Source organism: Mesorhizobium sp. ESP6-5 (assembly GCF_020164695.1).
Taxonomy (GTDB): domain Bacteria; phylum Pseudomonadota; class Alphaproteobacteria; order Rhizobiales; family Rhizobiaceae; genus Mesorhizobium; species Mesorhizobium australicum.
The window spans coordinates 54,872-168,841 of record NZ_JAIUGR010000001.1 but is presented as its reverse complement, the minus strand read 5'-3'; the positions used below and the strand labels follow the sequence as shown (position 1 = coordinate 168,841).

General features: G+C 63.0%; 103 protein-coding genes and 2 tRNA genes (1 of these 105 running past the window's edge). 52 read left to right on the top strand and 53 right to left on the bottom strand.

Annotation, left to right across the window (positions count from 1 at the left end; translation table 11 throughout):
• Positions 1-602, bottom strand: partial view of an MFS transporter gene (locus LB524_RS00800; RefSeq protein ID WP_224523174.1) — the 5' end (the start) only. 841 nt of this gene lie to the left of the window's left edge; 602 of the gene's 1,443 nt are visible here — the first part of the coding sequence; its start codon is at positions 600-602; its stop codon lies off the left edge, out of view.
• A gap of 281 nt (positions 603-883) precedes the next feature.
• Here LB524_RS00800 and LB524_RS00795 point away from each other — a divergent pair, with 281 nt between their 5' ends.
• Positions 884-2,500, top strand: coding sequence for an HNH endonuclease signature motif containing protein (locus LB524_RS00795; RefSeq protein WP_224523172.1), 1,617 nt, complete (start codon positions 884-886; stop codon positions 2,498-2,500).
• A gap of 204 nt (positions 2,501-2,704) precedes the next feature.
• On the opposite strand, the gene soxG is transcribed toward LB524_RS00795, so the two are convergent.
• From soxG to LB524_RS00775, 4 genes are read right to left on the bottom strand one after another with little or no spacing between them, the layout of a single operon-like run.
• Positions 2,705-3,292, bottom strand: a complete 588-nt coding sequence (gene soxG, locus LB524_RS00790; protein ID WP_224523170.1) for a sarcosine oxidase subunit gamma family protein — start codon at positions 3,290-3,292, stop codon at positions 2,705-2,707.
• Positions 3,285-6,278, bottom strand: a complete 2,994-nt coding sequence (locus LB524_RS00785) for a sarcosine oxidase subunit alpha (RefSeq protein ID WP_224523169.1) — start codon at positions 6,276-6,278, stop codon at positions 3,285-3,287. The genes soxG and LB524_RS00785 overlap by 8 nt, the downstream gene beginning before the upstream one ends.
• Positions 6,275-6,571, bottom strand: a complete 297-nt coding sequence (locus LB524_RS00780; protein ID WP_015317398.1) for a sarcosine oxidase subunit delta — start codon at positions 6,569-6,571, stop codon at positions 6,275-6,277. The genes LB524_RS00785 and LB524_RS00780 overlap by 4 nt, the downstream gene beginning before the upstream one ends.
• Before the next feature lie 24 nt (positions 6,572-6,595).
• The gene (locus tag LB524_RS00775) at positions 6,596-7,855 is read right to left on the bottom strand and encodes a sarcosine oxidase subunit beta (protein ID WP_140793634.1); all 1,260 of its coding nucleotides are present in this window, start codon (positions 7,853-7,855) and stop codon (positions 6,596-6,598) included.
• A 198-nt stretch (positions 7,856-8,053) separates the two neighbouring features.
• Between LB524_RS00775 and LB524_RS00770 the strand changes: the two genes are divergently transcribed.
• The 14 genes from LB524_RS00770 to LB524_RS00705 all read left to right on the top strand — a co-directional run bounded on the left by LB524_RS00770 (position 8,054) and on the right by LB524_RS00705 (position 25,424).
• The gene (locus tag LB524_RS00770) at positions 8,054-10,543 is read left to right on the top strand and encodes a mechanosensitive ion channel family protein (RefSeq protein ID WP_224523167.1); all 2,490 of its coding nucleotides are present in this window, start codon (positions 8,054-8,056) and stop codon (positions 10,541-10,543) included.
• 146 nt (positions 10,544-10,689) lie between these two features.
• Positions 10,690-10,953, top strand: coding sequence for a hypothetical protein (locus LB524_RS00765; protein WP_027145877.1), 264 nt, complete (start codon positions 10,690-10,692; stop codon positions 10,951-10,953).
• Between the two features lie 222 nt (positions 10,954-11,175).
• Positions 11,176-12,609, top strand: coding sequence for a UbiA family prenyltransferase (locus tag LB524_RS00760; protein WP_140873511.1), 1,434 nt, complete (start codon positions 11,176-11,178; stop codon positions 12,607-12,609).
• Positions 12,610-12,611: 2 nt separating this feature from the next.
• A complete protein-coding gene (locus LB524_RS00755; protein ID WP_140873513.1) occupies positions 12,612-13,961 on the top strand; it encodes an FAD-dependent oxidoreductase in 1,350 nt (449 codons plus the stop codon).
• Positions 13,962-14,083: 122 nt separating this feature from the next.
• Entirely contained in the window at positions 14,084-14,518 is a 435-nt protein-coding gene (locus LB524_RS00750; protein WP_015317404.1) for an EamA family transporter, read from the top strand.
• Positions 14,515-15,522, top strand: coding sequence for an NAD-dependent epimerase/dehydratase family protein (locus LB524_RS00745; protein ID WP_224523164.1), 1,008 nt, complete (start codon positions 14,515-14,517; stop codon positions 15,520-15,522). The genes LB524_RS00750 and LB524_RS00745 overlap by 4 nt, the downstream gene beginning before the upstream one ends.
• Positions 15,523-15,582: 60 nt before the next feature.
• Complete coding sequence (locus LB524_RS00740; protein ID WP_224523163.1) at positions 15,583-17,055, top strand: aspartate aminotransferase family protein; 1,473 nt, start codon at positions 15,583-15,585, stop codon at positions 17,053-17,055.
• Between the two features lie 22 nt (positions 17,056-17,077).
• Complete coding sequence (locus LB524_RS00735) at positions 17,078-18,310, top strand: hypothetical protein (RefSeq protein WP_224523161.1); 1,233 nt, start codon at positions 17,078-17,080, stop codon at positions 18,308-18,310.
• Entirely contained in the window at positions 18,307-19,065 is a 759-nt protein-coding gene (locus LB524_RS00730; protein WP_015317408.1) for an FkbM family methyltransferase, read from the top strand. The genes LB524_RS00735 and LB524_RS00730 overlap by 4 nt, the downstream gene beginning before the upstream one ends.
• Before the next feature lie 151 nt (positions 19,066-19,216).
• Positions 19,217-21,778 carry an FAD-dependent oxidoreductase gene (locus LB524_RS00725; RefSeq protein ID WP_224523160.1) on the top strand — a complete coding sequence of 854 codons (2,562 nt, stop codon included), beginning with the start codon at positions 19,217-19,219 and terminating at the stop codon, positions 21,776-21,778.
• 96 nt (positions 21,779-21,874) lie between these two features.
• Positions 21,875-22,723: a DUF1194 domain-containing protein gene (locus LB524_RS00720; RefSeq protein WP_224523159.1), complete on the top strand. Its 849-nt coding sequence runs from the start codon at positions 21,875-21,877 to the stop codon at positions 22,721-22,723.
• Positions 22,724-22,837: 114 nt separating this feature from the next.
• Positions 22,838-23,788 (top strand): ABC transporter substrate-binding protein, encoded by a 951-nt coding sequence (locus LB524_RS00715; protein ID WP_224523158.1) that lies wholly within the window; start codon positions 22,838-22,840, stop codon positions 23,786-23,788.
• Positions 23,789-23,856: 68 nt separating this feature from the next.
• A complete protein-coding gene (locus tag LB524_RS00710; RefSeq protein ID WP_015317412.1) occupies positions 23,857-24,630 on the top strand; it encodes an ABC transporter permease in 774 nt (257 codons plus the stop codon).
• Complete coding sequence (locus tag LB524_RS00705; protein ID WP_140714835.1) at positions 24,627-25,424, top strand: ABC transporter ATP-binding protein; 798 nt, start codon at positions 24,627-24,629, stop codon at positions 25,422-25,424. The genes LB524_RS00710 and LB524_RS00705 overlap by 4 nt, the downstream gene beginning before the upstream one ends.
• A 6-nt stretch (positions 25,425-25,430) precedes the next feature.
• Here LB524_RS00705 and LB524_RS00700 read toward each other — a convergent pair whose 3' ends face one another.
• The 3 genes from LB524_RS00700 to LB524_RS00695 all read right to left on the bottom strand — a co-directional run bounded on the left by LB524_RS00700 (position 25,431) and on the right by LB524_RS00695 (position 27,544).
• The gene (locus LB524_RS00700) at positions 25,431-26,444 is read right to left on the bottom strand and encodes a GlxA family transcriptional regulator (protein ID WP_263484891.1); all 1,014 of its coding nucleotides are present in this window, start codon (positions 26,442-26,444) and stop codon (positions 25,431-25,433) included.
• Positions 26,445-26,772: 328 nt separating this feature from the next.
• Entirely contained in the window at positions 26,773-26,907 is a 135-nt protein-coding gene (locus tag LB524_RS28755; RefSeq protein ID WP_013894968.1) for a hypothetical protein, read from the bottom strand.
• A 451-nt stretch (positions 26,908-27,358) separates the two neighbouring features.
• A complete protein-coding gene (locus LB524_RS00695) occupies positions 27,359-27,544 on the bottom strand; it encodes a hypothetical protein (RefSeq protein ID WP_140615918.1) in 186 nt (61 codons plus the stop codon).
• Between the two features lie 218 nt (positions 27,545-27,762).
• On the opposite strand from LB524_RS00695, the gene LB524_RS00690 reads away from it, so the two are divergent.
• Positions 27,763-28,662 (top strand): LysR substrate-binding domain-containing protein, encoded by a 900-nt coding sequence (locus LB524_RS00690; RefSeq protein WP_015317416.1) that lies wholly within the window; start codon positions 27,763-27,765, stop codon positions 28,660-28,662.
• A gap of 21 nt (positions 28,663-28,683) precedes the next feature.
• Here the strand turns inward: LB524_RS00690 and LB524_RS00685 are convergent, their stop codons facing one another.
• From LB524_RS00685 to LB524_RS00645, 9 genes are all read right to left on the bottom strand, one after another.
• The gene (locus LB524_RS00685; protein ID WP_224523466.1) at positions 28,684-29,694 is read right to left on the bottom strand and encodes an alpha/beta hydrolase; all 1,011 of its coding nucleotides are present in this window, start codon (positions 29,692-29,694) and stop codon (positions 28,684-28,686) included.
• 229 nt (positions 29,695-29,923) lie between these two features.
• The gene (locus LB524_RS00680) at positions 29,924-30,109 is read right to left on the bottom strand and encodes a hypothetical protein (RefSeq protein WP_224523157.1); all 186 of its coding nucleotides are present in this window, start codon (positions 30,107-30,109) and stop codon (positions 29,924-29,926) included.
• Positions 30,110-30,286: 177 nt separating this feature from the next.
• Positions 30,287-32,416 (bottom strand): ASKHA domain-containing protein, encoded by a 2,130-nt coding sequence (locus LB524_RS00675; RefSeq protein ID WP_224523156.1) that lies wholly within the window; start codon positions 32,414-32,416, stop codon positions 30,287-30,289.
• Positions 32,367-33,341, bottom strand: a complete 975-nt coding sequence (locus tag LB524_RS00670; RefSeq protein ID WP_140723911.1) for a methyltetrahydrofolate cobalamin methyltransferase — start codon at positions 33,339-33,341, stop codon at positions 32,367-32,369. Before LB524_RS00670 ends, LB524_RS00675 begins: the two co-directional genes overlap by 50 nt.
• A gap of 81 nt (positions 33,342-33,422) precedes the next feature.
• A complete protein-coding gene (locus LB524_RS00665; RefSeq protein WP_015317421.1) occupies positions 33,423-34,514 on the bottom strand; it encodes a methylenetetrahydrofolate reductase in 1,092 nt (363 codons plus the stop codon).
• Positions 34,511-35,125, bottom strand: a complete 615-nt coding sequence (locus LB524_RS00660) for a methylenetetrahydrofolate reductase C-terminal domain-containing protein (RefSeq protein ID WP_224523155.1) — start codon at positions 35,123-35,125, stop codon at positions 34,511-34,513. The genes LB524_RS00665 and LB524_RS00660 overlap by 4 nt, the downstream gene beginning before the upstream one ends.
• On the bottom strand, positions 35,118-35,420 hold the full coding sequence (locus LB524_RS00655) for a virulence factor (RefSeq protein WP_015317423.1): 303 nt from the start codon (positions 35,418-35,420) through the stop codon (positions 35,118-35,120). Before LB524_RS00655 ends, LB524_RS00660 begins: the two co-directional genes overlap by 8 nt.
• A 202-nt stretch (positions 35,421-35,622) precedes the next feature.
• A complete protein-coding gene (locus LB524_RS00650; RefSeq protein ID WP_224523154.1) occupies positions 35,623-36,405 on the bottom strand; it encodes a formyl transferase in 783 nt (260 codons plus the stop codon).
• Positions 36,406-36,527: 122 nt separating this feature from the next.
• On the bottom strand, positions 36,528-37,103 hold the full coding sequence (locus LB524_RS00645; protein WP_015317425.1) for a DUF4893 domain-containing protein: 576 nt from the start codon (positions 37,101-37,103) through the stop codon (positions 36,528-36,530).
• A 120-nt stretch (positions 37,104-37,223) separates the two neighbouring features.
• On the opposite strand from LB524_RS00645, the gene LB524_RS00640 reads away from it, so the two are divergent.
• Positions 37,224-38,144, top strand: coding sequence for an NAD-dependent epimerase/dehydratase family protein (locus tag LB524_RS00640; RefSeq protein ID WP_224523152.1), 921 nt, complete (start codon positions 37,224-37,226; stop codon positions 38,142-38,144).
• A 5-nt stretch (positions 38,145-38,149) separates the two neighbouring features.
• Here the strand turns inward: LB524_RS00640 and LB524_RS00635 are convergent, their stop codons facing one another.
• Positions 38,150-38,779, bottom strand: a complete 630-nt coding sequence (locus tag LB524_RS00635) for a DUF1638 domain-containing protein (protein WP_224523149.1) — start codon at positions 38,777-38,779, stop codon at positions 38,150-38,152.
• A gap of 55 nt (positions 38,780-38,834) precedes the next feature.
• Here LB524_RS00635 and LB524_RS00630 point away from each other — a divergent pair, with 55 nt between their 5' ends.
• Positions 38,835-38,972, top strand: a complete 138-nt coding sequence (locus LB524_RS00630) for an entericidin A/B family lipoprotein (protein ID WP_015317428.1) — start codon at positions 38,835-38,837, stop codon at positions 38,970-38,972.
• 80 nt (positions 38,973-39,052) lie between these two features.
• On the opposite strand, the gene LB524_RS00625 is transcribed toward LB524_RS00630, so the two are convergent.
• Positions 39,053-39,751: a corrinoid protein gene (locus LB524_RS00625; protein WP_015317429.1), complete on the bottom strand. Its 699-nt coding sequence runs from the start codon at positions 39,749-39,751 to the stop codon at positions 39,053-39,055.
• A 288-nt stretch (positions 39,752-40,039) separates the two neighbouring features.
• Here LB524_RS00625 and LB524_RS00620 point away from each other — a divergent pair, with 288 nt between their 5' ends.
• From LB524_RS00620 to LB524_RS00590, 7 genes are all read left to right on the top strand, one after another.
• Entirely contained in the window at positions 40,040-41,614 is a 1,575-nt protein-coding gene (locus LB524_RS00620; protein ID WP_140615930.1) for a trimethylamine methyltransferase family protein, read from the top strand.
• Positions 41,615-41,711: 97 nt separating this feature from the next.
• Positions 41,712-42,392, top strand: a complete 681-nt coding sequence (locus LB524_RS00615) for a 4Fe-4S dicluster domain-containing protein (protein WP_224523147.1) — start codon at positions 41,712-41,714, stop codon at positions 42,390-42,392.
• A gap of 106 nt (positions 42,393-42,498) precedes the next feature.
• A complete protein-coding gene (locus LB524_RS00610) occupies positions 42,499-43,236 on the top strand; it encodes a dienelactone hydrolase family protein (protein ID WP_224523145.1) in 738 nt (245 codons plus the stop codon).
• A gap of 100 nt (positions 43,237-43,336) precedes the next feature.
• A complete protein-coding gene (locus tag LB524_RS00605) occupies positions 43,337-44,515 on the top strand; it encodes an NAD(P)/FAD-dependent oxidoreductase (protein ID WP_224523464.1) in 1,179 nt (392 codons plus the stop codon).
• Positions 44,516-44,635: 120 nt separating this feature from the next.
• The gene (locus LB524_RS00600) at positions 44,636-45,196 is read left to right on the top strand and encodes an RNA polymerase sigma factor (RefSeq protein WP_140873543.1); all 561 of its coding nucleotides are present in this window, start codon (positions 44,636-44,638) and stop codon (positions 45,194-45,196) included.
• 2 nt (positions 45,197-45,198) lie between these two features.
• Entirely contained in the window at positions 45,199-47,385 is a 2,187-nt protein-coding gene (locus LB524_RS00595; protein WP_224523143.1) for a VWA domain-containing protein, read from the top strand.
• Between the two features lie 351 nt (positions 47,386-47,736).
• Positions 47,737-48,006 (top strand): hypothetical protein, encoded by a 270-nt coding sequence (locus LB524_RS00590; RefSeq protein ID WP_224523140.1) that lies wholly within the window; start codon positions 47,737-47,739, stop codon positions 48,004-48,006.
• A gap of 18 nt (positions 48,007-48,024) precedes the next feature.
• Here LB524_RS00590 and bmt read toward each other — a convergent pair whose 3' ends face one another.
• Together bmt and LB524_RS00580 are read right to left on the bottom strand one after the other, a co-directional pair.
• Complete coding sequence (gene bmt / locus LB524_RS00585) at positions 48,025-49,047, bottom strand: betaine--homocysteine S-methyltransferase (protein ID WP_015317437.1); 1,023 nt, start codon at positions 49,045-49,047, stop codon at positions 48,025-48,027.
• A 139-nt stretch (positions 49,048-49,186) separates the two neighbouring features.
• The gene (locus LB524_RS00580; protein WP_140661059.1) at positions 49,187-50,044 is read right to left on the bottom strand and encodes a helix-turn-helix domain-containing protein; all 858 of its coding nucleotides are present in this window, start codon (positions 50,042-50,044) and stop codon (positions 49,187-49,189) included.
• Positions 50,045-50,272: 228 nt separating this feature from the next.
• Between LB524_RS00580 and LB524_RS00575 the strand changes: the two genes are divergently transcribed.
• Both LB524_RS00575 and LB524_RS00570 read left to right on the top strand, forming a co-directional pair.
• On the top strand, positions 50,273-51,283 hold the full coding sequence (locus LB524_RS00575) for a fatty acid desaturase (protein ID WP_181166283.1): 1,011 nt from the start codon (positions 50,273-50,275) through the stop codon (positions 51,281-51,283).
• A 94-nt stretch (positions 51,284-51,377) separates the two neighbouring features.
• Entirely contained in the window at positions 51,378-52,205 is an 828-nt protein-coding gene (locus LB524_RS00570; protein ID WP_224523137.1) for a phosphate/phosphite/phosphonate ABC transporter substrate-binding protein, read from the top strand.
• On the opposite strand, the gene LB524_RS00565 is transcribed toward LB524_RS00570, so the two are convergent.
• From LB524_RS00565 to LB524_RS00550, 4 genes are all read right to left on the bottom strand, one after another.
• A complete protein-coding gene (locus LB524_RS00565) occupies positions 52,170-53,525 on the bottom strand; it encodes a M24 family metallopeptidase (protein WP_224523135.1) in 1,356 nt (451 codons plus the stop codon). The genes LB524_RS00570 and LB524_RS00565 overlap by 36 nt on opposite strands.
• A 7-nt stretch (positions 53,526-53,532) precedes the next feature.
• Positions 53,533-56,103, bottom strand: a complete 2,571-nt coding sequence (locus tag LB524_RS00560) for an FAD-dependent oxidoreductase (protein WP_224523133.1) — start codon at positions 56,101-56,103, stop codon at positions 53,533-53,535.
• Positions 56,100-56,585 carry an endonuclease domain-containing protein gene (locus LB524_RS00555; protein WP_140723883.1) on the bottom strand — a complete coding sequence of 162 codons (486 nt, stop codon included), beginning with the start codon at positions 56,583-56,585 and terminating at the stop codon, positions 56,100-56,102. Before LB524_RS00555 ends, LB524_RS00560 begins: the two co-directional genes overlap by 4 nt.
• A 167-nt stretch (positions 56,586-56,752) precedes the next feature.
• The gene (locus LB524_RS00550; protein WP_224523122.1) at positions 56,753-58,330 is read right to left on the bottom strand and encodes a trimethylamine methyltransferase family protein; all 1,578 of its coding nucleotides are present in this window, start codon (positions 58,328-58,330) and stop codon (positions 56,753-56,755) included.
• Between the two features lie 260 nt (positions 58,331-58,590).
• Here LB524_RS00550 and LB524_RS00545 point away from each other — a divergent pair, with 260 nt between their 5' ends.
• The 7 genes from LB524_RS00545 to LB524_RS00515 all read left to right on the top strand — a co-directional run bounded on the left by LB524_RS00545 (position 58,591) and on the right by LB524_RS00515 (position 68,116).
• Positions 58,591-60,498 (top strand): phospholipase D-like domain-containing protein, encoded by a 1,908-nt coding sequence (locus LB524_RS00545; protein ID WP_224523121.1) that lies wholly within the window; start codon positions 58,591-58,593, stop codon positions 60,496-60,498.
• Between the two features lie 167 nt (positions 60,499-60,665).
• A complete protein-coding gene (locus tag LB524_RS00540) occupies positions 60,666-61,841 on the top strand; it encodes an MFS transporter (protein ID WP_224523462.1) in 1,176 nt (391 codons plus the stop codon).
• A gap of 96 nt (positions 61,842-61,937) precedes the next feature.
• A complete protein-coding gene (locus tag LB524_RS00535) occupies positions 61,938-63,098 on the top strand; it encodes an MFS transporter (RefSeq protein ID WP_224523120.1) in 1,161 nt (386 codons plus the stop codon).
• Between the two features lie 98 nt (positions 63,099-63,196).
• Positions 63,197-65,266, top strand: a complete 2,070-nt coding sequence (locus LB524_RS00530; protein WP_224523119.1) for a prolyl oligopeptidase family serine peptidase — start codon at positions 63,197-63,199, stop codon at positions 65,264-65,266.
• A gap of 244 nt (positions 65,267-65,510) precedes the next feature.
• Entirely contained in the window at positions 65,511-66,890 is a 1,380-nt protein-coding gene (locus LB524_RS00525) for an aspartate aminotransferase family protein (RefSeq protein WP_224523118.1), read from the top strand.
• 134 nt (positions 66,891-67,024) lie between these two features.
• A complete protein-coding gene (locus tag LB524_RS00520) occupies positions 67,025-67,390 on the top strand; it encodes a hypothetical protein (protein WP_224523117.1) in 366 nt (121 codons plus the stop codon).
• An 81-nt stretch (positions 67,391-67,471) separates the two neighbouring features.
• The gene (locus tag LB524_RS00515) at positions 67,472-68,116 is read left to right on the top strand and encodes a cytochrome c oxidase assembly factor Coa1 family protein (RefSeq protein WP_224523116.1); all 645 of its coding nucleotides are present in this window, start codon (positions 67,472-67,474) and stop codon (positions 68,114-68,116) included.
• 280 nt (positions 68,117-68,396) lie between these two features.
• Here LB524_RS00515 and mmsB read toward each other — a convergent pair whose 3' ends face one another.
• From mmsB to LB524_RS00500, 3 genes are all read right to left on the bottom strand, one after another.
• Positions 68,397-69,281 (bottom strand): 3-hydroxyisobutyrate dehydrogenase, encoded by an 885-nt coding sequence (gene mmsB, locus LB524_RS00510; protein ID WP_140615966.1) that lies wholly within the window; start codon positions 69,279-69,281, stop codon positions 68,397-68,399.
• A gap of 102 nt (positions 69,282-69,383) precedes the next feature.
• Positions 69,384-69,572, bottom strand: coding sequence for a four helix bundle protein (locus LB524_RS00505; RefSeq protein WP_224523115.1), 189 nt, complete (start codon positions 69,570-69,572; stop codon positions 69,384-69,386).
• 27 nt (positions 69,573-69,599) lie between these two features.
• Positions 69,600-70,766 (bottom strand): isobutyryl-CoA dehydrogenase, encoded by a 1,167-nt coding sequence (locus LB524_RS00500; protein ID WP_140791780.1) that lies wholly within the window; start codon positions 70,764-70,766, stop codon positions 69,600-69,602.
• Positions 70,767-70,910: 144 nt separating this feature from the next.
• Between LB524_RS00500 and LB524_RS00495 the strand changes: the two genes are divergently transcribed.
• Together LB524_RS00495 and LB524_RS00490 are read left to right on the top strand one after the other, a co-directional pair.
• Positions 70,911-71,525, top strand: coding sequence for a dimethylsulfonioproprionate lyase family protein (locus tag LB524_RS00495; protein WP_224523114.1), 615 nt, complete (start codon positions 70,911-70,913; stop codon positions 71,523-71,525).
• Complete coding sequence (locus LB524_RS00490; protein ID WP_224523112.1) at positions 71,525-73,000, top strand: cobyric acid synthase; 1,476 nt, start codon at positions 71,525-71,527, stop codon at positions 72,998-73,000. Before LB524_RS00495 ends, LB524_RS00490 begins: the two co-directional genes overlap by 1 nt.
• 167 nt (positions 73,001-73,167) lie before the next feature.
• On the opposite strand, the gene LB524_RS00485 is transcribed toward LB524_RS00490, so the two are convergent.
• Both LB524_RS00485 and LB524_RS00480 read right to left on the bottom strand, forming a co-directional pair.
• The gene (locus tag LB524_RS00485; protein ID WP_023769888.1) at positions 73,168-73,338 is read right to left on the bottom strand and encodes a hypothetical protein; all 171 of its coding nucleotides are present in this window, start codon (positions 73,336-73,338) and stop codon (positions 73,168-73,170) included.
• 51 nt (positions 73,339-73,389) lie between these two features.
• A complete protein-coding gene (locus tag LB524_RS00480) occupies positions 73,390-74,175 on the bottom strand; it encodes a TSUP family transporter (RefSeq protein ID WP_140724190.1) in 786 nt (261 codons plus the stop codon).
• A 114-nt stretch (positions 74,176-74,289) separates the two neighbouring features.
• Between LB524_RS00480 and LB524_RS00475 the strand changes: the two genes are divergently transcribed.
• Complete coding sequence (locus tag LB524_RS00475; protein WP_015317458.1) at positions 74,290-74,721, top strand: TerB family tellurite resistance protein; 432 nt, start codon at positions 74,290-74,292, stop codon at positions 74,719-74,721.
• 16 nt (positions 74,722-74,737) lie between these two features.
• On the opposite strand, the gene LB524_RS00470 is transcribed toward LB524_RS00475, so the two are convergent.
• The 5 genes from LB524_RS00470 to LB524_RS00450 all read right to left on the bottom strand — a co-directional run bounded on the left by LB524_RS00470 (position 74,738) and on the right by LB524_RS00450 (position 81,125).
• The gene (locus LB524_RS00470; RefSeq protein ID WP_224523110.1) at positions 74,738-76,360 is read right to left on the bottom strand and encodes an ABC transporter ATP-binding protein; all 1,623 of its coding nucleotides are present in this window, start codon (positions 76,358-76,360) and stop codon (positions 74,738-74,740) included.
• Positions 76,357-77,226 carry an ABC transporter permease gene (locus LB524_RS00465; RefSeq protein ID WP_140615978.1) on the bottom strand — a complete coding sequence of 290 codons (870 nt, stop codon included), beginning with the start codon at positions 77,224-77,226 and terminating at the stop codon, positions 76,357-76,359. Before LB524_RS00465 ends, LB524_RS00470 begins: the two co-directional genes overlap by 4 nt.
• Positions 77,223-78,170 carry an ABC transporter permease gene (locus LB524_RS00460; protein ID WP_224523108.1) on the bottom strand — a complete coding sequence of 316 codons (948 nt, stop codon included), beginning with the start codon at positions 78,168-78,170 and terminating at the stop codon, positions 77,223-77,225. The genes LB524_RS00465 and LB524_RS00460 overlap by 4 nt, the downstream gene beginning before the upstream one ends.
• A gap of 34 nt (positions 78,171-78,204) precedes the next feature.
• Positions 78,205-79,683 (bottom strand): ABC transporter substrate-binding protein, encoded by a 1,479-nt coding sequence (locus LB524_RS00455; RefSeq protein ID WP_224523106.1) that lies wholly within the window; start codon positions 79,681-79,683, stop codon positions 78,205-78,207.
• A gap of 161 nt (positions 79,684-79,844) precedes the next feature.
• Positions 79,845-81,125, bottom strand: coding sequence for an acetylornithine deacetylase/succinyl-diaminopimelate desuccinylase family protein (locus LB524_RS00450; protein WP_224523104.1), 1,281 nt, complete (start codon positions 81,123-81,125; stop codon positions 79,845-79,847).
• A 215-nt stretch (positions 81,126-81,340) separates the two neighbouring features.
• Between LB524_RS00450 and LB524_RS00445 the strand changes: the two genes are divergently transcribed.
• Complete coding sequence (locus LB524_RS00445; protein WP_140714882.1) at positions 81,341-81,769, top strand: L,D-transpeptidase; 429 nt, start codon at positions 81,341-81,343, stop codon at positions 81,767-81,769.
• Positions 81,770-81,839: 70 nt separating this feature from the next.
• Here the strand turns inward: LB524_RS00445 and LB524_RS00440 are convergent, their stop codons facing one another.
• The 10 genes from LB524_RS00440 to LB524_RS00395 all read right to left on the bottom strand — a co-directional run bounded on the left by LB524_RS00440 (position 81,840) and on the right by LB524_RS00395 (position 89,788).
• Positions 81,840-82,823, bottom strand: coding sequence for a lipid A biosynthesis lauroyl acyltransferase (locus tag LB524_RS00440; protein WP_181171093.1), 984 nt, complete (start codon positions 82,821-82,823; stop codon positions 81,840-81,842).
• 126 nt (positions 82,824-82,949) lie between these two features.
• On the bottom strand, positions 82,950-83,978 hold the full coding sequence (locus tag LB524_RS00435) for a zinc-binding dehydrogenase (RefSeq protein WP_224523101.1): 1,029 nt from the start codon (positions 83,976-83,978) through the stop codon (positions 82,950-82,952).
• 36 nt (positions 83,979-84,014) lie between these two features.
• Positions 84,015-85,286 (bottom strand): beta-ketoacyl-ACP synthase, encoded by a 1,272-nt coding sequence (locus LB524_RS00430; RefSeq protein WP_224523100.1) that lies wholly within the window; start codon positions 85,284-85,286, stop codon positions 84,015-84,017.
• Between the two features lie 44 nt (positions 85,287-85,330).
• Positions 85,331-86,521 carry a beta-ketoacyl-ACP synthase gene (locus LB524_RS00425; protein WP_224523098.1) on the bottom strand — a complete coding sequence of 397 codons (1,191 nt, stop codon included), beginning with the start codon at positions 86,519-86,521 and terminating at the stop codon, positions 85,331-85,333.
• Between the two features lie 55 nt (positions 86,522-86,576).
• Positions 86,577-86,858 (bottom strand): acyl carrier protein, encoded by a 282-nt coding sequence (locus tag LB524_RS00420; protein ID WP_224523096.1) that lies wholly within the window; start codon positions 86,856-86,858, stop codon positions 86,577-86,579.
• Positions 86,859-87,033: 175 nt separating this feature from the next.
• Positions 87,034-88,176 (bottom strand): slipin family protein, encoded by a 1,143-nt coding sequence (locus LB524_RS00415; protein ID WP_224523094.1) that lies wholly within the window; start codon positions 88,174-88,176, stop codon positions 87,034-87,036.
• Between the two features lie 357 nt (positions 88,177-88,533).
• Positions 88,534-88,598 (bottom strand) — tRNA-Met (locus LB524_RS00410).
• 1 nt (position 88,599) lies between these two features.
• A tRNA-Tyr gene (locus LB524_RS00405) sits at positions 88,600-88,673 on the bottom strand.
• A 229-nt stretch (positions 88,674-88,902) separates the two neighbouring features.
• Positions 88,903-89,451, bottom strand: a complete 549-nt coding sequence (locus LB524_RS00400; protein ID WP_015317470.1) for a histidine phosphatase family protein — start codon at positions 89,449-89,451, stop codon at positions 88,903-88,905.
• A 94-nt stretch (positions 89,452-89,545) separates the two neighbouring features.
• Positions 89,546-89,788 (bottom strand): hypothetical protein, encoded by a 243-nt coding sequence (locus LB524_RS00395; RefSeq protein ID WP_224523092.1) that lies wholly within the window; start codon positions 89,786-89,788, stop codon positions 89,546-89,548.
• A 57-nt stretch (positions 89,789-89,845) separates the two neighbouring features.
• Here LB524_RS00395 and LB524_RS00390 point away from each other — a divergent pair, with 57 nt between their 5' ends.
• From LB524_RS00390 to LB524_RS00380, 3 genes are all read left to right on the top strand, one after another.
• Complete coding sequence (locus LB524_RS00390; RefSeq protein WP_140822004.1) at positions 89,846-90,796, top strand: AEC family transporter; 951 nt, start codon at positions 89,846-89,848, stop codon at positions 90,794-90,796.
• A gap of 183 nt (positions 90,797-90,979) precedes the next feature.
• On the top strand, positions 90,980-92,437 hold the full coding sequence (locus LB524_RS00385; protein ID WP_140661079.1) for an NAD-dependent succinate-semialdehyde dehydrogenase: 1,458 nt from the start codon (positions 90,980-90,982) through the stop codon (positions 92,435-92,437).
• Positions 92,438-92,523: 86 nt separating this feature from the next.
• Positions 92,524-93,546, top strand: coding sequence for an aldose epimerase family protein (locus LB524_RS00380; RefSeq protein WP_140616499.1), 1,023 nt, complete (start codon positions 92,524-92,526; stop codon positions 93,544-93,546).
• Positions 93,547-93,551: 5 nt separating this feature from the next.
• Here the strand turns inward: LB524_RS00380 and LB524_RS00375 are convergent, their stop codons facing one another.
• The gene (locus LB524_RS00375; protein WP_015317474.1) at positions 93,552-94,475 is read right to left on the bottom strand and encodes a sugar kinase; all 924 of its coding nucleotides are present in this window, start codon (positions 94,473-94,475) and stop codon (positions 93,552-93,554) included.
• A gap of 150 nt (positions 94,476-94,625) precedes the next feature.
• Between LB524_RS00375 and LB524_RS00370 the strand changes: the two genes are divergently transcribed.
• The gene (locus LB524_RS00370) at positions 94,626-95,075 is read left to right on the top strand and encodes a FixH family protein (RefSeq protein ID WP_224523090.1); all 450 of its coding nucleotides are present in this window, start codon (positions 94,626-94,628) and stop codon (positions 95,073-95,075) included.
• Positions 95,076-95,082: 7 nt separating this feature from the next.
• Positions 95,083-96,282 carry a cytochrome-c peroxidase gene (locus tag LB524_RS00365; protein ID WP_224523089.1) on the top strand — a complete coding sequence of 400 codons (1,200 nt, stop codon included), beginning with the start codon at positions 95,083-95,085 and terminating at the stop codon, positions 96,280-96,282.
• A gap of 1 nt (position 96,283) precedes the next feature.
• On the opposite strand, the gene LB524_RS00360 is transcribed toward LB524_RS00365, so the two are convergent.
• Positions 96,284-96,736 carry an Lrp/AsnC family transcriptional regulator gene (locus LB524_RS00360; protein ID WP_015317477.1) on the bottom strand — a complete coding sequence of 151 codons (453 nt, stop codon included), beginning with the start codon at positions 96,734-96,736 and terminating at the stop codon, positions 96,284-96,286.
• Positions 96,737-96,899: 163 nt separating this feature from the next.
• On the opposite strand from LB524_RS00360, the gene putA reads away from it, so the two are divergent.
• Positions 96,900-100,508: a bifunctional proline dehydrogenase/L-glutamate gamma-semialdehyde dehydrogenase PutA gene (gene putA / locus LB524_RS00355; protein WP_224523087.1), complete on the top strand. Its 3,609-nt coding sequence runs from the start codon at positions 96,900-96,902 to the stop codon at positions 100,506-100,508.
• Positions 100,509-100,516: 8 nt separating this feature from the next.
• Here putA and LB524_RS00350 read toward each other — a convergent pair whose 3' ends face one another.
• The 4 genes from LB524_RS00350 to LB524_RS00335 are packed head-to-tail and all read right to left on the bottom strand — an operon-like array spanning position 100,517 to position 104,652.
• Positions 100,517-100,831, bottom strand: coding sequence for an antibiotic biosynthesis monooxygenase family protein (locus tag LB524_RS00350; RefSeq protein WP_224523086.1), 315 nt, complete (start codon positions 100,829-100,831; stop codon positions 100,517-100,519).
• A 57-nt stretch (positions 100,832-100,888) separates the two neighbouring features.
• Positions 100,889-101,998, bottom strand: coding sequence for a TonB family protein (locus LB524_RS00345; RefSeq protein WP_318012208.1), 1,110 nt, complete (start codon positions 101,996-101,998; stop codon positions 100,889-100,891).
• Positions 101,999-102,022: 24 nt separating this feature from the next.
• Positions 102,023-102,460 (bottom strand): hypothetical protein, encoded by a 438-nt coding sequence (locus LB524_RS00340; protein ID WP_015317481.1) that lies wholly within the window; start codon positions 102,458-102,460, stop codon positions 102,023-102,025.
• A 2-nt stretch (positions 102,461-102,462) separates the two neighbouring features.
• Positions 102,463-104,652 carry a TonB-dependent hemoglobin/transferrin/lactoferrin family receptor gene (locus tag LB524_RS00335; protein ID WP_224523085.1) on the bottom strand — a complete coding sequence of 730 codons (2,190 nt, stop codon included), beginning with the start codon at positions 104,650-104,652 and terminating at the stop codon, positions 102,463-102,465.
• Between the two features lie 197 nt (positions 104,653-104,849).
• On the opposite strand from LB524_RS00335, the gene hemP reads away from it, so the two are divergent.
• From hemP to LB524_RS00310, 5 genes are read left to right on the top strand one after another with little or no spacing between them, the layout of a single operon-like run.
• The gene (hemP, locus tag LB524_RS00330) at positions 104,850-105,056 is read left to right on the top strand and encodes a hemin uptake protein HemP (protein ID WP_015317483.1); all 207 of its coding nucleotides are present in this window, start codon (positions 104,850-104,852) and stop codon (positions 105,054-105,056) included.
• 23 nt (positions 105,057-105,079) lie between these two features.
• A complete protein-coding gene (locus LB524_RS00325) occupies positions 105,080-106,141 on the top strand; it encodes a hemin-degrading factor (protein ID WP_224523084.1) in 1,062 nt (353 codons plus the stop codon).
• A 10-nt stretch (positions 106,142-106,151) separates the two neighbouring features.
• Positions 106,152-107,060, top strand: a complete 909-nt coding sequence (locus tag LB524_RS00320) for a hemin ABC transporter substrate-binding protein (protein WP_224523083.1) — start codon at positions 106,152-106,154, stop codon at positions 107,058-107,060.
• Positions 107,061-107,068: 8 nt separating this feature from the next.
• Positions 107,069-108,169 carry a FecCD family ABC transporter permease gene (locus LB524_RS00315; protein ID WP_224523082.1) on the top strand — a complete coding sequence of 367 codons (1,101 nt, stop codon included), beginning with the start codon at positions 107,069-107,071 and terminating at the stop codon, positions 108,167-108,169.
• Between the two features lie 7 nt (positions 108,170-108,176).
• A complete protein-coding gene (locus tag LB524_RS00310) occupies positions 108,177-108,968 on the top strand; it encodes a heme ABC transporter ATP-binding protein (protein ID WP_224523081.1) in 792 nt (263 codons plus the stop codon).
• A gap of 32 nt (positions 108,969-109,000) precedes the next feature.
• On the opposite strand, the gene rirA is transcribed toward LB524_RS00310, so the two are convergent.
• The gene (rirA, locus tag LB524_RS00305) at positions 109,001-109,465 is read right to left on the bottom strand and encodes an iron-responsive transcriptional regulator RirA (protein WP_224523080.1); all 465 of its coding nucleotides are present in this window, start codon (positions 109,463-109,465) and stop codon (positions 109,001-109,003) included.
• A 270-nt stretch (positions 109,466-109,735) separates the two neighbouring features.
• On the opposite strand from rirA, the gene LB524_RS00300 reads away from it, so the two are divergent.
• From LB524_RS00300 to LB524_RS00290, 3 genes are all read left to right on the top strand, one after another.
• On the top strand, positions 109,736-111,031 hold the full coding sequence (locus LB524_RS00300) for a DUF445 domain-containing protein (protein ID WP_224523077.1): 1,296 nt from the start codon (positions 109,736-109,738) through the stop codon (positions 111,029-111,031).
• A 106-nt stretch (positions 111,032-111,137) separates the two neighbouring features.
• Positions 111,138-111,566 carry a phasin family protein gene (locus LB524_RS00295; RefSeq protein WP_140616026.1) on the top strand — a complete coding sequence of 143 codons (429 nt, stop codon included), beginning with the start codon at positions 111,138-111,140 and terminating at the stop codon, positions 111,564-111,566.
• Between the two features lie 259 nt (positions 111,567-111,825).
• Positions 111,826-112,323 carry a MaoC family dehydratase gene (locus LB524_RS00290; RefSeq protein ID WP_140792287.1) on the top strand — a complete coding sequence of 166 codons (498 nt, stop codon included), beginning with the start codon at positions 111,826-111,828 and terminating at the stop codon, positions 112,321-112,323.
• A gap of 235 nt (positions 112,324-112,558) precedes the next feature.
• Here the strand turns inward: LB524_RS00290 and LB524_RS00285 are convergent, their stop codons facing one another.
• The gene (locus LB524_RS00285) at positions 112,559-113,959 is read right to left on the bottom strand and encodes a PLP-dependent aminotransferase family protein (protein ID WP_140873591.1); all 1,401 of its coding nucleotides are present in this window, start codon (positions 113,957-113,959) and stop codon (positions 112,559-112,561) included.
• Positions 113,960-113,970 lie beyond the last annotated feature (11 nt).

Below are 113,970 nucleotides of genomic sequence, written 5' to 3'. Positions count from 1 at the left end.
GTCATTGTCGGGAACAGAGAGGCGGCAAGGATTGCGGCCGCGAGCGCGAACGGCACGTTGATGAAGAAGATCCAGCGCCAGGAGATGTAGGTGGTCAGCGCGCCGCCGACGAGTGGACCGACCAGCGGTCCGGACTGGCCGGCCAGCGAGATGTACATGTTGATCTTCAAGGTCCGGCTGCGCGGGAAGGTCGACAGGATGACGACCTGGCCGAGCGTTCCCATCAGCGCGCCGCCGAAGCCCTGCAGCGCGCGGGCGCTAACCAGCATCCAGAGGTCGTTCGAGAGCCCACACATGGCCGAAGAAGCGGCAAACACCAGCAAGGCAAAGCAATAGACGTTGCGCAGGCCGAAACGGTCGGCCGCCCAGCCGCCGAGCGGCATCGAGATGATCAGGCTGGCGACGTAGACTGTGATCAGCAGGCCGAGCTGGCTTGGCGGACGGGCAAGGCTTTCGCTGATGCCCGGCAGCGCCGTCACCACGACATTCTGGTCGAGGCTGGTCATGAACACGCCGCAGGCGACTGTCAGCGGCAGCAGGAGCAAGGCTCTGGCCGGCACATCGGCGCGATCGGTAGCGCCGGTGGATAGTTCAGCGGTCATGGGGATGTTCGAACCAAACGGATGCGCCGAGACTTGACGAGGGGTTATTACCCTTGACCGGCTGAGCGGCCATCATGCCACTATGATGGCCGCCGACGGATTTCTATAGCATCAGAGCCGGCAGGCCTTGATGCCACAGCGCATTTCGCGTCGCTCAAATAATGGGCTATCTCTTCTAAATAGAGTTTGCCCAGAACATTGTGCTTTGCGTATCTACTTTGCCGATGCCGTGAGGTGAGATATGACTGACCAGGCGCAAATAGGATGGGGGAATCAACGATATGGCAGCTAATGGGGTGAACCTGGATGCGTTGATACCGCGGGCTGACCTGTCGGTCGGGGAAGGTATGGTCGCTGGTGAAACGGGCGCTACACAACTTACCTACACGCATTTCATGGAGAACGATTTTTTCGTCAAATTCTTGCGTAAGCCGGAATTTCAGCGGGAGACAGTTCATTGGTCGCCTAAAAAGATCTTCGATTTGGTGGCCGATTTCTTAGATAGGCGGCTAGTTCCGGCTGTCATCCTCTGGCGTGCGGGGCAATTCAACTTCGTGGTTGATGGCGCTCATCGTATTTCAGCCCTCATGGCTTGGATGTATGACGACTACGGAGATGGCGATCGCTCAAAGGCACTTTTCGGGTCTCGCCTGCCGCCAGAGCAAGAGGCACTCGCTCGAAGGACGCGAAAGCTAATCGATACAGGCATCGGTAAATTCAAATTGTACCAAGCTGGATTGACGCATCCAAGCGTGGTTACCGATTCTCAGACGGCACGGATGAGCAATCTAACTATCACGTTTTTCGTCGCTCAATGGGTTCCTGCAACCAGCGCAAAGGCGGCTGAAGATTCATTCTTTACAATCAACGACGCGGCGACTCCGTTGGACAAGACGGAAAAACGGATCATTCGTTCGCGAGAATCAGCGGCTGCTATCGCATCTCGTGCCATTGCACATGGCGGCAGCGGATACGCCTACTGGGCGAAATTCCCCGACGGTGTACAAAAGACAATTGTCGATACGTCAAAGGAGGTTTACACCGCTCTCTACAGGCCGCCCATGCCCGAAGGTCAGATTGATACTTTGGATGTTCCCGTCGCGGGTCGAGGCTATAGCGTTCTCCCCTTCGTCTTTGACCTAGTAAATCAAGCAAATTCGACAAAGGTTGCCGACTCCACTGGGACGAAGGTAAAAGACCATCTATTGCCCGATGCCGACGGTGGTGATACGGCACAATATCTCAAGCGTGTTTGGAAGACGGTTTCTCGTTTGACGAGCAAAGAGCCAACGTCTTTGGGTCTCCATCCTGTCGTCTACTATTACACCCGCGGCGGAGCATTCTCTCCTTGGGCTTTCCTTGCATGGGCACAGATAGTTGATCGGATTTTTGCTGAAGGAAAAGCGAACCTGTTTTGCGACGTCCGTAGCGAGATGGAACGGTTTCTTCTCGACCACAAGTGGGTAATGACTGAAATCATACATAAGAACGGAAGTGGGGACCGGAGCACCCCGTGGCTTGATCGTTATTGGTCTCTCGCATTGAAGTTGTTAATGGAGGGAAAATCGTTTTCCGATGTGGTCCAAACGATGAATGACCACAAAGACTTTGGTATTCTTCGGTTTAAGGATCCAATGCTCCGCATGCCAGCGGCGGACAAGACGTCAGGCACCGGCAAGTTTGCGCCCAAGACTAGAACTGCAGCAATATGGGATGCTGCCTTACCGGGGGCACCAAAATGCCCTTATTGCGGCGGGCTTTGGCATCGGAATTCATTCCATAGTGATCACATAAATCCCAAAAGGGATGGAGGTGATAATCGTCAAGCTAATGCGGCGATTGCGCATCCTTATTGCGATGCAACCTATAAAGACTACAAAGCAGCTAAGGCAGCTTAGGACAATCCCTGCGATAAATGCCGGACCATGGCAGCCGCCCAGCCGCACAAGGATCTGAACTATGCCGCCCCGATACAATCTTTCAATCCCTATTGGGACAGATAGGGCGTCACCTTCGAGGATTGCGACGGCTACCGGGTGGTCCTGCAGGATGCCGACTGGCACGCCATTGTGCAGCACCCGTAGCGGCATGGAGTGAGCCGCCTACTGCACCTCGTAACCGACTTCCTCGCTGGCGTGGCAGAGCGCCTTCCAGAACGAGCGCGCGAAGGAGCGAAAGACATAGATGTCGAACTGGTCGGTGCCGGTGCGCTGGATCTGGGCGAAGACATCGTGATGCGTTGTCGAGCGGCCGGCGCCGACCGGAAAGGCAAGCAGGGCGAAGTCGATGGCGAAGAATTTCGAGAGCACCCATTCGGCTTTCGGCCCGGCAATGCGGATCGCGGTGCGGCCATGCGACAGGTCCGTCACCGTGCCGATGGCCGGCGTCACCGCCTTGGTCAATGCCAGGGCCAGTCCTTCGGCTTCATCGGTCACCGTGAATTTTCCCGGCGCGAAGCCGAATACCGCTTTCACGCCGTCCCTCGAGCCGCCGCCTGCGCCATCGGGCAGAGCAAGCCCGGTGACGGTGCGGATGGCCTCCATCAGTTTCTTCTCCTCGCCTGGCCATGCCGCGAGTTGCACGATCGAGCCCGGCCTGGTTTCGGTGAGCAGGATCTCGACGCCATGTTCGAAATTGCCGTGCGAGCCGACATGGAACTCCGGCTCGAGGGGCGATTGACGCTCAGCCATGCATGCGGGTCCCTTCCGGATCGTAGAAGTGGTTGGAGACGATCTCCACGGGCCCGAAGCGGTTGCGCAAGGGATCGGAGACATGCGCACGCGTGCCGTGCCTGGCCTTGCCGCCCTTGACCAGCGCCAGCGCGATATGCTTGCCGAGCGCCGGCGAATAGCAGCAGGCGGTGATGTGCCCGATCGAGCCGTGCGGATTGGCTTCGTCGACGTCCTCGACAATGTGCGCGCCGCCATTGAGCGGCCGGTTGTCGAGCGCGATCAGGCCGACCAGTTCCAGCCGCTCGGAAGCGACGAGACCTTCCCGATCCATCATCGCGGAGCCGATGAACGGCTTCTTCTTCGACAGCATCCAGTCGAGATGCAGGTCGCGCGCCGTGGTGCGGCCATCAATCTCGGCGCCGGTGACGTGGCCTTTTTCGATGCGCATCGTGCCCAGCGCCTCGAGGCCGTAGGTGACCAGCCCGAACGGCTTGCCGGCCTCGACCAGCGCTTCCCAGACATGGGTGCCATGGCCGGCGCCGGAATAGACCTCGAAGGCCATTTCGCCGGAGAAGGAAAGCCGGCAAATCATAACCGGAACGCCTGCGATCTCGCCGTGCACGATGCCCATGAAGGGCAAGGTGGCGTTGTCCACGGCAGTGCCGGTGACGCAGGCTGCCAAAATCTGCCGCGCTTTCGGGCCGCCGATGGCGGCTCCCGCCCATTCGTCGGTCACCGAGGTGACGTGGACCTTGAGTTCCGGCCAGATCACGTCGAGGAAATATTCCAGATGCTGCATCACCTTGCCGGCATTGGCCGTGGTGGTGGTCATCAGGAAATCCTGTTCGCCCAGCCGCCAGGTGGTGCCGTCGTCGAAGGCAAAACCGTCCTCGCGCAGCATCAGCCCGTAGCGTGCCTTGCCGACGGCGAGCGTCGAAAACATGTTGGTGTAGACACGGTCGAGGAACGCCGCGGCGTCGGGACCCTGCACGGCGATCTTGCCCAGCGTCGAGACATCGACGATTCCCGCGCTTTCGCGCGTCGCCTTGGCTTCGCGCACATAGGCCTGTTCGACGGTTTCGCCCGAAAGCCCGTAGATCATCGGCCGGTACCAGAGGCCGGCGGAGTACATGGTCGCGCCATTGTCGACATGCCAGTCATGCATCGGGGTCAGCCGCTCGGGCTTGAGATCGCCGAAGCGCTCCGCTGCCAGCGAGCCGATCGACACCGGCGCGAAAGGTGGCCGGAAACGGGTGGTGCCGACTTCCGGGATCGGTTTGCCCAGCGCTTCCGCCATGATGGCGAGGCCGGGGACGTTGGAGCTCTTGCCCTGGTCGGTGGCCATGCCGAGTGTGGTGTAGCGCTTCAGGTGCTCGACAGAGACGAAGCCTTCGCGATGCGCCAGGCGGACATCCTCCGCCGTGACGTCGTGCTGGAAGTCGACGAAGCTCTTGCCGCTGCCCTTGACTTCGAACACAGGCGCGGGATCTGGATCTCCGGGAGCTGCCTCGACAGTGGGCAGTGCCGTCGGCGTGGCGGTGCCGCCACTCGCGGCAAGGCCTGCGGCGCGCCCTTCGGCGATTGCCTCTCCCGTCGAAAAGCTGCCGGTGAACGCGCCGGCGCCGATCCAGCTTTGCGTCGGCTTGGGCGGCAGGAAGGCCTGCCGGGCCGCGTTCCATTCAGCCTTGGCGCCGGCCTGGCTGGCCAGATGGATGGTCGGCGACCAGCCGCCGGACATCAACAGGCAATCGGCATGGATGCTGCGCGCGTCGCCGCTCAGCGCGCCCGCGACCATGTCGAAGCGCTGAACCTTGAGGCCGGACAAGGCTTTGCCGCCTTCCGTGGCGACCACCGCATGGCCGGAAAGCAGTTCCGCCTCGGCTTCGCCGGCCAGGGCGCCCATCTCGGCGGATGGCTGCGGGCGCACGTCGACGATGGCAACGACCGCCGCACCGGCCTGCTTCAGCGCCAGCGCCGAGCGGTAGGCGCTGTCATTGTTGGTGAACAGCACGATCCGCTGCCCCGGCAGCACGCCGAATTCGTTGGCGTAGCGCTCCGCCGCATGCGCCAGCATCACGCCGGGCCGGTCATTGCCGGGAAACACCAGCGGCCTTTCGAAGGCGCCGGTGGCCAGCACGACGGATCCGGCGCGGATCGCCCAGTAGCGATGGCGCGGCTCCCCCTTGGCGGGCTGCGCCTTGTGGTCGCTGACCCGCTCGAGCGCGGCAAGCGTATTGTTGTCGTAGTAGCCCCAGACGGTGGTGCGCGGCAGAAGCCGGACATTGTCTCGCGCCTCAAGCTGGGCCACGGTGCGTCGCACCCAATCAGCGGCGGGCGCGCCATCGATGGTTTCGCCGGACCAGTTGGCCGAACCGCCGAAGCGCGGCTCGAGATCGGCCAGGATGACGCGGGCGCCCTGATCGGCGGCTGCCTTGGCGGCCATCAGGCCGGCCGGTCCGGAGCCGACCACAAGCACGTCGCAAAAAGCGTTCATGCGCTCGTAGCGGGCCGGGTCCTTTGCCGATCCGGCGCTGCCGAGGCCGGCGGCGCGGCGGATGAAATGCTCGCAGAACATCCAGAAGCGCGTGCCTTTCAGCGGGCCGACAACCGGTCCCATGAAGGTCTTGTAGTAAAACCCGGCCGACAGCAGTTTTCCGCCGAACTGGTTGACGGCATGGATGTCGAAGGCAAGCGAGGGGAAACGGTTCTGGCTGACGGCGACCAGCCCGTCATGGATCTCGACCATGGTCGCCGGGATGTTGGGTTCGCGCACCTCGCCCTTCAGCACCGTGACCAGCGCGTTGGGCTCCTCGACGCCGGCGCTCAGCAGGCCGCGCGGCCGATGGTATTTGAAAGAACGCCCGAACAGGGTGACGCCATTGGCCAGCAGCGCGGACGCCAGCGTGTCGCCGCCATGCCCGGCATAGGCAACGCCGTCGAAGGTGAAGCGGATCGTCTTCAGCCGGTCTATGCGGCCGCCGGTGTCGGTGCGGCGCGGGCTCATGGCTTGTCCTCCGCCTTGCGGCGCGCGGCCGAGCTGTGATCGCCGCGCGCGAAGGCGACACTGGAAATCTCATGCGTCAGCGTGTTGCGCACCACCCTCAGGTGAGCCCGGCAGCCGCCGGAATGCTGCCAGATCTCGTTGTGGTCGCCGGCCGGGTTCAGCCGGTCGTAGACATAGGCATTCCAGGCCTCGAAATTCTGCGAGGCGGGGTCGGGACGTTCGCGGTTGCCGTCACCCTGATAGGTGAACTCGATGACATCGCGCGGGCCGCAATAGGGGCAAGTGATCAGCACGGAATGTTCCTAATGAAGCCTTGTCTAGTGGAGCCTCGGGTTTGCACCCTGGCCCTTGTCGTCGATCACCAGCCCGCGATGAAAGCGGTCCAGCGTGAAGGGGGCGTTGAAATCGTGAGGCTGATCCTTGGCGATGGTCCAGGCAAAGCACCAGCCGGAAGCGGGCGTCGCCTTGAAGCCGCCATAGCACCAGCCGCAATTGAGATACATGCCGGGCAGGGGGCCCATGGTGATGATCGGCGAGCCGTCCATCGACATGTCGCAGACGCCGCCCCAGGAGCGCAGCATGCGCACACGCGCAAGGCCCGGGAAAAGGGCCAGCATCTCGCTCATCACCTCGTCGACGATGGGCAGATTTCCGCGCTGGGCGTAGCTGTTGTAACCGTCGATGTCGCCGCCATAGACAAGGCCGCCCTTGTCGGACTGCGACATGTAGAAATGGCCCATGCCGAAGGTCACGACCGTGTCGATGAAGGGTTTCAGCGATTCGGTGACGAAGGCCTGCAGCACATGGCTTTCGATCGGCATCGTCTCGACGCCGGCCAGTTGCATGACCCGTCCGGTGCTGCCAGCCACCGCGACCGCGATCTTCTTGGCCCTAATATCGCCGCGCGAGGTGGCAACGCCGGTAACCCGGTCGCCCTCGCGCAGGAAGCCGGTGACCTCGCAATTCTCGATGATGTCGACGCCGCGCCGGTCGGCGCCGCGGGCATAGCCCCACGCGACGGCGTCGTGCCGGGCGGTGCCGGCCCGCCGCTGCATCAGGCCGCCGACCACGGGAAAGCGTGCACCGTCGGAGATGTCGAGCGCCGGGATCAGGCGCTTGATCTCGGCTGGTGTCATCAATTCCGCATCGACGCCGAGATGGCGCATCGCGTTGCCGCGTCTTGCGTAGTCGTCGAACTGAGCCGGCGTGTGCGCCAGGTTGAGGCAGCCGCGCTGCGAGAACATGACGTTGTAATTGAGCTCGTGCGACAGGTTTTCCCACAGCTTCATCGAATGTTCGTAGAAGCGGGTGTTGGCGGGCAGCAGATAATTCGAACGAACGGCCGTTGTGTTGCGGCCGACATTGCCGGAGCCCAGCCAGCCTTTCTCCAGCACCGCGACATTGGTGATGCCGTGTTCCTTGGCTAGATAGTATGCGGTCGCCAGTCCATGCCCGCCGCCGCCGATGATGATGACGTCGTAGGATGCCTTCGGATCCGGCTTGCGCCAGGCCGGCTTCCAGTCCTTGTTTCCCTTGAGCGCGTTCGCGAGCAGCGAAAGGGCCGAGTACTCTGCCATGTGTATGATGTCCGTTGCGGGCGATGGGGCAGACTATAGAGCAGGGGGCTGATACAAAGCCAATATTGCGCCATCGCCTTTCGACTGGCCGACGCTCGATGAGCGCGATCGTCGCGGTGACTTGCCCCATGATATGGCCGTCTTTATCAAGGACAGGCTTTTTGAATGCCTTTGCCGTCCGCGAGTCGCCAATCCATCATGTTTTTTCGATTGCTTCGCCTCATCCTGGTCCTGGCGCTTGTCGTTTCGGCGCCGCTGTCGTTCGAGGCGGCGGCGCAAGGCGTTGGCCAGGCGCCCGCCGGACTGGTCGCCGATCAGCAAAAGATCATTCAAGGCCTGACGACCAAGACCGACAATTTCGAGAAGCAGATACAGCAGGATGGCGAGGACGACAGCAACCTTGTCGACATCCGCCTGCAACTCGAGGAATTGTCACGGCAATCGCTGACCAGCGCGCTGGCGTTCCGCACACGCCTGGGCGAAATCAACAGCAGGCTCGAACAGCTCGGGCCGCCACCCGCCGCCGGCCAACCGGCTGAGCCCGACATCGTCAGCGCCGAACGCGAGGGGCTGACGTCCGAAAAGGCCGAGATCAACGCGGTCATTGCGCAAGCTCAATCCTTGTCGATCCGCATCAGCGGGCTGATCGACAAGATCGGCAACATGCGCAGCGCGCTGTTCCGCAATCTTTTGACCAAGCGCTACGTGCTCTCGGACGCGCTGAGCCCGCAGGTGTTTTCCGACGCGCGCGACGAGTTCGGCAATTTCTACAAGGCGGTGTCGTCCTGGCTGAGCTTCGCCATCAAGTTCAAGTTTCAGGCTATCCTGGCCGCCACCTTCGTGGCGCTCGGCCTGGCGCTGGTGCTGCTGGTCGGCGGGAGGCGCCTGTTCGGGCGGGTGTTCGAGGCCGATCCGGCCAATGAGGACCCATCCTATCTCAGCCGACTGTCCGTGGCCTTCTGGTCGACCTTGCTGCCGACGCTGGCTGTCGCCGCCTTTCTCGGCTCGACGATCTTCTTTTTCAATTATTACAACGTGCTGCGCGGCGATATTGGCCTCTTCCTCAATGCGTTGGCCACGGTCATCGGCGTGGTGTTCTGTGTCAATCGGCTGACCAACGCTGCACTCGAGCCGCGTTTGCCCAACTGGCGGCTCATCCCCGTCGAAACCGGGCCGGCGCGCTGGCTGGTCCGGCTGACCACCGCCATGGCCGTGGTCATCAGCTTCAACACCTTCCTGTCGGTCGTGAACGACAAGATGGGGTCGCCGCTGTCGCTGACCATCGCGCGCAGTTTCGTGGCCACCATCATCGTCGGCGTCATCCTGATCCTGATGGCGATGCTGAGGCCGTTCAGGGCGCGTGACGGAAGCTGGCGCCCGTGGCCGGCGTGGCTGCGCTACACCTCGCTCGGGCTGGGGCTTTTCACCATCATCGCGGCGCTGCTCGGGTATATCGGCCTTGCCCTGTTCGTCTCGCTGCAAGTCGTGGTCACCGGCACCGCGCTGATAACGGCCTATATCGGCTTCCTGTCGGCGCAGGCGATCGGCGAGGAGGGCGCTTTCGCCAACACCTCGGTCGGGCGTTGGCTGTCGGCCAATTCCAGCTATGAAGATACCGCACTCGACCAGCTCGGTCTTGTCGTCAGCATCGCCATCAACGTGATGATCGTGCTGGTGTTTTTGCCGTTGATCCTTTTGATGTGGGGCTTCCAGCTCGGCGATATCGAGGCCTGGGCGTACAAGCTCGCAACCGGAATCAATATCGGTTCGGTGACCATTTCGGTCACTGGCATCCTGTCGGGCATCGTCGTCTTCGTCATCGGCTATTTCCTGACGCGCTGGTTCCAGGGCTGGCTAGACGGCTCGGTCATGGCGCGCGGCAAGGTCGACACCGGTGTGCGCAACTCGATCCGGCTGGCGGTCGGCTATGCCGGCGTTGCGCTCGCCGCGCTGGTCGGCATCTCGGCGGCCGGCATCGACCTCTCCAGCCTGGCACTGGTCGCGGGTGCGCTTTCCCTCGGTATCGGCTTTGGCCTGCAGAATGTGGTGTCGAATTTCGTCTCCGGCCTGATCCTTCTGGCCGAGCGGCCGTTCAAGGTCGGCGACTGGATCGTGGCCGGCGACGTCAGCGGCACGGTCAAGAAGATCAGCGTGCGTGCCACGGAGATCGAGACTTTTCAGCGGCAGTCGGTGATCCTGCCCAATTCGAACCTGATCAACAACGCCGTCGGCAACTGGACGCACCGCAACAAGCTCGGCCGCATCGACATCAAGGTGGGCGTCGCCTATGGCAGCGACGTCAAGCAGGTCCACGCGGTGCTGCTGGATATCGCGCGCAGCCATCCGCTGGTGCTGAAGAACCCCGAGCCTTTCGTCTTGTTTTCCAATTTTGGACCCGCCGCGCTCGAATTCGAGATCCGCGTGTTCCTGGCCGATGTGATGAACGGCAACATCGTGCAGAACGACGTCCGCTTCACCGTGCTGGAAAGATTCGACGACCAGCACATTGAAATCCCGTCCACGCCGCGCGCGGTCGTCGAGGCCAAGAAGCACGTGGCATGGCCGACCGACGACGACAAGATCGAGGCCGATTTCGCCGAACGGGAAGAGGCCAAGGCGCAAGCCGAGGCGGACGCAAAGCGTCAGGCCAAATCAAGCCGCAAGACACGCAAGCCAGATCCGGATTAGATTGGAGATTGCATGTCGGCATGCCAATTGCGGCATGAATGCGGCATTCAGTTGCGGTTCAGCTTCCATCTCATATAAGCTCCAATGCAAAGGCGAGAATGCCTTGTGGAAATGCAACAGAGGCGGTGGGAACACCGATATTGCAAATGTGGAAGTCTCTCGTCGCTGCCGTGGCCTTGCTCGCCGTGAGCGGCTCGGCCCATGCCGCTAGCGCGGTCAACAAGGACGCCGAGACGCGCACGCTGGTCGTGACCGAGGGCGGCAGCAAGACCGAGCTTGCGCTGGCTGGCGGTGAAACCGTCGAGTTCTGCCAGAATGGCTGTTTTGTCACCTTGCCCAATGGCGACCTTGAAGCCCTGACCGGTTCGGAAACCGTCGAGATTTCAGGCGGCGTCGCCCGCATCAAGTAATCTCGGTGTGATGATTGGAAAGGCCGGGCGTTTGCTCGGCCTTTTATTGTTCCCGGTAGCTGTTGTTTAACAATGACGATGGAAATACCGCGGCGGCAGCCCTTTGCAACCGTACGTTTTAATGTTCGCTAGGCGATCCCCGCTATACCAGCATCAAGACGCCGAATACGGCGCTCAACGGGTTCCGGTTTCCGGATCAGACGCTGGCAGGGCAGGACGGGCATGGACGCGCGGTCGGACAGGAACGCAATACCGCTTGCGGTCGATCTCGACGGCACGCTGATCGCGACGGACCTTTTGTGGGAAGGATTGTTCATCCTCCTCAAGAAGAACCCGCTCTATTTCTTCCTGGTGCCTTTCTGGGCGGCCGGCGGACCGGCGCGGCTGAAGCAGGCGATCGCCCAACGCATCGACATCGACCCCGCCACGCTGCCCTATCGGGCGCCCCTGCTCGACCGGCTCCGCACCGAGCACGCCGAAGGCCGCAAGCTCGTGCTGGCCACCGGCACGCCGCGCAAGTTCGCCGACGCCATTGCTGTCCATCTCGGCATTTTCGACCGGGTACTGGCCACCGAGGGTCTCGACAATCTCACTTCGGGAAAGAAGCGAGCCTCGCTCCTTGCGGCCTATGGCGATGCCGGTTTCGACTATGCCGGCAACAGCCGCCACGACCTCCAGGTCTTCGACGCGGCACGCAGCGCGATCGTGGTGGCGCCGGACCGTCATGCCGCGCGCTGGCAGGCGGCGCATGGCGCCGAAACGATGCCGGCGCCCAAGCCGACGTTGCGGACCATCGTCAAGATGCTGCGCGTCCACCAGTGGCTGAAGAATTCGCTGATCGCCGTGCCGATGATGCTGTCGCACGAATATTTCAATTCCAACATGATCTGGGAATGCCTGCTGGCGTTCATCGCGTTCAGCGCGGTGGCGTCGGCGATCTATATCCTCAATGATTTCTTCGACCTTGCGCTCGACCGCAAGCATCTGACCAAGCGCAACAGGCCGTTCGCCAGCGGTGCGCTGTCTATTCCGTTCGGCCTTGGCGCAATCGCGGTGCTGCTGGCGATCGGCGTCGGCACCGGGCTGTTCCTGTCGCCTGAATTCCTGGCTGTGCTCGGCGGCTACATGGTCGTTACCACGGCCTATTCGCTGTCGTTCAAGCGCATGCTTCTGGTCGACGTGCTGACGCTTGCCGGCCTCTACACCATTCGTGTGCTGGCCGGCGCGGCCGCCACGGGCGTCGACGTCTCGTTCTGGCTGCTCGCCTTCTCGATCTTCTTCTTCCTGTCGCTGGCACTGGTGAAGCGCTTTGTCGAATTGCGCACCACGGCCATTCCGCCCGGCGAACGCATTGCCGGCCGCGGCTATCGCACCGAAGACCAGGAGATTGTCGCCCAGGCCGGCATGGCTTCGGCGTTCTCCTCGGCGCTGGTGCTGGCGCTCTACATGGACAGCGTCGCGGTGCGCGAACTCTATCCGCATCCCTGGCTGATCTGGCCGCTGGCGCCGATCGTGCTTTATCTCACCATGCGTGTCTGGATCCTGGCGCGCCGCGACGAAATGCACGACGACCCGGTCGTCTTCATCATTCGCGACTGGCGCAGCCAGATCGTGGTGGCGATCGGCGCGGTGCTGCTGGTCATCGGAGGCTGGTAGGCATGGCAGAACGCTTCCAGAGCTTTGGCCTTGCCACGCCGCCAGCGGCAAGGGCGATCCACGCCGATGACGCCATTGCGCTGCTGAAGGGCGGCCAGGCCAGGCAAGCGTCGCTGCTTGCCTATGGCAACGGCCGATCCTACGGCGATTCCTGCCAGAACCAGCTCGGCACCGTCATCGACATGCGGCCCCTGAACCGCATTCGCGGCTTCAACGCCGAGAGCGGTCTGCTCGAAGCGGATGCCGGGGTGCTGCTCGCGGATGTCATTGCATATGCCGCGCCTCACGGCTTCTTCCCGGCGGTGGTGCCCGGCACACAATTCGTCACGCTCGGCGGCGCCATTGCCAACGATGTCCATGGCAAGAACCATCACCGGCGCGGTACGTTCGGTTGCCATGTGGAAAGTTTCACGCTGCTTCGGTCGGATGGACACAGCTATCGCTGCTCTGCGACCGACAATCCGCGCCTGTTTCGAGCGACCATCGGCGGCATGGGGCTCACCGGCCTGATCCTCTCGGCTTCGATCCGGCTGATGCGGGTTCCGTCGCTCGATATCGTGGAAAAGACGACGCGGTTTCGCGACCTCCGCGAATATTTCGACCTTGCCGAAGCGGCGGACCAGGCCAATGAATATGCCGTCGCCTGGATCGACCAGCTCGCCGGTGGCCGCAACAGCGGACGGGGGCTACTGTTTACCGGCAACCACGCCGAGCACGGCTCGCACGCGGCCGCGCGTGCGAGCGCGAAATTCTCCGTTCCGCTCCAGCCGCCTTTCAACGTGCTCAGCCGGCCGTTCCTGACCGCTTTCAACGCCGCCTACAGGTGGAAAAAGGGGCAGGCCAAGGTGCCGCGCCAGGTCGAATACCAGGGCTTCTTCTTCCCTCTCGACGGTGTGCGCGACTGGAACAGGCTCTATGGACCGAAGGGGCTGTTCCAGCATCAGAGCGTGGTCCCGGAAGGGGCCGCGCGCGCAATCGTGCCGGCACTGCTCGCGGCGGCCAGGCAGGCCGGGCAGGGGTCGTTCCTCACCGTCTTGAAGCGCTTCGGTGGGGTCCGCTCGCCGGCGCTGCTGTCGTTCCCTCGTCCGGGTTACACGCTGACGCTGGACTTCCCCAACAGGGGAGCGGCGACACTTGCCCTGCTCGACGAACTCGACCGCATGACGATCGCGGCTGGTGGGGCGGTCAACCCTTACAAGGATGCGCGCATGAGTGCTGCAACCTTCGTTGCTTCGTTCCCGGAGTGGCCGAGGCTGGAAGCGCTGCGCGATCCCGCCTTCATGTCCGACTTCTGGGCGCGCACGGCCGGGATTGTCGACCTGCCGCGGCGCGATGCAGAGGCAGCCGAATAGGTAAACTTAGAATGAATCGTGGTTTACGAAGGTTTAACATCCAGGTTTACCCAAAAATGTCTTGTGGGTTCACGAAATCTTTTCAGATTTGTATTAGCTGATATCACAGGGTGGCGGGCTACATGAAATATATCGTCTTCATTTTGTTTACGGTTATGACAAATGCTGCTGCGCAGCTGATGCTGAAGCAAGGCATGATGTCGCTCGGACCGATTTCATTCGAGGGCACCAATCCGCTGATCAAGCTGTTGCAGATCGTCTTCAGCCCCTGGGTCTTCCTTGGCCTGTGCACCTTCGTCATTTCGATGGCCTCGCACCTCTACGTGCTTTCCAAGGTCGAGCTTTCCTTCGCCTATCCGTTTCTGAGCTTGGCTTACGTCGCGGTCGCGATCTTTGCCTATTTCGTCTTCCGAGAAGACCTGAATGGCTGGCGCATCGCCGGCATTGCCTGCATCTGCGTCGGCACGGTGCTGATCGCGCAAAGTGGGCGAGGGCATGAAGATCAGAGCGCTTCCATCACGCCCGACAAGATACAAGCAAACGAGATCGTTCGATGAGACATGTGATTTTCGGGGGTGACGGCTTTGTTGGCCGTCACCTAGCGCCGAAGCTTGTGGCCGACGGTGAAGAGGTTGTCGTCGCCGACATCGTCAGGAGCGACCTTGCGCATTACCGCACTGTCCGCTTCATCAAGTGCGACGTCACCGACCAAGGCTCGGTTGCCGCGGTCGGGCTGAAGGCCGACGACATGGTCTACAATTTGTCGGCCAAGATGCTGTCGCCGATCCAGGTGCGGGCGAAGCGGCACGACTTCTTCTTTCCGGTCAATTTCCACGGCACCGAGCACATCCTGGAGGCCATGGACAAGGCTGGTGCCCCCAGGCTCGTCCACTATACGACCGACATGATCTATGGTCACACCGTCACCCAGCCGATGACCGAGGAGCACCCGGTCGCGCCGCTCGGCGAATATGGCTGGTCGAAGCAGAAGACCGAGGAACTGGCCGGCGAATGGCGCAAGCGCGGCATGTCGATCTCGCTGTTTCGCCCGCGCCTGATCATCGGCCCCGGCCGGCTCGGCATCCTCGAAAAGCTGTTCAAGCTGATCGACTGGAACTTTCCCGTGCCGATGATCGGTTCGGGCCGCAACCCTTATCAGTTCATCTCGGTGTTCGACTGCGCGGAGGCGGCGCGCGCCGCGTGGAAGGCCGGTGTGCCCAACGAGGCCTATAATCTCGGGTCGCTCAATCCGCCGCCGGTGAAGAAATTGCTTGGGGACCTGATCCGGCATGCCGGCTCGAAGTCGATCCTGATGCCTACCCCGGGCTGGGCGGTCAAGCGCACGCTCGACCTGCTCGACCTCTTCAACATGCCGATCATGGATCCGGAGCAATATCTGATCGCCGACGAGGACTGTGTGCTCGACGTGTCCAAGGCCGAACGGCAGCTCGGCTGGGTGCCGCAATACCGCGACGAAGACATGCTGATCGCCGCCTACAGCGAATACCGCGCCAAGAAGGCCGGGCCCGCCGTCGCCACCAAACATGTCCCCGCCGAATAGGGGCGCGCCGAACAGTTTATTGCGCACGACGCTAGCCGCGGGCGCGAACAGGAGATTGAAATGACCGTCATGGCCAAGCCGGAACAGACGAATACGCGCACCCTGGTCAGCGCGCCGACACTGTCGCCCGCCACCACCGCCAAGCCCGACCTGATCAGCGTCGAGCAGGCCAAGGCGATGGATGTCGCGGGGATGACCGGCCTGTTCAAGGCGCATCTCAACCCCGGCCAGCTGCATTTCATGAAGCTGCTCGGCTTCCACAAGATCAAGATCGAACGTGCAGAGGGCATGTTCTACATCGACCAGAACGGCCGCAAGATCCTCGATTTCTTCGGCGGCTTCGGGTCGCTGGCCTTCGGCCACAACCATCCGCGCATTCTGGAAGTGCGCAAGAAATTCCAGGAGGAAAAGCGGCAGGAAATCGCCATCGCCTTCATGTCGCAATATGCCGCCGCTTTGGCGCACAACATCGCCAAATGTTCGCCTGGCGATCTCGACATGGTGTTTTTGGGCTCGTCCGGCTCGGAAGCAATGGAAGCGGCGGTGAAGCTTGCCGAGCGTGCCGCCGGCCCGAAGCGGCCGAAAATCGTCTATGCCGAGAATTCATTCCACGGCAAGACCAAGGGTGTGCTGGGCATCACCGACGGCCAGCTCTACCGCGCCGACTTCAGGATGGCCGACAATACCGTGCGCATTCCCTTTGCCGATATCGAGGCCGTCGAGCGCCTGTTCCGCTCCGATCCGGAGATCGGCGTCATCGTGCTGGAAACCATCCAGGGCGGCGGTGGCATCATCCAGGCGCCGACTGAATACTGGCAGAAGCTGCGGGCGCTGTGCGACCAGTACGGCGTGCTGTGGGTCGCCGACGAAGTGCAGTGCGGCTATGGCCGCTCGGGCCGCTTCTATGCCTTTGAGCATCATGGCGTCGTGCCCGATGTGACGGCACTGGCCAAATCGCTGGGCGCCGGCAAGGCTGCTGTCGGCGCGATGATTGCGCGCCGCGAAATCTACATGAAGGCCTACGGCACGCCGAAGACGGCGATGATCCATGCCATGGCCACTTTCGGTGGCATGGGCGAGGCGTGTGCCACGGCGATCGAGGGCATCAACGTGCTTTACGACGAGGGGCTGATCGACAACGCCGCCGTCACCGGCGAGTACCTGCTGCAGCGGCTGCAGGCACTCAGGGAAAAATACCCGAAGATCATCAAGGACGTGCGCGGCAAGGGTTTTATGGTCGGGCTGGAGTTTCACGACTTCTCGCAGACCTTGCCGATGGTGCTGCGCCCCATCGTCAGCGTGCTCGACGAGAAGCTGAAGGGTTCGCTGTCCGGTTTTGTCGGCGCGCTGCTGCTGCGCGACTACGACGTGCTCGTCGCCTTCACCGAATACAACCGCAACGTCATCCGGCTCGAGCCGCCGCTGATCTGCCAGCGCGAGCATGTCGACCGCTTCGTCGATGCCTTCGACAGTCTCTTGGCGCGTGGCATCGTGGCGATCGTGAAGGATTTCGTCAAAAGCCAAGTCCGTTGAAACGAACGTTCGCCGAGAAGACATGCTGACCAAGTCGCCCGCTCCGCAAAGTCCACTCGACCGGCTCGCCGAGGCCGGTCTGGCGTGGGGCGAGGGGACCTATGCGCGGCTGGCGGCTCCGATCGGTGCGGCTGCCTTCGCCCTCTATATGCTTTTGACGGCGTTCACGGCCTGGGTGATGCCCGACGCCAACTGGGACATGCTGCCCTATCTCGCCATGTCGGAGGAGGGCACCTACCCCGATGCGCAGGCACTGCATGACTATGCCTACAACACCGTCAAATCGGGTGTCTCGGCCGGCGATTACAAGGCGCTGACCGACGATGGCGGCGGCTTCCGCAGCCACATGACGCAGAACGCCGCCGACTTCCATTCGTTGCTCGGCATGTACCGGATCAAGTTCCTCTATGCCGAAATCCTGTCGACGCTGAGTTCCGTCATGTCGCCGGTCGAAGCGATGCGACTGGTGCAGGTGTTTTCGGTCCTGCTGTTCGGCGCAATCACGCTGCTCTGGCTGCGCGGGGAAAAGGCATTGGCGTTGGCACCGGTGGTCGGCGCGGTGCTGATCATGGCCGATTTCGGCGACGCCGCGCGCGCTTCGACACCGGACCTGCTTACCTCGGCGCTGCTGCTAGGCGGTCTCTTCGCTTATGTCCGAGGCCGCGAGGTGGCGACGGCGATCCTGCTCTTCCTCGCCTTCATGGTGCGGCCGGACAACATAGTTTTCCTTGCCGTTTTCGCAGTGCTGCTGGTCCTGTTCCGGCAGAAGGCCTGGGGCGTGCTGGTCGGCTTTGCCGCTTCGCTCGCCGCGTATTTCGCCATTTCGCACTGGGCCCATCATCCCGGCTGGTGGCCGCATCTGTGGTTTTCCAGCATCGGGCAGCACTACAATATGGACGGGTTCGAGCCGGCTTTTTCCGTCACCGCTTATCTCCGGGCGTTTGCCGCCTCGCTGCTGCGCGCCATCAACCTGAACAGCTGGGTCGGGGTCTCGGTTCTGGCGCTGGCCGGGTGGTTTGCGGCCGACCGCGCCGGCTTCAGGCTCGGCCGCCGCGCGGGCATTCTGTTTGCTGCGCTGGTGCTCGGTGCGCTCGCCAAATTCAGCGTCTTCCCGATCCACGACACGCGCATTTATTTCCCGCATCTGATCCCGCCATTCCTGCTGCTGGCCCCCCCCTTCATGGCGTTGTGGGCGGCGGTCACCGGCGGCCAGCACCGCGCCGCCCTGCACGTCATACCAGGAGACAAATCATGAGTTCAGTTTCCAACCTGGCGCGCATTGCCCTGTCGCTCGGCCTTCCCGCCGGCCTGCTCGATCGCGGGCCGTCGCTGCGCGGCACCAAGTTCCTCGCCAAGGCGGCGCTGAAGGCACGCTTCAGTGATAGCGGCCGGCCATTCCAGATGGTCAATGTCGGCGCCTGCGATGGCGCGCTGTTCGATGACGTGACGCCTTGGCTGCACCGCATTCCAAAGGCCCGCGCCATGCTGGTCGAGCCGATCCCGTACAACCAGAAACGGCTGCGCGCCAATTACCCTGACACGGACCGCTTCGTCATAGAACCCGTCGCGGTGACGAGAACTAAAGGCACGATCACGGTCCACACCTTTGACGCTGCCGCACTCGAAGCCGGCACGCTGCCGATCGAGTTCATCGGCTGCTCGTCGGTGACCGACACCAACCTGATGTCGGGCAAGAATGCCTGGGGCGAGGCCGACGCCAATTTCAACAAGTTCGCGCCGCATCTGAAAGACATCGAGGTGCCGTCGGAGACCTTGCAGACATTGCTCGACCGCAACGGCATCACCCATATCGACGCCTTCCTCGTCGATTGTGAAGGCGCCGACTGGATCGTGTTCGAGCAGCTCGACCTCAAGCGCTATCGTCCCGGCATGATCAAGGTCGAGGTTGGTGCGCTGCCCGCGCCGGAGATCGGACAGGTCGTGGTCAAGCTGAAGACGGCGGGCTATCAGGTCGGCTTCCAGGCCGAGGACGTCTGGGCTTTCGCCTGACGGGTAGATGTTTTCCTGATTTGGGGAGGGGTCGCGCGGCATCCGAGGCGTGTCGCAAACAGGCGGTAGCGCCGTCCCCGTCGCCTGCATATTGTGCGCCGATCAGACGGGCGCCGACGCCGCCCGCAACAGCATTCTGGAGTCGCGGGCAATGGCAGAGTTTCCGAAAAAGGCGAAGGTCGTCATCATTGGCCTCGGCGGCATTGTCGGCGCATCGATCGCCCATCATCTGATCGAGCGCGGCTGGGACGACATTGTCGGCATCGACAAGTCGGGCATCCCGACCGATATCGGCTCGACCGCGCACGCTTCCGACTTTTGCTACACCACCAGCCACGATTTCCTGTCGTGCTGGACGACGCTCTATTCCATCGATTTCTACGAGAAGATGGGTCATTACGCGCGCGTCGGCGGCCTCGAGGTCGCCCGTGTCGGCGACGACGGCCGCATGGATGAGATCAAGCGAAAGATCGCCTCGGCCAAGGCTTTCGGGACGCGCGCCCGTTTGATCGACCCCGCCGAGATCAAGGAAAAATTCCCGCTCATCGAACAGGATCTGGTGCAGGGCGGCCTGTGGGATCCGGACGCAGGCCTCGTCATTCCGCGCTCGCAGACCGTTGCCGGCAAGCTGGTCGACCAGGCGGAAGCGTCCGGCAAGCTCAAATCCTTCGCCAACACGCCGGCGAAGTCGCTCGTGGTCAAGGACGGCCGCATCAGTGCCGTGGTGACCGACCGCGGCACGATCGAGGCCGACTATGTCATCGTCTGCGCCGGCATCTGGGGCCGGCTGATCGCCGAGATGGTCGGCGAGGACCTGCCGGTCATGCCGATTGACCATCCGCTGACCTTCTTCGGCCCGTATACCGAGTTCGCCGGCACCGGCAAGGAGATCGGTTGGCCTCTGCTGCGCGACCAGGGCAACTCGGCCTATATGCGCGACACCGGCGACCCCAAGACCGCCGAGGGCGGCCAGATCGAATGGGGTTACTACGAAGAGACCAATCCGCGCCTCTGCCATCCGCGCGACCTGCTGGAGAAGGACCAGGCACGACTGTCGCCGTCGCAGCGCGATCTCGACATGGAGCAGATCCTGGCGCCGCTCGAACGCGCCATGGAACTGACGCCGATCCTGGGCGAACTCGGCTATAACGAGAGCCATTCCTTCAACGGGCTGCTGCAGGTGACGGCCGATGGCGGCCCGTCCATGGGCGAGAGCCAGAAGGTGAGGGGCCTGTGGTACGCCGTCGCCATCTGGGTCAAGGACGGCCCTGGCATGGGCAAGCTGATCGCCGACTGGATGACGGATGGCCGCACCGCGATCGACCACCACGCCATCGACTATGCGCGCTTCTATCCGCACCAGACCAAGGAACAATTCATCTGGGATCGCTGCACCGAGACGGCGATGAAGGTCTACAACCCGGCGGTGCATCCGCGCGAACCCTTCTCCAAGGCCCGCAACATCAGGCGCTCGCCGTTCTGGGAGCGTGAAAAGGAACTCGGCGGTTATTTCATGGAGCTGGGCGGCTGGGAGCGTGCGCACGGCTATGCCGCCAACGAGCATCTGCTTGAGAAGTATGGAAACCGCGTGCCGGTGCGCGAGAACGAATGGGACAACCGCCATTTCTGGCGCGTCTCCAACGCCGAGCATCTGGCGATGAGCGAGGATTGCGGTATCGTCAACCTCTCGCATTTCTCGATGTATGACATCGAAGGACCCGACCATGTCGCGCTGCTGGAATGGCTGTGCGCGGCCAAGATCGGCGGCGACAACAACATCGGCAAGGGCATCTACACCCACTTCCTCGATGAGCAAGGCATGGTGCGCGCCGACTTCACGGTGATCCGCATGGCCGACCGCTGTCGGCTGATCGACGGCGCCGACGCCGGGCCGCGCGACTACCAGTACATGCGCCGCACGGCCCAGGACAAGGGGTTCGACGTCACCATCACCGACGTGACCGAGAAGTACGTCACCATCGGCATCTGGGGGCCGAATGCCCGCACGACGTTGCAAAAGGTGGTCGAGAACCCGGATGGGCTTTCGCCGGAGAATTTTCCGTTCGCGGCGATCAAGCCGGTCCGGATCGGCGGCAAGGACGTTACGGCGTTCCGTATTTCCTATGTCGGCGAGCAGGGCTGGGAACTGCATATGCGCTACGAGGATGGTCTCGCCGTCTGGGACGCGCTGCGCTCCACCGGTGTCATGCCATTCGGCGTCGAGACCTACGCCAATACGCGCCGCATGGAGAAGAGCCTGCGGCTGCAGAACGCCGACCTCTTGACCGAGTATAATCTGCTGGAAGCCGATCTCGCCCGCCCGAAGGTCAAGGAGAACGATTTCTGCGGCAAGGCCAAGCACTTGGAGTATCGTGAGCGCGCGCACCAGCCGGCGATGCTATGCACGCTGGTGATGACCGAGAACAGGGATTCCAGGGGTGTCGCCCGCTATCCCGTCGGCATCATGCCGGTGATGGACCCCGAGAGCGGGGAAACACTGGTCGACGAACTCGGCCGCCGGTCGTTCACCACCTCGGTGGCCTATGGTCCGACCATCGGCAAGAACATCGCGCTCGCCTATCTGCCCTGGGCCTATGCCCAGGAAGGCCGCAAGCTCGACGTGGAGTATTTTGGCGAGACCTATCCGGTCGAGGTCGCCAGCGTCGGCTACAAGCCGCTTTACGACCCGGAGAATCTCAAGCCGCGGAGCTGAGCCTTCCGCCAAGAATCTCGCGCGTGTTTTGGATGAGCCCGGCCCAGGTCGGGCTTTTCTCTTTTTCAGCTGTCGATTCTGGCTTACCCTCGCGGCATGTCTGGTTTTGGCACTGCAAGACATCTGCTTTCGAGCGTCGTCGCGCTGGCGCTGACGCTCTGGCCGACGACAATGTCTCGCGCAGACGAGCCGGTGGATGTCGAACTGGTGCTGGCGGTGGACGTGTCGCTGTCGATGTCGGCCGACGAGCTCGAGATCCAGCGTCATGGCTACGCGGCGGCGCTGACGCACGACAATGTGCTGCAGGCGATTACCGATGGCGCCTATGGCAAGATCGCCGTCACCTATGTCGAATGGGCCGGCACCAACTGGCAACGCGTCATCGTGCCGTGGACAGCGATCGCGACCCGGGCCGATGCGGAGCGGGTGGTGGCGCAATTGTCGGCTCAGCCGCCCAACAGCGCGCGGCGCACCTCGATCTCCGGCGCGCTGGAGTTCGGCAGCGACCTTTTCGCCGAAAGCGGCTACCAGGGAACCAAGCGCGTCATCGACATTTCGGGCGACGGGCCAAACAACCAGGGCGCGCCGGTCAATCTCGCCCGCGACGGGGCGGTCAGGCAAGGCATAGTCATCAACGGCCTGCCGCTGATGACCCGAGGCGGCTTTTCCGGCGTCTATGACGTCAACGATCTCGATCGCTACTACAGCGACTGCGTCATCGGCGGTCCCGGCGCCTTCATGATCCCGGTCAACGACTGGACGCAATTTCCCGAAGCCATCCGCCGCAAGCTGGTGCTGGAGCTTGCCGGCCCGGCGTCACGGCAATGGGCGGCGGAGGAGGCGGATCATCCGCCAGTGGTGCTGGCGCAGGACAAGCCCATCGCCGACTGCCAGGTCGGCGAGAAAATGTGGCGCAACCGCAACTGGATGCCCGACGCCAGATAGCGCAATCCCAAGCCGGGTTGCCGGCTGCTTTGCGCGCAAACACGGTCCTGTTGATTGACAAGCCCGTCGGCCTCTGTGAACAATTTCCCGCAGAAAAACAAAAGGGGAACCGATATGAACAGAATAGTCGTCCTTGCCGCGACATTGACACTTGCCGCGGGCTTGTCCGCGCCGGCGATGGCCGCCACATCGCTCACCATCGGCATCAGCGGATGGACCGGATTCGCGCCGCTGACACTCGCCAAGCAGGCAGGGCTGTTCGAGAAGCATGGGCTCGACGTGACCTTGAAGAAGGTGCCGCAGGCCAGCCGTCCGCTCGCCATCGCCAGCGGCGACCTGCAATGCGCCGCCACCACGGTCGAGACCTGGCTGGTCTGGAACGCCAGCGGGGTGACCACCAAGCAGATTTTCCAGCTCGACAAATCCTATGGCGCCGACGGCATCGTGGTGCGCAACGACATCAAGACGGTCGCCGATCTCAAGGGCAAGACCGTCGCTTCCTCGGCGCCTGGAACGTCGCCCTACTTCCTGCTGGCCTGGGTGCTGAACAAGAACGGCATGTCGACCAAGGATGTCACGGTCGTCAATCTCGAACCCGACGCGGCGGCGCAAGCCTTCCTCGCCGGCCAGAACGATGCGGCCGTCACCTACGAGCCCTTCATCTCGGCCGTGCGCGACAAGGCCGACCAGGGCCATATCCTGGCGACCACGCTCGACTATCCGATGGTTCTCGACACGGTCGGCTGCACGCCTGAATTCCTCAAGGCCAATCCCGACGCCGCCAAGGCGCTTGCCGACAGCTATTTCGACGCCCTCGACATGATCAAGAAGGAGCCGCAGAAATCCTATGAGATCATGGGCGCCGACGTGAAACAGTCGGCCAAGGAATTCGAGGATTCGGCAAAGTACCTGAAATGGGCCGACAAGGCCGAGAACAAGCAGTTCTTCACCAAGGAATTTCAGGACTTTTCCAAGACCGCCGGCGATCTGCTGCTGCAGATGGGGCTGATCAAGGAGGCACCCGACGTCGCCACTCTGGCCGACACCAGCGCCGTGGCGAATTGACGGTTCAACCCCTGGGCACCGTGCGGTGGCGCAGAGCGCCGCCGCCTTGCCGCTGACAAAGGACGAAGATGCGCCCCTTGCATCCTGTCTCTCCGAGCCTGCGAACAGTGCTCGGTATCTCCTTCTTCGTGCTGTTCGTGGCCTTCTGGGCTTGGATCACGCTTGGCGGCCACGTCAACCGTATCTTCCTCGCCGATCCGCTGTCGATGCTGCGGGATGGCTGGCGGCTGCTGGTCGAGGATCGTTTCTGGCTCGACATACTGATCACCATCTGGCGGGTCTTCGGCGGCTTTGTGCTGGCCTCGGTCGTCGCGGTACCGCTCGGCATCGCCATGGGCGCCTGGAAGCCGGTGGAAGCGTTTCTGGAGCCCTTCGTCTCCTTCGCCCGCTATCTGCCGGCGTCGGCCTTCATTCCGCTGCTCATCCTGTGGGCCGGCATTGGCGAGCTGGAAAAACTGCTCGTCATCTTCGTCGGCTCGGTGTTCCAGATCATCCTGATCATTGCCGTCAAGGTTGGGGCCACGCGGCGCGACCTGGTCGAGGCCGCTTATACGCTGGGCTCGACCAACAATGGCATCGTCAGGCGGGTCATCATGCCGGCCAATGCGCCCGAGATCGCCGAGACGCTACGGCTGGTGCTCGGCTGGGCATGGACCTATGTCATCGTGGCCGAATTGATCGGCTCATCGTCGGGCATCGGTTACATGATCATCAACAGCCAGTCGCGGCTGGCGACCGGGCAGATCATCTTCGGCATCATCGTCATCGGCCTGATCGGGCTGTTGTCCGATTTTGCGTTCAAGGCGTTCAACCGCTGGCTCTTTCCATGGAGCCTGGCGTGAGCAAGCTTCTTATCGAGGGTGTCTCGCGAACCTTTGCCGGCGTGCGGGGTGGAGAACCCGTCAAGGCGCTGATGCCAATCGACCTGGCGGTGGCGGCCAACGACTTCATCACCGTTTTGGGGCCGTCCGGTTGCGGAAAGTCGACACTGTTGAGGATCGTCGCCGGCTTGGAGGCGCCAAGCGAAGGCCGCGTTCGGCTAGACGGCAAGACGGTGACGCGGCCCGGGCCGGACCGCGGTATGGTCTTCCAGTCCTACACGCTGTTTCCATGGCTGACGGTCGCCGAAAACATAGGCTTCGGCCTGCGCGAACGGGGGATGGCCGAAAAGGAGCGGGACGACATTGTCGCTTCCTATGTCGATCTCGTCGGGCTGAAGGGGTTCGAGAACCATTGGCCGAAACAGCTTTCAGGGGGCATGCAGCAGCGCACGGCGATTGCCCGGGCGCTAGCCAACGATCCCGAAATCCTGTTGCTGGACGAGCCGTTCGGGGCGCTGGACAACCAGACACGCGGGCTGATGCAGGAATTGCTGCTCGGCATATGGGAACGGCGCAAGAAAACGGTGCTGTTCGTCACCCACGACATTGAGGAGGCGATCTTCATGGCCTCGCGCGTGATCGTGATGACGGCGCGGCCCGGCCGCATCAAGTCGGATGTCTCCATCGACCTGCCGCATCCCAGGCACTACACGCTGAAGACCAGTGCCGAATTCTCGGCGTTGAAGGCGCGGCTGACCGAGGACATCCGCGTCGAGGCGATGCGGACGGCGCAAGTGCGGTCGGCCGAGACCTGATCGGGATCAGGCCGCCAGCAATTGCTTGCGGTCGACGCGTTCCTGCTGCGGCGAGCGGGCGTAGAGCTCGCGGTAACATTTCGAGAAATGCGAGGCCGAGACGAAGCCGCAGGCGACCGCCACCTCGACCACCGGCAGCGACGATTGGATCAAGAGATGCCGGGCGCGGTCGAGGCGGATTTCGAGGTAGTAACGGGCAGGCGACCGTCCCATCTCGGTGCGGAACAGGCGCTCGATCTGGCGGCGCGACAGGTCGACATGGTCGGCGATCTCGATCAGCGACAGCGGCTCGGACAGATTGGCCTCCATCAGCTCGATGATGGTCAGCACTTTCGAGTTCTGCACGCCGAGGCGGGCGCGCAGCGGCAGGCGCTGGCGGTCGGTCGGACTGCGCACACGATCGGTCAGCACCTGCTCGCACACGCGGTTGACGAGGTTCTCGTCGAAATCGTCGCCGATCAGCTTCAGCATCATGTCGAGCGCGGCGGTGCCGCCGGCGCAGGTGTAGATGTTCTGGTCGATCTCGAACAGGTCGGCAAAGACATTGGCCTTCGGGAACGCTTCGGAAAAACCGGGCAGGTTTTCCCAATGGATGGCACAGCGCTTGTTGGACAGGAGCCCGGCGGCGGCGAGGATATGTGCACCGGTGCACAGGCCGCCGACGGCGACGCCGCGATTGTATTCCTCGCGCAGCCAGGCAAAGGCGGACTTGTTCTGGTAGCGCTCGACATTGGTGCCGCTGCAGACGATGGCCATATTGGGGCGATCCGGCCCCGCCATCTTCTTGCGTTCCTCCTCCAGCGAGGTGTTGACCGCACACTCGACGCCGTTCGAGGCGCGCACCGGCTTGCCGTCGATGCTGGCGAGGCGCCAGCGATAGGCCTCGTAGCCGAGCATCCGATTGGCCGAGCGCAGCGGGTCGAGCGCTGTCGCAAAAGCGATCATGGTGAAATCGGGGATAAGGAAGAACACAAACGATCGCTTGATCGGATGCTTGACGGCGTTCACGGGGAACCTCATCTGGCCATGACGCGAACAGGATGTCGCGAATAGCATAGCGTCATCAGGAAAAACCATTCCTGTCAATCGTCTAGACGGCTTTGGGAAGATTAAATTTGCGACATGGGTCGCAAATGGGCAATCGCCGCGCGGTGCTGCTCGAACCAGGCCACCGTCAGGTTGTGAAAGGCGATGGAAGCGCAACAAAATAAACGCCGCCTCGGCGGACCGAGGCGGCGGCAGTCAACCCTGAAGCCGCGGCAGGGGCGCGGCTCTGGAGGTGTCTTATATTTTCGATTTCTACGCAGTTCCGGCCGGGAAAATACGGTTTTCCTGGAACCGCGCTCGTTCAGGCGACGAAGCCGAGACGTGCCGCGGCCATGGCGCCGGTCTGGCCGGGCATGGTGTTGGCAAGACGCTGACGCTCGAGAGCGGTGGTCAGGTTCATTTCGCGGCGGGCGAAGAGGCGGGCAAAAAGCTTCATGATCATCTCCAATCGGTTGCTCGCGCATTGGCCCGAAAATCGAATTGATTTTCGGAAAGCACGATGCGCAGACTCAAAGTGTTAGAGCGTACTTTGTGCGTCCAATAGGACGCACGTCGCTCTAAACGGGTCGCCTTCGCTTGATGGAGTGGGGCAGCTCGTTTGCTGACGGTGATATAGGCTTGTGTGAGCAGGAACTAAATCGCAAAAGCGAAGCGCTTGATATGAAAAGCGACACCGGATGCGACATATTTTGGCAAGCTACGAGCAATATGCCTAGGATTTATGAATATTTACAAAGAGTTAATCAAAAAATCGAGCTGCTATGCGGCTTGCTCATATGCGCCATGCAGCGGCGGCATGGCTCATGAATTCGTTTGAATACAAATAAAATAGAGAAGGCCTGCCGGGCGGGCTGCGCGGCAGGCCTTCAGCACGGGGTACACACGATTTACTTTGCTCCAGCCCAGGATCCGACGCCGCTGCGAATGCCGGTCTTGGCGTCGGAAGCTTCCGGCCAGCCGATATCCTTCTGCAGCTCGATCGGCAGTGAACGGATGGCGCGTTCGGTCTGGTAGCGGGTGCGGGCCGCGTTGAATTCGGTCGCGATGCGGCCGAGGGACGATAGGATAGACATTTCGATCTCCTTTGCTACGGCACGGCAAGCGCCGGCAATGCGTTACGTCAGGTCTGTTTCAGCTTCATTTCACGTCGATGCAGGTCTGCGCCGTGGTCGTTTCGTGGCCGCTTTTGGCAGCATGCTGCTTCGATGGAGTTGACTATGCTCCCGGTCTGATGTTCAATCAAACGAAATGGAATGATGTTTTGTATCAGAAAAATTGAAGGTCGATCGTCATGAACGCCCCACTCAATCACCCGCTGCCGCTGCTCGACCTCGACGTTTTGCGCACCTTCGTGGCGATTGCCGAGACCGGCAGCTTCACCACCGCGGCCAATGCGGTGTTTCGGACGCCGTCGGCCGTCTCCATGCAGATCAAGAAGCTGGAGGATATTCTCGGCCGCTCGGTGTTCGCGCGCGACGCGCGTTCGGTGACGCTGACCACGGACGGCGAAATGCTGCTCGGCTATGCCCGGCGGCTTTTGTCGATCAACCGCGAGGTGGTGTCGAAGTTCATCATCCCCGATATTGTCGGGGTGGTGCGGCTCGGCTCACCTGACGACTATGGCGAGCGCGTGCTGCCGCATGTGTTGAAGCGTTTCGCGCAGTCGCATCCCTCGATCGCCGTCGACGTCACCATCGACCAGAGCAGCAATCTGCGCCGGCGCATGGATGACCGGGCGCTCGACATCACGCTGTTGACCAATTCGTACAAGACCAGCGCGCTCGGCGCCGAGGTGCTGTTGACCGAGCCGATCGTGTGGGCCGGCGCCAAGGGCGGCTGCGCGCATCTGCGCGAACCGCTGCCGGTTTCGCTTTGGGAAGAGGGCTGTGCCTGGCGGGCCGGCGCGCTCGAGGCATTGGGCCGCGAGGGCCGCAACTATCGCGTCGCTTATATGAGTGCCCATACCGCAGGCCAGCGCGCCGCGATCATGGCCGACCTCGCGGTCGCGCCGCTGCCGAGATCGTTCCTGGGTAACGACATGGTCGAACTCTGCCCTAAGGACGGAATGCCCGATATCGGCACTTACAATCTTGCCATGGTGGTGGCGCCGGACGCCAGCGCGCCGGTCAAGGCCGTCGCCGACCACATCCGCGCGACCTTCGAAGTGTTCAGGGAAACCGGCAAGTTCTGATCGATGTCGTGGGGCCGAGTTTCAATGCTCGGCGATCTCGTCACGTTCGCCGAGCCGATTGATCGTCTGGCCGAAATGGTTGGTGTGCTGGGATGAAGCTTTGGTCGACGACTTGACCGTTTCCCTTTCAGCCCGAGTGTAGGCGTCGTCCGTGAGAAACGCGACGATGTGCTGACGCGCGCGCCGCGCTTCCGGCATGTCAATCAGCGGCCAGACGTGGAACATGCCTTCCTCGTAGATCAGCTCCACCTCGACACCGGCGGCGCTGGCTTTTTGTGCAAAGATGAGATTGTCGGGCGTGAGAAGATCGCGGGAGCCCGTCAGGAGCAGTGTCTTCGGCAATACCGACAGATCGCCATAGACCGGGCTGATACGCCAGTCTGTCGGATCCAATCCGGCACTATAGAGCCGGATTGCCTCACGCCCGCCGGCGATGCCCAACCATGGATCATTCCGCTCCGCCTCAAACACTTCGGGGTTCGCGAGCGAGACGTCGAGGCCGGGTGAAATCAGCACATGGCGCGACGGCACCGGCAAACCCTCGTCCGCCGCCATCATGGTCAGCACCACGGCCATGTTGCCGCCGGCGGAATCGCCCATGAAGACGATATCTTCCGCCTCTGTCTCATCGAGCATCTGGCGGTAGACAGCGCCGACCATGCCGAACATGGCGTGGAAATCGTGTTCCGGGGCGATGGGGTAGATCGGCACGGTGATGCCGTAGCCCAGCCGGTCGGCCATGTCGGCGATCAGATACCAGTGATAGGGCGTGATCTCAAAGACATAAGCGCCGCCATGCAGGTAGAGTATCCGCTTGTGCTCTCCGGCCTTGGGGGCGATTTCGTAGACCGGAAAACCGTCCACGCTGCGCGTCTGGATTTCGAAACGCTGATGCAGCGCGGCCGGCGGATGGTGATCCTCCGTCTTGCGCGCGGCGACGATCCAGCGCTGCAGGTTTTCCGGGCTGGAAAAGGCTTGCTTGCGGCTGTGCCTGAGCACGAAGGACACAACGTGGCTTTTCAAACTTGGCATGCGAATACACGAACTTCGGCTGCAGCCGACTAAGAGAACTCCCCCTTGTAACGAAGATCGTGCCTTGGCCGAGAATGTCAAGATTTACGGCGTGCCCACACGCTGGTGTGATCCGCGCGTCGTCGGCGCCGCGGCAAAAGTGCCGTGCGCAATCGGTTGCTGGTGGCCATCGGGGATGTGTGGGATCCCCGGTGGACGCCGAGCAATTTGTATTTGTCGGCGAACGTCGTCACCGCGTGGAGCCTAGCAGCAGCGAGGCGAGTGTGGCCTGCGGATCGTTCGGCGGCGATGCCGGCCAGCCGATGTCCTTCTGGACATGCGCCGGCAAGCTGTTCAGCGCGCGGATCGATTTGTTCCTGGCGTGGGCTTGCCTGATGACCACACCCAAGCGGCCGAAATTTTCGAACATCGTCATTGTCATCTCCCTTGAAGAACGGCGATGGCCAAGGACTGTCCTCAGCCGCCGTTCGATGTGCGGGTAAATGCGCTGTGCATGTATCTGCTGGATTTCGCGAAAACAGCGTTTCGGTTTCCGGATCGGACGATCCGGAAACATTTGCATACAAATAAATCGAGGGAGTGGCCGGCGCGTCTATTCGCGGCTGCGCCGAGCAGCATGGCCTTCGCGGGAGCGCCGGCGCGGTGCTGCATCTCCGGCGATGCCATCCTCGCTCACCGTCTTGCGCGGTGGCAGCTTCACCGCCGCCGCCAGTTTCGGGAACGGGTCGACCTTGTTGGGCAGCGCCATGGCGTAGACGAAGTGCTCCTGGAATTTCGGCTCGAGCGCCGTCTCGATCTTTTCGATCTGGCTCACCGTCTCCTCGATCTCGCGGCGATAGCCGCGATTGAGCAGCGCCATGCGAGCACCCGCGCCGGCGGCGTTGCCCACGGCCGAAACCTTGTCGAGGTCGCAATCGGGGATGAGACCTAGCACCATGGCGTATTTTGGATCGATGAAGGAGCCGAAGGCACCGGCGAAGTGGATGCGGTCGACATGCTCGGTGTTCTGTTTTTCCATCAGCAGCTTGGTGCCGGCATAGAGCGCCGCCTTGGCCAACTGAATGGCACGCACGTCTGTCTGGGTGATGGTGATCTTGGGTTCGCCTTCCTTCAGCACGTAAGAGAAGGTGCGGCCGTTGGCGACGACGCGCGGCGAGCGCGCGGCAAGCGATCCGTCGACGACACCATCCTCGGAGATGATGCCGGCGAGATACATTTCGGCGACGATCTCGATGATGCCAGAGCCGCAAATGCCGGTGACGCCGGTCGCCTGCACGCTGTCGAGGAAGCCGGGCTCGTCGGACCACAGTTCCGAGCCGATGACGCGGTATTTCGGCTCCAGCGTGTCTGGATCGATGCGCACGCGCTCGATGGCGCCGGGCGCAGCCCGCTGGCCACCGGAGATTTCGGCGCCTTCGAAAGCCGGACCGGTAGGCGAGGAAGCAGCGACTACCCGTGTACGGTTTCCGAGTACGATCTCGGCATTGGTGCCGACGTCCACGATCAGCATCATCTCGTCCTGGCGGTGCGGGCCTTCGGACAGGGTCACGGCCGCCGCGTCGGCGCCGACATGACCGGCGATGCAAGGCAACATATAGAGCCGTGCGCCCTGGTTGAGCTTCAGCCCGATGTCGGAGGCCTTGATGCGAACGGCGCCCGAGACGGCAAGCGCGAAGGGCGCGCCACCGAGTTCGGTCGGATCGATGCCGAGGAACAGGTGATGCATGATCGGATTGCCGACGAAGACGGAATCCAGGATGTCGTTGCGCTGGACATTGCCTTCCGCGCAAACCTTGTCGACGAGGCCGGAGATTGCCTCGCGGACGGCAACCGTCATGCCTTCGCGGCCATCCGGGTTCATCATCACATAGGAGACGCGGCTCATCAGATCCTCGCCGAAGCGGATCTGCGGGTTCGACGTTCCGGACGAGGCGGCGACGCGGCCCGACAGCAGCGACACAAGATGCATGGCGATGGTGGTCGAGCCGATGTCGCAGGCCAGGCCATAGGCCTCGTTCTTGAGGCCCGGCCACAGCGCGATGACGCGCGCAGTCTCGGTGTTCGTATCCTTGTAGATGGCGGCGGTCGCCGTCCAGTTGCCCTTGCGCAAAATACCTTGCACCTGCGGCAGCAGATAAAAATCGAAGTCCAGGCTTTTGAGGTTCCAGTCCTTCATCAGGGCGATCTTCAGGCGGTCGAGATCGCCAAGCGGCTTGTGCATGTCTGGTTCTTCGATCTCGACGTAGCACATGCGGATCGCGGAATCGCGGGCGATGACCCTGGTGTCGGCATCCTTGCGGATGGTCTGGGCGTTGATGACCGTGTCCTGCGGCACGTCAATGACGAGATCGCCGAGAATCTGGGCGGAGCAGGAGAGGCGGCGCCGTTCAGGCAGGCCGCGCACACGTTCATAGCGCTCTTCCTTAGGGCCTTTGGGCGATATGTGGTCGTTTGAGGAGGTGATCTTGTGCTTGGCGAAATTGCCTGCCTGCACCTCGATCTGGCAGCGCCCGCAAGTGGCGCGTCCGCCGCACACGCTCTCGACATAGACGCCGAGCTGGCGCGCGGCGTCGAGCACGGGCGTGCCGACAGGGAACCGCCCGCGCTTGCCTGACGGCATGAACAGCACGAGCGGATCGGTTATGTTTGCAGGCGAGTTCACGATTGCGCGCTTATCCCCGGCCCATGCGGGCTTCACGGCCACCGCGTCGGCGGCCGCCATTGCCGCCGCCTTCGCCCGGCGCATTGACCGCTGTCGGCGCCGCCACCGCCTGGCCGCCTTCGGCCGGCTTGTAATCCTTGTAGGTCTTGATCCATTTGGTGCAGTTCTCGTCGGTGCCGTTCAGCACGTTGGCGCCGCGCACCGCTTCCATTTCCTGCGGGCGCACCGGGTTCATGATCGCCGAGGTCATGCCGGCGCCGATCACCATCGGGATGAAGGCGGCGTTGATGCCATGGCGGTGCGGCAGGCCGAAGGAGATGTTGGAGAGGCCGCAGGTGGTGTTGACCTTGAGCTCTTCGCGGAGCCGACGCAGCAGGGCGAACACCTGGCGGCCGGCATCGCCCAGCGCGCCGATCGGCATCACCAGCGGATCGACGACGACGTCATGCGCCGGGATGCCGAAATCGGCGCAGCGCTGCACGATCTTCTTGGCGACGGCAAAGCGCACGTCCGGATCCATCGAAATGCCGGTCTCGTCGTTGGAGATGGCGACGACCGGCACATTGTATTTCTTGATCAGCGGCAGGATGGCCTCGAGCTTTTCCTCCTCGCCGGTGACAGAATTGACCAACGGGCGGCCCTTGGCGACTTTCAGCGCGGCCTCGATCGCGGCGGTGACGGAACTGTCGATCGACAGCGGCAGATCGACCAGGCCCTGGACGATCTCCAGCGTCTGCACCAGAAGGCCAGGTTCGGTTTCGTTCGGGTTGACCGAGGTGACGCCGGCATTGACGTCGAGCATGGTGGCGCCGCAGGCGGCCTGCTCCAGCGCGTCCTTGATGACGGTCTCGAAATTGCCAACCACCATTTCGGCAGCGAGCTTCTTGCGGCCGGTCGGGTTGATGCGTTCGCCAATCACGCAGAAAGGCTGGTCGAAGCCGATGATGATTTCTCGTGTCGCCGAGGCGACGATGGTCCGGGTCATGAAATCTCTCCGTCGTGATATAAAGAGTTCTTTATATCGTTATCTCTTGTCGATCAAGCGAATGGTCGCTCTCCGCGGAAGTCAATGCGCGGTCTTCACCATGTCCACCTGGGTTTCGGTAATGTCGTCGTGCAGGATGCGGTCCAGCCGGTCGGCGACCATCTGGTCGTCGCGGCGGATCTCGCGCTTCCACGGCTGGCGGCCCTTCAGCACGCCCGATTCATCGACGATCTCGGCGACATATTCCTCCTGGCGATAGGCCATCACATGGATGCCGGAGACACCGGGAATTTCCTTCACCTCGTTGATGATGTCGGTGCAGAGCTGCTTGCCTTCCTTCTTCTGGTCCTGGGCACCTTCCAGCCGCTTGATGATAGCGTCAGGGATATGGATGCCCGGCACGTTGGAGCGGATCCATTTTGCCGTCTTGGCGGAAGCGAGAGGGCCGACGCCACACAGGATGAACACTTTCTCGGTGTGGCCGAGATCACGTGCCTTCTGCATGAAGGTCTTGAACATCGGCACGTCGAAGCAATACTGCGTCTGCACGAATTGCGCGCCGGCGGCGATCTTCTTGCCGAGATGGATCGGGCGAAAGTCGAAAGGCGGCGCGAACGGATTGACGGCAGCGCCCAGGAATAGCTGCGGCGGCGTCGTCAGCTTGCGGCCGGACAGAAACTTGCCGTTGTCTCGCATGATGCGGCAGGTCTCCAACAGCGACATGGAATCGAGGTCGAACACCGGCTTGGCGCCCGGCTGGTCGCCGGCCTGCACGCCGTCGCCGGTCAGGCACAGCATGTTGGCGACGCCCATCGCGGCGCCGCCCAGCACGTCGCCCTGGATGGCGATGCGGTTCTTGTCGCGGCAGGCGATCTGCATGATCGGGGCGTAGCCCATGCGGGTCAGAAGCGCACAGATGCCGACCGACGACATATGGCAATTGGCGCCGGACGCATCGACGGCGTTGATGGCGTCGACCCAGCCGTCGAAGATCTTCGCACGGTTGTAGACATCCTCCGGATCGGCGCTGTCGGGCGGGTTCAGTTCGGTCGTCACCGCAAACTCGCCGCGCCTGAGCACGCGCTCCAGCCGGCCGCGCGAGGTGTGGCCGGGCAGGGGATCGAGCGGCAAATGGATGCCGGCCGGATTTTCGTCGAGCTGGCGGCCGGTCACGCGGAGGCTCCGGTCTTCGCGGCAGCGGCGGCGTCACGGGCTGCCGCGGCCTGCGCGGTCACCCTCAGCCAGGCAGAGGTTTCGCGCAACGACTGGTCGACCGGCTTCTGCACGGTGAGGATCCTGTCGGAGTTGACCATGTTCTGCGAACCTTCCCAGGCCTTGACCCAGACGCAGGGCATATCGGGTTCGACCTCGCAATTGCCGTTGGCGCGCACGCCGCCGCAAGGGCCGTTGCGCAACTGCTTGGGGCAGTTCATCGGGCAAGACATGCCGGTCGAGGACAGGATGCACTGACCGCACATGCGGCAGTCGAACATGAAGCCTTTTACGCGCTTTTCGACGAACTTGATTGGAGCCTCGACGCGGCCATAGCCGATACCCTTCCACAACGGGTGCAGCAGCAAGAAGGTGTCGGCGAAGCGGGCGTAAAACCATTCGAGCAAGCGCGAATGCCTGATCGACCACAGCCGTATCGCGAAGGAGCGCTGTACGCGCCGCTGCGGCGAGACATCGGCCGGCTTGTAGTCGGACTTCGGCGCCGCCTTCTTGACCTGAGTGGCCTGCGTAATGGCCACGCCTTCCTTGCTGACGGGAGTGGTTTCAGACATTTTCTTTGCCGCCGGCCTTGACCAGAGCGACCAGCCGCTCGCGGTCGTATTTCGCGTCGATCTCGTTGAAAGCCTTTTCGACCTCGGCTTCGAGATCGTCACCGACCGGAACTGGATCAGCCTTGCGCCATTCGGCCAGATAGTCGTCCGTGCCGCCGGCGCCGGTGCGCATGGCGCACATGTCGATCGCCTCGGTGAAGCGCAACGGCAGTTCGCGCTTGGCGTTCTGCCGGCCCTTCTTGACGATGACCTGGGCAGGAATGTCGCGCCAGTAGACGACGATAAGATCGGCCATGAATTCTCGCTCCTCGATCCCCGAGCATTGCCGCAAGCGCAGTTGGCCCGCTTGTTATGGGACGACGCGCGCGCATTCAAAAGCGACGCATTTGGATGTCGTAAAATGAAAGGTGCGTTTATTCGTTTGCGACCCATGCCGTGACGGGGTCACTGCAGCGGTAATGGCGGCGGAATTTGCGCTGTTCCGGACACTGGATGCGTTACCAAATGCCGGTTCTCAGCCCTGTCCAGACGTAGAACCAGATCGTCGGGTGGTACCACTGCTTCGATGGCAGCCCTGGATCGAACGTTGCAAGTTTTCCGGCCAGCGCGTCGCTGACCGCCTCGACGCAGATGTCGCGCGAAAACGCCGCCTGGCGCAGCGCATAGCTTGAGATGGTGTCACCTTGTTTCGGCTTGCCGCGCACCTGCTTCAGCACGCCACCAGTGTCGACGCCCGCATCGACCAGATGGACGGTGGTGCCGAAATTCTGCGGATCGCCTGAGGTCAACGCCCAATAGCCGCCATTCATGCCGCGATATTTCGGGGTGATGCCGGCATGATAGTTGAGCACCGGACACGGCATTTTGGCCAGCATCTCCCTGGAAATCAGCCGGCAGCCGTTCAGCAGCACGACGCCGGGCTTGATCGTCTCGATTGCCTGCAGACATTCCGGCCCGTTGGCGGATGCCACATGGATGATGACCTGGCCTTGCCGCGGTTCCGTTTCAAGCTTCTGCTCGGCAATCAACCGGGCGGCGTGTTTGACATTAAGCCGTTTGCCGAGCCTGCTCAGCACCATCGTGCCGAGCTGGCCGATGGCAGAGATCCAGCCCTGGCGTCGGGCGCGGCCCCGCAGCAATTGCTTTTTAGATTCAGGGGTTTCGAGGATGACGCTGACAGGGCCGACGCGGTCGGCGAGGTCGTTGATCATGGCCCAGACATGCGCGCCGCCACCGGTGACGACCACAATAGGTCGCGGATTTGGTTGCGACGCTGCCATTGATCTTTCCGTGCTCCAAGGACCGGCTGATGTGGCCGGACCTTAGGGCGGGCGGGTTAATCCTTGGTATGCCGGAAGCCTTACCAACCCATGAAGACCCCGGTCAGCGCATGAAGACTTGGTCAGCGCTTGAACTCCATGATGTCGAGCTTCGATTCATAGTAGGGCGCGGGGAACTCGATGCGCCATTCCTTGGCGCTGTTTCGGAAGGCGTAACCAACCTGGTCGGTCTGCGGGCCGCTGCCATAGGGCTTTGCCCGATCGTCGTTGACGGAGCCGGAGCCAAGATAGATCGAGCGCTTGTCGCCGTCGTCGAAGAAGCGGCCCTGGGTGCGCTGAGAACCGCTGATCTTTTCCAGCCGCCAGCCGGAGCCATCATCGGTGACCCTGCATTTGAACCAGCCATAGACAACGAGCGGGCTCAGTCCGCCGACCTTGATCGTGCGGCACCGCCAGTTGCCGGTGAGATCCTTGTCGGAGAAGGCGACCAGCGGCTTGGCCAACAGCGTGTCGAGCTGCTTGAGCTCGGCGGGGTTGGCCGCCTTTGCTTCGGCGAGCGCCGCCTTGCGGGTGTCGCCATATTTGTCGAGCCGCGCCTTATCGGCAGGCGTGATCAGTTTTTGCACTTGTCCGTCGGCAAGGGCGGGCAAAGTACAGCAGAGGAGACCAAGGGCGGCGATCAATGAGCGAAGGATCATCAAAGAATTCCCTGTTTTGTCTGGAACGGCGCTGCCGCCGCCTGGCGCATAACTTACCGGGTCGCTGGCGCCTGTCATCCGTGCTTAACAGCGTCTCGGTCAAAACTCATGGTGTGACGCATGCGAATCTTGCTTACGGGATCGTCGGGTTGGCTGGGCAGCGCGCTGGCGCCACTCCTGCGTGAGCTTGGACATGACGTGACCGGCCTCGATCCCGTTCCATCGGCCGAAACGCGGATCGTCGGTTCGATTGCCGACCGTGACCTCGTCATGCGTGCCGTCGGAGAAAACCGGATAGAGGCCATTATTCACAGCGGCGCGCTGCACAAGCCCAACATAGACAGCCACGCCAACAGCGATTTCATCGCGGCCAACGTGCAAGGCACGCTAAACCTGCTCGACGCGGCGGTGGCGGCCAATGTGCAACGCTTCGTCTTCACGTCAACGACCTCGCTGATGATCTCGCAGGCGATACGCGACGGCTTCAAGGGCGGTGCGCGCAAGGCGGCGTGGCTGACGGAAGCGATGTCGCCCGAGCCGCGCAACATCTATGGCGTCACCAAGCTATCCGCCGAGCATCTCTGCCGTCTCTACCACCTCCAGCACGGCCTGCCGGTGGTGGTGCTGCGCACGGCACGTTTCTTCCCCGAGGCCGACGACATGGCGCATGCCATCGAGCAGTCGGACGCCAACACCAAGGCGAACGAACTGCTGTTTCGGCGGCTGATGGTGGAGGACGCGGCGCAGGCGCATGTCGCCGCCTTGGAGAAGGCACCGGAGCTCGGCTTCGATACCTTCATCGTCTGTGCGCCGACGCCGTTCCAACCCGAAGATTGCGAGGCGTTGATCAGGGACGCGCCGCCCGTGGTGGCGCGGTATTTTCCTGAATTTCCCGCTCTCTACGCGAGGAAGGGCTGGACGATGTTTTCCTCGATCGACCGGATCTATGACGCGTCGCGGGCGAGGGACAGGCTGGGTTTTGCCTGCAGGACGAGCTTTGCCGACGTGCTGGCGGCGCTGGCAGCCGAAGACCCGGCCTGAAGCCGTCAGGCGTTCGCGGCCGCCCGCTCCAGGCCTGGCGTCAGGTCGCCAAAACCGGTGGAGCGGCGCTCATAGGCGAGGCCGAGCAGGGCGGCGGCCTTTTCCGCGACCTTGTCGAGCTCCGGATCATCGGTCTGCGCCAGATAGATCAGCTTCTCGTAATTGCCGAAATAGTCGTTGATCAGCTCCGGGTGCTTGTCCAGCCCGAGCGGCTTCATGAAGAAGGCATCGAACTGGCGGCACAGGAAGTCCGTCATGTAGAAGGACATCATGTCGTCGTCGGCGACCTTCGCATAGGCTTCCATGCCTTGATAGAACGCGAAGCAATGCGGGCCGGCCATGCGTTCGACGCCATGCTTCTCCAACACGCGGTCAAGCAGGCCGCCAGTGCCGCAATCGGCATAGCCGACGAAGATGTGTTCATAGCCTTCCGCCCTGGCCTTTTCGATCGCCTTGTCCATGGCCGGCGCGATGCGGTCGGGATGGAAATGAAACTCCGCCGGCAAACACGTCAATTCGAGGTGATCCAGCCCGAGCTGTTCCTTGACGGCCAACACCTCGCGCGCAATCATCCCGCAGGCGATGACGAGCAGCCTGTCTGTCTGATTCGGTTTTGTTTTTTTCGTCTTGACCAAGTCGAGCCGGCTTTTCGCTGTGGGGCTAATTTATCTGTCGAGGGAGACACCGTCCATGAAACTGCTACGCATAGCGCCGATGGCTATCCTTGCCTGCGCTCTTGCACTTACGGCCTGCGCCAACACCGTTCGGGGTGTCGGCAAGGATGTCAAATCGACGGCGAGGGCGGTCAAGGACACCGTCGCCAATTGATCGGCGGTCGTCCCTCATCTGGGGACAAAAAAGCCGCGCTGCAAGGCGCGGCTTTTTTTTCGTCGCCCTGATGCCTTGGATCAGGCCGAAGCACGCACGTTGTGCTTGCGCTTCATGAAATCCTTGGCGGTCTCGACCGCTACCGCCGCGTCGCGGCAATAAGCGTCGGCGCCGACGGCCTTGCCGAATTCCTCGTTGAGCGGCGCGCCGCCGACCAGCACGACATAGTCGTCGCGAATGCCCTTTTCCTTCATCGTGTCGATGACGACCTTCATGTAGGGCATGGTGGTGGTGAGCAGTGCCGACATGCCGATGATGTCGGGCTGGTGCTTTTCAATCGCGTCGAGATACTTCTCGACCGCGTTGTTGATGCCGAGATCGATGACGTCGAAGCCAGCACCCTCCATCATCATGCCGACGAGGTTCTTGCCGATGTCGTGGATGTCGCCCTTGACGGTGCCGATCACCATCTTGCCCTGTTTCGGCGCGCCGGTGGCGGCGAGCAGCGGACGCAGGATGAACATGCCGGCCTTCATGGCGTTGGCGGACAACAGCACTTCCGGCACGAACAGGATGCCGTCGCGAAAATCCTCGCCGACGATACGCATGCCTTCGACCAGCGCCTCGGTAAGCACCTTGTAGGGCGCCCAGCCGCGCTCGAGGAGGATGTTGGTGCCTTCCTCGATCTCTTCCTTCAGCCCGTCATAGAGATCGTCGTGCATCTGCTGCACCAGCTCGTCGTCGGAAAGCTCGGAAAGGATGATCTCGTCGTCGGACATTTTTATCCAGCTCCTCACGGCATCGCGACTGTGTCGCAAGGCACAAAATAATGGTGTTCATACCTAACCCGCAACGGGCGGGTATCCATAGCTGATTTGCGACTTCCCGCAAAAGGAAAGCGACTGGAAAATCTATCGGTTTTCTTGTCGATTTTGCGACAGGCGTTGGCGCGGACGGGCCGTTTCGAATAGGGTGCATGGCTACGATCCGGGCAAAGCCGCGTCATGCGGCCGCAACGGTTACGGACCAGCCATAGTCAGGCGGGCCATATTCAGGGAAGAGCGATCATGAGCGAACACGCGGCAGTCGACCAGGAAGCGTCAAACGCGCGGCGTGGGCGCGGCGCCAGTGGCGGAGCGGCGGCCAGGCGTGCGGCGCGCTCAGGCGGCGGCCCCGGCACCCAGCTCACCTATATCAAGCGCAAGATCAACGTCTACGAGGTGCTGAACGAGGAAGGCCTGGCGCTGATCGAGAAGAACACCGACACGGTGCTGGAAGAGATCGGCATCATTTTTCGCGATGACGCCGAAGCACTGCAGCTCTGGAAAGAGGCCGGCGCCGACGTCAAGGGCGAGCGCGTGCATTTTCCCAAGGGGCTCTGCCGTTCGCTCTTGAAGACCGCGCCGCCCATCTACACCCAGCATGCCCGCAATTCAGAACGCTCGGTGCAGATCGGCGGCAATGCGACGGTGTTCGCGCCGGTCTATGGTCCGCCCTTCGTGCGCGATCTCGACGGCGTCAGGCGCTACGCGACGATCGAGGATTTCCAGAATTTCGTGAAGCTTGCCTATATGGCGCCGTCGATCCACCATTCGGGCGGCACGGTGTGCGAGCCGGTCGACGTGCCGGTCAACAAGCGTCATCTCGACATGGTCTACGCGCACATCAAATATTCCGACAAGCCGTTCATGGGTTCGGTGACCGCACCGGAGCGCGCCGAGGACACGGTGGCGATGGCCAAGCTCGTCTTCGGCGACGACTTCGTCGAGAACAACACGGTGCTGACCAGCCTGATCAACGCCAACTCGCCGATGGTGTTCGACGAGACCATGCTTGGCGCCCTGAAGGTCTATTCGCGTCATAACCAGGCCTGCATCGTCACGCCGTTCATCCTGGCCGGCGCGATGAGCCCGGTGACGGTCGCCGGCACGCTGACGCAGGTCCTGGCCGAAGTGCTGGCCGGCGCCTCGTTCACGCAGCTGATCCGTCCGGGCGCGCCGGTGCTGTTCGGCACCTTCGCCTCGTCGATCTCGATGCAGTCGGGCGCGCCGACCTTCGGCACACCGGAGCCGTCGCTGGTCTCCTATGGCGCTGCCCAACTCGCCCGCCGGCTCGGCTTGCCGTTCCGTACCGGGGGCTCGCTCTGTGCTTCGAAAGTTCCGGACGCACAGGCAGCCTATGAGAGCGCCAACACGCTGAACTCGACCATTCTCGCCGGCACCAATTTCGTCCTGCATTCGGCAGGCTGGCTCGAAGGCGGGCTGGCCTCCTGCTACGAAAAATTCATGATGGATATCGACCAGCTCGGCATGACCCAGAAATTCTCCGAGGGCGTCGACCTGTCGGAGAACGGCCAGGCGATGGACGCCATCCGCCAGGTCGGCCCGGGCAGCCACTATCTCGGCTGCGACCATACCCAGGCCAATTTCCAGACCGCCTTCTACCGCTCGTCGATCGCCGACAACAACTCCTACGAGCAGTGGCTGGCCGAGGGCCAGAAGACCGCACCGCAGCGCGCCAACGATCTGGCGCGGCGCTGGCTGGAGGCTTACGAAGCGCCGCACCTTGATGAAGGCATCGATGAAGCCCTGAAGGATTTCATCGCCAAGAAGAAGGGGTCGATGCCCGACGCCTTCACCTGAAAGGAGCCCGAGTCAGGCGGGGCTAAAGTCGCCAACATCATCCACAAGGAAGTCTGGCGGAGCGCCTTCTCCGATCCGGACAAGAAGGGATGATTGCGTGCGCGGTATGATCGAGGAGATCACGGCCGCGCTTGGCGCCAACGGCCTCATCCTGCGTGGCGGCTTTCTCTTTCCCGATGACGAGGGTGGCCCTGATGGCGCCTCGGGTGAGCCGGCAAAGTCTGTCCTGCTGGTAGGGCAGGCGGGCGCCGCGCCTTGGCCGCATTTCCTGCGCTGGCGGGGCCAGCAGCCACAGGCGATCGCCGATCCGCTCGACACCTGGTCGCGGGAGGTCATCGGCGAGGTGGCGCAAGAGTTTGGTGCCCGCGTCGTTTCGCCGTCGGACAAGCCTTACCTGCCGTTCCAGCAATGGGCTGTTCGGGCGGAAGGGCTGAGGCCGTCGCCGCTCGGCATCCTCATGCATCCGCAATACGGGCTTTGGCATGCTTATCGCGGCGCGCTGCTGTTCGAGGACGAGATAACGCTTCCGGAATTTCAGGAGACGATCCATCTTTGCGACACCTGCGTCAACAAACCTTGTCTGAAATCCTGTCCGGTCGTCGCTTATTCGACGGATGGTTTCGCCTACCAGGCCTGCCTCGCGCATGTGCGGGGGGCGAATGGCGAGCCGTGCCGCAGTGGCGGTTGCCTCGATCGCAATGCCTGCCCCTATGGCGCGTCCTATCGCTATCCGCCGGAGGTCCAGGCCTTCCACATGGCTGCGTTCGCTGGTCCTTAGCGCATCACGCGATCCCGCACGAAATGTTGACCGCCGGGCTCAGGGAGCGCCTTGCCGTGGCGGCTTGCGCGGATATGTATCGCGCATCTGGCAAACGGAGCAGGCAATGATCAAGCAGGACCTTCACATCAAGACCAATGACGGTGTGGCGAAGGCGGGCCTGTTCCGCTCGGCCAAGGTTTCTTCAGCCAAGGCTGGCGTCATTCTCTACCAGGACGCCTTCGGTCCGCGCCCGGCGCTTGATCAGATGGCGGAACGGCTGGCGGGCGAGGGCTATGCGGTGCTGGTGCCCGATCTCTTCTACCGCAATGCTCCTTATGGGCCGTTCGACGCCAAGACCGCTTTTGTCGAAGAAAGGACCAGGGCGCCGCTGATGGCGCTGGTCACCGGCACGACGCAGGAAATGACCATCAGCGACAGCGCCGCCTTTGTCGACGCGCTCGCCGGCGAAGGCGTCACGGGACCGATCGGCACTGTCGGCTATTGCATGGGCGGGGCGCGGGCGCTCAACGCCGCTGCAACCTACCCCGACAGGGTCAAGGCCGCCGCCAGTTTCCATGGCGGCAACCTCGCCAGCGATGCCGCCGACAGCCCGCACCGCAAGGCGGCCTCCATCAAGGCGCGTGTGTATGTCGGCATGGCGGGCGTCGACCGGAGTTTCCCACCGGAGCAGTCGACCAAGCTGGCCGAGGCGCTGAGGACGGCGGGAGTCGACTATCTGCTGGAGAATTATGTCGGCATGGCGCATGGCTGGTGCGTGCCCGACCACAGTGTTTACGACGAAGGGGGAGCCGAGCGTCACTGGAAACGGCTGACGGCGCTGTTTGCCGAGACACTGACCTGAGTCTCGCGCGGCTATTCCCGCCTGTTGGCTGCCCGATCCGTTCGCGGTATCAGGGCGGTCTCGCTGAATGAGCGGGAGCCGCGCGGGAACGATCAACCTGATGCAATCCTATGATGTCGTGATCATCGGCGCCGGCGCCGCCGGAATGATGTGCGCCGTGGAGACCGCCAAGCGCGGCCGTTCGGTGCTGATCCTCGATCACGCGGCGGCACCTGGCGAAAAGATCCGCATCTCCGGCGGCGGCCGGTGCAATTTCACCAACATCCATGCGAGCCCGAAGAATTTCATATCGAGGAATCCGCATTTCTGCATCTCGGCGCTCAGCCGCTATACACAGCGCGACTTCATTGCGCTGGTCGAACGCCACGGCATTGCCTACCACGAGAAGACATTGGGGCAGCTGTTCTGCGACGGCTCGGCGCGCCAGATCATCGATATGCTGGTCTCGGAGATGCGGGGCAGGGGCGCCGAGCTGGTATTGTCGACCCGCGTCGAGGCTATCGGCAAAACCGAGGAAGGGTTTGAACTCGCTCTCTCCACGGGCTCGGTTTCCTGCCAGTCCCTGGTCGTGGCCTGTGGCGGCAAGTCGATCCCCAAGATGGGCGCGACGGGCTTCGGCTACGAGCTTGCCGAACGGTATGGCCTAGCCGTCGTCGAAACACGGCCTGCCCTGGTGCCGTTGACCTTCGACGCAAAAACGCTTGAGCGGCTTTCGCCCCTGGCTGGGAACGCGGTCGACGCCGAGATTGCCTGCGGCAAGACGCGGTTTTCCGAGGCGATGCTGTTCACGCATCGCGGCGTCAGCGGGCCATCCGTCCTGCAGATCTCCTCCTATTGGCGCGAGGGCGATGAGATCCGCATCGCCATGCTGCCGGGCACGGATGTGGCTGAGCTCGTCCGCGCCGCCAGGCGTGGCAATGGCCGGCAAGCGGTGCAGACCGTGCTGGCAAATCATTTGCCGAAACGACTGGCTCAGGCGATAGCCGAGCAAACCGGGCTGGACGGCAACCTCGCCGATCTTTCCGAGGCCCAGATCAAAACCGTCGAGGCCGCGGTCAACGACTGGCGCATCAAGCCAGCCGGTTCGGAGGGCTACCGGACGGCCGAAGTGACGCTCGGCGGGGTAGACACCAACGGCCTCGACCAGAAGACGATGCAGGCGAAGCTGATGCCGGGCCTGTTCTTCATCGGCGAGGTCGTCGACGTCACCGGCTGGCTCGGCGGCTATAATTTCCAATGGGCGTGGTCGTCGGGCTGGGCGGCGGGCCAGGCGTGTTGACATTCAGGTGAGGCCGGCCTGACCTCACTCGGTAAGCCCTGGACGCAAACGCCCAAATCGAGAAAAAATCTTTCCATCACCCCAAGGATTAGCCATTAGCCTTCGTCCAACAGGCAAATGATGGCGATGATGCTGGATGAGAGTGAAGCCTCCGACGTCGAACTGATCGGGCGGGCGAAGGGCGGAGACAGGGGGGCCTTCGGCAAATTGCTGGAGCGTCACTATGACTTCGTCTATCGCGCCGCCTATCGCTGGTGCGGCAGGAAGGCCGATGCCGAAGACATCGCCCAGGAAGTCTGTGTCAGGCTGGGCAAGGCGATCCGGGATTATCGCGGCAGCGGCGCGTTCACGACATGGCTCTACACCATGACGATGAACGCCGCGCGCGACACGATGCGCAAGACCCAGCGCGAGACGGTCAAGACCGAGGCCTATGGCGTCCATGCGCTGATTTCGGGCGAAGGCCCGGCCGAGGGTGAAGACCCCACCGAGGCGTTGTGGGCGGCGGTGCGGCAATTGCCGGACAAGCAGCGCGATGCCGTGATGCTTGTCCATGGCGAAGGCTTGAGCCACGCGGCCGCCGCCGAGGCGATGGCGATCTCGGAGACGACGGTTTCCTGGCACATCCATGAAGCGAAGAAACGGCTGAAGACGTTGATGCGTTCAGCCGGGGAAGTGTGACCATGGTCGACGACAACGAACTCAGAAAGCTGCGCAATGCAGCGGTACCGGCGCCGGACGAGAGCGCGAAGGCACGCGCCTTCGAAGCTGCCCTGCGCGCCTATGATCAGGAAAATATTTCCGCCGTCACCCAAGGATCGGTTGGCGGCCTTCGTCTCACGGAGCGAGCACAAAAGCTCTGGAGCGAGATCATGCAAAAGAAACTCATTGCCACGCCGGCCCTTGCCGGGCTCGTCGCCCTGCCGATCGCTGGATACGCCACCTTCCATTTGCTGAGGGAACAGCCGTCGCCGTTCGGCGGCGACGAGAAGATCACCGAGACGCTGGCCGACAAGCCGGCGACGCAGAAGCCAACCGTCGCCGAGCCGAAACAGGCTCCCACGGCGCCGGCCAAGGACAAGAAGGCAGACTTGGACGTGGAAAGCCGTGATGCCAGCGATGCGCTTGTGCCGGCTGCACCGCCGAACTCCGAATCGGATGCCGCCGGTGGCGCAGCACAACCGAGCGCACCGGTGAGCCCGACTGTATCGTCGAGGTTTGACCTAAAGACCTACAGCGGCAAGGAGGTGGAGTATGGGACTTTGCCAACCTCCAGGCCGGCCCCCGCACGCAGCGGTGAGGTTTCACGGGAGAGTGCCGGCCTCATGCCAAACGCGCCTAATGCCGCGCGGGCCAATCGCGTCCAAGCTGCCGAGCCCAAGCTTATGGCCCCGCAGCAGCCGGCGGCCATCCCGGCCGACCAGATCGCGCCGCAGGAGGAAAACCGCGATCGCGTCCAGGATTTCAAGACCAATCCCGTGCATGCGGCACTGCAAGACCCGGTCTCGACCTTCTCGATCGATGTCGACACCGCGTCCTATTCCTTCGTGCGCGGCTCGCTGAAGCAGGGCTACCTGCCGCAAGCCGACGCGGTCCGCGTCGAGGAGATGATCAATTACTTCCCTTATGACTGGAAGGGGCCGGAATCGGCCTCAACGCCGTTCAACTCGACCGTCAGCGTCATGCCGACGCCGTGGAACGCGCACACCAAGCTGATGCACGTCGCCATCAAGGGTTTCGACATCAAGCCGACCGAGCAGCCGAAGGCCAATCTGGTCTTCCTGATCGACGTGTCGGGCTCGATGGACGAACCGGACAAGCTGCCGCTGCTCAAGTCGGCGTTCCGGCTGCTGGTCAGCAAGCTGAAGGCCGACGACACCATCTCGATCGTCACCTATGCGGGCGATGCCGGCACCGTGCTGATGCCGACAAAGGTTGCCGAGAAGGACAAGATCCTCAATGCCATCGACAATCTGCAGCCCGGCGGCTCGACGGCAGGCGAGGCCGGCATCAAGGAAGCCTACAAGCTTGCCCAGCAGTCCTTCATCAAGGATGGCGTCAACCGAGTGATGCTTGCCACTGACGGCGACTTCAATGTCGGCCAGACCGATGATGACGACCTGAAGCGGCTGATCGAGAGCGAACGCAAGACCGGCGTGTTCCTGTCGGTGTTCGGCTTCGGCCGCGGCAATCTGAACGATGAAATGATGCAGACCATTGCCCAGAACGGCAACGGCACCGCCGCCTATATCGACACGCTGGCCGAGGCCGAGAAGGTGCTGGTCGAAGATGCCTCCTCGACGCTGTTCACCATCGCCAAGGACGTCAAGATCCAGGTCGAGTTCAACCCGGACAAGGTGTCGGAATACCGGCTGATCGGCTACGAGACCCGGGCGCTCAACCGCGAGGATTTCAACAATGACCGCGTCGATGCCGGCGATATCGGCTCGGGCCATTCGCTCACCGCGATTTACGAGATCACGCCCAAAGGCGGTGGCGGCGAGCAGATCGATCCGCTGCGCTACGGCCAGGCGACGGTCAACAATGGCGGCGTCGCCAATGCGGACGAATATGCCTTCGTCAAGATCCGCTACAAGCTGCCCAACGAGGACGTCTCAAAACTGATCACCACGCCGGTGACCTCGGCCAACGAGGTCGCGTCCTTCGATCAGGCGAGTACCGACCAGCGTTTCTCCATCGCGGTCGCGGCCTTCGGCCAGAAGCTGCGCGACGAGGATGCGACCGCGAAGTTCGGTTACGACAAGATCATGGAGATTGCCACTGCCGCCCGAGGAGCCGACCCGTTTGGGTACAGGTCCGAGTTCCTTTCGCTTGTGCGCCTTGCCTCGGCGCTGGGCGGCAACCGGTAGTGGCGATGACGGCCGGTTTCTTTCAGATGATGGGATCGTTCTGATAACCGGCCCACGGGCGGGTGAGGCAGGCCGGCGAGGGATCTTTGCCCTTGCCGGCCTTTTTTCGGATCTGTCGATATTCAGGTGAGACCGGCCTGCAAACAGTGGCTCCCTGCGCTTCCGGTGCTCACGTACTTAAGTACGCTCCGCTCCGGTTCTCGGAAGTCACTGTTTTCGGCTCGGCCTGACCTGAATCTCAACCGATCCAGGAGCAGCGCACGGGATCGTTAAATTGCTCGGCATTTCCGGTACCGGATCGCAATTTCCTCTCGCTACACCGGTCATGTCTAAGGCTTGAGGGAGCCGGAATTGAAAATCACAACCATCGCAAACCCGACTCCGCCGGCACGGGACGCTTCGGCGGGTTTATCAGCCCCGTCAGCCGAATCCAGACGCATCAGCGACGATGTCGCGCAGGCGCGCCACACCGCCATGTCGGCGCTGACCAATGACCGTTTCCGCGCCATGCTGGAGCAGATTTCCGATCCGAGCGCATCCAGTGCGCTGGCAACAATGCGCGGTGACAACGTGGTCGATTTCCAGTCGGCGCAGTCAAGCTACGCCGACAACAGCGAATAACCGCAAAAAGAAATCGCCTCAGGCGCGGCTGCGCCGCCGCTCGCGGCGGGCTTCGCTGGTCTCGGCGGTGTTTGCCGTCGCCACCTTGTTGCGCATCGGGCCAATGCGCTCGACGATTTTTTCGACGGTCGGGCGATCCGCCCTGGTGTGGGCGTCGAGCGCCTTGCGCATCGCGGCCAGATGCTGGAACGAGGTGCCGCAGCAGCCACCGATGATCTTGGCTCCGCCATCCACGGCGAGCCGGACATAATCGGCCATCAGTTCCGGCGTACCGGAATAGTGGATCTCGGTGCCACGGAATTCGGGAATGCCGCAATTGCCCTTGACGATGACAGTCGCCTCCGGCTTGGCCTCGGTCATGTCGAGCAGCGAGGCCAGGATGTCGGAAGCGCCGACGCCGCAATTGGCGCCAACCCCGAGCGGCGCTTGCGACAGGCCGTCGGCGACGCCGTGGATGTCTTTCGGCAGCAGGCCCATCATGGTGCGGCCGGCGGTGTCGAACGAGCCGGTATAGGTGTAGGGCAGGCCGACGCGGATAGCGGCTTCGGCCGCCGCGCGGATCTCGTCGGGCGCCGACATCGTCTCGATCCAGGCGACTTCGGCGCCACCTTCCTTGAGACCTTCGATCTGCTCGGCAAAGGCGTCGACCGCTTCGTCATAGGTCATGGCACCAAGCGGCACCAGCAGTTCCCCTGTCGGACCGACCGAGCCGGCGACGATCACCTTGCGGCCGGCCTTGTCGGCGACAGCGCGGGCGATCTCGGCCGCGCGCTTGTTCAGCGCATGCACGCGGTCCTGCGCATGGTGCAGTTTCAGCCGGTGGCGGGTGCCGCCGAACGAGTTGGTCAGGATGATGTCGGCGCCGGCGTCGACGAAATTCTGGTGCAGGCTGGTGATGGTGTCGGGCGCGGTTTCGTTCAGCAGTTCCGGCGCCTCGCCGGCCTCCAGACCCATGGCGAACAAATTGGTGCCCGTGGCGCCATCGGCCAGCAGCACACCCTTTTCAGCCAGCAGCGCATCGATCGGATTGCTCGTCGTCATCGGATTGGCTTTCGTGTCCTGGAATTCGAACCGTGTCTTGGAATTCGAACATGTCTGGGAATTCGAACATGTCTGGGAATTCGAATAAGGATATAAAGAAGTCTTTATGTCCAGTCAATGAAAATGCGGTGCTGAGCGCTCAGGCAGAGCCTGATGCGAACGACATGCCGGCCAGGTTGCGCGCGAAGGCGGCCGCTTCGTGCGGATTGATGTCGGCGGCGCGGATCAGATTGTCGAAATGTTGGGTCAGGGCCTGGACCGGCTGGGTGGCGTTCAGCACCACATACATGTCGCCGACATAGATCGCCGCGCGATAGGGGCCGAATATGGTCAGCGGGATCGAATAGCGCATGCGGCCATCATAAAGGAACAGGCGGAAGGTCGGGTAGAGGTCGTCGAGCAGCGTCGCCATATGGGCAAGCTGCTGCTGGCGGTCGGCCGCCGGGAAACGGTCCCACACACCGAGGCCGCGGGCGAAGATCTCCAGCGTGTGGCGCGGCATGCAGACTTCCATGTCGGTTTCCGGCCGCCGGTTGTACTCGATGCGGTATTGCGTTTCGCTGGCCTGCGCCAGTCGGCTCCTGTTGGTGATGTTGGCTTCGTAGTCGACGAGCGCGTGGGTGCGCAGGAGATCGGGAATTCCAGCCGGCACATAGCGGATCTTGGTGCCCGCCGCTTCCGCGAACCATTTGGCGAGCAGCGTGCGGTCGAAACCGTCGGGCGCTTCCTCGATCTCCAGGCTCTCGCGGATTTCGCCGGTCACGCCCTCGTCCTGGCTAAGACCAAGCAGCCAGTCTAGCGACACTTTGAATTCGGCGGCGATGTTGAGCAAGGTTTCGGCGCGCGGCAGGCGGGTCGAGGCACCTGACATCAGTTGCGACAGCGCCGACCTGTCGATGCCGACTGCTGACGCGAAAGCCGATTGGTTGAGGTCGGAGCGTGTCAGGAGGAGCTTCAGACGCTCCCGGAAGATTGCCGACAGGTCGCGCTTGTCCATCATCTCACTCCTTGGATCGGGAGGAAAATTTTTCGCCGAAGCGGCCGAAGAAGCGCTTCAGGCGTAAACGAATCCCTAAGACTGTTTATAATGTATAACATATGCAGCCAAGAATGCGCAGACGCAACATTTTGTGCACTTTGTCGCGTTGAGTGGAATCATATCTCCTGACACAATGCTGTCAGGAATCGGTTGGGGTTCCGGCGACTGAGGACAGTGGTCGATAGCATGACTGGCAAGAGCATCCGTCGAAGCAGCAGATCGGCCATCGAATGGCCGACCGTGGTTCTCGCTTTCTTCTGCTACGGCACATGGTTGGCCGCCGGCTTCTTCCTCTGGCCGTCATATCCCATAGCTGCACTGATCGTCATGGCCGTCACGCTGGCTTTGCAATCCTCTATCATGCACGAGGTGCTGCATGGTCACCCGACCCGCAACGGCCTCGTCAATGAAGCTTTCGTCTTCCTGCCGATCGGCCTTGCCTGGCCGTTCCGCCGTTTCAAGACCATTCACCTGCGCCACCACGCGGACGAGCGGCTGACCGATCCGCTCGACGATCCCGAGAGCTATTACCAGGCGCTCTGGATGCACGAAGAAATGCCGCCGCTGATGAAATTCGTGCTGAAGGTCAACAATACCATGGCCGGTCGCCTCGTCCTGGGGCCATGGCTGTCCTGCATCGGCTTCTTCATCGATGACGCCAAGCACGTGATTGCCGGAGACAAGGCGATCCGCAAGGCCTGGCTGCTGCATGCGATAGGCCTTGCCGTGGTGCTGCCGGTCGTGCAGTTCGGCTTCGGCATGCCGGTTTGGCTCTATGTGCTGGTGCCGGTCTGGCTCGGCCAGTCGCTGATCTCGATCCGCACCTATGCCGAGCACCAGTGGTCGGAGCATCCGGAAGGCCGCACGGTGATTGTCGAGCGCTCACCGCTGTCGTTCCTGTTCCTCAACAACAATCTGCACTTCGTCCATCACAAGAGCCCGACCATCGCCTGGTACCGGCTGCCGAAGCTGTTTCGTGACCGGCGTGAGGAATGGCTGCGGATGAACAATGGCTATGCCTATCCGAACTATTTCGCGCTGCTCAGATCCTATGCCTTCAAGGCCAAGGAGCCGATCGTGCATCCGGTTCTGCGGCGCGCGCCCGAGCCGGGCAGGGCGTTCAAGCCGCGCGTCAGGGCGCGCAGCATCAGTGGGCTTGGCAGCGCGCCGGTTCCCGCCGAACCGCCCAAGGAATAGTATCCGCGTGTAGAGTGGATAACGTGTCGGCCAATTCTGATTGGGCGCCGCGTTTTTGCGATCCTTTGTCCCGGCATGGTGGTTTGATATCGGCATGAGCGAATTGATTGCGGCGTTGCCGATGTATGACTGGCCGGAGGCGCGCGACGAGGTCGACGCGCAATGGGCGTCGTTGCGCGATTCATTCCGGCGAAGGGGTATCGATGCGCCGCAATCCATCGTGCGCCGCAATGGCGACCTGCCGCCGGTGCCGGGCGGCATTCGGGACGGTGAAGGTAAACTCGTCGCGCCCGATCCGGCGACGCTGCCGCCGGACGAACTCGATTTCCACAAGCTCTGGATGCATCCGGCGCTGCTGTTCGCGCAGACCTGCTGGGGGCCGATGGAACTCGGTCTGTCCCGGCATGTGCAGGTGGTCGGTCAGCCAAGCTATGACGCCTATGAAGGCGGGCAGGGCGAACTTTATTCGAGCGCGCTGGTGATGCGGTCGGGCGAGGGGCCGGAGGTTCGGTCGCCCACTGATGGCAAGGCCTTGCTGCCGCTCGATCTCATCCGGGGCAGGCGCTTCACCTTCAACAGCCTCGATTCCATGTCGGGCATCATCGCGCTGACACGCGACCTGAAAGCGGCCGGCGAAAACCTGGACATATTTTCATCGCACAGCGAAAGCGGCGGCCATCGCGACTCGATCGTGGCGGTCGCCGAAGGCAAAGCGGATGTCGCCGCGATCGATTGCGAAAGCTGGGCGCTGGCACGGCGTTTCGAGCCGGCGGCGCGCAAGATCGTGATCGTCGGCTGGACGGCGCGACGCAAAGGCTTGCCCTACATCACCGCCAGGACGACGCCGGAAAAGACCGTGCGCGCGATGCGCGAAGCGCTTGCCGGGCTAGCCGAGCAGCCTCGAATCCAACGGGTAGGTTGAAAGGTTTTCGTTGCCGGTGTCGGTGATCAGGATCTGTTCCTCGATCTTGACACCCTCACGCCCGCCAAGCCGGCCGATATAGCTCTCCACACACAGCACCATGCCCGGTTCCAGCACGCCGTCGGGTGTGTCGGATGTCCAGTCGCTGGCATGCGGCAAGGTCGGATATTCGTCGGCCAGTCCGACGCCGTGGTAGAGTACGCCGTAACGGGTTGGGAAGCAGTCTCCAGGCGGTACAGCCGAGCGTTCGACCAGTTCGTGAAACGAGACGCCGGGCTGCATCAAAGCGGTGTTGTACTCGATCTGGTCGGCGGCGATGCGGAACAGGTCGCGCTGTTCGTTGGTCGGCTTTGTATCGCCACAGAGCCAGGTGCGCGAGAGATCGGCGCAGAAGCCGTAAGGGCCGATCAGATCGGTATCGAAGGCGACGAGATCGCCCGCCTCTATGATCCGCGACGAGCATTCCTGGAACCACGGATTGGTGCGCGGTCCCGACGTCAGCAGCCGCGTCTCGATCCATTCGCCGCCGCGCGCGATGTTGCCGCGATGGAGTTGCGCCCACAATTCGTTTTCGGAGATACCGGGCTTGAGCGCCTGTTCCATCTCGCCCATCGCCGCCTCGCAAGCGACGATGGCGCGGCGCATGGCAAGGATTTCATCCGGCGACTTGATCAGCCGCGCGTTTTCCATCACCGCCTCGCCATTGCCGATGGAAATGCCGAGGCGGTGGAGTTCTTCAACGCCTTCCGGGTTGATGTGATCGACGGCGATGCGGTTGTTGCCGCCACCATGCTCCCTGACCAAATCGGCGATACTGGCGGCCCAGCGGCGGACTTTCTGCTCGGTCAGCTCGCCGCCATAAAGATACATCCACGAAACGGCCGGCCGAACTTCGTCGACGATGCCGGAATGATCGGACAGGTGCTCGCAGGAAAAGTAGTCGAACAGCACCACCGGACCCTTGGTGGCGACGAAGCAATGCCGCGTCGGATTGTGCGCGACCCAGAGCTGCATGTTGGTCGAGTCGGTCGCATAGCGGATGTTGACAGGATCATAGAGCAAGGCGCCGGCATAGCCGCGGCGCTTCAGCTCGGCGCGGATGCGCTCGAGCCGGTATTTTCGCATTGCCGGCAGGTCGGGCGCGGTAATACCCGCCGCCGCCCATTCCGCTTCGGCTTGCGCGCCATAGCCCAGCACATGCTGGTTGAGCGAAGCCGCCTTCTCGCGGGAGGCGTCGCGCAGCGCCTCGATCGAGCCTGATACAAACGGCATGATCTTGCGGTGTCGGCCGAAGCTTCCCTTTGGCGCCCCGCTGTCCATCCCGTCCTCAGGTCCGCATCTTCTCGCCGCTTGGGTCGAAGGGTGCCTCGACATTGATGCGGGCCGGACGCCGAGACCCAAGAATCTCGATTTCGAACAGCCCCGCGCTTTCATCCTCGGCAAGGGCGGCCGGCACATAGCCTTGCGCCATCGACTTTTGCACGTAGTGCGCATAGCCGCCCGACGTCACCCAGCCGACCACGCGCCAGTCGCCGTCGACGATGCCGCGCACGGCCGACGCACCTTCGGCGGCCTTCGAGCCACGTATTTCCTTGCCTGACGTGTCGAAGCGCGGCGCGCCGTAGCCATGCGGCTTTTCAACCGTGCCGTAATCCTTGTCGACCTTGGCCCAGATCGGCTCGTCGCCCATCACGTCGGCATCGGCGGCGTCGACGATGAAGGAGACGCGACGCAGCTTCGGCCCTTGCGCCTGTTCCTTGGCAGCGGCTTCACGGCCGATGAAGTCGTTCTTCTCGAGCTTGATGAAGCGGTCCATGGAGCCTTCGAACGGCCCGTAGATCGGCCTCAACTCGCGGAACCAGGTCGGGAAATTTTTTTCCAGGCGCATCGACAGCAAGGCGCGCATGCCGAAATCGACGATTCCGAATTCCTCGCCGGCGTCCTTGATCGCCTTGTAGACTAGGCGCTCATAGGCTGGCGCCATCCAGATCTCGTAGCCGAGGTCACCGGTATAGGTGATGCGGTTGACCATACAGGGCGCGCCGCCGACCGCCATCTCGCGGAAATCCATGAAGCGGAAAGCCTTGGTCGAGATGTCGACATCGACCAGCTTCTGCAGGAGGTCGCGCGATTTCGGGCCGGCGATCGACAGGCCGACCAGTGTCTGGTCGAAACGGTGGATGCGCACCGAACCATCCTTGGGCAGGTGCTTTTCGAACCAGCGCATGTGGTATTTCTGCGCTGCCGAAGAGCCCCAGATCATGAAGCGGTCTTCACCGGCCTTGGCTATGGTGAAGTCGCCGATCAGCTTGCCGAACTCGTTGATCATCGGTGTCAGCACGATGCGGCCGGTCTTCGGCATGCGGTTGGTCATCAGCCGGTTGAGGAACTCTTCCGCGCCCGGCCCCGACACTTCGTATTTGGCGAAGTTGGCGATCTCGGTGACGCCGACGCGCTCGCGCGTGGCGCGCACTTCCTCACCGATCGGTCCAAAGTCGTTGGAGCGGTGGAAGGAGACGACGTCTTTCGGCTCGCTGCCCTTAGGCGCGAACCAGAGCGGGGTTTCGAGACCCCAAGAGTCTCCCATCACGGCATTGTTGGCGAGCATGGTGTCGTAGAGCGGCGTCGTCTGCGCCGGGCGGGCAGCCGGCAGTTCCTCGTTGGGGAAGCGGATCGAGAAGCGGCGCGAATAGTTTTCGCGCACCTTGGCGTTGGTGTAGCGCAGCCCAGCCCATTCGCCGAAGCGGGCGACATCCATGCCCCAGACGTCGAAGCCCGGATCGCCATGCACCATCCAGTTGGACAACGCCAGGCCGACGCCGCCGCCCTGGCTGAAGCCGGCCATGACGGCGCAGGCGCACCAGAAATTGGTCAGGCCCTGCACCGGGCCGACCAGCGGATTGCCGTCGAGCGCGAAGGTGAAGGGGCCGTTGATGATCTGCTTGATGCCGGCCTTTTCGATGCCGGGGAAATGCTTGAAGCCGATTTCCAGCGACGGCGCGATGCGGTCGAGATCGGGCGGCAGCAGTTCATGGCCGAAGTCCCACGGCGTGTTGACCGGCGACCACGGCTTGCAGGCCTTTTCATAGGTGCCGAGCAGGATGCCGTTGCGCTCCTGGCGGGTGTAGATCTCGCCCTTGAAGTCGAGCACACCGATCATTTCGCGGCCGGTCGACTTGTTGAACTCCTCGACCTCCGGCATCGGCTCGGTCAAGAGATACATGTGCTCCATGGCCAGCACCGGCAGCTCGACGCCGACCATGCGGCCGATCTCGCGCGCCCACAGGCCGCCGCAGTTGACGACATGTTCGGCGTGAACCGTGCCTTGTTCGGTGACGACGTTCCAGGTGCCGTCCGGCTGCTGTGTCAGGTCGACGACGCGGTTGCGCAGCACGATTTCGGCGCCGAGTTTTTTGGCCGCCTTGGAATAGGCAATGGTGGTGCCGGAGGGGTCGAGATGGCCTTCGACCGGATCCCACATGGCGCCGACGAAATTGGTCTCGTCCATCAGCGGGAACATCGCCTTGGCCTCGGACGGCGTGATCAGTTCGGTGTCCATGCCGAGATAGCGGCCCTTGGCGTGGGCAAGGCGCAGGAAGTCCATGCGCTCGGGCGTATCGGCCAACATCACGCCGCCGGTCAGGTGCAGCGAGCAGGACTGGCCCGAAATCTCCTCGATCTCCTTATAAAGCTGGACCGTATAGGCCTGCAGCTTGGCGACGTTCGGATCGCCGTTCAGCGTATGGAAGCCGCCGGCCGCATGCCAGGACGAGCCGGAGGTGAGCTCCGAGCGCTCGATCAGCATGATGTCGGTCCAGCCGGCCTTGGCCAGGTGGTAGAGCACCGAGCAGCCGACGACACCGCCGCCAATAACAACCGCTTTTGCATGGGATTTCATGAGGATACGTCCGTTTTTGAAGAGATTGAATCGGAGGAATGGGACACGAAGACAAAGCGGAGGTCGGATACAGCGATGTTTTCGATCAGCTTGCCGTCAAGCGCGGCAAGGATGGTTTCACAGACGGAAGTGCGATGTTTCACGACGTCATGGCTCCAAAGGCGCAGGATCGAATAGCCCTGAGCGCGCATGAAGTCGTCGCGGCGGCGGTCATAGGGACTGTCCGCATGCTGGTGTCCGTCGACTTCGACAACAAGCCATTTTTCGCGGCAGGCGAAGTCAGCGTAGTAGGGTTCGATAGAGAACTGTCGCGTGAACTTGTAGCCGCCAAGCTTGCGGGCTTTTAGTTCGAGCCAAAGCAGTGCTTCCGCTTGATTGTCGCCTTGCCTGAGTTTTCTGGCTCTCTGGGTTGTGCCTGTTTTTCGGCGACTGCGCGTTTGAGGAGCGCCTTCCCCCACTCCGTCGCTGCTTCGCAGCGCCACCTCTCCCCCCTCCGGAGGGAGAGGAAGGGAGCCAACTGGGCTAGGCTCGCGCTTTTCCTCTCCCACGTCGATCGGGGGAGAGGTGTCGAGCGAAGCTCGACGGAGTGGGGGTCGACTATTCATCGAATCCATACGAATGATCGGCTCATCAAAACGAACACTGCCGCTCAAAAATCGGTCGGCGCGCCGCCTTCGGCTGTGCGCTTCGCAACAAAGGCGTTGAGCTCCTCGCGGATGGCGGGATCCATGTAGGGCTCGTCATAGGAGGCCAGCCGCTCCTTCCACACCTTGTTGGCCTTTTCCATTGCCGTTGGCGAGCCGGCTTCCGCCCAGGTCTCGAAATTGCGCCAGTCCGAAAGGATGGGCGAATAAAACGCGGTCTTGTAGCGGTCCTGCGTGTGCTGGGTGCCGAAGAAGTGGCCGCCGGGGCCGACCGACTGGATGGCGTCGAAGCCGAGCGCTTCATCGGAAAGGTCAAGCGGGGTCAGGAATTCGGCCACCATCTGCAACAGGTCGATATCCAGAATGGTCTTCTCGTAGGAGCAGCGCAGGCCGCCTTCCAGCCAGCCGGCCGCATGCATCATCAGGTTGCCGCCGCCCTGCACCGCGCCCCACAGAGAGAACACGCTTTCATAGGCTGCCTGCGCATCGACGGTGTTGGCGGCGCAGGTGTTGGAGGTGCGGTAGGGGATGTTGTAGCGGCGGGCGAGCTGGCCCCCGACGAGCTGTGCCTTCATGTATTCGGGCGTGCCGAAGGCCGGCGAACCGGATTTCATGTCGACGTTAGAGGTGAAGCCGCCATAGCCGACCGGCGCGCCCTTCCTGACCATCTGGGCGAAGGCAATGCCGGACAGCGCCTCGGCATTCTGCTGCACCAGCGCGCCGGCGATGGTGACGGGCGCCATGGCGCCCGAGAGGGTGAAGGGCGTGACGATAACGACCTGGCCCTTGCTCGACATCTGGATGATGCCTTCCATCATCGGCACGTCGAGCTTGAGCGGCGAATTGGTATTGATGATGGTGAAGACGGACGGTTCCGCGAGCAATTGCTCATGGCTGATGCCGCGCGCGATGCGGGTGATCTCGATGCCGTCGACATTGCGCTCCTTGCCGAGCGAATAGATGTGGAACACCTTATCGGTCAGCGTGGCGAGGTCGCGGATGCATTCGAGATGGCGCACCGACGGGTGGATGTCGGTCGGCTCGACTGGATAGCCGCCCGTGCAATTCAGGATGTTGTGCATCTGCGCCAGCCGCAGGAAATTGCGATAATCCTGCTGGTTGCCGGGCCGGCGGCCACGATCGATGTCGGAGCAATTGGGCGCCGAGGCCATCATCGAGATGATCAGATTGTCACCGCCAAAGCGCACATTGTGCTCGGGGTTGCGGGCATGGATGGTGAATTCGGACGGGCAGTTCGACACCAGCTCCAGGATCATGTCGCTGTCGAAGTGCACGCGCTCCGAGCCCTCGCGTACGTCGGCGCCGTGAGCCTTCATGATGCTGCGGGCTTCGTCGTGCAGGACGTCTACGCCAATCTCGCGCAACACCCGCAAGGAGGCGAGGTGGATCGATTCCAGCTCGTCCTCGGACACCAGCTTGGTCGGCGTCAGCGGATTTTTCAGTTGGCGGAAAGCCGGCTGCTCGAACGCGGCCGAGCCACCGGCGCGCTTGCCGGCGCGACCGCCGCGGCGGGCACGGTCGGGCGCCAATGCCGGTTCTGAGGGTTGTAGGACGGCGGTCATGATGGTCCTCGTAGGATGCGATAACGGGCGGCATAATGGACCGGCGCCCCTCCGGCCATTGCGGAGGCGGCGACCACTAGAGCGAGGGAAGCGACATGCCGGAACGGCAGCCAGGTGGGCGCGACATCCGCCCTGGCCACGCCGGCGCGCCGGCAGGCGTCTGAGTGAGGCCGTCGGATGGTGCAGATTTAAAGAGGCGTTACAGTACCGTCTTTTACTTCTGACATACTTGCGCGTTGAACTGTTTTTGGAGGGACGCCATGCCTGACGTCGTCAAAGTGCGTGCCGCGACAAACAACGAAGTCGCGTTCCTTTCCTGGGATCTTGACGGGATGATCCCAGGCTGCCTCGGTTTCGAGATCGTGCGCCTCTATCCCGATACAGGCGAGGAGCGTTGCCTTGCGTCCTGGGTGCCCTTCAAGGGTCAGCGCAATCCCCGATGGATTCCTCAGGATACCGGTGTCTGGCCGGTGCAGAAGACATTCTGGCGCGATCTGACTGTCAGGCGCCGCCGCGACAGCATAGACGTCAGGCCGGACGGCGAAATGATCGCCTACCGCGTGCGTCCCGTTGGCGACATGAAGGCGGGCCTCGATCCCGTGCCGGTGCGCCCCGATCAGGTCGTCGACGGCAAACCCGCCTATACCGGACCGGCGCGGCCCCTTGGCTATCTTGGGCAGGGCGCGGTCAGTCCGCCAATCTTCCTGGGCCAAATGTTCGGCAAGGCACGCGTTGCCTTCACCAACGGCGTGCTTTCGACGCAATGGATGTCGCATGCGCTGGCGGAAGCCGGCATCAAGGTCGGCCAGCGCGACAAGATCAGGGCGGTGCTGCAAGACCCGACCAGCAAGATCCGCGCCTATCTGCATGGCGACGTGCCTGACGTGCTGACCAGCCTGTTGAAACGGGCCAAGGCCGAAGGCGGTACGGTCAGGCTTGCGCTCTATGAGCTCGGCGACGACGAATTGTGCGACGCCATCATCGCGGCCAGGGATGTAGTCGAAGTCATCCTCTCCAATTCGGGCAGGGATGACCAGACCAAGGCCTGGGATGCCGGCAACGCACCCTACAGGAAGCGTTTGCACGATGCGGGCGTCGTGGTGACGGACCGCCTGTTCAACAACAACCATATCGGCCACAACAAGTTCGCCGTCTACCGCGACATCCAGGGCAACCCGCAAGCGGTCATGACCGGCAGTACCAACTGGACGTCGACCGGCATATGCGGCCAGTCCAACAACGCTTTTGTCCGCGACGATCCGGCGATGGCGGAGGTGTTCGACGGCTATTGGGAACGCATGAAAGCCGATGGGTTTCCGCCACCGGCTTCGGAAAGTGCTGCCGGCCACGTCGCGCAGACGCAGGGCGTGCCGTTCCGCAAGGAGAACCACATGCCAAACCCGCTCAACGGCGCCTCGGCGGTGTTGGACGGCATGACGGTGTGGTTTTCGCCCAACGACCCGAACCGCAACAAGAAGGACATTTCGGTACGTCCGGTCGACCTCCAGGACGTCTTTGCCCGCATCAAAGCGGCGAAGCGGGCCGTACTGTTCCTGGTGTTCAACCCTTCGCTGCTCGGCGAAAATTCGATCGTAGACCAAGCGGTTGCGGCGGCGAAAGCCGATCCGAACCTCATCGTGCAGGGCGCGATCAGCGACGAAACGGCCATGCCCAACTATGTCGCTCCCACCAAGGATCCGGTCACCCACAAGTCGAACAAGGACGGCAAGTCGCCCTTTGTTTATCCGGAGAAGGTCTGGGAGGCCCCGAATGTCTCCATTGTACGGGCGGCGAACCTGACCGGGGCCACGATCGCGACGGATTTCCAGGCCGAAGTGCTCACCGTCGGCCACGCGATCGTGCACGACAAGATTGTTATCATCGATCCGATGGAGGACAACGCCACCGTCATTACCGGCAGCCATAACCTCGGTTACAAGGCGTCCTACGAAAACGACGAGAATCTGGTCATCGTGGAAGGCGACAAGACCTTTGCCGCGGCCTATGCCGTGCACATGCTCGACGTCTTCGACCACTATAAGTTCCGGGCCTGGCGCAGGACGATCGGCAAGGGCCCTTCCGATGCTGACGGGATTGCCATCGACGACAAGTGGCTGAAGCCCTATGCGGACGGCAAGAAAGGCGCAATCGCCCGCTACTTCCCGTAGCCATCGCGTTCTGTATCCAAAGTTCGTTCATCCGGGCCGATGGCGTCGGCCGGTCGGTCGATTTTCTTGGTGCAAGTGGATCTCCGGTCCGGCTCTTCCTTTCCTCTGGTCGAAGCAGTAGCTAGTCGTGCTTGCTGGCCGATGGCAGCACTGACATGGATGACGGCATGGTCGCGACCGGCTCAAGCGAAGGCGAAGCGGGAACGCAATGGGCGGCGCTCGCGGGCGTCACCGCCGCATTAGCCATGTTCGGAGCGGCGCAAGGGTTGAGCTCGCCGCTGTTCACGCTCCTGATGCAGAAGCAAGGCCTGTCGCCCGCCCTGATCGGCTTGTCGGCGGCGATGATGCCGGTTGGCCTGATTCTGTCTGCCTCTTTCGTGCCGGCTGCCGTGCGGCTGGTCGGCGCGCGAAATCTGGCGGTTGGCTGCTCGCTGATCGGGGCGCTGTGCTTCCTGGGCATCGGTTACCTCCAGAACTGGGTGGCCTGGTACGTCATCCGCTTCACGATCGGCATCGTCATTAACCCGCTCTATGTGCTGGGCGAAGTCTGGGCTCTCTCGCTGGCGCCGCCGTCTCGACGCGGGCGAGTGATGGGCGTGTTCAACACACTGATGGGCGCCGGCTATGCCGCAGGTCCGTTTACGCTCACTCTGGTCGGTATCGAGGGCTGGGCTCCCTTCAGCGTCGGCATCGTCGGTTTCCTGCTCTGTGCCGTCATTTTGCGCCTTGTCTCCTCGAAGCTCGCCGGTTTCGAGGATGACGGCCAGCCTGCCGGCAGCTTTGTCGGTTTTGCCCGGCTGGCGCCGGCGCTGCTGCTGGCGGTGCTGGTCTCGGCCGCCGTCCAGCAAAGCACCTATGCGCTGGTTCCCGTGTTTGGGGCGGGCTATGGCTTGCCGGAGGCGGTGCTCGCCGCGCTGGTGATGTCACTGTCGCTGGGCAACATCCTTCTGCAGATCCCGCTCGGCCTGCTCGCCGAACGCTTCGGTGGCCGGTCGATGATCCTGGCCTGCGCGGTGGCGACGACCGTTTGCGCTGTTCTGCTCCCGCTGCTGATCACCACACCGCTGATCTGGGGCGTGCTTCTGGTGATGGGCGCGGTGGGCTACGGTGTCTATACGATGGCGCTGGTCGAACTCGGCAGCCGCTTCACGGGTTCGCTGCTGGTCACCGGCAATGCGGCGTTCGCCTTGCTATGGGGCGTCGGCGGTATCGTCGGTCCGCCGGGCGCGGGCCTGCTGATGCAGGCGATCGGGCCGGTGGGATTGCCACTCGTGATCATTGGCCTCGACGCTTTGCTGGTCGCCTTCGCGCTCTATAGATCGGCCAGCCGCGGAGGCTCCTGACAGGGTTTGGCTGGAGCCGGGCATCCGTTCGGGCGGCGGGGCTTACCGCCGCCGGCCCGAACCGATAAGTCTGCAACCGCGACAGCGTTATGGATCATGGACCTGGTGGACACGAGAAGCGACGAGACGGTGCAATGGGCGGCGATCACCGGTGTGATCGCGACCGTGTCCGTTTTCGCCATCGCGCAGGGACTGTCCTATCCGCTGCTGAGCTTCATCCTCCAGCGCCAGGGTGTCTCGCCCGCGATGATCGGCCTGTCGGCGGCGATGACGCCGATCGGGTTCATCGTTTCGTCCCCGCTCATCCCGGCGCTGGCGCGTCGGTTCGGGGCAGGGCGCACGGCCCTCACTTGCGCGGCGCTTTCGGCTGTCGTGCTGGCGCTGATCGGCTGGACGCAGAACGTCTATCTCTGGTTTCCGCTGCGCTTGCTGATCGGCGTCGTGACCAACCCGCTCTATGTGCTCAGCGAAATCTGGGTGATCGCGCTGGCGCCGCCGGCCCGGCGCGGCCGCATCATGGGCCTCTATTCGACGATCATTTCCGCCGGCTTCGCGACCGGTCCGCTTTGTCTGCTCGCCGTTGGCACAGAAGGCTGGCCGCCGTTCCTTGTCGGCATTGGCGCCTTCGTGCTCTGCGGCATCTGCCTGGCGTTGGTTCTGCCACGGCTGCCCAGAGTAGACGAGGCCGGGCATCAGGTTTCGGTGATGGGTTTCATGCCGCTCGCATGGCTGCTTCTGTCGGCGGTGGTCGTAGCCGCGGGCTTCGAGCAGGCGGTGCTGGCGCTGCTGCCCGTCTACGGCACGCATCATGGCATCGCGGAGGCTCGCATGTCGGCGCTGCTGTCGGTCATGATCGCCGGCAACATCGCCATGCAGGTTCCGCTTGGCCTGCTGGCCGAGCGGCTGACGGCCCGTCTCGTGCGCTTCATCTGCGTCCTGCTGACGCTGTTTGGCTGCGTGCTTTTGCCAATGCTGATCGAAACGCCGCTGATCTGGCCTTGCGTCTTCGTCTGGGGAGCTGTGTCCTACGGCATCTACACGATGTCCATCATCGAACTTGGCGAGCGCTTCACCGGTTCGGCGCTGGTTGCCGGCAATGCGGCATTCTCCCTGATGTGGGGTGTCGGCGGCATTGTCGTCCCGCCGCTAGCGGGCGGCATAATGAATGTGACCGGTGCGAGCGGCCTGCCGCTGACGCTCGGCGCGATCTGCGCCGCGCTTGCGTTGGCGACGATTATCCGTCGGCGGGTGCGGTGAAGCAACGCCGCAAGGGCCGCGAAAGGCCGTATCGCACCTTGAATGTCAGCGCCGCCAACGCAATGTAGGCGAAGCCGTTCAAAATCCCGGAGACCTGCATGACCGCTTCGACAACCAGAGCCCAGCCCTTTCAGAAGACCGGCGATCCGTTCCTCTGGCTGGAGGACAGGACAAGCAAGGAATCGCTCGACTGGGTGCATCGCCAGAACGAGGTCACGGTGGCGGAATTGCAGGGCGATCCATCCTATCAGGCGTCGTTCCAGACGGCGCTCGACCTGATGACGGCCGAGGACAATATCGCGGTTGGCGCGGCGATCGCCGGTCATGTCTACAATTTCTGGCAGGACAAGACCAATGCGCTCGGCCTGTGGCGCCGCACGACAGTCGCTTCCTACAAGACCGACAAGCCCGACTGGGAGACAATCATCGACTTCGACCAGCTGGCTGCGAGGGAGGGGATAAAATGGGTGTTCGGCGGCGCCGTCAGGCTCTACCCCGATTTCAACCGCTGCCTGGTCTCGATGTCGCCCGATGGCGGTGACGCCAGCGCGATGCGCGAGTTCGACATCGCGGCCAAGTCCTTCGTGGAAGGCGGTTTTCAGGCGCCGGCGTCGAAATCGGGCTTCGGCTGGCTGGACGAGGATACGGTCATCATCTCGGCCGCTTTCGAAGAGGCCGACAAGACAGAATCCGGCTATCCGCGCGTGGTCAAGCTCTGGAAGCGCGGCACCAGGCTGGAAGAGGCGACCCCGATCTTCGAGGCAGAGATCGAGGATCTTGCCGTTGGCGCCGGTGTCGAGTTCGACGGCGAGAAGCGTCACCTGTTTCTGGCGCGGACACTCAACTTCTTCGCATCGCACAGTTTCCTGCGCCTGCCTTCGGGCGAGAACCGCCGCATCCCGCTGCCCGACGACGTCACCGACACCTCGCTCTTTAGGGATCAACTGGTGTTCGGGGTGCGCACGCCATGGACGGCGCCGGACGGCACCGCATGCCAGCCGGACGGGCTTTACTCCTTCGACTTCGCGCATTGGATCGAAACCGGCGGTTTTGGCGCCATCGAAACCTTGTTGGCGCCGGCGCATCGGGTTTCCATTGCCGGGCTCGCAAGAACGCAGGACCGCCTGTTCATCAGCTTGATGGACAATGTGCGCGGCAAGGTTCTCGTCTGCGAGCGCGAGCGCGGCGCCTGGTCGCTGAAACCCATCGCGCTGCCTGAAAACGGCACTGTCGGCATCAGCCATGCCGAGCATTTCGGCTCCACCGTCTCCTTTTCCTTCACCGATTTCCTGACGCCAAGCTCGATCATCTGGTCCGATGACAATGGCGAGACGCTGGCGACCGTGAAATCGCAGCCGGCCCGCTTCGATGCCTCGCCGCTGATCTCGGAGCAGTTCGAGGCGCGCTCGAAGGACGGCACGATGATCCCTTATTTCGTCGTCAGGCGGCGCGACCAGAACGGTCCGGTGCCGACGCTACTCTACGGCTATGGCGGTTTCGAAGTGCCGCTGTTGCCCGGCTATGCCGGCGTGCGCGGCAAGCTATGGCTGGAGAAAGGCAATGCCTATGTGCAGGCCTGCATTCGCGGCGGCGGCGAGTTCGGACCGGCCTGGCACCAGGCGGCGCTGAAAGGCAAACGCCAGAACGGGTTTGATGATTTCGCGGCAGTGGCGCAGGACGTCGTCAGGCGCGGTATCGCCACGGCTCAATCGCTTGGCATCCAGGGCGGCTCCAATGGCGGCCTGCTGACCGGCGCTTCCCTGACGCAGCATCCCGAGCTTTTCGGCGCCGTCATCATCGAGGTGCCACTGCTCGACATGCTGCGCTACACCGAATTGCCGCCGGGCGCTTCGTGGATGGCCGAATATGGCGATCCGTCGAAGCCGGAAGACGCCAAGTGGCTTTCCGCCTATTCGCCCTATCAACATGTCAAGGCCGATGCCGGCTATCCGCCGGTGCTCTTGACGACCTCGACCGCCGACGACCGGGTTCACCCCGGCCATGCGCGCAAGATGGCGGCCCGCCTGCAGGAGGCAGGACACGGCAGGACGCTGTTCTTCGAGGAGACCGAGGGCGGACATGGCGGGCGCGGCGACCGCCGACCGCAGGCGGCGCAGACGGCGATGAAGTATGTCTTCCTGCAGCGGGCACTGGGCGGAAAAGCCTGACCTCATTCCATGGCACCCCTGAGCAAAGGGTGGTTCACCTCGACCGCCCTTTGCTCTAAGGTACCTTCATGGCTCTCGCTAGACTATCAGCTCGCGCATTCCGGGTCGCGGTGACACCGTCGTCACGCACGCTCCGCGCCGAGCTTTTGCGGCTGTGCGCCCGCATCGGCTATTCGCCGCCTGCCGTCCTCTGACGAATTCGCCCCGGCACCGCCGGAATGATTTCAGAGGAAAGACCAAATCAATGACCTACCAGAATTATTCGCTGAAGCAGCTTCAGCAGATCGACGCCGCGCATCACCTGCATCCCTTCACCGATCATAAGGAGCTGCGTGAGGCAGGCGCGCGCGTCATCACCCGCGCCAATGGCCCGTTCATCTACGATTCCGAAGGGACGGAACTGCTGGACGGCATGGCCGGCCTGTGGTGCGTCAATATCGGCTACGGCCGCGACGAGCTGGCCGAGGCCGCCTATGCACAGATGAAGGAACTGCCTTACTACAATTCCTTCTTCAAATGCTCCACGCCGACGCCGGTGCTGTTGTCGAAGAAGCTGGCCGAGATCGCACCACGCAACGTGAACCAGGTGTTTTACGGCTCGTCCGGTTCGGAGGCCAACGACACCGCCTTGCGCCTAGTGCGCCATTACTGGGTGCTTGAGGGCAAGCCGGAGAAGAACCGCGTCATCTCGCGCAAGATGGCCTATCACGGCTCGACCATTGCCGGCACTTCGCTCGGTGGCATGGATGCCATGCACAAGCAGCTCAACGGTGCGGTGCCCAACATCGTCCATGTGATGATGCCCTATGCCTACGAGCTGGCTCTGCCGGGCGAAAGCGACCACGATTTCGGCCTGCGCGCGGCAAAGTCCGTCGAGGACGCCATCCTCGAGGCCGGTGCCGACAAGGTCGCGGCCTTCATCGGCGAGCCGGTGATGGGCGCGGGCGGCGTCAAGATACCGCCGGCGAGCTACTGGCCCGAAGTGCAGCGCATCTGCCGCAAATACGATGTGCTTTTGATGCTGGACGAGGTCATTACCGGCTATGGCCGCACAGGTGAGTGGTTCGCGGCGCAGACCTTCGGCATCGAAGCGGACACCATCACCACGGCCAAGGCGCTGACCTCGGGCTATCAGCCTCTTTCGGCGCTGCTGGTTGGCGACCGCATTGCCTCGACGCTGGTCGAGAAGGGCGGCGAGTTCAACCATGGCTACACCTATTCGGGGCACCCAGTTGCTTGCGCCGTGGCCTTGAAGAACCTGGAGATCATCGAGAGGGAAGGGCTGGTCGACCGTGTCAGGAACGACACCGGACCTTATTTCGCTAGCGCATTGCAGGAACGTATTGCCGGGCATGATCTGGTGGGCGAGGTGCGCTCGATCGGCCTGATGGGCGCTATCGAGATCGTCAAGGACAAGGGGACGAAGGAGCGCTTCCTGCCGTCGGGAAGTGCCGCGGTGACGGTGCGCGACCACGCGATCGCCAACGGCATGATGCTGCGCGCCACCGGCGATACGATGATCCTGTCGCCGCCGCTGATCTGGACCCGCGATACGATCGACATGGCTTGCGAGCGCATCGGCAAGGCGCTCGACCTGGCACAGGCGGACCTGCGCAAGCGATAGGAGCAAACCTCGATTGGGCGTTTTTGCGAAGAAACGCCCAATCCCGGAAATATGCGCTATGAGCGGGAACGAATTTCGCCTTCGGCGCGTAATGTAAGGGGCGGCCGATCCGGCCGCGACAGGGGATTGCCCACATGAGAAAGACCGGCAAAAGCCGACGCGTGCAAGAGGCGGCCAGCCTTGGCGCGGACCTGATGCTGGCGCCGCTGGTGGTGATGATGCGGCTGCCGCTGATGGCCATGGAGGCGCGAAGCGGCGAGCCCTGGAGCGCGGAGACGGCAATGGCTGTCAGCGAGAAGACCGTCGCCATGGCCGAGGGCGCGCTTGCGGCGCAAATGTCTTTCCTGCAATCGGCGTCACGTTTCTGGCCGGAGGTTCTCTCGGGTCGAATGCCGTCGCTGTTCAACGGCGTCGCGGCCGAACGGTCGATCAGCGCAGCGCTGAAGCCGGCCGGCCGCGCGGTGAGGGCAAATTTTCGCCGCCTTTCCACAAAGGGTTGAGGCGGAAGCCCCGGAACTTTTTTGCGCATCGTCGAAGTCTTGCGCTAGAACCAATCGGCATACACGCCGATGGGGAACAACATGGCCGGACAACCGCTCAACCAACCGGCTGAAATTCCAGCCGAACTCGATCGCTGGAACTGGGGCGCCTTCTTCCTCAACTGGATTTGGGGCATCGGCAACAGCACCTTCATCGCACTGCTGGCGCTGATCCCGGTCGTCAACCTCATCATGATCTTCGTGCTTGGCGCGCGCGGCAGCCGCTGGGCTTGGCAAAACCGGGCTTGGCGCGACGCCGAGCAGTTCCGCAAGACGCAGCGCAATTGGGCGATTGCCGGCCTTGCCGTATGGGTGGTCAGTATCGGCGGTTGTGCGACGATGGTCGGCAGCATCCCTTTCGTGCTCAAAGGCAGCGACGCCTACCGCATGACCATGGACGCCGTCCGCGCCGATGGTCGGGTCAAGGCCGCCATCGGCGACGATTTGGCCGACAATTTCTGGGTCGGCGGTCATCTCAACGTCAATGCGAATGGCGCGGGCGACGCCCAGTTCAGCATTCCCGTCCACGGCGCCAAGGGCAAGGGCACCGTATATTCCCATCTGGTTCGCAATGCCGGCACATGGAGTACGCGCCTGCTCGTGATCCGCGTCGACGGCGTCGATGCACCGATCGTGCTGACCAATGAAGACCATGTGCCGATCCCGGGTGCGGCGATCGGCATATAGACGGATCGTCAGTAATAAAGGGGTCGCAACGCAAAAACCGCGCCCCATCGGGAACGCGGCTTTGCCAGATACGCATGGCGTTTCGCTACGAAGACACTTGCGAAACTTACGGGCTCCGGTACGCGAGACCTGATCCGGAGCGCCGGGCGGATGCGATATGTCCGCCTCGCAATCTGTTTTACAGGGACATCGTTACCGCGGAGTTATCGAGAGCTTAAGCAAATCTAAATTTGCGGCCTTGGTCTGGAAGAACCCGAAAAAACTAGACTAAATCCGCTGTTTACGCCGAGTTGCCGCGCAGAAAATTTATTATGCCGGAGAAATCGGCGCCGCCATGGCCCTGGGCGTTGAAAAGGGCATAGAGCTGCGCCGCTTCTGCGCCAAGCGGTGTCACCGCGCCCGCGCCAAGCGCTGCTTCCTGCGACAATTTCAGGTCTTTCAGCATAAGAGCCGCCGCAAATCCGGGCTTGTAATCCCTGTTGGCGGGCGAAGTGGGAACCGGGCCAGGCACCGGGCAATAGGTGGTCAGCGACCAGCACTGGCCCGACGAGGTCGAGGCGACGTCGAACAGCGCCTGATGCGACAGGCCGAGTTTTTCCGCCAGCACGAACGCCTCGGCGACGCCGATCATCGAAATGCCGAGGATCATGTTGTTGCAGATCTTCGCCGCCTGTCCGGCGCCGTCACCGCCGCAATGGACGATGCGTCCGGCCATCGGCTTCAGGATCGGCTCGGCGGCCGAGAAGGCATCGTCGGCTCCCCCAGCCATGAAGGTCAATGTACCGGCCGTGGCACCACCGGTGCCGCCCGAAACCGGCGCGTCGATGGACAGCAGGCCGTGCTTTGCTGCGATCGAATGCGCCTTGCGCGCCGATTCGACGTCGATCGTCGAGGAATCGATGAACAGCGCGCCGTTCCTGGCCTTGGGAGCAATGTCCCCATAGACCGACAGCACGTGCTTGCCGGCCGGCAGCATGGTGATGACCACGTCGGCATCCTTCACCGCCGCGAGCGCATTGGCCATAACGACGACGCCATGTTCGCGCGCGACCGCGAGGTTTTCCGGCATCAGGTCGAAACCGTGCACGGCATGCCCAGCCTTGACCAGGTTTGCGGCCATCGGATTGCCCATATTGCCGAGGCCGATGAAGGCGATGGTGGTCATAGTGGCGCTCCGTGATTGGGTAAGTAGGCAGTAGGCAGTAGGCAGTAGGCAGTAGGCAGTAGGCAGTAGGCAGTAGGCAGTAGGCAGTAGGCAGTAGGCAATCTATTCCGGCGCAAGTTTGCTGATGAGTTGGCGGAGCATTTTTCCGATGCCCTCGGTTGCTAACAGCATGCGGTCAGCTTGATCATGCGTGGCAAGACCGATGCGCTCAGCGATCTGGAGATGGGTCTCCAACTCCTTCAGCGAGCCTTGGACGATCCTGAGAAACTGCCGATTGATCGTGCCGGTCATCTATCTACTGCCTACTGCCTACTGCCTCTACCGTCCTATCAGCGCTCGCGCGATGATGACGCGCATGATTTCGTTGGTGCCTTCGAGGATCTGGTGCACCCTGAGATCGCGCACCAGCTTCTCGATGCCGTAATCATGCAGATAGCCGTAGCCGCCGAGCAGTTGCAGCGCGTCGTTGGCGACGTTGAAGCCGGTGTCGGTGACGAAGCGCTTGGCCATTGCCGACCATTTGCCGGCATCCGGCGCCTTGCGGTCGAGTTTGGAGGCCGCCGCATAGAGGAAGATGCGCGCCGCCTGCAACTCTGTCTCCATGTCGGCCAGCCTGAACTGCAGCGCCTGGAACTGGTTGATCTTCGAGCCGAATGCCTTGCGCTCGGCGGTATAGGACAGCGCCTTGTCGAGCGCCGACTGGGCGCCGCCCAGCGAACAGGCGGCGATGTTCAGCCGGCCGCCGTCGAGCCCGGCCATGGCGATGCCGAAGCCGGCGCCTTCGCCCGACAAGAGGTTCTCCGCCGGCACCTTGCAATCCTCGAAGATGACCTGGCGGGTCGATTGCATGTGCCAGCCCATCTTGTGCTCATTGGCGCCGAAGGAGAGGCCGGGCGCATCCTTGGGCACGACGATGGTGGAGATGCCTTTCGGGCCGTCGGCGCCGGTGCGCACCATGACGGCATAGACATCGCTGTCGCCGGCGCCGGAGATGAACTGCTTGGCGCCGTTGAGGATGTAATCGCCGCCGCTTTTCGCCGCGCGCGTCTTCAGCGCCGCCGCATCCGAACCCGAGCCAGGCTCGGTCAGGCAATAGCTCGCCAGCCATTCCATGGAGGTGAGCTTCGGCAGGAAGCGCTGGCGCTGCTCATCATTGCCGAACCGGTCGATCATCGAGGCCACCATGTTGTGGATCGAGATGAAGGAGGAAAAGGCCGGGTCGGCGTGCGACAGCGCCTCGAAGATCAGTACGGCGTCGAGCCGGCCGAGCGCGGAACCGCCGACATCGTCCCTGACATAGATGCCGCCGAGGCCGAGCGGCCCCGTCTCGCGAATCACATCGGCGGGGAAATGTCGCCTGCGGTCCCAGTCGAGCGCATTGGGCGCCACGCGATCGGCGGCGAAGGCCCGCGCCATCTCCTGGATGGCACGCTGTTCCTCATTGAGTTCGAACTGGCTGGTGCTCGCATCGACCGCGGCGTCCATGGCGTGCTCCCTGTAGGCTGGCCAGCTAGCCCGCTGGCCTGTCGTTTTTGGCTTTGCGCGCGCATCAATCTAGACCAATGATGCCGCCGCGCAACCCGACCTATCGCGGAGCGGCTGTGCACCAATGCATGCCCGGAGCAAGATGTGACGACAAAATTCGATGAGCTGCTGGAAAAGTTCCACGCCTATCTCGCTTCCGTCGATGACGCTCTGGTGCGCGACGCCGTGGCACGCACAGGTTGGGACATGCCGGCCCGAAAGTTGGAGCCGCATGCGCTTGGCTGCCTGCGCCATCTTGATCGCGGGGCCGGACTGGCACCGCCGGATGCGAGGCCGCTGGTGCGATTGCTGGCCGAGCAGCGCAACGAACTGCATTGGGGACAGACCTACACCGAGGCTGATTTCGGCAGGGCCTTCATCGACAATTACGGCTGGCTGGAAATCTTCGGCACGCGTGGGCACTTCGTCAACGAAGAGGCTGCCGCCGGGCTGCTGATTCTTGGACCCGGGATCGTCTACCCCGACCATCATCACGTCGCCGAGGAAATCTATATTCCGCTGACCGGCGGTACGGAATGGCGCATGGGCGAAAGCGGTTTTCGCAGGCGGGAGGCCGGCGAGGTCGTCCACCATGCCTCCAACGTCAACCATGCCATGCGAACGGGCAAGGAGCCGCTGCTGGCGCTCTATATCTGGCGCGGCGGGCCGTTGGCGCAAAAATCCACGATCACCGGCACCGCGACGCAGGTCAGAGGCTGATGGCCAGGGCAATCATGCTGCAAGGCACAGGGTCGGATGTCGGCAAGACGGTGCTGGTCGCAGGCCTTTGCCGCGCCGCGAAAAAGCGTGGCCTGAAGGTGCGGCCATTCAAGCCGCAGAACATGTCGAACAACGCCGCCGTCGCCGATATCCCCGGCGACAACAACCATGGTGGCGGCGAGATCGGCCGCGCGCAATGGCTGCAGGCGATCGCCTGCGGCGTGCCGCCATCGGTGCATATGAACCCGGTGCTGCTCAAGCCGCAGACCGATGTCGGCGCGCAGGTCATCGTCCAGGGCAAGGTGTTCGGCGAGGCGCGGGCGCGCGACTACCAGGCGCTGAAGGGCCGGCTGATGGATGCAGTGCTGGAGTCCTGGGGCAAGGTCGGCGAGGGCGCCGACCTCGTCATCGTGGAGGGCGCCGGCTCGCCGGCCGAAATCAACCTCCGCAGCCGCGATATCGCCAATATGGGCTTTGCCACGCGCGCCGATGTGCCGGTGGTGCTGGTCGGCGACATCGATCGCGGTGGCGTCATCGCCTCGGTCGCGGGCACGCATCTGATCCTGCCGCAAGAAGACCGGCGCATGATCGTCGGCTATCTCATCAACAAGTTCCGGGGCGATGTCTCGCTGTTCGATGACGGCATCAAGGCGATCGAGAAGTTCACCGACTGGCGCTGTTTCGGCGTCGTGCCGTGGCTGAAGGCTGCGGCACGGCTACCCTCGGAAGATTCCGTCGTGCTGGAGCGGCTGGCATCCGGCGAGGCGCGCGCGCTCAAGGTGGCGGTGCCGATGCTTGGCCGCATTGCGAATTTCGACGATCTCGACCCGCTCAAGGCCGAACCGCAGGTCGAAGTGGTGTTCGTGCCGCCGGGAAAGAAGCTGCCGGCCGATGCCGGGCTGGTGGTCATTCCCGGCTCCAAGTCGACGATCGGCGATCTCCTGAAGTTTCGCGAGAATGGTTGGGATCGGGATCTTGCGGCGCACCGCAAGCGCGGCGGCCATGTCGTCGGCATCTGCGGCGGGTTCCAGATGCTCGGCCGCATGGTACGCGATCCCGACGGCATCGAAGGTTCCGTCACGGAAGCCGAGGGGCTCGGCCTGCTCGATGTCGAGACGGTGATGGAGCCGGAAAAGACTGTGCGCAATGTCACCGCCCGCTCGGTACCGTTCGATCTGCCGCTCGAAGGCTACGAAATCCACCTCGGCCGCACCACGGGTCCGGACACCAGGCGCCCGTCGGCGATCATCAATGGCGCCGAGGATGGCGCGATCTCGGCAGACGGCAAGGTGATCGGCACTTACATGCATGGCCTGTTCGGCGCCGACGGCTTTCGCGGGAAATTCCTCGAAAGCCTAGGCATCAAGGGCGGTGGCCTCGACTATCGTGCCGAAGTCGAGCGGGCGCTGGACGAAGTCGCGGCCGAGCTGGAGACCCATCTCGACTGCGACGCGATTTTTTCGCTGGCGCGTTGAAGGTCGGGCCTTCTCGCTGGCCTTCGGCCAGTACGTGCCGAACGACCAGACATCTCGATTGGCATTGCCCATCCTTCCGCCAAGCGAATCTAGCAGAGCCCGCATTAGAATCAAAAACGCCCGGCTTGGCCGGGCGCTCTCAGTCCCCGCTTGTCGAGGGAAACTTGTCAGGCGCCGCGCATCAGGCAGCCGGCGGCCAGCACGATGTAGGCGATAAGAACAATCCACACCGATGCGATCGGAATGAACGCGAGGACGCCAAGCGCGGCAAGAATGCCGATGATGGCGATGACAACGGAGATGATGAAAACAATCTGGGTAGGCGCGCTGAGATTCATGTCTGGCTCCTCCAACATGATTCGAACATCAGCACTGTAACAGGCGCGTGATCACAGACCAATCATGACACGCAACGGGTTGGCCGGATCGGCCAGCAGCTTCACCGCCAGAGCCACGCAGACGATGACCAGCAGCGGCTTGATCAGCTTGGCGCCGATACGCATGGCCAAGCTCGCGCCAACGCGGGCGCCGAGGAACTGGGCGACGCCCATCATCAGGCCAATCTTCCATGAGATGACGCCTACAGCGGCAAAGATGATGAAGCCGCCGATGTTGGAGGCGAAATTGAGCAGTTTGGTGTGCGCCGTTGCCTTGAGCACGCCGTAGCCGGCGAGCGTCACGAAGGCCAGCATGTAGAAGGAACCGGCGCCCGGCCCGAATACGCCATCATAGAAGCCGATGGCCGGCACCACGGTCACGCCGAATAGGAAGGGCGACAGGCGCTCGGCCCGGTCGACATCGTTCATGTTGGGCTTGAGCGCGAAGTAGAGCGCAATGGCAATCAGCACCAGCGGCAGGGCCGCGCGTAACAGGTCGCCGGGCACGACCGTGGCCAGCAGTGCGCCGATGGCGCCGCCGGCGAGGGCAAGCAGCGCCGATGGCAACTGCCGGCGCAGGTCGACATGGCCTTTCGAGGCGTAGTGGATCGTCGCCGACCCGGAGCCGAACATGCCTTGCAGTTTGTTGGTTCCAAGCGCCTCGACCGGCGAAAAACCGGCGAGCAGCAGCGCCGGAATGGTGATCAGCCCGCCGCCGCCGGCAATCGAATCGACAAAGCCCGCGGCAAAGGCGGCGAAAGCGAGCATGGCGATGGTCTGGGCGGTGAGGTCGATCATCTGATATGTCGAGATGTCCGTCGGCTGCAGCGCGCGTTCGACCACGGCCACCCCGTTTGCGCAAGGCCGATTCCGCGCTAATTCTGTTGACGAGGAATCGGAAAGGGGCCGTTCATGGCATTCGCATTGCTGGACCAGATACGCTCGATCTTCGACGGCGACCCGGGCGTGCGCAAGGTCGCGGACGATCCCGTCCTGTCGGCGGAACTGCTGATGCTGTTCCGGATGATCCTGGCCGATGGCACGGTGAGCGAGAGCGAGATGATCGCCTTCCGGCGCATCTGCAAGGATGCTTTCGGCATTCCGGAAACCAGCATCGACGCGGTCATCGAATATCTCAACGAATTCGGCTACGAGACCAACGGCTCGCAGGCGATCGCGCTGTTTCGCGACCTCGACGTCGGGCGGCGCAAGCAATTGGCGCAGCACATGGCGGAAATCGCCAAGGCGGATTCGCAACTGGCCGAGACCGAGGTGCGCCTGTTGCGCCGCACGCTCGATTTGCTCGACATCAGCCCGGTCGATGTGGTGAAGCCGGAAGAGTAGCGGGCGGATCGGCAACTCACCCTTGTTCCTGCATCCGTTTCGCGATCGCCCGGCGCAGATCCGGCGCCGCAGCGACAAGCGCCTTGGCCGCCTCTGATTGTGGCTGATCGAGCAGTTCGCTCGTCCTGCCGCGCTCGACGATCTTGCCGTCATGCATGACAAGCACCTCATCCGTGATGGCGCGGGCGACGGCCAGGTCATGGGTGATGAAGAGATAGGCGATGCCGAGTTTCTGGTTGAGTCCGGCGAAGAGGTCCAGGATCTGTGCACGGATCGAGACATCGAGTGCCGAGACCGGCTCGTCGGCGACGACAAGCTTGGGGCGCGTGATGATGGCGCGGGCGATCGACAGGCGTTGGCGCTGGCCGCCGGAAAATTCGTGCGGATATTTGTGCATGTCGCGTTGGTCGAGGCCGACCTCGTGCAGCGCATGCGCCACCATCTCGCGGCGCTCGGCGCGCGTCGGTTTTTTCTCCAGGACATGCAGGGGTTCGGCGACCAGTTTTTCGACCTTCTGGCGCGGATCGAAGGAGCCGTAGGGGTCCTGGAAGACAACCTGCATATCGCGCCTGGCCGGCTTCAGCTCGGCCTCGCTCCTGCCGGTGATGGGTTCGCCGCGAAAGCGGATCACGCCCGAACTCGGCCGGTCCAACGCCAGGATCATGCGGGCAAGGGTCGACTTGCCGCAGCCGGAGCGGCCGACCAGCGCCACCGACTGGCCCGGCGCCATCGACAGGGAGACATCGTCGACCGCACGTATGTCGGGCGCGCGCCTGAACAGTGAGATGCGGCGGCCGGGGTAGTCGCGGCTGACGCCCTCAACCTGCAGCAAGGGTTGGTCCATCCCGACACGATGAGGCTTGGCGCGCGCCGGAACATGCATCGAGGCCTGTGCCAGCTGGCGCGTATAGGGGTGGAACTGTTCCGAGAGCGTACGCGCCGTGTCGCCGGCGTCCATCACCTCGCCATGGCGCAGGATGGTGATGCGGTCGGCCATCTCTGTTACGACAGCGAGATCATGCGAGACCAGCAGCAGACCCATGCGGTTCTCCGCCACGAGATCGCGCAGGAGGTCGAGGATCTGTGCCTGCAGCACCACGTCGAGCGCCGTCGTCGGCTCGTCGGCGATCAGCAGCTTCGGCTTCAGCGCGCAGGCGATGGCGATGACGACGCGCTGGCGCTGGCCGCCCGACAATTCGTGCGGATAGCGCGACAGCGGGAATTTCGCTTCGGGCAGGCCGACGCGGTCGAGCATTTTTCGCGCCCGCTCCTCGGCGTCGGCACGGCTTGCCCTGGTGTGCCAGCGTATGCCTTCGGCGACTTGTTCGCCGATCGTCTTGACCGGATTGAGCGCCGTCATCGGCTCCTGGAAAACCATGCCGATGTCGTCGCCGCGCAAGGCACACATCTGGTCCTCGGTCGCGCCGAGAATATCGATGCCGTCGAATGTGATGCGCCCGGTGGCGCGTGCGGCATGGGGCAGGAGCCGCATCACCGTCAGCGCGATCATCGATTTGCCGGAGCCGGATTCGCCGACCAGCCCCATCACTTCGCCGGGCGCGACGGAGAGCTCCATATCTTTCAGGATCTGTGTGTCGCCGATGACCAGCGACAGATTATCGACTTCGAGTAGGCTCATCGCTGCCGCCGCGACTTCGGGTCGAGAATGTCGGCGATGCCGTCGCCCAGAAGATTCAGGCCGAGCACGGTGACGACGATCGCCATGCCGGGGAAGATCGCCATCCACGGCGCCACCACCATGCGCGTCTGGGCGTCGAACAGCATGCGGCCCCAACTCGGCATTGGGGGCTGAGCGCCGAGGCCGAGATAGGAAAGCCCAGCTTCGGCCAGGATGCCCAGCGCGAACTGGATTGTGCCCTGCACGAGGAGCAGCGTGGCGATGTTGGGCAGCACGTGTTCGATCGATATCTGCGTGCTGCTCTTGCCGGCGGCGCGCGCGGCGAGGATGAATTCGCGCGGCCAGACGGCCAGCGCGCCGGCGCGGGCGACGCGGGCGAACACCGGAATGTTGAAGATACCGATGGCTATGATCGCGTTGACGGCGCCCGGCCCGAAGATGGCTGTTATCATGATGGCCGACAGCAGCGCGGGGAACGCGAAGACGAGGTCGTTGATGCGCATCAGCGCCTCGTCGGCGAGGCCGCCGCGCGCGGCGGCGAAGGCGCCAAGCGGCACGCCGACACCCATGCCGATCCCGACGGCGACCAGCGCCACGGCGATCGAGTTGCGGGCGCCAACCATGATCATCGACAGGATATCGCGGCCGAAATGGTCGGTGCCGAACCAGTGCGCCAGCGAGGGACCTTGCGTCTTGTCCGCTATGACGAGCCTCGTCACATCGAAGGGTGTCCAGACATAGGAGACGACAGCCATCGCCAGGATCAGCACGGTGATGACGAAACCGGTAACGAAAGCGGTGTTCCCAAACGCCTTGGCCAGGATGCCGCGGAACGTCTCGTCGGGGATGTCGATGCGCAGCGTCATTGCCGGGTCCTCAGGCGGGGATCGACCACCGCATAGGAAAGGTCGACGACGAGGTTGACGGCAATGACGGCGGCGACCAGCAGCATGACGACGCTCTCGACGACGATCAGGTCGCGCTGGGTGATCGCCTGGAACACCAGCCGGCCGAGCCCGGGCAAATAGAAGACATTTTCGATGATGATGGTGCCGGCGAGCAGGAAGGCGAACTGCAGGCCAAGGATGGTCAGCACCGGGATCATGGCGTTGCGTAGCGCGTGCCGCCACAGCACGGCTCGATAGGGCAGGCCCTTGGCGCGGGCGGTGCGGATGTAATCCTCGTTGAGCACCTCGATCAGCGCCGAGCGGGTGACGCGCGCCAGGATCGCCGCTTGCGGCAAGGCAAGCGCCACCGCCGGCAACAGCAGCGATTTCAGTGCCGGCCAGGCGCCGGCGCCCCAACCAGGAAAACCACCGGCCGGGACCAGACGCAGCCAGACGGCGAAGACATAGATCAGCATCAGCGCGAACCAGAAATTGGGCACGGCAACGCCAAGCTGCGCGATGCCCATTGAAATCGTATCGCCGGCCCGTCCGCGCCGGCTGGCCGAAAACAGGCCGACCGGAATGGCGGTCAAGGTGGAGAGCGCGAGCGCGATCAGCGCCAGCGGCAGCGAGACGGCCAGCCGTTCACGCACGAGATCGATGACCGGGACCGAGTAGGTATAGGAGCGGCCGAAATCGAGGGTGAGCAAGCCGCCGGCCCAGTGCAGATAGCGCAGTACGATCGGCGCGTTGAGGCCCATCTGGTTGCGCAAGAGTTCCACTTGGTCGGCACTGGCGTTCATGCCCAGCATCAGCCGCGCCGGATCGCCGGGGAGGATCTCCAGCACGGCGAACACCACCATCGAGGCAAGCACCAGCGTGGCTAAAGCGACGGCGAGGCGCTTGAGGAGGTAGGCGCTCATGGAAGGCGAGGGAGTGGCGCGCGCACCACGAACCTCACTCGCTCCACTTCACCTTGGTCAGGTCATTGGCCTGGATCGGCGCATTTTCCCACAGGCCTTGCAGCTTGGCGTCCCAGACACCGACCTTGGGCAATTCGTAGAGGAAGCCGACCACGGCGTCGTCGGCCAGGATCTTCTGCGCCTCGCCAAGCAGTTCCTTGCGCTTGGCCTCGTCGGAGGTGAGGTTGAGGTCGGCGATCACCTTGTCGAAGGTCGGATTGTCGTAGTTGAAGTAATAGTCCTTGCGCGCATAGATATCGATGTCGTTGGGCTCGGTGTGGGAGACGATGGTCAGGTCGTAATCCTTCTTGGTGAACACCTGGTCCAGCCACTGCGCCCATTCGACCGGGATGATCTCCAGGTTGATGCCGACATCGCGAAGTTGCGAGGCGATGATCTCGCCACCGAGCCGTGCATAGCTGGGCGGCGGCAGTTTCAGCGTTGCCTTGAAGCCGTTCTCCAGCCCGGCCTCCTTCAGCAGTTCCTTGGCCTTGTCGACATTGTGTGGATAGAGGCCGGTGAGGTCGACATAGTCCTTGTTCGCCGGCGACATATGCGAGCCGATCGGCAGGCCAAGGCCGGCTGAGGCGCCGTCGATGATCGCCTTGCGGTCGAGCGCGTAGGAGATCGCCTGCCTGACCTGCAGCTTGTCGAAAGGTGGCTTCTTGTTGTTGATCGAGAGGATGGTCTCGCCTTCGGTCGAACCGATCACCACCTTGAAACGCGGATCGTCCTTGACCTGTGCGAGGCTGTCGGGATCGAAGAAGGGGAAGGCCTGGATGTCGCCGGACGAAAGGGCCGGCACATAGGCCGCGGCATCGGGCACGATGCGGAACTCGACCTTGTCGAGGAACACCGGAGCGCCCCAGTAATGGTCAGATTTGACCAGTGTGATCGATGATCCCTTGGCCCAGTTCTGGAACTTGAACGGGCCGGTGCCAACCGGGTTTTCCTTGTTGGTGGCGGCGGATTTCGGCGACACCATCACCGCGTCGCCCCAGCCCATATTGTAAAGGAAGGATCCTTGCGGGTTTTTCAGCGTGACTTTCACCGTCGCCGGATCGATGACATCGACCTTGTCGATGGCCGCGAACAGGCCCTTCTGCGCGTTGACCGAATTGTCGGCGCGGGCACGGTCGAGCGAGAATTTCACGTCATCGGCGCTGAAATCGGCGCCGTCGTGGAATTTGACGCGGGTGTGCAGCTTGAAGGTGTAGACCTTGCCGTCATCGGAAATGGTCCAGCTTTCCGCCAGATCCGGCAGCACCTCGCCATTGGGTCCGATCCGGGTCAGGCCCTCGAAGACATTGGCGTAGAGCACTTCCTTGATCGCCGCCGCGGCACCAGCGGTTGGGTCGAGATGCGGCGGTTCGAGCGGAATGCCGATGACCAGGTCGGTTCGGGCCGCAAAGGCGGAGGTTCCTGCGGCCAATGCGAGAACCGCGGCGGCCAGAATGGTTTTCCACAATCTCATCGTGCAACTCCCCATGCGTTCAGGACACGTGCTCAAGCCGGGCGATAGAAGCGTGATTTCGCGTGGGAGTAAATTGCGTTTCGTGCTGCCAGGCGGGATGGCGGGGAATGTTTTTGCCGTGCCAGCCCTGTCGGCGGGCCGAAGCTTATCGCGATGCAGGGTTATCCCGTGGCCGTGCCGCGCAGCAGCACGTTCAGCCCGATCGCCATCACCTTGGCCGATTCCACCATGTCCGATATGCCAACCCACTCGTCCGGCCGATGGGCGAGGTCGAGAATGCCCGGGCCATAGGCGATGCAGTCGTGGATATGCCCGATGCGGGCGATGTGCTTCTGGTCGTAGGTGCCGGGCGAAATGACGTAGTCGGGCTCGCGGTCGAAGATCGCATGAATGCCTTGCGCCACCGCCTTGACGACGGGCGCGTCGCGCTCGGTCATCAGCGGCAGTACTTCCATCAGATCGCGGATCTCGTAGTCGAATTTTTTGCGCTCGCGCTTCAGCCGGTCGAGAATGCCGGTCACTTCGGCTTTGACGGTTGCCAGATCCTCCTCGAGAAGGAAGCGGCGGTCGATGGTCAGACGGCAGGAATCGGGCACGTTGGGCGAGGGCAGGCCGGGGCGGAAATCCTCGGTCTGGCCGCCATGAACGGAATTGATGTTCATGGTCGAGCGCCTGGCGCCTTCCGGCACCACCGGCATGCGCGTGATCTTGCGGTCGAGTGCCGGGAACAGTTCGTCCTCGAATGCCTGCAGCACCGCACCCATATGGCGCACCGCATTGTCGCCGAGAAACGGCATCGAGCCGTGCGCGATTTCACCCTTGGTCTCGATCTCCGCCCACCAGACGCCGCGATGGCCGAGGCAGATGCGGTCCTTGTTGAGAGGCTCGGGAATGATGACGTGATCGACCCTGGGTTTCGAGAAATAGCCGAGCCCGGCCAGATGGGCGACGCCGCCGAAGCCGCCGGATTCCTCATCGACCGTTCCCGAGATCTCGATGGCGCCCGGAAAGTCGGGAAAGACTTCCAAAAAGGCTTCGACAGCGATGATGGAGGCGGCGAGGCCGCCCTTCATATCGCAGGCGCCGCGTCCATAGACCTTGCCATCCCTGACGATGCCGGCGAACGGATCGACGGTCCAGCCGTCGCCGGGTTCGACAACGTCGATATGCGAATTGAAATGGACGCAGGCACCAGGTGACCGTCCATCAAACCGCGCAACGACATTGATGCGCGGATAGCGATCGGTGTCGCCGGGCGTGCCGTCGGCGCGGATGAACTCGGTCTCGAAGCCGCTCTTCCTTAGCCGCGCACCGATATAGTCGGCGCATGGCCCGTAGGCTTCGCCGGGTGGATTTATGGTCGGAAAGCGGATCAGGTCGGCGGTCAGCGCCACCAACTCGTCGCGCCTGATGTCGATTGCCTTGAGGAGTCGCCCGTTCATGCCGCGAGTTGAGCAGCGATCCCAGTGGTTTTGCAAGCCCGTGATCAAACCCGTGCAACGTGTCGTTGTGGCAACTATCGCGGGAAATCGTTCAAATTCACTGCTTTGGATTGGCGAATTGGTCAAAGACTGTGTGTTATCTGTTCACCGCCATTAAAAAGGTGAAAAACAACGTGATGGCGAGCAGGCAAGGGCAATCAAAGGGGTTTGATCGCATGAAAATGTCATTTCTCAAGGCAGCAGTATTGGTCGTTGCGCTGTTTGGCGCATCGGCGGCAAGTCAGGCGGCCACATTGGTGGCGAACATCGACGTGTCGTCGCAGACGATGACGGTTCGTTATGGCGATTCTGTCTATAGGTGGGCCGTCTCGACCGCCCGTCCGGGCTATTTCACGCCGCGTGGCACCTACCGGCCGCAGCGCACGGCGCGGATGTGGTATTCGCGCAAATACGACATGTCGCCGATGCCGTACTCGGTGTTCTTCCGTGGCGGCTATGCCATCCATGGAACGGGCGCCGTCAGGCAGCTCGGCCGTCCGGCTTCGCATGGCTGCGTAAGGCTGCATACAGCCAATGCCGCGGCCTTCTATTCAATGGTCCGCGAAGTGGGCTTCGGCAATACGCGCATCGTCGTCACCAATTAGGCAATTGGCGATTTGTTGATACAGGCTTTGTTTGCTGGCGGAGGAACTCACGTTCCCGCCAGCGGCTTGCTCATGTGTTTGAGACGGGAGCCGGCTTGGTGCGGTTTTTCCGCCGCCACTTGCTGATCTCCCACCTTTTGTGGAACCACATCCATTGGCCTGGATCCTCTCGGACCCAGCGCTCGACGACGTCGTTCAGCATCTGGGTGGTGGCGTGGACATCGACGCTGCCGTCGGCGGTGCGCGGCAGGACCAACTTGTCCTCGATCTCGAGCCGGAAGCGGTTGCCCGGCAACCTGATACAACGCGCCGGATAGACGTCGCAGTCATAGTGGCGGGCAAGGGTGCCGAGCACGCGGTTGCTCTGGCAGGGACGGCCGAAGAAGGTCGTGTCCAGGCCGTTGGAGAATTTCTGGTCGACGAGAACGCCGATATTGCCGCCATTCTCCAACACCCCCGCCAGCGCGAACGAGGCACCGGCCATCGAAGGCAGCAAGCCTCCCATGGTCGATCGCCTTGTCGAAAGGATGTAGTCGGCGAGGTAGGGGTTGTTGGGCGGCCGAAACAGCGCCGTGATGTTCATGCCGAAGGTCGCGGCCGCCACCGGCAGCAGCTCGAAATTGCCGAGATGGCCGGTGAAGACGATGTGCGGCTGCTTCTCGGCCGCGATCTCCACGAAATGCTCTGTTCCCTTGACCTCGATACGGCCGGACTTTCCGGCCGCTGGATCATAGTCGAACAGGGCGTCGAGGAAGATGTATTCAGCGGCAAGGCGGGCCATGTTGCCCCACATGTCGGAGGCGATGGCCCGGATTTCGTCCTCGCTCTTTTCCGGATAGGCCTTGCGCAGATTGTCGAGGGCGACCTGGTGGCGTCCGACCCTTGGACCGATGAGGCGTGCGGTGCGGTCGGCAAAATTCAGCGCGCTGTCGACCGGCAGCAGGCGCAGCAGCGACATGATGACCATCGCGAGACGCGCAACAAACCAGTAATTCACCTGGCGCAATTGTCTGCCATAGCGAAATTTCAGATCGCGGCGAAGCTTCTTGAGCACGGAAATCGAGGCTCTAGAGCATGATGCCGAAAAGTGTGAAGCGGTTTTCGGATGACATCATGCTCTATTCCTTGATTTAGAGGCGGATTCAGATTTCAGGTCAATTCGACCTGAAATCATCCGACTCTAGGCGACGCGCAGGATGATCTTGCCGAAAACGTCGCGGCCTTCCATGCGCTTCAGCGCGGCATCGATATCGTCGAAGCCGACCTCGGTGTCGATCACCGGAGCGACCTGTCCAGCGGCCATCTTCTGCATGGCGTTGGCCATGTTCTCCATCCGGCAACCGAAGGATCCGAGCAGTTTCAACTGCTGCTGGAAGAGCTGCATCAGGTTGATCTGAGTCGACACGCCGGAGGTCGAACCGCAGGTCACAAGGCGACCGCCGCGCTTCAGGCACAGCATCGAACCGGCAAAGGTGTCGGTGCCCACATGCTCGAACACCACGTCGACGCCTTTCTTCTTCGTCAGCTTGCGCACGACGCCCTCGAAACGATCGTCGCGGTAGTTGATGACATGGTCGGCGCCGAGCGCCTTGGCCTTGTCGATCTTGTCGTTCGAGCCGACCGTGGTGATGATCGTGCAGCCCATCCGCTTGGCCAGCTGGATGGCCGCCGAGCCGATGCCGGATCCGCCGGCATGGACGAGGATCGTCTCACCGGGCTGCAGCCTGGCATTGTCGAACAGCATGTGCTCGACGGTGCCGAAGGTAACGGGCGCCACGGCAGCCCCGATATCGGTCACACCGGGCGGGGCGGGGACCAGCAGGCGCGCCGGCAGGTTGATCTTCTCCTGCGCGAAACCGTCGAGATGGAAGCCGTGAACGCCCGAAACATGCTCGCACAGATTGTCGCGGCCTTCGCGGCAGGCACGACAGAGGCCGCAGGTGCGCGCGCCGTAGATCGATACCAATTGTCCGGGCAGCAGGCTGGAAACGCCGGGACCGACCGCCTCTACCTCGCCGGAGGCCTCGGCACCCACGACCAGCGGCAGCTTGCGCTTGGCGAAGGCCATGCCGCGCCAGCCCCAGACGTCGATGTGGTTCAGCGCCACCGCCTTGATGCGCAGCGTCACTTCGCCAAGCGCGGGAGGCGGCGGGGGTGGCAGGTCCACCGTTTCAAGGCGGCGGTCCTCGATAAGTTGCAGTGCGCGCATGGAGCCTGTCGGTTCTGTTAAGCGGAAAGGGCTCGCTTAGACCGGTTCCCGCGCCATGACAAGGCAAGTGTTCTGGCCGCCAAAGCCGAAGGAGTTCGACAGAACGGAGCGAACCTGCGCATCGCGCTTCTTGTTCGGCACGACGTCGAGCACGATCGCCGGGTCAGGATTGTCATAGTTGATGGTCGGAGGAATGACGCTTTCGCGCATCGTCATCAGCGAAAACGCCGCTTCGACCGCGCCCGCCGCCGACAGCGTGTGGCCGATCATCGACTTGTTGGACGAGATCGGCAGAGAGCCGATGCGCTCGCCAAACACCGTCGACAGCGACAGGTGCTCCATCTTGTCGTTTTCCGGCGTCGAGGTGCCGTGTGCGTTGACATAGTCGATCTCGTCTTCGCCGAGACCCGCATCCGCAAGTGCGGCCCGGACAGCGGCAATCGCCGGCGATCCATCCGGCTTGGAGCGCGTGCGATGGAAATCGTCGGCCTTTTCGCCACAGCCGCTGAGGATGCCGAGAACGGCGGCCCCACGGGCAAGCGCCGCCTCCAGCGATTCCAGCACCAGAGCGCCGGATCCCTCGGCCAACACGAAGCCGTCACGGTCCTTGGAAAACGGCTTGGAAGCCTTTTCCGGATTGTCGTTGTGGGTGGAGAGAGCCGACAGCAGCGAGAAGCGGATCAGCGCCTCGGCGGTCGCCGAGCCGTCGGCGCCGATCGACAGCGCCCGGTCGCATTCGCCACGGCGGATCGCCTCGACGCCGAGCTGGATGGCGGTGGCGCCGGAGGCGCAAGCCGTCGAGAGCGTGATCGGCAGGCCACGCGTGCCGAACCGGTTGGCGAGCCGGTCGGCGATCGAGCCGAACTGGGTGGTTTCGAAGAGATCGAGTTCCTTCAGGCCGCGCGCCACGCGCAGCAGCCTTTCGGCGCCGGAATCCTGCTTGTCGGAATTGTAGAGCGAAAAGCGATCGTGCCAGTCGAGTTCGACCGGCGGCGAGGCGAGGAAGAGAGGGCCTCCGAAATCGCCGGAATTCAGGCCGGCTTCGCCAACAGCCTCCTGAGCCGCGGTTTCCGCCAGTTCATAGGTGAGAAGGCTTGCCCCCCTGGAACTCGACGGCAGAAAATCGACCATGCCGGAGATCCGTGTGTTGAGGTGATCGACCGGGAAGCGGGTGATCGGGTGGATGCCCGACTTGCCCGAGGTCAGCGCGCCCCAATTGTCTGATTTGCCGACGCCGAGCGAGGTCACCACCCCGATACCGGTAACGGCAACGACGGGCCTGCCCATGTGATCTCTGAAATTGGCCATCCGGGAGCCCTCTTATCTCTGCAGTGCGTTCGCCAGACGCCGCCTCAAGCGGCGTTGACCAGCGCCACGCCCTCGAATTGGTGATAGCCGATCGCCGTTGCAAGGACGCTCGCGGGAATGCCTTCAAACGGCTTTTCGGCCGTGGCGTCAAAGACAGGGTAGGCGGCCTTGCGGTCGACCGCGAGTGCCGCCAGCGCTACGGCGAAGGGAAACTGCGCTTCCTTCATGTGCCCGGTCAACGTTGTAAAACCGCGCGCCGATATCGCCGGATTGGCGTCGAGCGCCGCCTTTTCGGCCGATGTTGCCGCATGCGCGCCCGATGCTCCCGACATGGCGAGCAGCTTGCCGTTCGGCAGCAGCGCCTGTTTGAGCAGGAGAGCGATCTCGGCGTCGAGTTCTCCGCGCGCGCGCCTGGCGCGGCCGGAGACGACGGGGCCGAGTTCAGCGTAGATCTTGCGTCCGCGGCTTGCCGCGTGTTCGCGCTGCTCAAGCACCAGGAAGGCACCGCCGGAACCTGAGACCACGCCGCCGCCCTCGGCGCCCTGCCTTTGCCAGACGGGCTTCCACGGGCCGCGATGCAGGTAACCGGCCAGCTCGTAGCCGAGCAGCATGTCGGAATGTTCCGTCTGGAAGGCGCCGCCGACCAGGATGTGCGTCGACTGGCCGGAGCGAATGCGCGCGGCTGCCGTCTCGACGGCGGCGACGCCAGCGCCTTCCTCGCCCATGAAGGTCCTGGACGAGCCGGTCACCTTGTGGACGATGGAGATGTTGCCGGCGAGCAGATTGGAAAGCTGCGCCAGGAAAAGCGTCGGTCGCAATTCGGTGGTCAGCTTCTCGTTGAGCAGCACGTCGCGGTCGTTGCGGTTTTCCGAAGCGGCTAGAATGTCGGCGTCGACCGCTTCGTCGCGCTCGCCGCCGCCGGCCGCCACAACCATGTCCATGGTGGTGCAGAGTTCGTCATTGCCCTTGATGCCGGCGTCGTCGAGCGCGAGGCCCGCCGCATAGGTGCCGAGCCTCTGCCATGTCTCCATCTGCCGCTGATCGCCGCGCTTGGCGATCTGCAGGTTCCAGTCGATCTCGGGCAGTGGATGAACCGTGTAGGGCGCGAAGCGCCCGGCCTCGAGCACCGGCTCCCGGCCCGGTTGCGCCAGCTTTTGCCAATGGGCGTCAGGACCTTCCCCCAGCGAGGAAACAAGGCCGATACCTGTGATGACGACGTCGTGGGGGCTGCTCATGAGCGGCTTTGTGGGTCAGGTGACGGAGCGCGTCAAGTCACGCGCCCTGATGACCTCAGGCGGTCTTGGCGGCAACCAGCGCGTCGATCTTGGCGCACAGGTTCTTCATGACGAAGTAATCGTCGGTCGAAGCCTTGCCGTCATTGACTTCCTGGGTCCACTTTTCCAGCGGCACCTTGATGCCGAATTCCTTGTCGATGGCGAACACGATGTCCAGGAAGTCGAGGCTGTCGATGCCGAGATCGTCAATGGTGTGGCTCTCGGGCGTCATGGTGTCGATATCGATCTCGCTGGTGTCGGCAATGATCTTGGCGACTTTGTCGAACGTTGTAGACAAGGGGCTTTTCCTTCTTTGCGGGCGGAATCTGTCCGCATTCGTTTGGGCGCTGTCTAATCGGTTTTTCCCGGCAGGAAAAGGCCTGTTAAGCCGGGCGCAGATGGGTAGGATGCCCAGGAAACGCAAGAAGGGCCGCCGGTCGACCCGGTGGCCCTTCCGTTGACGCTGCGTAAGCTCAGCTGTCGCGGAGCTTGACCAGGTCGTTCAGCAGCCCGCCCGTTCCGTTGTGGACGGTCAGCCGCTCGACCTTGCCGGCGATGGTTTCCAGAGCCTCGAGCTCCTTCAGCCGCAGCATCACCGGGTTCTCCGCCATCACCTTGGCCGTGTTGAGAAGGGAACGCGTGGCGTTCGTCTCCTCGCGGCGGCGGATGACATTGGCCTCGGCCTGCTTTTCGGCCGAAACCACTTGGTTGAGGATCTCACGCATCTCACCCGGCAGGATGACATCCTTGAGCGCGATATCGCTGACCTCGACCCCGATCTCGGCCATGTCGGCACGGACCTTGGCCGCCGCTTCCTCGTCGACCGTCACCTTCTTTTCGAGGATCTGGTCGAGCGTGAGCGCGCCCAGCGTCTTGCGGAACGCGTACTGCAGGGCGCGGTAGAGGGCCTCGGAGAAGTCCTTCACCGCGCTCACCGCCTTGACCGGATCGATGACCCGGTATTCGGCCGCGATATTGACGCGGATCGTGACGCGGTCCCTGGTCAGCACTTCCTGCCCGGCGACATCGAGCGACTGGCGCTTGAGGTCGACGACCTTGATCTGCACCATCCGTCCGACGGTCCAGAAGCCGTGCACGCCAGCGGCAAGCGTCCGCACAAGGACACCGTCGATAAACAGCAACCCGGCCTGGCCGTCGACAACCGGGTGAACGGACATCAATTCCGCCTTCCGGGCCTGGCCGAGCCGGCGCATGACAGCCGGATCGATGGCAAGATCGGCCGAGGTGTCGATCACCGTCACCTTCCACGGTCCGGCATCGGTCCACAGTACCAGCTTACGGTCGGGGGCCTGCACGGAATGCAGGTTGCCGTCACGCTCGATGACGGCAACTTCCGTGCGCCCCGTGCGCACGACGGTGAAATGACGCGCGGCCACGTCCGGGAGCTTGTCGAACAACGCCTTCTCGTACGCCGAAACGAATTCCGGGCTCTTCAGATCGTGCCGGGACACCTCAAGGCTCTGGTTCCGGTTGGCGAGCCAGTGCTCACCCGGCAGCAGGACAGCCTTGATCTCTCCCTTGTAGAGAGTGAGGGCACGTTCGTTTTCCCTAACGAGGACGCGCTCGCGCCCAAGAACTGTATCGAGAATAGTCATTGTCTTACTCCTGTCGGGCATGGCCCCATGCGAGGCGTCACGTCATGCGTCGATCTTCCCTTCGTTTCTCGTTTCGCTTCCAATTCCGGACACGAATGATCCGGGGACTGGTGGCATCGATGCGCGGCGGGCCTGCGGGAGCGGATCGCGGGGCAGCGAAGCGGGCGCCGGAGGCGAGCCTCCCTTGCCGGCGACACTGCGCCTTGACCATCACCGCGAGCCTGGCCGCGAGCCGATGGCATCGGACCTTTCGATACGTCCTGGCCCGAAGGCCTCGGCCGTCCGTCACGTCTTCAGCATTCCAGTCCCCGGACCGTTTCAGATAACACCTGGCAGGGTGCTGGCTCATCGAGCCAATGGAGAAGGAATCGAACCTTCGACAATCAGATTATGAGTCTGATGCTCTACCAACTGAGCTATCCGTGGTGCAGACGACGGGACTCGAACCCACAACCTCCGGATTATGTCCGGCGCTCTCCCAGTTGAGCTACATCCGCGATCCCAATCCCCAAAGCGGCGCCGTATACAGGGCGGCAAAGCCGTCTGCACGGGCGGAGACGAAAGCTCCAACCGTTGTGCTCGCTTCGGTTTTCGTGACCGGGAGCGCGCCTATAGCCCCTGCGACGGGTTGTCGCAAGCGACATTGTCGTGTCGAATTCGCGGCTTCTTTCGGCGGTGGCATTTCGGCAACACTCATTGCCGCGCCCGCGTTCGGGAGCAGTTGTCTCAGAAGGTGACGCGGCCGAGTACGCGCAAGCCGTCGCCTTGCGGCTCGACCACCACTGCTTCGCCTTCGCGCGGCGACACGCCGGTCAGCGCCACGATGTTTTCGAGATGGGTGACCAGGACCAGATTGTCGGAGCCGGAATAGGCGCGGATTTCCTTCATGATGGCCGCGATCTGCGCTGCTTTCTGCGCATCGTCACCCTTCAGGAGATCGAGCGGTGCGAACAGCTCCGGCTCGGCTTCGAAGGCGGTGCGCGCGGTGTCGAGGCAGCGGCAATAGCGGCTGGACAAAATGCGCTCGATGGGAGCCGCGCGGGCGGCAAACAGGGCGCCGATCTTGCTTGCCTGCTGCTTGCCGCGCGCCGACAGATTGACCTGGGTGGCGCAATTGCCGATGTCGAAATTGGCCGGGTCGGTGGTGCCGGTGACCATAGCGTGGCGCAGCAGCACGACATGGCCGCCATCGCGCAGCAGCGCCCAGCCGGCGTCCGTCGCGTGCGCGGCGGCGGGGACGACAAGCAGGAACAACGCCAAGGCTAACCGGATCATCGCCACCCTTCCATGCTCCCGTGTCGGGCTCCAACCATATAAGGATTGGAAAGCAGGCACAAAGACAAGCCGGGCGTCAGCCGCGTCTCAAGCCTCACTTTTTGGCGAGCTGCTGCTTCACCAGATCGATCTTCTGATCGGTGAGCGGGATGGGGATCGTGTAGCCGGCTTCGGTAAAGCCCTGTTTGGCATTATCGAAGAGGGCAATAGCCTTGAGGTATTCGGGCTGGCCGCCGCGCACCGGTTCCAGCCCGCCAGCTCCGATCGGCTCGGCCGAGGCGGTTTGGCGCGCGCCGCACCATGGCATCGGCAGGAAACGGATTGGTGCGGCAGGCATCGAGCAGCATGATCGGGTGCGATTGCTCAGCGACCGTGGCTCGCCTATCCCTGAAAAATGTCTCCGCTTACCGAAACCGTCCTGTTCGTTTTCAGTCTTGTCGCGCTCGGCTATCTCGCCGGGCTCTCGGGCTATTTGAGACCGGCGAGCGGCGAGGGGATATCCGACTTCGCGGTCTCGGTGGCAATGCCGCTGCTCCTGTTCCAGACCATGGTCAATGCCGATTTTCATGGCGTGGCGCCATGGCCGCTATGGGGTGCCTATTTCACCGCCGTGGCGATCACCTGGGCCGTCGGCCATGTCGTCACCACGCGGATCTTCGGTCGCGATGCGCGCGCCGGGGTCGTCGGCGGGGTGTCGTCTGCCTACTCCAACGTCGTGCTGCTCGGCGCTCCCTTCATCCTTGGCATATTCGGTCCGAGCGGCTTCGAAGTGCTGTCGCTGCTGGTCTCGGTGCATCTGCCGATCATGATGATGGCTTCGATCGTGCTGTTCGAGATGTTCGGGCGCGGCAGCGGCGAACACGTGCATCCCTTGCGCGTTATCAGAAGTTTCCTCAGGCGGCTGTTCATGAATCCGCTGATCATCGGCATTGTCCTGGGCCTGGCATGGCGGCTCAGCGGCGTGCCGCTGCCTGGTCTCGCCATGCGCCTGGTGGATGCATTGGCCGATACGGCCGGGCCGGTGGCGCTGTTTGCCATGGGGCTCAGCCTGCGCCGCTTCGGGATATCAGGCAATGTCCGGCCGGCGCTGGCGCTTTCGGCGCTCAAACTGTTCCTGATGCCGGCACTGGTTCTTGCCTTCGTCTGGCTGCTCGGCCTGCCGCCCCTGACCGCCAAGGTGGCGGTCGTGGTGGCGGCGCTGCCCTCCGGCATCAATTCCTATCTCATCGCGGTGCAGTTCAACACCGGCCAGGCGCTGGCATCGAACCAGATGACCATCGCCACGGCCTGCGCGGCGATCACCACCGCTTTCTGGCTGACGGTTGTCCTGCATGTTTTCGGATAAGGTTGGCGACGCCGTACGCCAACGCGCTCTCGTCTTGTGCTGGTCCAACCCCTATATGCCATCTTGCGATTGCTTGCGGGGCTTTCCCTAGGTTAAGAGCAATGGCTCCAGCGCGCGGCCCTGCCTGCGCTTTACCGAAGACATCCAGATAGCGGCCCGTGAGCGCCGAACGGAGGCTAGACCATGCTTCAGAAAACCAGCCATTTCATGCGGCAGGCCAATCTCATCAACGGCGAATGGGTGCAGGCCGACAGCGGCCAGACGGTCGATGTGAACAATCCGGCTACAGGCCTCAAGATCGGCACCGTACCGAAGTCGGGCAAGGCAGAAACTCGCCGCGCCATCGAGGCCGCCGATGAGGCTTTCAAAACCTGGCGCAAGACGACCGCGCTCGAGCGCTCGAAGCTGCTGCGCAAGCTTCATGACGCGATGATGGACAATCAGGACGTGCTGGCCGAACTGCTCACCATCGAGCAGGGCAAGTCGCTGTTCGAATCCAAGGGCGAGATCGGTTCGGCTGCCGCCTACATCCTGTGGTTCGCCGAAGAAGGCCGCCGCACTTATGGCGATGTCGTGCCCTCGCCATGGGCGGACCGCCGCATCCTGGTGACGAAAGAACCGGTCGGTGTCATCGCCGCCATCACGCCGTGGAATTTCCCGTCCTCGATGCTGGCCCGCAAGCTTGGTCCCGCACTTGCCGCGGGCTGCACCGCTGTCGTCAAGCCGGCCTCGCAGACGCCGTATTCCGGCCTTGCCTGGGGGGCGCTTGCCGAGGAAGTCGGCTTTCCCAAGGGCGTCGTCAACATCCTGACCGGCGCCGCCGGCGAGATCGGCGACGAGATTTGCGCCAATCCGCTGGTCAAGAAGATCACCTTCACCGGCTCGACCGAAGTCGGCAAGATCCTGATCCAGAAATCGTCGGTGACCGTCAAGAAGGTATCGATGGAACTCGGCGGCAACGCGCCGTTCATCGTTTTCGACGACGCCGATATCGAGCGTGCGGTGGCCGGCGCGATCACCGCCAAATATCGCAATTCCGGCCAGACCTGCGTCTGCACCAACCGCTTCCTGGTCCAGGCTGGCGTCTATGACAAGTTCGTCGAGAAACTCGCCGCGGCCAGCAACGGGCTGAAGGTTGGTTCCGGCCTGGAAGAGGGCGTCCAGCAGGGGCCGCTAATCGACGAGAAGGCGGTCGAGAAGGTCGAGGAGCTGATCGCCGACGCCACGGCCAAGGGCGGCAAGGTCGTCGCCGGGGGCAAGCGCCACGCGCTCGGCGGTTCGTTCTTCCAGCCGACGGTCATCGCCAACGCGACGCCGAAAATGCGCTTTATGAAGGAAGAGATTTTTGGGCCGGTCGCACCCGTGTTCAAGTTCGAGACCGAGGAAGAGGCCGTGGCGCTCGCCAACGACACGGAGTTCGGCCTTGCCTGCTACTTCTACACCGGCGATCTCGGCCGCGCCTTCCGGGTCATGGAAGGCCTGAAATACGGCATGGTTGGCGTCAATGAAGGGCTGATCACCACACCTGAAGCACCGTTCGGCGGCGTCAAGGAATCCGGACTTGGCAAGGAAGGCGGACATCAGGGCATCGAGGATTACCTCGATACCAAATATGTGTGCATCGGCGGCCTCGGCCTCTGATAGGCTAGTCCGGAGGCAGGCTCGTACACCTGCCTCGAGGCTGAAGAACCAGCCGAAGTCCTTTGGATCCACTGACGTTTGCGGGCATGATGATGAAGGACGGCGAGGTTTTCGGCACGACGCAGGCAGGCGAACCGGTCCGCCGCTTCACGATCAGGGGCGGCGGCCTCACCGCCAACATCATCGGGCTCGGCGCCATCGTCCAGGACCTGCGCCTGGCCGGGCATGACGCGCCGCTGGTTCTCGGCTACAGCACTCTGGAAGCGTATGAGACAGATACTGCCTTCTTCGGGGCGGTGGTTGGGCGCTACGCCAACCGCATCGGCGACGCTCGTTTCACAATTGGCGGCAACCGCTATCAGACCGAGCGCAACTTCCTGGACAAGCATACGCTGCATGGCGGCTCGCAAGGCTATTCCCACCGGCCATGGACGGTTTCGCTGCATGGCAGGGACTTCGTCACGCTGACGCTGCATGATCCCGATGGCGCGATGGGCTTTCCCGGAGCGCTCGACGTTACCTGCACCTACCGGCTGAAAATTCCCGGCACGCTCAGCGTCGAATTGACGGCGACCTGCGAGGAGCCGACGCCGTGCAATCTCACCCAGCATTCCTATTTCAACCTCGACGATGGCGGTGCCGGCGACATTCTCGACCATAGGATGATGCTGAACGCCGGCGCCTATCTGCCTGTCGACGGCGACATGATCCCGACCGGCGTGGTCAAGCCGGTCGACGGCACGCCCTTCGATTTTCGCCAGGCGCGGCCGCTGCGCATGGAGACCGAGGGCGAACAGTTACCCTACGACCAGAATTTCTGCCTGGCCGCGGCGCGCGGTCCGCTCAAGCAGGCAGCTTGGGTGCAAGGGGCGAGTTCCGGCATCGAGATGGAAGTCTGGACCACCGAGCCCGGCGTCCAGCTTTATACCGGGCAATATGTGACGCCACGCACCGGCCTGGAAGGGCGGGGTTACAAGGCCTTCAGCGGCTTCTGTCTGGAGCCGCAGATATGGCCCGACGCGCCGAACCGGCCGTATTTCCCGCAGGCGACGCTATGGCCTGGCGCGATCTACCACCACGTGACGGAATATCGGTTCCGGCAGGGCTGACTTTTTCAGGACTGGCCGAACGCCGCCCGTAGCGTCTCGAACGGCGCCAATGCGCCGCGGACCTGCACGACGGCGGCGGCGACGCGGTGCGCACGCTGGACAGCGTCCGCCGGGGCAATCCCGCCAAGCCGTGCGGCGAGATAGCCGCCGTTGAAGGAATCGCCGGCACCGGTCGTGTCCACGGGCGCAGGCACGTGGATTGCGGCGACCTCCCGCAGCGCTCCACCCTTGCCAATCAACGCCGGTGCCTCGCCGTTCTTGACCACGACCTCCTTGACCAATTGCCCGAGGCGCTCGGCGGTCGCCTGCGGTGTGTCATCGCCGAACAGCATCTGCTCGTCCGGGAACGTCGGCAGCGCGATGTCGGTAACCGCAAGCGCCCGGGCAATCGCTGCTTGCGCGTCCTCGCGGTTACGCCAGAGCCGCGGCCGATAGTTGGGATCGAAGGCAATCAGCGAGCCCGCCGCGCGCGCCTTTGCCACTGCGGCCAGCAGCGTCTGGCGCGCGGCCTCATCGAGAATTGCCAAAGTGATTCCGGAGAAGTACACAAGCGCCTGATTTTCCAGGTTTTTCGCCAGTGCCGCCGGGTCCGAGGCGAGCTGCCTGGCGGCGGCGTCGCCGCGCCAGTAGGTGAAGGAGCGCTCGGCGCCAGTCAGCGTGATGGCATAGAGGCCGGGGCGCGCGCCCGGTATGACCGGACTGGAGCCGATGCCGATGCCGTTTTCGGCTAAGAAGTCGATCTGGCCCTGCGAGAAAGGGTCGTCGCCGAAAGCCGAGACATAGGTTGCCGGCCGGTCAGCGCTTAGCGCATGCAGCGCCCACAGCGTGTTGAACGTGTCGCCGGCAAAGCCCATGCGCCAGTTCGGCCCGGTCTGGCCCGACAGTTCCAGCATGCATTCGCCGATCGAGGCGACGCCGTTTCCCACCATCTGCAATCCTCCAGTGCTTTCGGTGCTGTAGCTTTTTGCCGGACGCAGCGCCATGCTTGGCAAGCAGGCTTTTTTCCGCCACAGCGTTTTCCCACAGGCGGCGGGATGCGATCCGCCCGGCAGGACGTTATCTGCGAAAGAGGAACCGGTTTGGCATCGTTATGGCGTTATCTCCTGGCAGGTCTTGGTCTGGCTGCTTTGCTGGTCGGCGTTCTCGCGGCCGTCTATCTGACCGCGCCGCATTCGGCACAGCCCGCCGGCCCGGATGTCTCGCGGACGAAAAAAACCGACAACGGGCTGTACGTAGCGAGTTTCGTGCCGGAACGGGGCGTCGTGCGGCGGGGCGAACTGGAATCCTGGCTGCTGACGCTGAAGACAAAGACGGGGGCCTCGGTGGAGCGAGCCGCGATTGCCATCTCCGGTGGCATGCCGCAACACAATCACGGTCTGCCGACCAGCCCGCAGGCGACCGACTATCTAGGCGAGGGACGCTACCGCATCGAAGGGGTGAAATTCACCATGAGCGGCTGGTGGCAACTGCGTTTCGCCATATCGTCCGGCGCGGGCTCCGACACTGTGCTGTTCAACGTGGTGCTGTGAGCGGTCGATGAGGCGCTTTTTCTGCTTTTTGGCACTGACGGTGGCAGCCATCCTTGCCGGTTGCGGCAAGCCGGATTTTTCCGATGCGGAGAAGAAGACGATTGCATCGCTCGCGCTGAATACGCTGCCGGCACTGAAGCCTGATACCACCAACCGCTTCGCCGATGAGCCGGCCGCGGCGGCGCTCGGCTCGACGCTGTTCTTCGACGTCGGGATGAGCCGCGACGGTACGGTGTCCTGCTCGACCTGCCACAAGATCGACCGGCAGTTCCAGGACGACCTGCCGCAGGCGGTCGGAGTCGGCCACACCAACCGGCGCACCATGCCGCTGGCCGGCGTGGCGCGCGACCCCTGGTTTTTCTGGGACGGACGACGCGACAGCCTGTGGGCGCAGGCGCTGACACCGCTCGAAAACCCGTTGGAACAGGCGGGAAACCGTGCTGCCTACGCGCATTACATGAAGGCGCGTTTCGGCGAACGCTATGAGCGCATCTTCGGGCCATTGCCTGATTTGTCCAGCATTCCGCCAAATGCCAGCCCGCTTGGAAGCGATGCCGAAAAAACCGCCTGGAACACGATGAGCGACGCGCAGCGCGACGCAATCAACGGCGTCTATGCCAATATCGGCAAGGCGATCGCCGCTTTCGAACGCTCGATTGAACCGGCACCCACACGCTTCGACCGCTTTGCGCTGGACCTTGCGACAGGCGCCGAGCCGAAAGGCGATGCCGTCTTTTCCGCGGAGGAAATCCTTGGGTTGAAACTGTTCGTCGGCAAGGCCAATTGCGTGAGCTGCCACAACGGCCCGCGCTTCAGCGACAACGGTTTTCACAACACGGGTGTACCGCCTGCTGCCGGCCTGCCGGCGGATCGTGGGCGCGTCGATGCGGTGGCCCAGGTCGAGGCCGACCCGTTCAACTGCTTCGGAGCCTATCGCGATGGCGAGGCCAGTGCCTGCGGCGAGCTGCGCTTCATGGTCAAGGATGCGCCGGAACTTGTGCGCGCCTACAAGACGCCGTCGCTGCGCGGTGCGGCGACGCGGCCGCCTTACATGCACGCCGGGCAGTTTTCATCGCTCGACGAGGTCGTCGCTCACTATGCCAAGGCTGCGCCAAGCGTCGAGGGCAGTTCTGAAATTCACCCGCTGGAGCTCTCGGACCGCGAGCGCGCCGCACTGGTGGCGTTCCTGAAGACGCTATCGGAATAGGTTACCTGTCCTTGACCGTCTCCATCGCCACGAAGGTCGAGGTCTGGGCGACGTGGGGCAGGGCGGAGATGCGCTCACCGAGCACGCGGCGATAGGCGGCGATGTCCTTCGTGCGGACCTTCAGGAGATAGTCGAAGCTCGACGCCATCATGTGGCACTGCTCGATTTCCGGCACGGCTTGTACGGAGCGGTTGAAAGCGTCGAGCGCGGCGGATCGGGTGTCCGATAATTTCACCTGCACGAAGGCGACATGGCCTTCGCCCATGCGTTCGCGGTCGATGATCGCCTGGTATCCCCTGATATAGCCGTCCTTCTCCAGCCGCTTCACCCGCGCCTGCACCGGTGTCTTCGACAGGCCGACCTTGACCGCCAGTTCCGACATCGAAAGCCGGCCATTGCCGGCCAGTGCCGACAGGATGTTCCTGTCGATGCGGTCCAATTGATCTTCTGTCATCGAAACTGCAGCCTGAATGAGCAATTTTCGGCACCATGATAGGTCAATCGAGCTACCCTGTCGATTTGTTCAGACCGCCTGAAATCTGGTACCTGTGCTACCTTGCGCCATTCGGTCCGGTGACCGCTGGTCCGTTCCCTTTTTGCTTGCTCATAGGACCGCCATGCCGCTCGACGCCATCCGCCAGCAGATCCGCGCCAATTATTTGCCCGACGAAGACGCAGTGGTTAAGCGATTGGCCGAGGCGACCGGGCTTTCGACCGGAGACCGTAAGGCGATCTCGGCGCGGGCGGCCGACCTGGTGCGGGCGGTGCGCGGTTCGTCCGATCTCCGGCTGATGGAAGTCTTCCTCTCGGCCTACGGCCTCTCCACCAAAGAAGGCGTGGCGCTGATGTGCCTGGCCGAGGCGCTGCTGCGCGTACCCGACACAGAGACGATGGACGATCTCATCGCCGATAAGATCGCGCCGCACGACTGGTCGGCGCATTCGGGCGGTTCGAGTTCGATCTTCGTCAACGCCTCGACCTGGGCGCTGATGCTAACCGGCCGCGTGCTCGATGAAGGTGAGGGCGGTATCGAAGGCACGCTGCGTTCGATGGTGCGCCGGCTGGGCGAACCGGTCATCCGCAAGGCAGTGGCCGCAGCCATGCGCGAGATGGGCGAGCAGTTCGTGCTTGGCCGCACGATCGCGGAAGCCGTCAAACGCGGCCGGCCAATGACGCAGAAGGGTTATCTCTACTCCTTCGACATGCTGGGCGAGGCGGCCCGCACCGAGGCGGACGCGCTGCGCTATCACAAGGCCTATGCCGACGCCATTTCCTCGCTCGATGCCGGCTCGAACGGGCCAGATATCCGCCAGAACCATGGCATCTCCGTCAAGCTTTCGGCGCTGCATCCACGCTACGAAGAAGCGCAAAAGGAAGAGATGCTGCCTGTGATGGCCGAGCGGCTGTTGTCACTGGCTCTGGCCGCACGGCATTCGCGGATGGGCCTCAACATCGACGCCGAGGAGGCGGATCGTCTCGACCTGTCGCTCGACGTGATCGAGCGGGTGCTGGCCGAGCCGGAACTCGCCGGCTGGAACGGCTTTGGCGTCGTCGTGCAGGCCTATGGTCCGCGCGCGGCTTTCACCATCGATTGGCTCTATGCCCTGGCCAGCAAGCATAATCGCAACATCATGGTCCGGCTGGTCAAGGGTGCCTATTGGGACACGGAGATCAAGCGGGCGCAGACACTCGGGCTTGCCGGTTATCCCGTGTTCACGCGCAAGGCAAACACCGACGTCTCCTACATGGCTTGCGCGAAAAAGCTGCTTGGCATGACCGACCGCATCTATCCGCAGTTCGCCACCCATAACGCGCACACCGTCGCCGCCATCCTGTCGATGGCTGACAGTCGCGACACCTTCGAATTCCAGCGCCTGCATGGCATGGGCGAGGCTTTGCACGAAACGGTGCGCAAGGCCGAAGGCACGCGTTGCCGTATCTATGCGCCGGTCGGCGCGCATTCGGACCTGCTGGCCTATCTGGTCCGCCGGCTCCTGGAAAACGGCGCCAACTCCTCCTTCGTGCACCAATTGACCGACGAGGAGGTCGAGCCGGAGGATATCGCACGCGATCCGCTGGAAACGGTTGAAAGCCAGGGTCCCGCCGCCAATCCGGCGATTGCCCGGCCTTCCCAGATCTTTGGGATCGGGCGCCGCAACTCGAAGGGATTCGACATCACCGACACGGTGACGCTGGCGGCAATCGAGCAGGCCAGAGCGGCATTTGCGGGTCCCGATCGCTGGCAGGCCAAGCCGATCACGCGCGCCGCCGGCTACGGCAAGCAGCGCCCGATCCTCAATCCGGCAAAGCCTTCCGAGGTGGTCGGCACGGTTCACGAGGCCGCCGCCAAGCAGGTCGCAACCGCCGTGCGCATCGCTGTCGAGGCGCAGCCGGCGTGGGCAAAACGCCCGGTCGCCGAGCGTGCCGCTATGCTCAACCGTGCCGCCGATCTTTACGAGGCCAATGCCGTCGAGTTCTTCGCGCTCGCCACGCGCGAGGCCGGCAAATCGCTGGCCGACGGCGTCGCCGAAGTGCGCGAGGCGGTCGACTTCCTGCGCTATTACGCCACCGAGGCGGCGAACGCCGAAACGGGCACGCAAGCGCGCGGCGCCATCGTCTGCATCTCGCCGTGGAATTTCCCGCTCGCCATCTTCACCGGCCAGATCGCGGCAGCACTTGTCACTGGCAATTCAGTGATCGCCAAGCCAGCCGAGCAGACCCCGCTGATCGCCTTCCGCGCCGTCGAGATGCTGCGCGAGGCCGGCGTGCCGGAAGACGTCATCCAACTCCTGCCCGGGGACGGCCCGTCGGTCGGTGGTCCGCTGACAGCGGACCCGCGTATTGCCGGCGTCTGCTTCACCGGCTCGACCGAGGTCGCCAAGCTGATCGAAAAGCAATTGGCCGAGACCGCGGCGCCGGACGCCATGCTGATCGCCGAGACCGGCGGCCTCAATGCCATGATCGTCGATTCCACGGCACTTCCTGAGCAGGCGGTGCGTGACATCCTCGCGTCGGCCTTCCAGAGTGCCGGCCAGCGCTGCTCGGCGTTGCGCGTGCTCTATGTCCAGAAAGACGTCGAGAAGAAGATGCTGGAGATGCTGAAAGGCGCCATGGAGGCGCTCAACGTCGGCGATCCCTGGCGGATTTCGACCGATGTCGGTCCGGTGATCGACGATGACGCGCAAAGTTCGATCCGCGATTATTGCACGACGATGGGCCTGCAGGGCCGGCTGATCGCTAAACTTGAGGCGCCCAAGGATGGCCGCTTCGTCGCGCCGCATGTCTTCCGGGTCAAGGGCATCGAGGAGATGGAGCGCGAAGTGTTCGGTCCGGTGCTGCACGTCGCGACCTTCGACGCCGACCAGATCGACAGCGTCATCGCCGCCATCAACCGCAAGGGCTACGGCCTGACCTTCGGCCTGCACACCCGTATCGAGGGCCGGGTGCAGCATTTCGTCGACGGCATCCATGCCGGCAACATCTATGTCAACCGCAACCAGATCGGCGCTGTCGTCGGTTCGCAGCCATTTGGCGGCGAGGGCCTGTCCGGCACCGGGCCAAAGGCCGGCGGGCCGCACTATCTCAGGCGTTTCCGCAAAGGGCCTGAAGCGGGCACGGAAGTCGGCGAAGGCCATAAGGTGACGGCGACCGAACTGGCCGACAATCTGCCCGATCCCGCTCTCGGCGGCTGGTCGACGCGGCCGGACCGGGTCGCCATCCTCAGGAAGCATCTTCGCGGCAAGGGCGCGGCCGCGATCGGTGCTGCCGCCAGCATTGATTTCGGCCAGGTCGATCTGCCCGGGCCGACCGGCGAGGCCAACACGCTGTCGCTGTCGCCGCGCGGCCGGGTGCTGTGCCTGGGGCCGGACGGCGACACGCTGCTGGCGCAGACCATCCAGGCGCTCGCCGCCGGCAATGCGGTGCTGGCCGTTGCGCCGGGTGCACCGGCGGCGCTCTCGGCATTGACCGGCAAAGGCCTGCCGCTGGCGGCCATCGACGGCCGCCCCGATCCTGTCGAGGCGCGCTCGCTGCGCGTCGATGTGGTTGCTTTTTCAGGCACGCCCGAGGCGGCGCGCATCGTGCGCAAGGTCATCGCCGAGCGCAGCGGGCCGATCGTCCCGCTGGTCAGCGAGGTGCTTTATCCGGCGGCTTATGCGCATGAGCGGGCGGTCTGCGTCGACACGACCGCCGCGGGTGGCAATGCCAGCCTCTTGGCCGCCGCATAGGTCGGCACCTACGCGCCCTCGACGACGGAAAAGCCCTCGAATTGCGGGTGGCCGAGATAGTGGACTTTCGTCGTGCCGACATTCCGGTGGGCGGCGCGGAAGTTCCCCGACCTGGTCCAGGCGACGAAATCATCGTGACTTGCCCACGCCGTGTGCGACGCAAACAGCGTGTAGCCCTCGGTCTCGTTGACCGGGCCGCGCAACAGGTGAAATTCGCGAAAACCTTTCATCTCGGCCAGGCTGGAGTCGCGGTTCTTCCACACGGCTTCGAAGTTGCCCTCCGAGCCGGTCTGGACCTTGAAGCGGTTCATGGCGATGTACATGGGGTCCCTTTCATGCGGATGTTGATGGTTGCGCCGCACCGCTTGTCCCGGGCCTAGTCAAAACGGGCCGATCCCGACCTCGAACTCCAAGCTCGGGTTCGATGCCTGTGACGGAATTGGAGGGAAGGGAGCGGCCTTGCGCACGATGCCAAGCGCGGCCTCGTCGAAAGTCGGCGATCCTGAGCTTTCCAGAATGCGCAACTGGTCTATGTCGCCCTTCCTGCCTATGGCGAATGCCACAACCGCATTGTTACGCGCGGCCAGTTGCAGCGACGGCGGGAGAGTACGATTGACGCTGCCGAGTTTTCGAAAGACGTTGCCGCGGTAGCTGTCTTCAGCAGTGCTGCCTGGGTCTTTTTGCCTTTTGCCCTTGCTGGCCGCTTCCGCCAGCCGGTCCTGGCCATCGGCCGTGCCGCTCCGTTCATTAGCTGCTCCAGCAGTGGCAGGGGCAGCCGCCCCAGTTGGCCTTGCAACGGGGATCGGCGGTTGGTCGGGAACGGTGACAGGAATTTCGGTGGTTTCGGCCTGGGCGTTCGGCTGTGCCGGCGTTTCTGTCCTGGCAGCCACGCTCTGGTCATCCGGGCGCGGGGTTGCCGCCACCAGTATGTCCGGCGTGGCCACGGGCTGTTTGACCGGTTCCGCCGAGGGCTCCGAAGCCTGCTTCGCGGCGTCACGGGCAGGCTCGGGAGTGTGTGTCACCGGTTCCTGCGCGGGCTGTGAAGGTGCGGTCGGCGCCGGTCTGGCCGCCTTTGCCGGATGAGGCTTGGCCGTCGGCGGGGGCGGCACCAGCGTGACATTCATTGCCGCCGGGTCCTTGTCCAATGCACTGCCGGCGACCTTGTCACCTTTGTGATCGCCGCCTTCCGACTGCTCTGCCTCCCTGGAATCGAACTTGCCGGCGGACGAGATCAGAAAAGCCGCCGCCACGCCGGCATGGAGCAGGCAGGAGATGGCGATCGCAGCCTGCCACTTGCCGTTGCTGGCTTGCGGTCGTGCCTGGGCAAGTCGCTCTGCCGGCGCTATTGCCAACTCGCTGCCAGCGTCGGGGAGTGGATTGATTTCCTGCATGTCGCGGGCGCGAAATTGCAGCGATACGCGCAGACTTGTCAAATCAAGATCGGCTGCCTCAACCGGTAAGCAATCGAAGCCGGCCAGCGGCCCTGCCACGGTCTTTTCTTATGCGGTCCCACTTCAGACGCCGAAAGCGATGCCGGTCCTGGTGTCCGTCTTCAGCTTGCGCATGCAGGCAGTTGGTTCGACGCCCGTGCCAGCGCAATCCGTTCCGCTGTTGACCAGCACGCGGCTGACCTTGGTGCAGTCGGTGCCGGCCAGGTCAAAGCGTGTCACCTTGGTCTTGCCGTGCGGCAGGTCCTTGAAGTCGAGCACGGTCAGCCGGTCGACGATGCCGGCCTTGTTGAACAGAGCGATCTCGAACGCCGCCTTGGTCAGGTCGGCGCCGAGATTGTTGCTGACCAGGAAGGTCAGCCGGCAGCCCTTGCCGGAAGGCTGCGCGGCATTGAGTTCGAGGGTCAGGACCGGCGCGGACTGCTCAGCCCACGCCGGAATTGTCGTCAGCGACATCGCCAGCGTCGAGGTCAGCAAACGAAGGGATGCCGTCAAGGGCGTCATGGTCAGCCTCCAAAGCGCATGGTTGCCGCTAGCTTCAGCGTGATACCGGGTTCGTAGACCGCAACCGTGGTGCTGCCGTTCAGCGGATTGGCGTATTTGACGTCGAACAGATTGTCGGCGCGGAAATCGACTTTCAGATTGTCGGTCGCCTGATAGCTGGCGAAGGCATTGACCAGTGTGTAGTCCGTCGCAACGGCATTGCCCTTCGGCTTGCCGTTATACTGCACCTCACCGCCGACGGTCAGCTTGTCCTCAAGGAAACGCAGGCCAAGCTGAGCGGTGACCTGAGAGGAGGGAATAGTGGCGAGGTCGGCTTCCACACCCTTGTAGGAAACGGTGTGGCCATCCGTGATCGAGGCCGAGAAGCCGGCATGGCCCCATGCCGCGTCATAGACGCCTTCCAGCTCGAAACCGTTGATCTTGGCCTTGGCGAAATTTTGGTACTGGAAGCAGATCGGGATTCCGGGGCCGAAGGGGCAGCCGCTGCCTGGAGCGAACGGCGACAGCGTTACGCCGTCGATATAGTCGTCGACATCGTTGTTGAAATAGGCTGCTTTCAGGCGCAAGGCGTCGCCCGGTTCGAAGATGTCGTTCTGCTTGTAGTTGACGCCGAACTCGGTCGTCTTGCCGGTTTCAGGCCGCAGATTTGGATTGGGCAGGAACGGGAAGCTGACGCCGGCTGGATGATTGCCGCTGATCAGCGTTTCCGTGATCGAGGGCGAGCGGTAGCCTTCCGCATAAGTGCCGTAGAATTGCAGGCCGGCAAGCCCGGCGCTCTCGAACGGCGAGACACCGACCGTGACGCGCGGGGATAGCCTGTGTCCGGAAATATCGTGCGTGTCATCCTTCAGGCTGTAGCTGTCGTAGCGCAGGCCAGCGATGACTTCGAGCCAGTCCCAGGTGAGCTTGTCCTGGACATAGGCGCCGGACACGTTGCGCTTGCCCGACGGCGTGTAGAAACTGTCGCCCCCGGCCGCGCCACCCGTCTTGACGTTGTCGCCGACCCAATCGCCGCCATAGGTCAGTTCATGCGCGATGCCGTTCGTTTCGAACCGCGACGTGTTCCAGATATCGATGCCGGTCGTGCCGACATCGAATGTCGACAGTGATCCTGCCGGCAGCACCACGGGAAGACCGGTCACCGGATCGAAGCGGTTCTGCGGCGCGAGACTGGTCAGGTCGAGATTGGTCTTGTTGTAGGACGTGTTGATGTGGAGATCGAGCCAGCTCTTGTCTTCGTCCGTGATGTTGTAGCGGGCCGTGAAGGTGTTCGACTTCAGGTCGACATCGTTGACCGGCAGGCCGCCGCTGGTCTCGTTCCAGCCGTCGCTCGAACCGACCCAGCCGAGCTTGAGCTCACTGTTCTCGGTTGGCCGGATCGTCGTCTTGAGCAGGCCGCTCAGCACGTCGAAGCCGGTGCCCTTGACCGTGTCGCCGTCGCCGTCCTTGTAGTTGTCGTAGTCGCGGTAAACGATGTTGCCCAACACGTCCCAGTTCTCATTGATGCGATAGGCACCGGTGGCGCTCGTGGTCCAGCCCTTGCCGTTGCTCTCGTAGTGTCCGGTGACGGAACCGGCCCACGTCTCGTCGGGCTTGAGGAAATCGACCGCATCCTTGGTGTCGAAGAAGACGACGCCGCCAATGGCGCCCGAGCCAAAGGTGTTGGCGACAGGACCACGGATCACGTCGACGGATTTGACGAGCTCGGGATCGATATAGAAGGTCGACTGGGTGCCGTGGTCGGAACGCTGGAAATTCTGGCGCGCGCCATCGACGATCACCGCGACGCGGCCGAAATCCTGCAGGCCGCGGATGTTGATGCTGGTGCTGACGCGCCTGGCGTCGGCCTGCGCAGCGACGCCAGGCACACCGAAAAGCATCTCGTTCGGCGTTGTCGCCATGCGGCGATCGAGCTGTTCCTGGTCGACATGGCTGGCCGAGGCCAGCGACTGTATCGCCGTTTCGCCGGTGCGGCTGAGCACCAGGATCCTGTCGAGCAACGTAGCGCCCGCGGGGGCTGCCTTTTGCTGGTCAGTCTTCTTCGATTGATCCGTCTGCTCGCTCGCCGCCTGCGTCGCAGGTTGCGCGTGCGCCGATGGCGCGGATAGAGCGATCGCCGCCACGCTTGCGAGCAAAGCCGCCGCACCGTTCGCCGCCGACCGGCCGCGCCGTTCCCAACTTATCAACCCCATGCCCCAACTCCAAATCCCAGGTTCCATGCTGGCTGGCCCGGGGCTTGCTGGCATTTTGATCGTATCCGGCATCTTAAATGTTGACTCATTTGTCCGGTATTGCACTGACTAGTAAACATGATTATTCAAGTCAAGAAATGAATCGGCAATTCGCAACGCCTAGCCAGATGCCCGGCACAGGAAAGGGATCGACCCAGATGAACACGCACAATCCCAACGAGTTTCGCTATCGCGTCCGCCGTTCCGACGATACCTCCACCCGTTTCGATCGGGTCTCGCTGGCGGTGCGGACGCTGTCCAGCAACACGCTGTTCCAGGGCGAGCACGAAATCGGCATCGAGCATCATGGCGCGCTCTACCGGCTGAAGATCACCCGCCAGGGCAAGCTCATTCTCAACAAGTAAGGCAAGGCATCAGAGGTAAAGACATGGACCAGCGCGTAAAACCCGCTCCGCATGAAATCCGGCGGGCCCGGACCGAGAATCCGAAAGCGCGCGAGCGTGACCTGGCCGCCCAGCTCGGCATTTCGGAGGCCGAGCTGGTGGCCGCGCATTGCGGCGACGGCGCCGTCCGCGTCGAACCGCGCGTCAACGACCTTCTGACCGGTATCGAGGCCGTTGGCGAGGTTATGGCGCTGACCCGCAACGAAAGCGCCGTACACGAGAAGATCGGCGTCTATGACAAGGTCGTCACCGGCAATCACAATGCCATGGTGCTCGGCGAGAACATCGACCTACGCATTTTTCCGAAAATCTGGGCGCATGGCTTTGCCGTGGAGAAGCGCGACGGCGACGACATCCGCCGCAGCCTGAAGTTCTTCGATGCGGCCGGCGACGCGGTGCACAAGGTGCATCTGCGCCCGGCCTCCAGCCTCCATGCCTACCAGAAACTGGTCGCCTCGCTGGAATCGCCGAACCAGGAGCCGACGATCGACATTTCGGGGCCGGTTCTCGATGAGGAAAGCGAGGCCGGGGCATCGACGGCGAGCCTGGACGACCTGCGTGACCGCTGGAGCCGGCTGACGGACGTGCACCAGTTCTTCGGCATGCTGAAGACGCTGAAGCTCAGCCGCCGCCAGGCGGTGCGCATGGTTGGCCAGGACTACGCCTGGCTGCTCGACAACGACGCGGTGCGCGCCATGTTCCATCACGCCGCCGAAAGCGAGATGCCGATCATGTGCTTCGTGGGCAACCGCGGCTGCATCCAGATCCACTCCGGGCCGATCAAATCGATCAAGCCCATGGGGCCGTGGATCAACGTGCTCGACGAGACCTTCCACCTGCATCTGCGCACCGACCACATCCATGAAGTCTGGGCGGTGCGCAAGCCGACCAAGGACGGCCATGTCACATCGCTCGAGGTCTATGCCGCCAATGGCGACATGATCATCCAGTTCTTCGGCAAGCGCCATGAAGGCGAAGGCGAGCGCGACGACTGGCGTTTTCTGGCCGAGCACCTGCCGCGCATCCCGAACCCGACGGCAGCCTGAGGAAAGTGTGATGCGTTTTGTTTCGAGACCGTCCGCCCTGCGCGGATCGATGGTCAGTTATGCAATCGGCCTTTCCATGGCTGTCGCCGCGCTGCAACCAGTCGGCGCCACCGAAGGCGTTTCGGTGTTCGCCGATCCTTCGAAGATCGCCGCTATTGGCGGCTCCATCACCGAGATCGTCTATGCGCTTGGCGAGGAGAGACATTTGGTGGCGCGCGATTCCACCAGCCTCTATCCAAAGGCCGCGCTCGGCCTGCCTGATGTCGGTTACATGCGCCAGCTGTCGCCGGAAGGCGTCTTGTCGGTCAATCCGACAGGCATACTGGCATTGCACGGCAGCGGCCCCAGGGAAGCCGTCGACGTGCTGAAGAAGACGAGCATTCCGTTCATCGAAGTGCCCGAGCAGTACAACCGCGAAGGCATCCTCCAGAAGGTCCGCATTGTCGGCAAGGCGATCGGGGTCGAGGCCAAGGCAGAGGTGCTGGCCAGGGCACTCGATGCGAAACTCACAGCCGCCGAAAAGCGGACAGCCACGATCAAGGAGCGCAGGCGCGTGCTGTTCATTCTCTCGACGCAGGGTGGCAAGATCCTGGCGGCCGGCAGCGAAACCGCGGCCGACGGAATGGTCAAGCTGGCGGGCGGGGTCAATGCGGTGGAAGGCTTTTCCGGCTACAAGCAAATGTCGGACGAAGCGATCATCACCGCAAGGCCGGACGTGATCCTGATGATGAGCAATGCCGGGCCGCCGGTCTCGGACGACGAAGTGTTCGGCAATCCATCCATCGCCTCAACGCCGGCCGGAACGGCGCGCAAGCTGATCCGCATCGATGGCGCCTATCTACTCGGCTTCGGGCCGCGCACGGCCGACGCGATCCATGATCTCGCCGTTTCGCTTTATGGCGCACAGGTCACGGACTGAGCATCATCATGGCCGACCAGTCGATCGCAGGTCCGGCGAAGGCGATTAGGGCATCCGAAGGGGATCGTTCCGGCCGCGCCCGTGCCGTCATCCTTCTGCTGTGCCTGGGCCTGGCGATCGCCGTCTTGCTTTCGCTCACATCCGGGGCGTCGGATGCATCCGCCGTGACCGTTTTCAGGGATTGGCTCTTTGGCTCCGTCCCCGGCGATGCGGCGCTCAACGCCCGCGACAGCTTGATCATCCATGACATCCGCATGCCACGCGTCATCCTCGGCATGTTGGTGGGTGCGGCGCTCGCGGTTTGTGGCGCCGTCATGCAAGGACTGTTCCGCAATCCGCTCGCCGACCCCGGTCTGATCGGTGTTTCCGCAGGATCCAGCCTTGGCGCGGTGGTCATCATCGTTCTTGGCGGGACCGTGCTGGCGCCGGTGACCGCCTTGCTCGGAACGCTGGCGCTGCCGCTTGCGGCGTTCGTCGGCGGTCTCGTCACCACATTGGCGCTCTATCACGTCGCCACGCGACGTGGACAAACCTCGGTCGCCACCATGCTGCTCGCGGGCATAGCCCTGGCGGCACTTGCCATGGCGCTGACCGGAATCCTCATATTCATGGCCGACGATCGCCAGCTGCGCGACCTGACCTTCTGGTCACTGGGATCGCTCGGCGGTGCGACATGGGCCAAGATAGCTTCCGTAGGACCCATAATCGTCCTGGCACTGGCGGCGATGCCGTTCCTGGCCCGTGGCCTTAACGCGCTGGCGCTGGGCGAAGCGACCGCCGGCCATCTCGGCATTCCGGTGCAGCGGCTGAAATACACCGCCATCATCGGCGTTTCGGCGGCGGTCGGCGCCTCCGTCGCCGTCAGCGGCGGCATCGGCTTCGTCGGCATCGTCGTGCCGCATCTGCTGCGACTGCTGATCGGACCCGACAATCGTTACCTGCTGCCGGCCTCGGCGCTGCTCGGCGCCTCGTTGTTGCTGCTCGCCGATGCGGTCGCCCGCACCATCGTGGCACCGGCCGAGCTGCCGATCGGCATCGTCACCGCGATATCAGGCGCGCCGTTCTTCCTGTGGATATTGCTGCGCAGGCGCGGCGTGATCGATTTGTGAGGCTGGAATGATCGAGGCGAGGAATGTTTCGGTCGATATCGCCGGCAAGAGAATTGTTGCCGGTGTCGATTTCGATGCGCGGCCGGGCGAGGTGGCGGCAATCGTCGGCCCCAATGGTTCGGGTAAGACGACCTTCCTGAGGGCATTGTCGGGGGACCTCGGCTATACCGGGAGCGTCGTCCTCAACGGCCGCGACCTCGCAGCGATGAAGCCGGTGGAGGTCGCCGTCCAGCGGGCTGTGTTGCCGCAGGCGACGACACTGTCGTTTCCTTTCACTGTGCGGGAGGTCGTCAGGCTTGGCCTGGTCGGTGGCCGTTCGGGCGTGCTGCCGGGCGAGGACGGACGCCTGCCGGAACGGGCGCTGGCGCGGGTCGATCTCGACGGCTTTGCCGGCCGCTTCTACCAGGAGCTTTCCGGTGGCGAGCAGCAGCGTGTCCAGCTTGCGCGCGTGCTGTGCCAGGTCTGGGCACCGGTGCTCGACGGCAAGCCGCGCTATCTGTTCCTTGACGAGCCGGTGTCCAGCCTCGACATCAAGCACCAGCTGATCATCATGAACATCGCCCGCGACTTCGCCAGAAGGGGCGGGGGCGTGGTAGCGATCCTGCACGACCTCAATCTGACGGCCATGTACGCTGACCGCATCTTCGTGATGCATAGCGGCCGGCTGGCCGCCAGCGGCTCGCCCCGCGACGTGCTGAGTGACGACCTGATCGAGAAGGTGTTCGATTGCCGGCTCAAGGTCGGCGTGCTGCCGGCCGGCAACATGCCGTTCGTGCTCCCGCAATCGTCGGTCAGCTGATATTCAGCCGACACTGCACGATGCGGCAGGGATCAGGCCGCTGGGGCGCGGCGCTCCATCAGCATGTCGATGCCGAGCAGGGCGCGTACATTTGGCCTTGCCGCCACGAGGTCGGCGATCGTGTAGCGGGCAAGCACGGCGAAGAAGGCGTTGAGCGCTTCGCGCAATGCGGAGTTCAGCGCGCAGCTGTCGACCAGCGGGCATTCGGCGGCATCGTTCTCGAAGCACTCCGCCATGGCAAAACTTTCCTCGGTCACGCGCACAACGTCGAACAGGCTTATCGATTCGGCGGCACGGCCGAGCCGTACCCCTCCGTTCCGGCCGCGCACAGTGTCGACCATGCCATTCTCGACCAGAGGCTGCAGGATTTTGAACAGGAACAGTTCCGACACCGAATAGGCGGCCGCGATCTCCGGTATGCGGCTCAACCGGTCATTGTTGGCGGCGCAATACATCAGAATGCGCATGGCATAGTTGGTTTGGCGCGTAAGCCGCATCTTGTCCTCACTCGGCGCTGATATGATGCAACCACGCCAGATTCTAAACTTTGCTGGCGCGGCTCTCGTCCGGAATCCGGATCGCTGCACTGGTCTCGGCGGAATATGGCCTATACCTTGGAATAATTCCAGACTAGCCGGGCATCATAGATGAATAAACTCGTCAACTTTATGTGCGTCGCCGGGAAAAAGCCGGGACAGACAAACCGGCTGTCACGGGCATTCCGGCGGCCGCGGCACTAGATAGGCCTGAGATAGACGAGGAGCGGCATGGCTCAATCGGACCAATCCCTGGCGCCAGTGCGGTTCGATGCCGACGCGGGCGACAAGCTTTCCGCACTGCGGCGGACAAAGTTCGTCGCCACGGCGGCATTGGCACTCTGCGTGGTGGTCTTTGCCTTGGCCAAGTCCTTCCAGAGCAGCTATTCGTGGCTCGGCTTCGTCGCCGCCTTCGCCGAGGCGGCAACGATCGGTGGCCTCGCCGACTGGTATGCGGTGGTGGCGCTGTTCAAACGGCCGCTCGGGTTGCCCATCCCGCACACCGCCATCATCCCGGAAAACCAGGACCGTATCGCCGACAATCTCGGCCGTTTCATCGAGGCCAATTTCCTGGCGCCGGAACCGGTGCGTGAAAAACTCGCCGAGGTCGATTTTTCGGCGCTCGTGGCCGACTGGCTGGCAGATGCCGAACGCGCCGCCGGCCTGTCGCGCTTCGTCGTGCGGCTGGTGCCGCAGACGCTTGCCGCCGTCGAACAATCCGGTCTGCGCGGCTTCGTCACCAGCCGCATGCTCGAACAGATCGAAAAGGTGCCGCTGGCGCCACTTGCGGCCGAACTTCTGTCGGCGCTCACCGACGACCGCCGCCACCAGAAGCTGTTCGACGAGTTCATCAAGGTCATCGGCCGGTTTCTCAACGACGAACAGGCGCTGGCGACGATGCGCGACAAGATCCGCGAGGAACTCCCGTCGCTATTCAACCTGTTCCGGGCCGACGCCTATCTCCTGAAGAAGATCGTCGCTTCGGCTGGCTCCTTGCTGGACGAGGTGCGTGCCGATCCAGATCACCCGATGCGCGCCGAATTCGACCGTTTCGCGCAAAGTTTCGTCGAGCGGCTGCGCACGTCCAAGCAATATGCCAGGCGAGCGGAGAAAATGAAGCGCGACTTCCTCGCCAGACCCGAAATCAGGGCGCTAGCCGGCGACATGTGGGAGAGCCTCAGCCTGTTCATCGAGCAGGACGCCAAGGCGCCGAATTCGTTGATCAGGGAGCATCTGGCCAACATGTTTGTCGAAGTCGGCCGCCATCTTGCCGGAGACGCGCAGATCCGGGCCGACATGAACCAAGGATTCGTGGTGGCGCTGGCCTCCTTCGTCGAAAGCCAGAAGAGCGGTGTGTCGAAATTCATCGCCGACCAGGTCAAGCGCTGGGACCTTGCCCAACTGACACGCCTGATCGAGATGAACATTGGCAGGGACCTGCAATATATCCGCTTCAACGGCATGATCATCGGTGGGCTGGCGGGCATCGTGCTTTACACGATCGAGCTGCTGCTCCCGGTCAATTGATCCCTAGCGATCGCCTAGGCCCGTGTTCGAAATGGACACGAGGCGTTCGAGTGCTATTCTCCTCGATGAGGGCGTCCGCGATCGCGGCAAAGGGGAGATGACAATCATGGCCAGACAATCGGAATCCGATTCTTTCATGGAAATGTTCGGCAGGTTCGGCCGTGACCTGAAGGTGCCGAATGTGGATGTCGAAGCGATTCTTGCGCATCACCGCAAGAATCTCGAAGCTTTGGAGAAATCCGCGCGTGCCGGGGCGGCCGGGACGTCCTCGCTGTTGTCTAGGCAACGCGAAATGCTGCAGGACACGCTGCGCGAGATCGCCGACATGGCGCAGAGCTACCGCGCACCGGGCAATCCGCAGGAGTTGATGGCCAAGCAGACCGAGTTTGCCAGAAAATCCTTTGAGGCGGCGCTCAAGAACGCCGGTGAAGTGGCTGAGCTAGCCAGGAAATCAGGCACCGAATCGATCGACATCCTGCGCGCACGCATCAAGGAGGCGATGGAGGAGGTCCGCGCCGGTTACGGGCAGAAGTAGGTTCTCATGGGCTGTCGTTCCGCTCTCGGCCGGGCACACCCCGTTCCCGATACCGTAACCCTTCGCACAGTTGCATTAGCGCCACGCCATAAGCTCCCGGCAGTCTGAAAGGTCGGAAAAGTCCCAATTCGCCTGCCATCGCATGGCAAGACATGGCACGAGTGAGCGCGAATCCGCCGGAACGGATTTGCGAGGGACGAATTGACAGAGGCCGCCGGTTCGTGGTCCGGAAGCTTTGGAAGCGATCGGGAAAGCAGGCATGACGGAAGTACGGCCTAAAACGCCGCCAACCTACGAGCAGCTGAGAACGATGTCCGGACAGGAGCTCGGCGTCTCGGAATGGACCACGGTCGACCAGAACCGTATCAACCAGTTCGCCGAATGCACGGGCGACCATCAATGGATCCACGTCGATCCTGAACGGGCGCGGCGGCAAAGCCCGTTCCGCACCACGATCGCGCATGGCTATCTGACACTGTCGATCATCGGCGCGCTGGCCCTTGAAATGGGTATCGTGCCCGAGAATACGCAGGCCGCCTTCAACTATGGTTTCGACAAGGTGCGTTTCCTGGCGCCGGTCAAGGTCGGCGCACGCATTCGCCTGCGCACGACGCTGCTTTCCATGGAAGACAAAGGCCCGGGCCAGTATCTGATGAAGGCAGCCAACACGGTCGAGATCGAAGGCGAGGAAAAGCCGGCGCTGATGGCTGAAACACTCGTCATGCTCTACGAGCGCCGCAAACGGGCAGGGGCTTGAACGGCGACCCGCCAGGCCCCTTGCGTCATTCCTTCAGCTGTTCTTGTGCGGCAAGGAATAGGCCCAGATCTGGGTATGGCGTTTCGGAAAAGGCATGATTGAGCATCCGCACACAAATGGTGAGATTTGGCGGCGTTCTGCCGTTTCATGGATGGTCTGATTTGATGGGGCAGAAGGCCGCAACAACGAGGTGTTGTCGCGGCTTATTTGTCTGCTGACTTGGTGGTCCCCCATATCAGCGAGTCATCGCCGTTTCGAGCGCCTTGAAAATCCGCTCGTCCGCGCACTGGGCGACGTTGAAGCGCAGGAAGCGGCTGGCGGACTGCGACAGGCTGAACGCATTGCCGGGCGCCAGCACGATGTTGTCGGCGAGCGCACTGCGGGCGATTTCGGCCGCGTCCACGCCTTCCGGCAGGGTGCACCACAGGAACAGCCCAGCCGGCTGCTCGATCCAGGGCGTGATGCCGATCGCCTTCAGCCGGGCGCTGGTCTCGCCCATGGCCCGCGAAAGGCGGGCGCGCAGCAAATCCATGTGCTTTCGGTAGCTGCCGTCCTTCAGCAGCGTCAGCACAAGTTCGGCCGCCAGCCGTCCGCCGCCGAACGTCGTGGCGATCTTGAGGTCGGTCAGGCCCTCGATCCAGTCACGGGGCGCGGCGATGAAACCGCAGCGGACCGACGCCGACAGCGTCTTTGAGAAACTGCCGATCTGGACGACGCGACTAAGGCCGTCGAACGCCGCCAGCCTTGGGGCGGGAATGTGCTCGAAATCGGCGAAGATATCATCCTCGACGATGGTCAGATCCGACTGGTCGGCCAGTTTGAGCAAACGATGGGCCGTCACCGGAGACAGGATCGCGCCGGTCGGGTTGTGGATGGCCGAGTTGGTGATGTAGAGGCGCGGCCGGTGTTCGGCCAGCGCCTGGGCGAACAGCTCGATGTCCGGCCCCGACGGCGTGTAGGGCACGCTGACGACCTTGGCGCGGTGGGCGCGCAGCAGAGCATGGAAGTTGAAGTAGCAGGGATCGTCGACCAGCACGGTGTCGCCGGGCTCGATCAGGAACCGGCACAAGAGGTCGATGGCCTGGGTGCCCGATTCCGTCAGCATGATCTGGTCGGGGGAGGCTTCGATGCCGTGCCCGGCCATGCGCCGCGCCAGCAATTGCCGCAGCGGCGGCAGCCCGAGCGGCGTGCCGTAATCTGCGAGAGCGACATCGTCGGCACGCGCGACAGTGCGCAATGCCCGGCGCAGCCCGGCCTGTGGCATCCATGAAGCCGGCAGCCAGCCGCAGCCGGGTTTCAGGACCTCGTCGCCAGCCTCCAGGGACTGGCGCGAGACCCAGAGCGGATCGACGGCACGGTCGAGCCGGGGACCGATCTCGGCGAGCGACAGCGGTGCCAGCGACCCGGCGGCATAGAAACCGGAACCGGGCCGCGAACGGATCGCGCCTTCGGCGGCAAGCCGTTCGTAGGCCTCGACCACGGTGGATTTCGACACCTGCATGGATTTGGCGAAAGCGCGGATCGAGGGCAACCTTGCTCCAGGCGTCAGGCTGCGCGCGGCAATCCGCTGCCGGATGGCGGCCATGACCCCTTCGACGAGAGTTCCGCCGCTGTCGAGCCTCACTGCTTCGTCCATCTGTACCTTCC

Excerpts from the sequence above, each read along its gene's own strand:
- LB524_RS00650 (WP_224523154.1), bottom strand. The coding sequence starts at position 36,405 with ATGGCAGCGTCGCAACCAAATCCGCGACCTATTGTGGTCGTCACCGGT.
- LB524_RS00620 (WP_140615930.1), top strand. The coding sequence starts at position 40,040 with ATGAGCGAACACGCGGCAGTCGACCAGGAAGCGTCAAACGCGCGGCGT.
- LB524_RS00365 (WP_224523089.1), top strand. The coding sequence starts at position 95,083 with ATGAGGCGCTTTTTCTGCTTTTTGGCACTGACGGTGGCAGCCATCCTT.
- LB524_RS00540 (WP_224523462.1), top strand. The coding sequence starts at position 60,666 with ATGGTCGCGACCGGCTCAAGCGAAGGCGAAGCGGGAACGCAATGGGCG.
- LB524_RS00375 (WP_015317474.1), bottom strand. The coding sequence starts at position 94,475 with ATGGTGGGAAACGGCGTCGCCTCGATCGGCGAATGCATGCTGGAACTG.
- LB524_RS00655 (WP_015317423.1), bottom strand. The coding sequence starts at position 35,420 with ATGGCCGATCTTATCGTCGTCTACTGGCGCGACATTCCTGCCCAGGTC.
- LB524_RS00530 (WP_224523119.1), top strand. The coding sequence starts at position 63,197 with ATGACCGCTTCGACAACCAGAGCCCAGCCCTTTCAGAAGACCGGCGAT.
- LB524_RS00580 (WP_140661059.1), bottom strand. The coding sequence starts at position 50,044 with ATGGACAAGCGCGACCTGTCGGCAATCTTCCGGGAGCGTCTGAAGCTC.
- LB524_RS00475 (WP_015317458.1), top strand. The coding sequence starts at position 74,290 with ATGGCATTCGCATTGCTGGACCAGATACGCTCGATCTTCGACGGCGAC.
- LB524_RS00770 (WP_224523167.1), top strand. The coding sequence starts at position 8,054 with ATGTTTTTTCGATTGCTTCGCCTCATCCTGGTCCTGGCGCTTGTCGTT.
- LB524_RS00415 (WP_224523094.1), bottom strand. The coding sequence starts at position 88,176 with ATGACTATTCTCGATACAGTTCTTGGGCGCGAGCGCGTCCTCGTTAGG.
- soxG (WP_224523170.1), bottom strand. The coding sequence starts at position 3,292 with ATGGCTGAGCGTCAATCGCCCCTCGAGCCGGAGTTCCATGTCGGCTCG.
- LB524_RS00575 (WP_181166283.1), top strand. The coding sequence starts at position 50,273 with ATGACTGGCAAGAGCATCCGTCGAAGCAGCAGATCGGCCATCGAATGG.
- putA (WP_224523087.1), top strand. The coding sequence starts at position 96,900 with ATGCCGCTCGACGCCATCCGCCAGCAGATCCGCGCCAATTATTTGCCC.
- LB524_RS00535 (WP_224523120.1), top strand. The coding sequence starts at position 61,938 with ATGGACCTGGTGGACACGAGAAGCGACGAGACGGTGCAATGGGCGGCG.
- LB524_RS00455 (WP_224523106.1), bottom strand. The coding sequence starts at position 79,683 with ATGAGATTGTGGAAAACCATTCTGGCCGCCGCGGTTCTCGCATTGGCC.
- LB524_RS00740 (WP_224523163.1), top strand. The coding sequence starts at position 15,583 with ATGACCGTCATGGCCAAGCCGGAACAGACGAATACGCGCACCCTGGTC.
- LB524_RS00395 (WP_224523092.1), bottom strand. The coding sequence starts at position 89,788 with ATGCCTGCCGCACCAATCCGTTTCCTGCCGATGCCATGGTGCGGCGCG.
- LB524_RS00605 (WP_224523464.1), top strand. The coding sequence starts at position 43,337 with ATGCAATCCTATGATGTCGTGATCATCGGCGCCGGCGCCGCCGGAATG.
- LB524_RS00320 (WP_224523083.1), top strand. The coding sequence starts at position 106,152 with ATGCGTTTTGTTTCGAGACCGTCCGCCCTGCGCGGATCGATGGTCAGT.
- LB524_RS00460 (WP_224523108.1), bottom strand. The coding sequence starts at position 78,170 with ATGAGCGCCTACCTCCTCAAGCGCCTCGCCGTCGCTTTAGCCACGCTG.
- LB524_RS00640 (WP_224523152.1), top strand. The coding sequence starts at position 37,224 with ATGCGAATCTTGCTTACGGGATCGTCGGGTTGGCTGGGCAGCGCGCTG.
- LB524_RS00725 (WP_224523160.1), top strand. The coding sequence starts at position 19,217 with ATGGCAGAGTTTCCGAAAAAGGCGAAGGTCGTCATCATTGGCCTCGGC.
- LB524_RS00765 (WP_027145877.1), top strand. The coding sequence starts at position 10,690 with ATGTGGAAGTCTCTCGTCGCTGCCGTGGCCTTGCTCGCCGTGAGCGGC.
- LB524_RS00465 (WP_140615978.1), bottom strand. The coding sequence starts at position 77,226 with ATGACGCTGCGCATCGACATCCCCGACGAGACGTTCCGCGGCATCCTG.
- LB524_RS00645 (WP_015317425.1), bottom strand. The coding sequence starts at position 37,103 with ATGATCCTTCGCTCATTGATCGCCGCCCTTGGTCTCCTCTGCTGTACT.
- LB524_RS00300 (WP_224523077.1), top strand. The coding sequence starts at position 109,736 with ATGGCTCAATCGGACCAATCCCTGGCGCCAGTGCGGTTCGATGCCGAC.
- LB524_RS00760 (WP_140873511.1), top strand. The coding sequence starts at position 11,176 with ATGGACGCGCGGTCGGACAGGAACGCAATACCGCTTGCGGTCGATCTC.
- LB524_RS00550 (WP_224523122.1), bottom strand. The coding sequence starts at position 58,330 with ATGACCGCCGTCCTACAACCCTCAGAACCGGCATTGGCGCCCGACCGT.
- LB524_RS00695 (WP_140615918.1), bottom strand. The coding sequence starts at position 27,544 with ATGTCTATCCTATCGTCCCTCGGCCGCATCGCGACCGAATTCAACGCG.
- LB524_RS00700 (WP_263484891.1), bottom strand. The coding sequence starts at position 26,444 with ATGAGGTTCCCCGTGAACGCCGTCAAGCATCCGATCAAGCGATCGTTT.
- LB524_RS00295 (WP_140616026.1), top strand. The coding sequence starts at position 111,138 with ATGGCCAGACAATCGGAATCCGATTCTTTCATGGAAATGTTCGGCAGG.
- LB524_RS00730 (WP_015317408.1), top strand. The coding sequence starts at position 18,307 with ATGAGTTCAGTTTCCAACCTGGCGCGCATTGCCCTGTCGCTCGGCCTT.
- LB524_RS28755 (WP_013894968.1), bottom strand. The coding sequence starts at position 26,907 with ATGAAGCTTTTTGCCCGCCTCTTCGCCCGCCGCGAAATGAACCTGACC.
- LB524_RS00660 (WP_224523155.1), bottom strand. The coding sequence starts at position 35,125 with ATGTCTGAAACCACTCCCGTCAGCAAGGAAGGCGTGGCCATTACGCAG.
- LB524_RS00755 (WP_140873513.1), top strand. The coding sequence starts at position 12,612 with ATGGCAGAACGCTTCCAGAGCTTTGGCCTTGCCACGCCGCCAGCGGCA.
- LB524_RS00600 (WP_140873543.1), top strand. The coding sequence starts at position 44,636 with ATGGCGATGATGCTGGATGAGAGTGAAGCCTCCGACGTCGAACTGATC.
- LB524_RS00520 (WP_224523117.1), top strand. The coding sequence starts at position 67,025 with ATGAGAAAGACCGGCAAAAGCCGACGCGTGCAAGAGGCGGCCAGCCTT.
- LB524_RS00795 (WP_224523172.1), top strand. The coding sequence starts at position 884 with ATGGCAGCTAATGGGGTGAACCTGGATGCGTTGATACCGCGGGCTGAC.
- LB524_RS00480 (WP_140724190.1), bottom strand. The coding sequence starts at position 74,175 with ATGATCGACCTCACCGCCCAGACCATCGCCATGCTCGCTTTCGCCGCC.
- LB524_RS00360 (WP_015317477.1), bottom strand. The coding sequence starts at position 96,736 with ATGACAGAAGATCAATTGGACCGCATCGACAGGAACATCCTGTCGGCA.
- LB524_RS00315 (WP_224523082.1), top strand. The coding sequence starts at position 107,069 with ATGGCCGACCAGTCGATCGCAGGTCCGGCGAAGGCGATTAGGGCATCC.
- LB524_RS00680 (WP_224523157.1), bottom strand. The coding sequence starts at position 30,109 with ATGACGATGTTCGAAAATTTCGGCCGCTTGGGTGTGGTCATCAGGCAA.
- LB524_RS00625 (WP_015317429.1), bottom strand. The coding sequence starts at position 39,751 with ATGTCCGACGACGAGATCATCCTTTCCGAGCTTTCCGACGACGAGCTG.
- LB524_RS00570 (WP_224523137.1), top strand. The coding sequence starts at position 51,378 with ATGAGCGAATTGATTGCGGCGTTGCCGATGTATGACTGGCCGGAGGCG.
- LB524_RS00435 (WP_224523101.1), bottom strand. The coding sequence starts at position 83,978 with ATGCGCGCACTGCAACTTATCGAGGACCGCCGCCTTGAAACGGTGGAC.
- LB524_RS00515 (WP_224523116.1), top strand. The coding sequence starts at position 67,472 with ATGGCCGGACAACCGCTCAACCAACCGGCTGAAATTCCAGCCGAACTC.
- LB524_RS00445 (WP_140714882.1), top strand. The coding sequence starts at position 81,341 with ATGAAAATGTCATTTCTCAAGGCAGCAGTATTGGTCGTTGCGCTGTTT.
- LB524_RS00565 (WP_224523135.1), bottom strand. The coding sequence starts at position 53,525 with ATGGACAGCGGGGCGCCAAAGGGAAGCTTCGGCCGACACCGCAAGATC.
- LB524_RS00715 (WP_224523158.1), top strand. The coding sequence starts at position 22,838 with ATGAACAGAATAGTCGTCCTTGCCGCGACATTGACACTTGCCGCGGGC.
- LB524_RS00545 (WP_224523121.1), top strand. The coding sequence starts at position 58,591 with ATGCCTGACGTCGTCAAAGTGCGTGCCGCGACAAACAACGAAGTCGCG.
- LB524_RS00485 (WP_023769888.1), bottom strand. The coding sequence starts at position 73,338 with ATGAATCTCAGCGCGCCTACCCAGATTGTTTTCATCATCTCCGTTGTC.
- LB524_RS00670 (WP_140723911.1), bottom strand. The coding sequence starts at position 33,341 with ATGACCCGGACCATCGTCGCCTCGGCGACACGAGAAATCATCATCGGC.
- LB524_RS00735 (WP_224523161.1), top strand. The coding sequence starts at position 17,078 with ATGCTGACCAAGTCGCCCGCTCCGCAAAGTCCACTCGACCGGCTCGCC.
- LB524_RS00675 (WP_224523156.1), bottom strand. The coding sequence starts at position 32,416 with ATGGCGGCCGCCGACGCGGTGGCCGTGAAGCCCGCATGGGCCGGGGAT.
- LB524_RS00340 (WP_015317481.1), bottom strand. The coding sequence starts at position 102,460 with ATGACGCCCTTGACGGCATCCCTTCGTTTGCTGACCTCGACGCTGGCG.
- LB524_RS00390 (WP_140822004.1), top strand. The coding sequence starts at position 89,846 with ATGTCTCCGCTTACCGAAACCGTCCTGTTCGTTTTCAGTCTTGTCGCG.
- LB524_RS00385 (WP_140661079.1), top strand. The coding sequence starts at position 90,980 with ATGCTTCAGAAAACCAGCCATTTCATGCGGCAGGCCAATCTCATCAAC.
- bmt (WP_015317437.1), bottom strand. The coding sequence starts at position 49,047 with ATGACGACGAGCAATCCGATCGATGCGCTGCTGGCTGAAAAGGGTGTG.
- LB524_RS00525 (WP_224523118.1), top strand. The coding sequence starts at position 65,511 with ATGACCTACCAGAATTATTCGCTGAAGCAGCTTCAGCAGATCGACGCC.
- LB524_RS00290 (WP_140792287.1), top strand. The coding sequence starts at position 111,826 with ATGACGGAAGTACGGCCTAAAACGCCGCCAACCTACGAGCAGCTGAGA.
- LB524_RS00595 (WP_224523143.1), top strand. The coding sequence starts at position 45,199 with ATGGTCGACGACAACGAACTCAGAAAGCTGCGCAATGCAGCGGTACCG.
- LB524_RS00720 (WP_224523159.1), top strand. The coding sequence starts at position 21,875 with ATGTCTGGTTTTGGCACTGCAAGACATCTGCTTTCGAGCGTCGTCGCG.
- LB524_RS00490 (WP_224523112.1), top strand. The coding sequence starts at position 71,525 with ATGGCCAGGGCAATCATGCTGCAAGGCACAGGGTCGGATGTCGGCAAG.
- LB524_RS00500 (WP_140791780.1), bottom strand. The coding sequence starts at position 70,766 with ATGGACGCCGCGGTCGATGCGAGCACCAGCCAGTTCGAACTCAATGAG.
- LB524_RS00505 (WP_224523115.1), bottom strand. The coding sequence starts at position 69,572 with ATGACCGGCACGATCAATCGGCAGTTTCTCAGGATCGTCCAAGGCTCG.
- LB524_RS00430 (WP_224523100.1), bottom strand. The coding sequence starts at position 85,286 with ATGGCCAATTTCAGAGATCACATGGGCAGGCCCGTCGTTGCCGTTACC.
- LB524_RS00785 (WP_224523169.1), bottom strand. The coding sequence starts at position 6,278 with ATGAGCCCGCGCCGCACCGACACCGGCGGCCGCATAGACCGGCTGAAG.
- LB524_RS00400 (WP_015317470.1), bottom strand. The coding sequence starts at position 89,451 with ATGATCCGGTTAGCCTTGGCGTTGTTCCTGCTTGTCGTCCCCGCCGCC.
- LB524_RS00380 (WP_140616499.1), top strand. The coding sequence starts at position 92,524 with ATGATGATGAAGGACGGCGAGGTTTTCGGCACGACGCAGGCAGGCGAA.
- LB524_RS00560 (WP_224523133.1), bottom strand. The coding sequence starts at position 56,103 with ATGAAATCCCATGCAAAAGCGGTTGTTATTGGCGGCGGTGTCGTCGGC.
- LB524_RS00285 (WP_140873591.1), bottom strand. The coding sequence starts at position 113,959 with ATGGACGAAGCAGTGAGGCTCGACAGCGGCGGAACTCTCGTCGAAGGG.
- rirA (WP_224523080.1), bottom strand. The coding sequence starts at position 109,465 with ATGCGGCTTACGCGCCAAACCAACTATGCCATGCGCATTCTGATGTAT.
- mmsB (WP_140615966.1), bottom strand. The coding sequence starts at position 69,281 with ATGACCACCATCGCCTTCATCGGCCTCGGCAATATGGGCAATCCGATG.
- hemP (WP_015317483.1), top strand. The coding sequence starts at position 104,850 with ATGAACACGCACAATCCCAACGAGTTTCGCTATCGCGTCCGCCGTTCC.
- LB524_RS00745 (WP_224523164.1), top strand. The coding sequence starts at position 14,515 with ATGAGACATGTGATTTTCGGGGGTGACGGCTTTGTTGGCCGTCACCTA.
- LB524_RS00630 (WP_015317428.1), top strand. The coding sequence starts at position 38,835 with ATGAAACTGCTACGCATAGCGCCGATGGCTATCCTTGCCTGCGCTCTT.
- LB524_RS00610 (WP_224523145.1), top strand. The coding sequence starts at position 42,499 with ATGATCAAGCAGGACCTTCACATCAAGACCAATGACGGTGTGGCGAAG.
- LB524_RS00685 (WP_224523466.1), bottom strand. The coding sequence starts at position 29,694 with ATGCCAAGTTTGAAAAGCCACGTTGTGTCCTTCGTGCTCAGGCACAGC.
- LB524_RS00750 (WP_015317404.1), top strand. The coding sequence starts at position 14,084 with ATGAAATATATCGTCTTCATTTTGTTTACGGTTATGACAAATGCTGCT.
- LB524_RS00425 (WP_224523098.1), bottom strand. The coding sequence starts at position 86,521 with ATGAGCAGCCCCCACGACGTCGTCATCACAGGTATCGGCCTTGTTTCC.
- LB524_RS00310 (WP_224523081.1), top strand. The coding sequence starts at position 108,177 with ATGATCGAGGCGAGGAATGTTTCGGTCGATATCGCCGGCAAGAGAATT.
- LB524_RS00470 (WP_224523110.1), bottom strand. The coding sequence starts at position 76,360 with ATGAGCCTACTCGAAGTCGATAATCTGTCGCTGGTCATCGGCGACACA.
- LB524_RS00710 (WP_015317412.1), top strand. The coding sequence starts at position 23,857 with ATGCGCCCCTTGCATCCTGTCTCTCCGAGCCTGCGAACAGTGCTCGGT.
- LB524_RS00690 (WP_015317416.1), top strand. The coding sequence starts at position 27,763 with ATGAACGCCCCACTCAATCACCCGCTGCCGCTGCTCGACCTCGACGTT.
- LB524_RS00350 (WP_224523086.1), bottom strand. The coding sequence starts at position 100,831 with ATGTACATCGCCATGAACCGCTTCAAGGTCCAGACCGGCTCGGAGGGC.
- LB524_RS00450 (WP_224523104.1), bottom strand. The coding sequence starts at position 81,125 with ATGAACGGGCGACTCCTCAAGGCAATCGACATCAGGCGCGACGAGTTG.
- LB524_RS00775 (WP_140793634.1), bottom strand. The coding sequence starts at position 7,855 with ATGGCAGAGTACTCGGCCCTTTCGCTGCTCGCGAACGCGCTCAAGGGA.
- LB524_RS00325 (WP_224523084.1), top strand. The coding sequence starts at position 105,080 with ATGGACCAGCGCGTAAAACCCGCTCCGCATGAAATCCGGCGGGCCCGG.
- LB524_RS00335 (WP_224523085.1), bottom strand. The coding sequence starts at position 104,652 with ATGGGGTTGATAAGTTGGGAACGGCGCGGCCGGTCGGCGGCGAACGGT.